Origin of the sequence: Streptomyces sp. NPDC048278 (genome assembly GCF_040652195.1) — a bacterium.
Classification (GTDB): domain Bacteria; phylum Actinomycetota; class Actinomycetes; order Streptomycetales; family Streptomycetaceae; genus Streptomyces.
The window spans coordinates 113244-228586 of the sequence record NZ_JBEZLP010000006.1; the positions used below are offsets into that span (position 1 = coordinate 113244).

Annotated in this window: 102 protein-coding genes, 7 tRNA genes and 3 pseudogenes (2 of these 112 cut by a window edge); 84 read left to right on the forward strand and 28 right to left on the reverse strand. The window is 71.3% G+C overall.

Features of this window, described 5'->3' with window-relative positions; translation table 11 throughout:
• The 3 genes from AB0D74_RS13475 to AB0D74_RS13485 all read left to right on the forward strand — a co-directional run.
• A protein-coding gene (locus AB0D74_RS13475; RefSeq protein WP_362584543.1) for an aldo/keto reductase crosses the window boundary here: on the forward strand, positions 1-942 show its 3' portion. It extends 30 nt beyond the left edge of the window; only the last 942 of its 972 coding nucleotides appear in the window; the start codon falls outside the window, past its left edge; it ends in the stop codon at positions 940-942.
• Between the two features lie 85 nt (positions 943-1027).
• Positions 1028-1579, forward strand: a complete 552-nt coding sequence (locus AB0D74_RS13480) for a helix-turn-helix domain-containing protein (RefSeq protein WP_362584545.1) — start codon at positions 1028-1030, stop codon at positions 1577-1579.
• Complete coding sequence (locus AB0D74_RS13485; RefSeq protein WP_362584548.1) at positions 1576-3102, forward strand: MFS transporter; 1527 nt, start codon at positions 1576-1578, stop codon at positions 3100-3102. Before AB0D74_RS13480 ends, AB0D74_RS13485 begins: the two co-directional genes overlap by 4 nt.
• 82 nt (positions 3103-3184) lie before the next feature.
• Here AB0D74_RS13485 and AB0D74_RS13490 read toward each other — a convergent pair whose 3' ends face one another.
• Together AB0D74_RS13490 and AB0D74_RS13495 are read right to left on the reverse strand one after the other, a co-directional pair.
• Positions 3185-4849, reverse strand: a complete 1665-nt coding sequence (locus AB0D74_RS13490; RefSeq protein ID WP_362584551.1) for a multicopper oxidase family protein — start codon at positions 4847-4849, stop codon at positions 3185-3187.
• A gap of 222 nt (positions 4850-5071) precedes the next feature.
• Positions 5072-5743, reverse strand: a complete 672-nt coding sequence (locus tag AB0D74_RS13495; protein ID WP_351700587.1) for a lysophospholipid acyltransferase family protein — start codon at positions 5741-5743, stop codon at positions 5072-5074.
• A gap of 320 nt (positions 5744-6063) precedes the next feature.
• Here AB0D74_RS13495 and AB0D74_RS13500 point away from each other — a divergent pair, with 320 nt between their 5' ends.
• The 3 genes from AB0D74_RS13500 to AB0D74_RS13510 all read left to right on the forward strand — a co-directional run bounded on the left by AB0D74_RS13500 (position 6064) and on the right by AB0D74_RS13510 (position 8371).
• A complete protein-coding gene (locus AB0D74_RS13500; RefSeq protein ID WP_362584554.1) occupies positions 6064-7248 on the forward strand; it encodes a glycerophosphodiester phosphodiesterase in 1185 nt (394 codons plus the stop codon).
• Positions 7249-7322: 74 nt separating this feature from the next.
• Positions 7323-7829 (forward strand): sigma-70 family RNA polymerase sigma factor, encoded by a 507-nt coding sequence (locus AB0D74_RS13505; RefSeq protein ID WP_362584557.1) that lies wholly within the window; start codon positions 7323-7325, stop codon positions 7827-7829.
• Between the two features lie 44 nt (positions 7830-7873).
• Entirely contained in the window at positions 7874-8371 is a 498-nt protein-coding gene (locus AB0D74_RS13510) for a GNAT family N-acetyltransferase (protein ID WP_362584560.1), read from the forward strand.
• Between the two features lie 91 nt (positions 8372-8462).
• Here AB0D74_RS13510 and AB0D74_RS13515 read toward each other — a convergent pair whose 3' ends face one another.
• Complete coding sequence (locus AB0D74_RS13515) at positions 8463-8882, reverse strand: hypothetical protein (RefSeq protein ID WP_362584563.1); 420 nt, start codon at positions 8880-8882, stop codon at positions 8463-8465.
• Between the two features lies 1 nt (position 8883).
• Positions 8884-9243: a hypothetical protein gene (locus AB0D74_RS13520; RefSeq protein ID WP_362584565.1), complete on the reverse strand. Its 360-nt coding sequence runs from the start codon at positions 9241-9243 to the stop codon at positions 8884-8886.
• Between the two features lie 69 nt (positions 9244-9312).
• Between AB0D74_RS13520 and AB0D74_RS13525 the strand changes: the two genes are divergently transcribed.
• From AB0D74_RS13525 to AB0D74_RS13565, 9 genes are all read left to right on the forward strand, one after another.
• Positions 9313-9960, forward strand: a complete 648-nt coding sequence (locus AB0D74_RS13525) for an HAD family hydrolase (RefSeq protein ID WP_362584568.1) — start codon at positions 9313-9315, stop codon at positions 9958-9960.
• 378 nt (positions 9961-10338) lie between these two features.
• The gene (locus AB0D74_RS13530; RefSeq protein ID WP_362584571.1) at positions 10339-11373 is read left to right on the forward strand and encodes an ATP-binding cassette domain-containing protein; all 1035 of its coding nucleotides are present in this window, start codon (positions 10339-10341) and stop codon (positions 11371-11373) included.
• Complete coding sequence (locus AB0D74_RS13535) at positions 11370-12095, forward strand: methionine ABC transporter permease (RefSeq protein WP_362584575.1); 726 nt, start codon at positions 11370-11372, stop codon at positions 12093-12095. Before AB0D74_RS13530 ends, AB0D74_RS13535 begins: the two co-directional genes overlap by 4 nt.
• Positions 12096-12163: 68 nt before the next feature.
• Positions 12164-13000 (forward strand): MetQ/NlpA family ABC transporter substrate-binding protein, encoded by an 837-nt coding sequence (locus AB0D74_RS13540; protein WP_362584578.1) that lies wholly within the window; start codon positions 12164-12166, stop codon positions 12998-13000.
• Positions 13001-13184: 184 nt separating this feature from the next.
• The gene (locus AB0D74_RS13545) at positions 13185-13823 is read left to right on the forward strand and encodes a GNAT family N-acetyltransferase (protein WP_362584581.1); all 639 of its coding nucleotides are present in this window, start codon (positions 13185-13187) and stop codon (positions 13821-13823) included.
• Positions 13824-13929: 106 nt separating this feature from the next.
• Entirely contained in the window at positions 13930-15156 is a 1227-nt protein-coding gene (cbiE, locus tag AB0D74_RS13550; RefSeq protein ID WP_362584585.1) for a precorrin-6y C5,15-methyltransferase (decarboxylating) subunit CbiE, read from the forward strand.
• Positions 15157-15500: 344 nt separating this feature from the next.
• Positions 15501-19250 carry a nicotinate-nucleotide--dimethylbenzimidazole phosphoribosyltransferase gene (gene cobT, locus AB0D74_RS13555; protein ID WP_362584588.1) on the forward strand — a complete coding sequence of 1250 codons (3750 nt, stop codon included), beginning with the start codon at positions 15501-15503 and terminating at the stop codon, positions 19248-19250.
• Positions 19251-19879: 629 nt separating this feature from the next.
• Positions 19880-21112, forward strand: a complete 1233-nt coding sequence (cobA, locus tag AB0D74_RS13560) for a uroporphyrinogen-III C-methyltransferase (protein ID WP_362584591.1) — start codon at positions 19880-19882, stop codon at positions 21110-21112.
• A gap of 79 nt (positions 21113-21191) precedes the next feature.
• On the forward strand, positions 21192-22010 hold the full coding sequence (locus AB0D74_RS13565) for an RNA methyltransferase (protein WP_362584594.1): 819 nt from the start codon (positions 21192-21194) through the stop codon (positions 22008-22010).
• Positions 22011-22040: 30 nt separating this feature from the next.
• On the opposite strand, the gene AB0D74_RS13570 is transcribed toward AB0D74_RS13565, so the two are convergent.
• On the reverse strand, positions 22041-23387 hold the full coding sequence (locus AB0D74_RS13570) for a protein kinase (protein WP_362585118.1): 1347 nt from the start codon (positions 23385-23387) through the stop codon (positions 22041-22043).
• 196 nt (positions 23388-23583) lie between these two features.
• Between AB0D74_RS13570 and AB0D74_RS13575 the strand changes: the two genes are divergently transcribed.
• From AB0D74_RS13575 to AB0D74_RS13590, 4 genes are all read left to right on the forward strand, one after another.
• Positions 23584-23859 (forward strand): hypothetical protein, encoded by a 276-nt coding sequence (locus AB0D74_RS13575; RefSeq protein WP_294001445.1) that lies wholly within the window; start codon positions 23584-23586, stop codon positions 23857-23859.
• A 207-nt stretch (positions 23860-24066) separates the two neighbouring features.
• On the forward strand, positions 24067-24243 hold the full coding sequence (locus AB0D74_RS13580; protein ID WP_123978469.1) for a hypothetical protein: 177 nt from the start codon (positions 24067-24069) through the stop codon (positions 24241-24243).
• A 373-nt stretch (positions 24244-24616) separates the two neighbouring features.
• On the forward strand, positions 24617-25540 hold the full coding sequence (locus AB0D74_RS13585; RefSeq protein ID WP_362584598.1) for a phosphotransferase: 924 nt from the start codon (positions 24617-24619) through the stop codon (positions 25538-25540).
• A 121-nt stretch (positions 25541-25661) separates the two neighbouring features.
• Positions 25662-25973: a zf-TFIIB domain-containing protein gene (locus tag AB0D74_RS13590; RefSeq protein ID WP_362584601.1), complete on the forward strand. Its 312-nt coding sequence runs from the start codon at positions 25662-25664 to the stop codon at positions 25971-25973.
• 49 nt (positions 25974-26022) lie between these two features.
• Here AB0D74_RS13590 and AB0D74_RS13595 read toward each other — a convergent pair.
• From AB0D74_RS13595 to AB0D74_RS13615, 5 genes are all read right to left on the reverse strand, one after another.
• A tRNA-Val gene (locus AB0D74_RS13595) sits at positions 26023-26094 on the reverse strand.
• A gap of 140 nt (positions 26095-26234) precedes the next feature.
• Positions 26235-26306: transfer RNA gene (locus tag AB0D74_RS13600), tRNA-Val, on the reverse strand.
• A gap of 34 nt (positions 26307-26340) precedes the next feature.
• A tRNA-Val gene (locus AB0D74_RS13605) sits at positions 26341-26412 on the reverse strand.
• Position 26413: 1 nt separating this feature from the next.
• A tRNA-Cys gene (locus tag AB0D74_RS13610) sits at positions 26414-26487 on the reverse strand.
• Between the two features lie 38 nt (positions 26488-26525).
• A tRNA-Gly gene (locus AB0D74_RS13615) sits at positions 26526-26598 on the reverse strand.
• A gap of 178 nt (positions 26599-26776) precedes the next feature.
• Here AB0D74_RS13615 and AB0D74_RS13620 point away from each other — a divergent pair.
• The 3 genes from AB0D74_RS13620 to AB0D74_RS13630 all read left to right on the forward strand — a co-directional run bounded on the left by AB0D74_RS13620 (position 26777) and on the right by AB0D74_RS13630 (position 29655).
• Entirely contained in the window at positions 26777-27841 is a 1065-nt protein-coding gene (locus AB0D74_RS13620; protein WP_362584604.1) for a chorismate-binding protein, read from the forward strand.
• Between the two features lie 83 nt (positions 27842-27924).
• Complete coding sequence (locus AB0D74_RS13625) at positions 27925-28746, forward strand: aminodeoxychorismate lyase (protein WP_362584607.1); 822 nt, start codon at positions 27925-27927, stop codon at positions 28744-28746.
• 84 nt (positions 28747-28830) lie between these two features.
• Entirely contained in the window at positions 28831-29655 is an 825-nt protein-coding gene (locus tag AB0D74_RS13630; protein WP_362584610.1) for a GNAT family N-acetyltransferase, read from the forward strand.
• Between the two features lie 84 nt (positions 29656-29739).
• Here the strand turns inward: AB0D74_RS13630 and AB0D74_RS13635 are convergent, their stop codons facing one another.
• A complete protein-coding gene (locus AB0D74_RS13635; RefSeq protein WP_362584613.1) occupies positions 29740-30258 on the reverse strand; it encodes a DsbA family protein in 519 nt (172 codons plus the stop codon).
• A gap of 265 nt (positions 30259-30523) precedes the next feature.
• Here AB0D74_RS13635 and AB0D74_RS13640 point away from each other — a divergent pair, with 265 nt between their 5' ends.
• Positions 30524-30979, forward strand: a complete 456-nt coding sequence (locus AB0D74_RS13640; protein WP_362584616.1) for a hypothetical protein — start codon at positions 30524-30526, stop codon at positions 30977-30979.
• Between the two features lie 222 nt (positions 30980-31201).
• Complete coding sequence (locus tag AB0D74_RS13645; protein ID WP_234531635.1) at positions 31202-31354, forward strand: hypothetical protein; 153 nt, start codon at positions 31202-31204, stop codon at positions 31352-31354.
• Positions 31355-31455: 101 nt separating this feature from the next.
• Here AB0D74_RS13645 and AB0D74_RS13650 read toward each other — a convergent pair whose 3' ends face one another.
• Together AB0D74_RS13650 and AB0D74_RS13655 are read right to left on the reverse strand one after the other, a co-directional pair.
• A complete protein-coding gene (locus AB0D74_RS13650) occupies positions 31456-32016 on the reverse strand; it encodes a CGNR zinc finger domain-containing protein (RefSeq protein ID WP_362584619.1) in 561 nt (186 codons plus the stop codon).
• A gap of 269 nt (positions 32017-32285) precedes the next feature.
• Positions 32286-32699 carry an SsgA family sporulation/cell division regulator gene (locus AB0D74_RS13655; protein ID WP_004002642.1) on the reverse strand — a complete coding sequence of 138 codons (414 nt, stop codon included), beginning with the start codon at positions 32697-32699 and terminating at the stop codon, positions 32286-32288.
• A 191-nt stretch (positions 32700-32890) separates the two neighbouring features.
• Between AB0D74_RS13655 and AB0D74_RS13660 the strand changes: the two genes are divergently transcribed.
• Together AB0D74_RS13660 and AB0D74_RS13665 are read left to right on the forward strand one after the other, a co-directional pair.
• Entirely contained in the window at positions 32891-33355 is a 465-nt protein-coding gene (locus AB0D74_RS13660) for a TIGR02611 family protein (RefSeq protein WP_362584622.1), read from the forward strand.
• A gap of 75 nt (positions 33356-33430) precedes the next feature.
• Positions 33431-33502: transfer RNA gene (locus tag AB0D74_RS13665), tRNA-Val, on the forward strand.
• A gap of 119 nt (positions 33503-33621) precedes the next feature.
• Here AB0D74_RS13665 and AB0D74_RS13670 read toward each other — a convergent pair.
• On the reverse strand, positions 33622-33783 hold the full coding sequence (locus tag AB0D74_RS13670; protein WP_362584625.1) for a hypothetical protein: 162 nt from the start codon (positions 33781-33783) through the stop codon (positions 33622-33624).
• A 482-nt stretch (positions 33784-34265) separates the two neighbouring features.
• Here AB0D74_RS13670 and AB0D74_RS13675 point away from each other — a divergent pair, with 482 nt between their 5' ends.
• The 8 genes from AB0D74_RS13675 to AB0D74_RS13710 all read left to right on the forward strand — a co-directional run bounded on the left by AB0D74_RS13675 (position 34266) and on the right by AB0D74_RS13710 (position 42006).
• Positions 34266-35552, forward strand: a complete 1287-nt coding sequence (locus AB0D74_RS13675) for an extracellular solute-binding protein (RefSeq protein ID WP_362584628.1) — start codon at positions 34266-34268, stop codon at positions 35550-35552.
• 11 nt (positions 35553-35563) lie between these two features.
• A complete protein-coding gene (locus AB0D74_RS13680; protein WP_362584630.1) occupies positions 35564-36526 on the forward strand; it encodes a sugar ABC transporter permease in 963 nt (320 codons plus the stop codon).
• Positions 36523-37380, forward strand: coding sequence for a carbohydrate ABC transporter permease (locus AB0D74_RS13685; protein ID WP_362584633.1), 858 nt, complete (start codon positions 36523-36525; stop codon positions 37378-37380). Before AB0D74_RS13680 ends, AB0D74_RS13685 begins: the two co-directional genes overlap by 4 nt.
• 16 nt (positions 37381-37396) lie before the next feature.
• On the forward strand, positions 37397-37969 hold the full coding sequence (locus AB0D74_RS13690; RefSeq protein WP_362585121.1) for a hypothetical protein: 573 nt from the start codon (positions 37397-37399) through the stop codon (positions 37967-37969).
• Positions 37970-38093: 124 nt separating this feature from the next.
• Complete coding sequence (locus AB0D74_RS13695) at positions 38094-40832, forward strand: Tat pathway signal sequence domain protein (RefSeq protein ID WP_362584636.1); 2739 nt, start codon at positions 38094-38096, stop codon at positions 40830-40832.
• 145 nt (positions 40833-40977) lie between these two features.
• Complete coding sequence (locus AB0D74_RS13700; protein ID WP_362584639.1) at positions 40978-41424, forward strand: SRPBCC family protein; 447 nt, start codon at positions 40978-40980, stop codon at positions 41422-41424.
• A 39-nt stretch (positions 41425-41463) separates the two neighbouring features.
• Positions 41464-41538 (forward strand) — tRNA-Val (locus AB0D74_RS13705).
• Between the two features lie 63 nt (positions 41539-41601).
• Positions 41602-42006 carry a nuclear transport factor 2 family protein gene (locus AB0D74_RS13710; protein ID WP_362584642.1) on the forward strand — a complete coding sequence of 135 codons (405 nt, stop codon included), beginning with the start codon at positions 41602-41604 and terminating at the stop codon, positions 42004-42006.
• A gap of 20 nt (positions 42007-42026) precedes the next feature.
• On the opposite strand, the gene AB0D74_RS13715 is transcribed toward AB0D74_RS13710, so the two are convergent.
• Positions 42027-43022, reverse strand: coding sequence for a DJ-1/PfpI family protein (locus AB0D74_RS13715; RefSeq protein ID WP_362584644.1), 996 nt, complete (start codon positions 43020-43022; stop codon positions 42027-42029).
• 41 nt (positions 43023-43063) lie between these two features.
• Between AB0D74_RS13715 and AB0D74_RS13720 the strand changes: the two genes are divergently transcribed.
• On the forward strand, positions 43064-44422 hold the full coding sequence (locus tag AB0D74_RS13720; RefSeq protein ID WP_362584647.1) for a TDT family transporter: 1359 nt from the start codon (positions 43064-43066) through the stop codon (positions 44420-44422).
• Here AB0D74_RS13720 and AB0D74_RS13725 read toward each other — a convergent pair.
• The 3 pseudogenes from AB0D74_RS13725 to AB0D74_RS13735 form a co-directional block, all read right to left on the reverse strand.
• Positions 44423-45400: pseudogene (locus tag AB0D74_RS13725) on the reverse strand (tellurite resistance/C4-dicarboxylate transporter family protein); the annotation flags it as partial. It abuts the gene before it with no gap.
• A 93-nt stretch (positions 45401-45493) separates the two neighbouring features.
• A pseudogene (locus AB0D74_RS13730) lies at positions 45494-45853 on the reverse strand (DUF488 family protein); the annotation flags it as partial.
• 59 nt (positions 45854-45912) lie between these two features.
• Positions 45913-48636 (reverse strand): annotated as a pseudogene (locus tag AB0D74_RS13735) (multifunctional oxoglutarate decarboxylase/oxoglutarate dehydrogenase thiamine pyrophosphate-binding subunit/dihydrolipoyllysine-residue succinyltransferase subunit); the annotation flags it as partial.
• A 301-nt stretch (positions 48637-48937) separates the two neighbouring features.
• On the opposite strand from AB0D74_RS13735, the gene AB0D74_RS13740 reads away from it, so the two are divergent.
• Entirely contained in the window at positions 48938-49459 is a 522-nt protein-coding gene (locus tag AB0D74_RS13740) for a hypothetical protein (protein ID WP_362584650.1), read from the forward strand.
• Here AB0D74_RS13740 and AB0D74_RS13745 read toward each other — a convergent pair.
• Entirely contained in the window at positions 49386-50111 is a 726-nt protein-coding gene (locus tag AB0D74_RS13745) for a 3'-5' exonuclease (RefSeq protein WP_362584653.1), read from the reverse strand. The two genes, AB0D74_RS13740 and AB0D74_RS13745, sit on opposite strands and share 74 nt — an antisense overlap.
• Before the next feature lie 169 nt (positions 50112-50280).
• On the opposite strand from AB0D74_RS13745, the gene AB0D74_RS13750 reads away from it, so the two are divergent.
• The 3 genes from AB0D74_RS13750 to thrS all read left to right on the forward strand — a co-directional run bounded on the left by AB0D74_RS13750 (position 50281) and on the right by thrS (position 54166).
• Complete coding sequence (locus AB0D74_RS13750; RefSeq protein WP_362584655.1) at positions 50281-50847, forward strand: DUF4365 domain-containing protein; 567 nt, start codon at positions 50281-50283, stop codon at positions 50845-50847.
• Positions 50844-52079 (forward strand): hypothetical protein, encoded by a 1236-nt coding sequence (locus AB0D74_RS13755; protein ID WP_362584658.1) that lies wholly within the window; start codon positions 50844-50846, stop codon positions 52077-52079. Before AB0D74_RS13750 ends, AB0D74_RS13755 begins: the two co-directional genes overlap by 4 nt.
• Positions 52080-52189: 110 nt before the next feature.
• The gene (thrS, locus tag AB0D74_RS13760) at positions 52190-54166 is read left to right on the forward strand and encodes a threonine--tRNA ligase (protein ID WP_362584661.1); all 1977 of its coding nucleotides are present in this window, start codon (positions 52190-52192) and stop codon (positions 54164-54166) included.
• 27 nt (positions 54167-54193) lie between these two features.
• On the opposite strand, the gene AB0D74_RS13765 is transcribed toward thrS, so the two are convergent.
• Positions 54194-54853: an ion channel gene (locus AB0D74_RS13765; protein WP_362584664.1), complete on the reverse strand. Its 660-nt coding sequence runs from the start codon at positions 54851-54853 to the stop codon at positions 54194-54196.
• 67 nt (positions 54854-54920) lie between these two features.
• Between AB0D74_RS13765 and AB0D74_RS13770 the strand changes: the two genes are divergently transcribed.
• Positions 54921-55484, forward strand: a complete 564-nt coding sequence (locus tag AB0D74_RS13770) for an HIT domain-containing protein (protein WP_362584667.1) — start codon at positions 54921-54923, stop codon at positions 55482-55484.
• 115 nt (positions 55485-55599) lie between these two features.
• Here AB0D74_RS13770 and AB0D74_RS13775 read toward each other — a convergent pair whose 3' ends face one another.
• Together AB0D74_RS13775 and AB0D74_RS13780 are read right to left on the reverse strand one after the other, a co-directional pair.
• Positions 55600-57243, reverse strand: a complete 1644-nt coding sequence (locus tag AB0D74_RS13775) for a hypothetical protein (protein ID WP_362584669.1) — start codon at positions 57241-57243, stop codon at positions 55600-55602.
• 152 nt (positions 57244-57395) lie between these two features.
• Complete coding sequence (locus AB0D74_RS13780) at positions 57396-59594, reverse strand: elongation factor G-like protein EF-G2 (RefSeq protein ID WP_362584671.1); 2199 nt, start codon at positions 59592-59594, stop codon at positions 57396-57398.
• Between the two features lie 280 nt (positions 59595-59874).
• Here AB0D74_RS13780 and pgsA point away from each other — a divergent pair, with 280 nt between their 5' ends.
• The 15 genes from pgsA to AB0D74_RS13855 all read left to right on the forward strand — a co-directional run bounded on the left by pgsA (position 59875) and on the right by AB0D74_RS13855 (position 75445).
• Positions 59875-60552, forward strand: coding sequence for a phosphatidylinositol phosphate synthase (gene pgsA, locus AB0D74_RS13785; protein WP_362584674.1), 678 nt, complete (start codon positions 59875-59877; stop codon positions 60550-60552).
• Positions 60549-61457, forward strand: a complete 909-nt coding sequence (locus AB0D74_RS13790) for a phosphatidylinositol mannoside acyltransferase (RefSeq protein ID WP_362584678.1) — start codon at positions 60549-60551, stop codon at positions 61455-61457. Before pgsA ends, AB0D74_RS13790 begins: the two co-directional genes overlap by 4 nt.
• The gene (locus AB0D74_RS13795) at positions 61454-62614 is read left to right on the forward strand and encodes a glycosyltransferase family 4 protein (protein WP_362584681.1); all 1161 of its coding nucleotides are present in this window, start codon (positions 61454-61456) and stop codon (positions 62612-62614) included. Before AB0D74_RS13790 ends, AB0D74_RS13795 begins: the two co-directional genes overlap by 4 nt.
• Before the next feature lie 115 nt (positions 62615-62729).
• Positions 62730-63281, forward strand: coding sequence for a hypothetical protein (locus tag AB0D74_RS13800; RefSeq protein ID WP_362584684.1), 552 nt, complete (start codon positions 62730-62732; stop codon positions 63279-63281).
• A gap of 104 nt (positions 63282-63385) precedes the next feature.
• A complete protein-coding gene (pdxS, locus tag AB0D74_RS13805) occupies positions 63386-64291 on the forward strand; it encodes a pyridoxal 5'-phosphate synthase lyase subunit PdxS (RefSeq protein WP_362584687.1) in 906 nt (301 codons plus the stop codon).
• Between the two features lie 19 nt (positions 64292-64310).
• Complete coding sequence (gene pdxT, locus AB0D74_RS13810; protein WP_362584690.1) at positions 64311-64916, forward strand: pyridoxal 5'-phosphate synthase glutaminase subunit PdxT; 606 nt, start codon at positions 64311-64313, stop codon at positions 64914-64916.
• A 52-nt stretch (positions 64917-64968) separates the two neighbouring features.
• Entirely contained in the window at positions 64969-65721 is a 753-nt protein-coding gene (locus tag AB0D74_RS13815) for a YebC/PmpR family DNA-binding transcriptional regulator (protein ID WP_189264651.1), read from the forward strand.
• 204 nt (positions 65722-65925) lie between these two features.
• Entirely contained in the window at positions 65926-66465 is a 540-nt protein-coding gene (gene ruvC, locus AB0D74_RS13820; protein ID WP_362584695.1) for a crossover junction endodeoxyribonuclease RuvC, read from the forward strand.
• Complete coding sequence (gene ruvA, locus AB0D74_RS13825) at positions 66462-67067, forward strand: Holliday junction branch migration protein RuvA (RefSeq protein WP_362584698.1); 606 nt, start codon at positions 66462-66464, stop codon at positions 67065-67067. The genes ruvC and ruvA overlap by 4 nt, the downstream gene beginning before the upstream one ends.
• A gap of 27 nt (positions 67068-67094) precedes the next feature.
• Positions 67095-68168 (forward strand): Holliday junction branch migration DNA helicase RuvB, encoded by a 1074-nt coding sequence (ruvB, locus tag AB0D74_RS13830; protein ID WP_362584702.1) that lies wholly within the window; start codon positions 67095-67097, stop codon positions 68166-68168.
• 394 nt (positions 68169-68562) lie between these two features.
• On the forward strand, positions 68563-69090 hold the full coding sequence (yajC, locus tag AB0D74_RS13835) for a preprotein translocase subunit YajC (protein ID WP_362584705.1): 528 nt from the start codon (positions 68563-68565) through the stop codon (positions 69088-69090).
• A 141-nt stretch (positions 69091-69231) separates the two neighbouring features.
• Complete coding sequence (gene secD / locus AB0D74_RS13840; protein ID WP_362584708.1) at positions 69232-71037, forward strand: protein translocase subunit SecD; 1806 nt, start codon at positions 69232-69234, stop codon at positions 71035-71037.
• A gap of 3 nt (positions 71038-71040) precedes the next feature.
• Positions 71041-72150: a protein translocase subunit SecF gene (gene secF / locus AB0D74_RS13845; protein WP_362584711.1), complete on the forward strand. Its 1110-nt coding sequence runs from the start codon at positions 71041-71043 to the stop codon at positions 72148-72150.
• Positions 72147-72686: an adenine phosphoribosyltransferase gene (locus AB0D74_RS13850; protein ID WP_362584714.1), complete on the forward strand. Its 540-nt coding sequence runs from the start codon at positions 72147-72149 to the stop codon at positions 72684-72686. The genes secF and AB0D74_RS13850 overlap by 4 nt, the downstream gene beginning before the upstream one ends.
• Positions 72687-72916: 230 nt before the next feature.
• Entirely contained in the window at positions 72917-75445 is a 2529-nt protein-coding gene (locus AB0D74_RS13855) for a bifunctional (p)ppGpp synthetase/guanosine-3',5'-bis(diphosphate) 3'-pyrophosphohydrolase (RefSeq protein WP_362584717.1), read from the forward strand.
• Positions 75446-75534: 89 nt separating this feature from the next.
• Here AB0D74_RS13855 and AB0D74_RS13860 read toward each other — a convergent pair whose 3' ends face one another.
• Both AB0D74_RS13860 and AB0D74_RS13865 read right to left on the reverse strand, forming a co-directional pair.
• Positions 75535-76764 (reverse strand): DUF349 domain-containing protein, encoded by a 1230-nt coding sequence (locus AB0D74_RS13860; protein ID WP_362584721.1) that lies wholly within the window; start codon positions 76762-76764, stop codon positions 75535-75537.
• 135 nt (positions 76765-76899) lie between these two features.
• Positions 76900-77724, reverse strand: coding sequence for a peptidylprolyl isomerase (locus AB0D74_RS13865; RefSeq protein ID WP_362584724.1), 825 nt, complete (start codon positions 77722-77724; stop codon positions 76900-76902).
• 178 nt (positions 77725-77902) lie between these two features.
• On the opposite strand from AB0D74_RS13865, the gene AB0D74_RS13870 reads away from it, so the two are divergent.
• The 6 genes from AB0D74_RS13870 (at position 77903) to rpsD (ending at position 84068) form a co-directional block, all read left to right on the forward strand.
• The gene (locus AB0D74_RS13870; protein ID WP_362584727.1) at positions 77903-78610 is read left to right on the forward strand and encodes an MBL fold metallo-hydrolase; all 708 of its coding nucleotides are present in this window, start codon (positions 77903-77905) and stop codon (positions 78608-78610) included.
• Positions 78611-78623: 13 nt separating this feature from the next.
• Positions 78624-79886 carry a histidine--tRNA ligase gene (gene hisS, locus AB0D74_RS13875; RefSeq protein WP_362584730.1) on the forward strand — a complete coding sequence of 421 codons (1263 nt, stop codon included), beginning with the start codon at positions 78624-78626 and terminating at the stop codon, positions 79884-79886.
• A gap of 129 nt (positions 79887-80015) precedes the next feature.
• Positions 80016-80831, forward strand: a complete 816-nt coding sequence (locus AB0D74_RS13880) for a tetratricopeptide repeat protein (protein WP_362584733.1) — start codon at positions 80016-80018, stop codon at positions 80829-80831.
• Between the two features lie 240 nt (positions 80832-81071).
• A complete protein-coding gene (locus AB0D74_RS13885) occupies positions 81072-81728 on the forward strand; it encodes a vitamin K epoxide reductase family protein (RefSeq protein ID WP_362584736.1) in 657 nt (218 codons plus the stop codon).
• A 59-nt stretch (positions 81729-81787) separates the two neighbouring features.
• Positions 81788-83143: a replication-associated recombination protein A gene (locus AB0D74_RS13890; RefSeq protein WP_362584739.1), complete on the forward strand. Its 1356-nt coding sequence runs from the start codon at positions 81788-81790 to the stop codon at positions 83141-83143.
• 310 nt (positions 83144-83453) lie between these two features.
• Entirely contained in the window at positions 83454-84068 is a 615-nt protein-coding gene (gene rpsD / locus AB0D74_RS13895) for a 30S ribosomal protein S4 (RefSeq protein ID WP_046726586.1), read from the forward strand.
• A gap of 27 nt (positions 84069-84095) precedes the next feature.
• On the opposite strand, the gene AB0D74_RS13900 is transcribed toward rpsD, so the two are convergent.
• Positions 84096-86261, reverse strand: coding sequence for an AAA family ATPase (locus AB0D74_RS13900; protein WP_362584743.1), 2166 nt, complete (start codon positions 86259-86261; stop codon positions 84096-84098).
• Positions 86262-86407: 146 nt separating this feature from the next.
• Between AB0D74_RS13900 and AB0D74_RS13905 the strand changes: the two genes are divergently transcribed.
• The 13 genes from AB0D74_RS13905 to nusB all read left to right on the forward strand — a co-directional run bounded on the left by AB0D74_RS13905 (position 86408) and on the right by nusB (position 99399).
• A complete protein-coding gene (locus AB0D74_RS13905) occupies positions 86408-86848 on the forward strand; it encodes a DUF948 domain-containing protein (protein ID WP_362584746.1) in 441 nt (146 codons plus the stop codon).
• A 12-nt stretch (positions 86849-86860) separates the two neighbouring features.
• Positions 86861-87208: a hypothetical protein gene (locus tag AB0D74_RS13910; RefSeq protein ID WP_362584750.1), complete on the forward strand. Its 348-nt coding sequence runs from the start codon at positions 86861-86863 to the stop codon at positions 87206-87208.
• Positions 87208-89880, forward strand: coding sequence for an alanine--tRNA ligase (gene alaS, locus AB0D74_RS13915; protein ID WP_362584753.1), 2673 nt, complete (start codon positions 87208-87210; stop codon positions 89878-89880). The genes AB0D74_RS13910 and alaS overlap by 1 nt, the downstream gene beginning before the upstream one ends.
• Positions 89881-89894: 14 nt before the next feature.
• Positions 89895-90359, forward strand: a complete 465-nt coding sequence (ruvX, locus tag AB0D74_RS13920; protein ID WP_362584756.1) for a Holliday junction resolvase RuvX — start codon at positions 89895-89897, stop codon at positions 90357-90359.
• Between the two features lie 123 nt (positions 90360-90482).
• The gene (gene mltG / locus AB0D74_RS13925) at positions 90483-92216 is read left to right on the forward strand and encodes an endolytic transglycosylase MltG (protein WP_362584760.1); all 1734 of its coding nucleotides are present in this window, start codon (positions 90483-90485) and stop codon (positions 92214-92216) included.
• Positions 92197-93036, forward strand: a complete 840-nt coding sequence (locus AB0D74_RS13930) for a shikimate dehydrogenase (RefSeq protein ID WP_362584764.1) — start codon at positions 92197-92199, stop codon at positions 93034-93036. The genes mltG and AB0D74_RS13930 overlap by 20 nt, the downstream gene beginning before the upstream one ends.
• A 247-nt stretch (positions 93037-93283) precedes the next feature.
• Positions 93284-94468 carry a chorismate synthase gene (gene aroC / locus AB0D74_RS13935; protein WP_362584768.1) on the forward strand — a complete coding sequence of 395 codons (1185 nt, stop codon included), beginning with the start codon at positions 93284-93286 and terminating at the stop codon, positions 94466-94468.
• A 32-nt stretch (positions 94469-94500) separates the two neighbouring features.
• Positions 94501-94983 carry a shikimate kinase gene (locus tag AB0D74_RS13940; protein ID WP_362585124.1) on the forward strand — a complete coding sequence of 161 codons (483 nt, stop codon included), beginning with the start codon at positions 94501-94503 and terminating at the stop codon, positions 94981-94983.
• A complete protein-coding gene (gene aroB / locus AB0D74_RS13945; protein WP_362584771.1) occupies positions 94980-96071 on the forward strand; it encodes a 3-dehydroquinate synthase in 1092 nt (363 codons plus the stop codon). The genes AB0D74_RS13940 and aroB overlap by 4 nt, the downstream gene beginning before the upstream one ends.
• A 142-nt stretch (positions 96072-96213) precedes the next feature.
• Complete coding sequence (locus AB0D74_RS13950; RefSeq protein WP_362584774.1) at positions 96214-97023, forward strand: Pro-rich N-terminal domain-containing protein; 810 nt, start codon at positions 96214-96216, stop codon at positions 97021-97023.
• 214 nt (positions 97024-97237) lie between these two features.
• Positions 97238-98344: an aminopeptidase P family protein gene (locus AB0D74_RS13955; protein ID WP_362584777.1), complete on the forward strand. Its 1107-nt coding sequence runs from the start codon at positions 97238-97240 to the stop codon at positions 98342-98344.
• A 51-nt stretch (positions 98345-98395) separates the two neighbouring features.
• The gene (efp, locus tag AB0D74_RS13960; RefSeq protein WP_362584779.1) at positions 98396-98962 is read left to right on the forward strand and encodes an elongation factor P; all 567 of its coding nucleotides are present in this window, start codon (positions 98396-98398) and stop codon (positions 98960-98962) included.
• Between the two features lie 2 nt (positions 98963-98964).
• Positions 98965-99399, forward strand: a complete 435-nt coding sequence (gene nusB, locus AB0D74_RS13965; protein WP_362584782.1) for a transcription antitermination factor NusB — start codon at positions 98965-98967, stop codon at positions 99397-99399.
• 52 nt (positions 99400-99451) lie between these two features.
• Here the strand turns inward: nusB and AB0D74_RS13970 are convergent, their stop codons facing one another.
• The 3 genes from AB0D74_RS13970 to bldD all read right to left on the reverse strand — a co-directional run bounded on the left by AB0D74_RS13970 (position 99452) and on the right by bldD (position 104054).
• Complete coding sequence (locus AB0D74_RS13970) at positions 99452-100195, reverse strand: hypothetical protein (protein ID WP_362584785.1); 744 nt, start codon at positions 100193-100195, stop codon at positions 99452-99454.
• Entirely contained in the window at positions 100195-103314 is a 3120-nt protein-coding gene (locus AB0D74_RS13975) for a CHAT domain-containing protein (protein WP_362584788.1), read from the reverse strand. Before AB0D74_RS13975 ends, AB0D74_RS13970 begins: the two co-directional genes overlap by 1 nt.
• A gap of 236 nt (positions 103315-103550) precedes the next feature.
• Positions 103551-104054, reverse strand: a complete 504-nt coding sequence (bldD, locus tag AB0D74_RS13980; RefSeq protein ID WP_293993121.1) for a transcriptional regulator BldD — start codon at positions 104052-104054, stop codon at positions 103551-103553.
• Between the two features lie 253 nt (positions 104055-104307).
• On the opposite strand from bldD, the gene pyrR reads away from it, so the two are divergent.
• From pyrR to gmk, 10 genes are all read left to right on the forward strand, one after another.
• The gene (gene pyrR, locus AB0D74_RS13985; RefSeq protein WP_362584792.1) at positions 104308-104898 is read left to right on the forward strand and encodes a bifunctional pyr operon transcriptional regulator/uracil phosphoribosyltransferase PyrR; all 591 of its coding nucleotides are present in this window, start codon (positions 104308-104310) and stop codon (positions 104896-104898) included.
• 85 nt (positions 104899-104983) lie between these two features.
• Positions 104984-105970: an aspartate carbamoyltransferase catalytic subunit gene (locus AB0D74_RS13990; protein WP_362584795.1), complete on the forward strand. Its 987-nt coding sequence runs from the start codon at positions 104984-104986 to the stop codon at positions 105968-105970.
• A 5-nt stretch (positions 105971-105975) separates the two neighbouring features.
• Positions 105976-107262 (forward strand): dihydroorotase, encoded by a 1287-nt coding sequence (locus AB0D74_RS13995; RefSeq protein ID WP_362584798.1) that lies wholly within the window; start codon positions 105976-105978, stop codon positions 107260-107262.
• Positions 107259-107828: a hypothetical protein gene (locus AB0D74_RS14000; protein WP_362584801.1), complete on the forward strand. Its 570-nt coding sequence runs from the start codon at positions 107259-107261 to the stop codon at positions 107826-107828. The genes AB0D74_RS13995 and AB0D74_RS14000 overlap by 4 nt, the downstream gene beginning before the upstream one ends.
• Positions 107825-108967, forward strand: coding sequence for a glutamine-hydrolyzing carbamoyl-phosphate synthase small subunit (gene carA / locus AB0D74_RS14005; protein ID WP_362584804.1), 1143 nt, complete (start codon positions 107825-107827; stop codon positions 108965-108967). Before AB0D74_RS14000 ends, carA begins: the two co-directional genes overlap by 4 nt.
• Positions 108960-112268, forward strand: coding sequence for a carbamoyl-phosphate synthase large subunit (gene carB / locus AB0D74_RS14010; RefSeq protein WP_362584808.1), 3309 nt, complete (start codon positions 108960-108962; stop codon positions 112266-112268). The genes carA and carB overlap by 8 nt, the downstream gene beginning before the upstream one ends.
• Positions 112269-112389: 121 nt before the next feature.
• Positions 112390-113496, forward strand: a complete 1107-nt coding sequence (locus AB0D74_RS14015) for a quinone-dependent dihydroorotate dehydrogenase (RefSeq protein ID WP_362584811.1) — start codon at positions 112390-112392, stop codon at positions 113494-113496.
• Entirely contained in the window at positions 113493-114338 is an 846-nt protein-coding gene (gene pyrF / locus AB0D74_RS14020; RefSeq protein WP_362584814.1) for an orotidine-5'-phosphate decarboxylase, read from the forward strand. The genes AB0D74_RS14015 and pyrF overlap by 4 nt, the downstream gene beginning before the upstream one ends.
• Before the next feature lie 278 nt (positions 114339-114616).
• Positions 114617-114940, forward strand: coding sequence for an integration host factor (locus AB0D74_RS14025; RefSeq protein WP_003977346.1), 324 nt, complete (start codon positions 114617-114619; stop codon positions 114938-114940).
• A gap of 60 nt (positions 114941-115000) precedes the next feature.
• Positions 115001-115343 carry the 5' portion of a guanylate kinase gene (gmk, locus tag AB0D74_RS14030; RefSeq protein WP_362584817.1) on the forward strand. It continues 251 nt past the right edge of the window, so only the first 343 of its 594 coding nucleotides appear in the window; its start codon is at positions 115001-115003; its stop codon lies off the right edge, out of view.

Consider the following 115343-nt stretch of genomic DNA (forward strand, 5'->3'; position numbering starts at 1 on the left):
ACCCCCACCTGCCACATCGGCCTCGGCCTCGCCGCGGTCGGCCGCCCCGGCTACATCAACCTCAACCGCGACGAGGACCTCGGAGAGAACCGCACCGTAGAAGCCCTCCGCACCCGCACCCATGAACTCCTCGACGCCGCCTACGCCCAGGGCGTCCGCTACTTCGACGTGGCCCGCTCCTACGGCCGCAGCGAGGAGTTCCTCGCCGACTGGCTGACCGCCCACCCCGACCTCACCGACGTCGTCGTCGGCAGCAAGTGGGGCTACACCTACACCGCCGGCTGGTCCGCGGACGCGGAGACGCACGAGGTCAAGGACCACAGCCTCGCGACCTACGACCGCCAGCGCGCCGAGTCCGACGCACTCCTCGGCGACCGGCTCGACCTCTACCAGATCCACTCGGTGACCCCGGACAGCCCCGCCCTCACCGACAAGGAACTCCACGCCCGCCTCGCCGAAGCCGCGGCCACCGGCCTCACTCTCGGCTTCTCCACCAGCGGCCCCGCCCAGGCCGACGCGATCCGTGCCGCCCTCGCCGTGACGGTCGACGGCGAGCCCCTCTTCCGTACCGTCCAGTCGACGTACAACGCCCTGGAGACCTCGGCGGGTCCGGCCCTCGCGGAGGCCCACGACGCCGGACTCACGGTGATCGTGAAGGAGGGCATGGCCAACGGCAGGCTGGCCGCCCCGCACGCCCCCGACGCCCTGCGGACCGTGGCCGAGGAGACCGGCCTGGGCTGCGACGCCGTCGCCCTCGCGGTCGTGCTCCGGCAGCCCTGGGCCGGGGTCGTGCTCTCCGGCGCGGCGACCGTCGCCCAGCTCGTCTCCAACCTGCACGCGGCCGTCGCCGACCTCGACGCGGACCAGCTGGCCAGCCTCGCCACCCTGGCCGAGGACCCGCGCGCCTACTGGGAGCGCCGCGCGGGCCTGCCCTGGCACTGATCCGAAACCGGACCTGATCTCCCTTCGGTGAGTCACACATGCCCATCGTGAGACAAAGATGTCTCACATGGGTTACTCTTGTCTCATGGCCCTCGACCGCGACCACGTCCTGCGCAGCGCAGCCGCCCTGCTGACCCGGAAATCCACCGCGACCATGGACGAGGTCGCCAAGGCCGCGGGGATCAGCCGGGCCACCCTGCACCGGCACTTCGCCGGGCGCGACGCGCTCGTCCGTGCGCTGGAGGCGCTCGGCATCGCGGAGTGCGACGCGGCCCTGGACGCGGCCCGCCTGGACGAGGGTCCTGCGGCCGACGCCGTGCACCGCCTGGTCCGCGAGATCGAACCGGCCGCCGGTCTGCTCGCCTTCCTCTACACCGAGAACCAGCTCTTCGAGGGCGAGGGCCAGAACCAGGGCTGGGCGCGGATCGACGAACGCATCGCGGCCCTCTTCCGACGTGGCCAGCAGAGCGGCGAGTTCCGCATCGACCTGACGCCCGCCTGGCTCACCGAGGCGCTGTACGGCCTGCTGGCCTCCGCCGCCTGGGCGGTCTCGGAAGGCCGCGTCGCCCCCAAGGACTTCACCCACATGATCGTCGAGCTGTTGCTCGGCGGCGCACGAAGAAGAGAGGAATCATGACCAGCACCGTGCAGCCGACGCGCGTCGGGGAGACGGAGGAGAAGCGGCCGGGCCGCTGGCTCGCGCTCTCCGCCCTCGTGCTCGCCGTGCTGCTGGTGGCCGTCGACGCGACCGTCCTCGGCCTGGCGACCCCCTACATCAGCGAAGACCTCAACCCCTCCGGCACCCAGCTGCTGTGGATCGGCGACGTCTACTCGTTCGTCATCGCCGGTCTGCTGGTCTCGATGGGCAGCCTCGGCGACCGCATCGGCCGCAAGCGGATCCTGCTCGTCGGCGCGACGGCCTTCGGCGCGATATCCGTCCTGAACGCGTACGCGACGACCCCCGGCATGCTGATCGCGGCCCGCGCCCTGCTGGGCGTCGCCGGCGCGACGCTGATGCCGGCCACCCTCGCCCTGATCCGCAACCTCTTCCACGATCCGCGCGAGCGCAGCCTCGCCGTCGGCATCTGGGGTGCGGCGGCCTCGGCCGGCACGGCCGTCGGCCCGATCGTGGGCGGCTTCCTGCTCGAACACTTCTGGTGGGGCTCGGTCTTCCTGATCAACCTGCCGGTGATGGTGGTCCTGGTCCTCGTCGGCCTCAGGACGCTTCCGGAGTCCCGCAACCCTGCCCCGGGCCCCTGGGACCTGATCAGCGTCGTCCTGTCACTGGTCGGCATGATCGCCGTCGTGTACGCGGTGAAGGAGGCCGCCACCCACGGCCTCACCCCCGTGACCGCCGCCACCGCCCTCCTCGGTGTCGCGGCCCTCTACGGCTTCGTCCACCGCCAGCTCACCATGCCCAAGCCCCTGCTGGACATGCGGCTGTTCCGCAACCGCGGCTTCAGCGGCGCGGTCCTGGCCGACCTGCTGACCGTGCTCGGCATGTCCGGCCTGGTGTTCTTCCTCTCCCAGTACCTGCAACTGGTCCAGGGCAGGCAGCCGTTCGAGGCGGGTCTGGCCGAACTCCCCGCCGCCGTGGGCGCGGTGGCGGCGGGCCTGGTGGCCGGCCGGGCGGCCCGCCGCTACTCGGTCCGGGCGGTGGTCTCCGGCGGACTGGCGGCCGTCGGCGTGGCCCTCGCGGTGCTGACCACCCTCTCCCGGTCCACCGGCTACCCGGTCCTCGGCGCCGCCCTCCTGGTGGTCGGCGTCGGCGCGGGCTTCTCCTTCACGGTCACGGCCGACGTCATCCTCTCCAGCGTCCCCAAGGAGCAGGCCGGTGCCGCCTCGGCGGTCTCCGAGACGGCCTACGAGCTGGGCGCGGCGCTCGGCATCGCCCTGCTCGGCTCGATCGTGATGGGCGTCTACCGTGACTTCGCGGCCCCGCCGGGCACCCCGGCCGCCGCCCGTGAGTCACTGGGCGCGGCACTGGAGGCGTCGAAGACCATGCCCGCACCCACGGCGACCGACATGCTGACAGCGGCCCGCGACTCCTTCACCCACGGCCTCCACCTCGCCTCGGGCGCAGGCGCCGCGGTCCTCCTGACAACAGCGCTGGCGGCCTGGTTCCTGCTCAGGAACCAGAAACTGGAAAGCGCCGCGTAGGCACAACTCCCAGGGGCGCGGGGAGCTGCGCGATCAACCACGACGCACCCGCGCCCGAAGAACCACAGACCCCTTCAGGAGGTCACTTCTTGTAACCGAGCACCGTCATCATCCCGCTCTCCGAGTGGTACTGGTTGTGACAGTGCAGCATCCACAACCCGGGGTTGTCGGCATCGAAGTCCAGCACCAGCTTACGATGCGGCAGCACGATCGTCGTGTCCTTGCGCGCCCCCGCCGAACTGATCCCGGTGACGGAGAACGTGTGTCCGTGCAGATGCATCGGGTGCCACATGTCGGTCGCGTTGACGAGCGTCAGCCGCACCCGCTCTCCGGCCCGCACCGCATGCCGCTGCCGCACGTCGTAGTGCGTGTGGTCGAACCCCCAGTCGTACCTCTGCATCGTGCCCGTGATCCTGATGAGCAGGTCGCGGTCGGGAACCCGGTCGTCCATGGCGACCGACTCGGCCGGCAGCAGGCGGCGCGCCGGCACGATCTCGCGGTCCAGCTCGGCCGGGCGGACATTCGGCGCCGGAAGGTTTCTCCCCTTGTCGGTGCGGAGGACCGCGAGCGCCCTGCCCTTCTTGCCCTCGGGGAGCGCGACGAGCGGGAAGACGCCGTCCTTGGCGGTCACGAGGACGTCGTACCGCTCGGCCATGCCGATGAGCAGCGCGTCGGTCCTCTTGTGCTGCACGGGGTAGCCGTCGGTGTGGGTCACGGTCATCTGGTGGCCGCCGAGCGCGACCCGGAAGGCCGTCTCGGAGCCCGCGTTGATGATGCGGATCCGGACCCGGTCGCCGGGGCGGCAGCGGAAGACCGAGGGATCGGTGTGCAGCCGCCCGTTGGCCAGGTAGTGCGGGTAGGCGACGTTGCCGCCCTCGCCGTGCAGCAGCTGGCTGTGGGAGTTGCGCAGGACCCGGTCGGGGCCCTTCGGCTTCTTCGGCCCGGTCTTGGACTTGGGACTGGGCATCGGCCTGGACGGCGACGCGGAGGCGTGCGCCGATCCGTGCGGGCTCGGGCTGCCGTGGCCGGGGCCCATGCCCATCCCCATGTTCATCGCCATGGCCCCGCCCGGCTTGAGCTGGTCGAGCACCTGCTCGGGGTTGGAGCCGTCGATGTCGTCGACCCAGTCGTCCAGGACGACGACCCATTCCTGGTCGTAGGCGAGCGGCTCCTTCGGGTCGTCGACGATGAACGGCGCGTAGAGGGCCCGGTCCGGCTGCATGCCGACGTGCGAGTGGAGCAGGTACGTGCCCGGGTGGGCGGCGACGAAGCGGTAGATGAAGTCCGTGCCCGGCTCGATGGCCGACTGGGTCAGGTCCGGAACGCCGTCCATGTCGCAGCGCAGGCGCACCCCGTGGGCGTGCAGCGTCGTCTTCTCGGCCAGCTGGTTGGAGAGGGTCAGGCTGAGGACGTCACCGGCGGTGACGCGCACCAGCGGTCCCGGGACCGACTCGTTGTACGCCCAGCTGTGGACCGTCCGTCCGCCCAGGTCCAGCATGCTCCTGGCGGCCGTGAACTTGATCATGCGGACGGGGCCGGACCCGCGCTTCCGCTCGGCCGCGAGCACCTCGGGGCCCGACGGGTTCACGTACCCCTTGGGTCCCTGCGGGACGAACGCCGTGGTGCCGGCCGTGTGTTGCGGGCCGGAACTGGGTTCGGAGCCCGAGTCGGTACATGCCGCGAGGAGTCCCGCGCCGGCGGCAGCGAACGGAGCACGGAGCAGGGTACGCCGAGAAGGTTTCTGCATGTCTGAATAAGACATGCTGTGTGCTCATATGGCCGGTAAATGCGGAGGAATGACCGAAGTGTCGGGTCAGATTCCACCGGCAGGCGGACGCCGGACGGGTGTCAGGCAGATGGCAGACAGACGGCAGACGCACGGCAGACGGAAGGGCACGGACCACCGGTCCGTGCCCTTGCGCCGAAAGAGTGCCGCCCTGTCCTCGCCGCCGTCGGGTCTTCTCCGCCGTCAGGCGGCCTTCGCCTTCGTGGCGTACATGTCCACGTACTCCTGCCCGGACAGCCGCATCACCTCGGCCATCACCGAGTCGGTCACGGCCCGCAGCACGTAGCGGTCCCGGTCCATCCCCTCGTACCGGGAGAACTCCATGGCCTCGCCGAACCGGACGGTGACCTTGCCCGGCCGCGGGATGCCCGCGCCGCCCGGCTGCAGCTTGTCCGTGCCGATCATCGCGAAGGGGACCACCGGCGCGCCGGTCATCAGCGTCAGCCGCGCGATGCCGGTACGGCCCCGGTAGAGCCGGCCGTCGGGGGAGCGGGTGCCCTCCGGGTAGATCCCGAAGATCCGGCCCTCGTCCAGGACCCGCTTGCCGGTCATCAGCGCGGCGACGCCGCCGCTCGCGCCGTCCCGGTCCACCGGGATCATGCCGACGCCGGTGAAGAACCAGGCCATCAGCCGGCCCTTGAACCCCTTCCCGGTGACGTACTCGTCCTTCCCGATGAAGAACACCTGCCGCTTGCTCACCAGCGGCAGGATCATCGAGTCGATGAAGGTGAGGTGGTTGCCGGCGAGGATGACCGGACCGTCTCCCGGGATGCGCTCCACGCCCTCGACCTGGGGGCGGAACATCAGGCGCATGATCGGTCCGAGCACTGCCTTGATGAGCGCGAAGCGGGACAACGGGTCCTCCGATGTCGAGGGGCGGTATGAGTCTGTGCAGGTGAGGACATTACTCGCGGCTCCGTGGGAAGCGCACATCGGGTACGGCCGGTTCACCGAGGTCTTACGTACTGTTGACGCTGGTTTACCTGCGGTGACGTCCGGGAGTCAGGTCGTAACAGGCCCGCGACGGTGTGACGGATGTCGCCGACGGGCCGTCATGACTCGCCGTCCATCAGCCATACGGCGTCACCCGACCGTTGGGTCGGCGGTCTCCCTTCGGTCACGTCCGCAGCCCTACGATCGGCCGGCATCAGAAGGCGAAGGTCAGGAGGGCGCGCATGAACACGCATGACGCGAACGAGCGGACGCAGATGAACGGTACGACCGGACGGCGGGCGCTGCTCGGCGCCGCGGTGCTCGGCGCGGGCGGCGCGGTGCTCGGACTGCCCGGCGCGGCCAGAGCGGCCGAGGCGAAGCAGGCCGGTCACGGCGGCACCGGCCTGAAGAGCCTGCCGAAGCCGACGATCATCGGCCACCGGGGCTCCAGCGGCTACCGCCCCGAGCACACCTTCGGCTCCTACAACCTCGCCCTCGACCTCGGCGCCGACGTCGTCGAGGCCGGCGACCTCGTCCCCACCAAGGACGGTCACCTGGTCTGCCGTCACGAGCCGGAGATCGGCGGCACCACCGACGTCGCCGACCACCCCGAGTTCGCCGACCGCAAGACCACCAAGACGCTGGACGGCGTCCCCACCACCGGCTGGTTCACCGAGGACTTCACGCTCGCCGAGCTGAAGACGCTGCGCGCGATCGAGCGCATCCCGGCCAACCGCCCGCACAACATGCTCTACAACGGCCGCTGGGAGATCCCCACCTTCGAGGAAGTCCTCAAGTGGCAGGATGAGCAGACCCGCAAGCGCGGCAAGCAGGTCTGGATCTACCCGGAGGCCAAGCACCCCACCTACTTCCGCAGGCTCGGCCTCGGCGTCGAGGAGCGGATCGCCAAGCTGCTGCGCAAGCACGGCAAGGACCAGCGGAACTCGCCGGTCATCGTCCAGTCCTTCGAGCCGACCAGCATCCAGCGCCTCAACAAGCTGATCGACAACCCGCTGGTCGTGCTGCTCTCCGCGGCCGGCACGCAGCCCTACGACTTCGTCGCGACGGGCGACCCGCGCACCGTCGCCGACCTGATCACGCCGAAGGGCCTGCGGGAGATCGCCGGTTACGCGCAGGGCATCGGCCCGACCCTCGACCTGATCATCCCGAAGGACGCCAACGGCGACTTCACCACGCCGAGCACGCTGGTCGCGGACGCGCACAAGGTGGGCCTGATCCTGCACCCCTACACCATGCGCAACGAGAACCCCTTCCTGCCGCCGGCCTACCGCAAGGGCACCGCCGCGGACGCCTACGGAAACGTCTTCCCGGTCTTCCAGAAGTACTTCGAGACCGGCATCGACGGTGTCTTCACCGACAACGCCGACACCGCGCTGCTGGCCCGCGCCGACTTCGTCAACGGCTGAGCCCGCGCACCCCGTTCGGGGTGTCTACCGGCCGCCCCGGCAACCCGCGCAGGGGCGGTCGCGTCGTTCCGCACATGACGCACGACCTGGTCACCGCCCTGCGCCCGCTGCTCACCGCCGAGGCCTCCGCCGAGGCACATGCCTGCGGAGCGGACCCCCGCGATCTGGAACAGACCGTCCTGCTCCGCCTCCTGGAGCGCCTGGAGACCCACGGCCCGCCCCGGGCCCCCGAGGACTGGCTGCGCCGGGCGGTCCGCGCCGAGTCCCGCCGCACCCGACGCCTCGCCCGCCGGGAACGCCCCTACGCCACCGACCCCGCCGACCCGGCCACCCCCACCCCCGAACAGCGCGTCCTCGGCACCGCCGGCCACCGCGCCCTGCGCGAGGCGGTCACCCGGCTCCCCGGCCGCTGCCCCCGCCTCCTCCAGGCCCTGCTCTCCCCGAAGGACCTGACATACCGGGAAATCGCGGGGGAGTTGGGTATCTCACAGGGCAGTCTCGGCCCGGAACGTTCCAGATGTCTGGGTTGTCTGCGCCGATTGTTGACGCCGGAGGTTGCGCGCCGCGAAGCGCGGGGATAGGAGTGGGAACGACAGGCGATCAGGTGAGCGGGAGGCGTGCGCACATGGGCATGAGCGTGACCATCTCGGTGGCGACCGAGCAGGATGCAGAGCAGATCTTCAGGCTCCAGTACCTGTGCTTCCAGAGCGAGGCGGCGCTGTACGGCAACTACCGCATCGACCCGCTCGTCCAGAGCCTCGACTCGGTCCGCCAGGAACTCGCCACCGACTGCGTCTTCGTCGCCCGTCTCGGCGAGGAGGTCGTCGGCTCGGTCCGCGGCTCGGTCACCGAGGACGGCGCCGCCGCCATCGGCAAGCTCTGCGTCCACCCCCGTCTCCAGGGCCACGGCATCGGCGCCCGCCTGCTCCGCGCGGCCGAGGAGGCCCTCGCCGAACAGCGCGGCGCCAAGCGCTTCCGCCTCTTCACCGGCCACCGCAGCGAGGGCAACCTCCGCCTGTACCGCCGCGTCGGCTACGAAACGGTAGGCACCTCAAAGGGCGCCGACGGCGTCCCCATGATCGTCCTGGAAAAGCCGGCGAGCGCTTACGCGACAACGGCGTGACTTTGCAGCCCCCTTGGCTGAAGCGCCCCCTTCTTGGGGGCGCGGGGAACTGCGCGACCAGCCACAACGCACCCGCTGTCGCGCACGTTCCTCAAGCCGCCGCCTGCTGCGCAGCTTTGCGCAACCAGTACAACGCGGAGACCGGCAACAGCACCGGAATGAACACGTACCCCATCCCGTAATCCGACCACACGGTCGCATCCGGGAACGCGGAGGAATCCACGAGGGTCCACGTACCCACGATCAACACCCCCGCAAGCTCGGCGGCGCAGCACACCTGCGCCACCCTGCGGGCCGTCTCACCGCCCCGCACCAGCGTGTACGTGATGAACGCGTACACCACCCCGGCGACGGCGGACAACGAGTACGCGAGCGGCGCCCGGTCGAACTCCGTCGCGATCTGGTACGCGGAACGCGACACCGCCCCGACGACCATCACCCCGTAGAACCACACCAGCAGCGTCCCCGGCCCACTGGTCAGCCGCTTCGGCCTCTCTTCCACGGCCGTCATCTCACCCTCCCCAGATGTCATAGAGCCGCACCTCCAGCACGGCCAGCACCACACCGCCCGCGGCGACCGTCACGGAACCCCACCGCGTCCGCTCGGCGAGCGACATGAACCCCGCGGCCGGGACGCACGCGAACGCGCCCAGCAGATAGGCGACGAAGATCGTCGTCCCCTGGTCCGGCTTCTCGCCCCGCGCCAGCAGCACGATCCCGGCGACCAGCTGGACCAGCGCCAGCACCGACAGCACGGCCATCCCGATGAAGTGCCAGTCCTTCGTCGGCTGGTCCCGGTACGCCGCCCAGCCGCACCACGCGGCGAGCAGCAGCGCGGCGACTCCGGTCACCGTCAGCAGGGCATTGAGCATGCGGTGACCTTATTACGGCCGAAACGGCCCGATGCCGTCGCCCCTGCCCTACACCGTAGGGTCGAGACCATGACGATCCACGCACAAGCCCTCCTGTTCGACAACGACGGCACCCTGGTCTCCTCCCTCGCATCGGTCGACCGCTGCTGGGCCCGCTGGGCGGCGGAGTACGGCGTCACCGAGGAGTTCGCCCGAGTCGAGCTGCACGGACGGCCCGCCGCGGACATCGTCGCCGACCTGCTCCCGGCGGACCTCGTGGCGGAGGCCGTCGCCCGGGTCGAGCAGCTGGAGGTGGAGGACGTCCCCAACGACGGCGTCCGCCTGCTTCCCGGCACCGCCGCGTTCCTCGACTCCCTGCCCGCCGACCGCTGGGCCGTCGTCACCTCCGCCACCCGCCGCCTGGCCGAGGCCCGTCTGGAAGCGGTCGGTATCCGGCCGAAGACGCTGGTCTGCGCCGACGACATCACCCGCGGCAAGCCCGACCCCGAGCCCTACCTCCTCGCCGCCCGGCAGCTGGGCGTGGACCCGGCGCACTGCGTGGTCTTCGAGGACGCCCCCGCCGGACTCCAGGCGGGCCGCGCGGCCGGTATGACCACCGTGGCGTTGGCCACAACCCACCAGGCGCACGAGCTGGCCGCGGACCTCGTGGTGAAGGACCTCTCGGCCTTGTCCGCGCTGGTCACCGACCGCGGCATCGAGATAGCGACCCGCGGCTGAGAGGTGTCCGCCGCTGTCCACCATGCGGACAGCGGCGGCCTGTCAGGACCGTAGGTCTGGTTTACTGATCGCATGACCACGACGAGCGACCGCACCCCTGCGACCGAGGCGACCATGACGCCCGGTGCTCGTTGTATGTGTCGAATGTGCGCCTTCTAGAGGGCCCCCGCACCACCCCCGAGCTCGCGCCCCGAAGCGAGACAGGTGGCATGTCCGTACGACGCGACGACGCGCGTATGTGACGCAAGCCGCCCCCCCCCGCGCACATGTTCTCCCCGGTTCAGCGCCTTCGCGAGAACCGTGCCGCGTCCCTGAACGAACGCACCCGTGCGCCCGGGCACACCCACGCCCGCGCACTCGACAGTGACGGAAACCCACGTGATCACCACCACGGGCCTCACCAAGGTCTACCGCTCGCGCGGCCGAGAGGTCACCGCCCTCGACGGCGTCGACCTGCACGTCCGCGAAGGCGAGGTGTACGGCGTCATCGGCCAGTCCGGCGCCGGCAAGTCCTCGCTCATCCGCTGCGTCAACCTGCTGGAACGCCCCACCACCGGCACCGTGACGGTCGACGGACGGGACCTCACCGCCCTCGCCGGACGCGGTCCCCGGGCCGGCCGGGAGCTGCGGCAGGCGCGCAGCCGGATCGGCATGGTCTTCCAGCACTTCAACCTGCTGTCCACACGGACCGTCCAGGACAACGTCGAGCTGCCGCTGGAAATCCTCGGAAAGTCGGGGAAGGAACGTTCCCGCAAGGCGCTCGAACTGCTCGACCTCGTCGGACTCGCCGACAAGGCGAAGTCCTACCCGGCCCAGCTCTCCGGCGGCCAGAAGCAGCGTGTCGGCATCGCCCGAGCCCTGGCCGGCGACCCCAAGGTGCTGCTCTCCGACGAGGCCACCAGCGCCCTCGACCCGGAGACCACCCGCTCCATCCTCCAGCTGCTGCGCGACCTGAACCGGCAGCTGGGCCTGACCGTCCTGCTCATCACGCACGAGATGGACGTCGTGAAGTCGATCTGCGACTCCGCCGCCCTGATGGAGAAGGGGCGGATCGTCGAGTCCGGGACCGTCAGCGAACTGCTCGGCACCCCCGGCTCCGAACTGGCCGCCGCGCTCTTCCCGGTCGGCGGCGAGGCCTCCGGCGAGGACCGCACCGTCCTCGACGTCACCTTCCACGGCGAGGCCGCCACCCAGCCGGTCATCTCCCAGCTCTCCCGCACCTACAACATCGACATATCGATCCTCGGTGCCGCCATCGACACCGTCGGCGGCCTCCAGATCGGCCGGATGCGCATCGAACTGCCCGGCCGCTACGAGGACAACGTGGTGCCCATCGGCTTCCTGCGTGAGCAGGGTCTGCAGATCGACGTCCTGGGCCAGGAGCCCGTGCTGGTGAAGGAGTCCGCCAAGTGAGCTGGTCCGAGATGCAGCCGCTGCTGTCCCAGGCGTGTTGGGACACCCTCTACATGGTCGGCTGGTCCACGCTGATCGCCGTCGTCGGCGGCCTCCCGCTCGGTGTCCTCCTCGTCCTCACCGACCGGGGCGGGCTGCTCCAGAACGTGCTGGCCAACAAGGTCATCGGGCAGATCGTGAACGTCGCCCGCTCGATGCCGTTCATCATCCTGATGGTCGCCCTGATGAACTTCACCCGCTGGATCACCGGGACGACCATCGGCCGCGAGGCCGCCATCGTGCCGCTCGCGATCGGCGCCATCCCGTTCTTCGCGCGTCTCGTCGAGACGGCTGTCCGCGAAGTGGACGGCGGGCTGGTCGAGGCCGTGCAGTCGATGGGCGGCAACACCTGGACCGTCGTCCGCAAGGTCCTCGTACCCGAGTCGCTGCCCTCGCTCATCTCCTCCACCACGACCACGATCGTCGCGCTCATCGGCTACTCCGCCATGGCCGGCACGGTCGGTGCCGGCGGACTCGGCGACATCGCCATCCGCTACGGCTACCAGCGGTTCGAGACCGAGCTGATGTGGATCACGGTCGCCATCCTCGCCGTCGTCATCTCGCTCATCCAGTTCGCCGGCGACTACGCGGCCCGCTCCCTGCACCGCCGCGGCGGCCGGTCCGGTCCCGTGCCGAAGCTGCGGCTGCTGAAGGCCGCCACGGCCACGGGCAAGACCGGCTGAGCCCACCCTCCGATCTCCCCGCACCACCCTTCGCGGGGTCGCTCCACCCTTAAGGAAAGGCACTTTTCGTGCGTAACACCGCAAAGCTCACCGCCGCCGTCCTCACCGCAGGAGCCCTCACCATCGGGCTCACCGCCTGCGGCTCGGACAAGGACTCCGCCTCCGGCTCCGCCGACTACAGCGGACCGCTCGTCGTCGCCGCGAGCCCGACCCCGCACGCCGAGATCCTGAACTACGTCAAGGACAACCTGGCGAAGAAGGCCGGACTCGACCTGGAGGTCAAGGAGTTCCAGGACTACATCGTCCCGAACACGGCGACCGAGGACGGCTCGGTGGACGCCAACTACTTCCAGAACCAGCCGTACCTCGACGACTTCAACAAGAAGCGCGGCACCCACATCGTGCCCGTCGTCACGGTGCACCTGGAGCCGCTCGGCCTCTACTCCCACAAGGTGAAGAGCGTCGACGCGCTGAAGAGCGGTGCGACGGTCGCCGTCCCCAACGACGCCGTGAACGAGGCGCGCGCTCTCAAGCTGCTCGCCGCCAACGGCCTCATCACCCTCAAGGACGGCGCCGGCAGCGAGGCGACCCCGCAGGACATCGCGAAGAACCCGAAGAACCTCAAGTTCAAGGAGGTCGAGGCGGCCCAGACCGCGCGCTCCCTCGACGACGTGGACGCCGCGGTGATCAACGGCAACTACGCCATCTCGGCCGGCATCAAGCCCGCCAAGGACGCCCTCGTCCTGGAGTCCGCGAAGAACAGCCCGTACGGCAACTTCCTCGCGGTGAAGAAGGGCAACGAGAAGGACCCGCGGGTCAAGAAGCTCGCCAAGCTGCTCACCTCGCCCGAGGTGAAGAAGTTCATCGAGGACAAGTACCAGGGCTCGGTCATCCCGTCGTTCTGAGACCTCCCGCCGACGCCTCGCACGTCCAAAGCGAACGTATCGCCACGCACGGGGTCCATTCCCTCACAGGGGGTGGACCCCGTCGTGCGGTTCAGTGGTTTCATGCTGCATGCTGGGCAGTTCGCAGGCCCTGACGGTCTGACGGGTAGGCCCTGAAGGATTTCCGAAGGTTACGGAGCGGCGCATGACTAGCACCTTCCCCAACATCTCCATCAGCACGGAGCGGTTGGTGCTGCGGCCCCTCGACGAGGACGACGTGCCCGCGCTGGCCGAGATGATGAACGACGAACAGGTCGGGGCCTGGACGTCCGTGCCGCAGCCGTACACCGAGGGCGACGCCCGCGCCTGGATCACCGAGACCGCCCCCGCCGAGCGCGCCGAGGGCCGTGGCATCGTCCTCGCCGTCACCGAGTTCCTCACCCAGCGTCTCGTCGGCATGGTGCACCTGCGGAACACGGACTGGCGTGTTCGCGCCAGCGAGATCGCGTACGTCGTCGCCCCCTGGGCCCGCGGCGAGGGCTACGCCACCGAGGCGGCCCTCGCCACCGCCCAGTGGCTGTTCCACGACCAGAAGTTCGAGCGGATGGAACTGCGCACCGCCGCCGACAACACCGCCTCCCAGCAGGTGGCCCAGAAGATCGGCTGTATCAGCGAGGGCGTGCTCCGCAACGCCTGGATAGCCCGCACCCGGGCGGAGAACGGCGCATGGAGCGACGTGCGCACCGACGTCATCGTCTGGAGTCTGCTGCCGGAGGATCTCGCCGGGGTCAGCGAACAACTGGCCGACACCGGTGGTTTCACGTCCTTCAACGACTGGAACTGACATCTGGGGGCCCGCCGGGGGAACGACCGCCGCCACGACGGCGGAACCTTCCACCAGGTACCCTCACGGAGCCCGACCTGCGTAAACACCCTGGAGACCGACGACTATGGCCGACCGCGTCACGGTGATCGGCTGGGACGGTTCGCCGCTGACCGCCGCGGCACGCTCCGCCCTGGGCGCCGCCACGCTGGTGGCCGGTGCCGCCCACCACCTGGAACTGCCCGAGGTGCCGCCGCGAGCGGAACGCATCCGCCTCGGCAGCGTCGCCCTCGCCGCCCGCCGCATCGCCGGCCACCGCGGCACGGCCGTGGTGCTCGCCGACGGCGACCCCGGCTTCTTCGGCGTCGTACGGACGCTGCGCGCACCCGAGTTCGGCCTGGAGGTCGAGGTCGTCCCCGCCGTCTCCTCGGTGGCCGCCGCCTTCGCCCGCGCCGGGATGCCCTGGGACGACGCACAGGTGGTCGTCGCACACCGGCGCACCCTGCGACGCGCGGTGAATGTGTGCCGCGCCCACACCAAGGTCGCCGTCCTCACCTCACCCGGCGCCGGCCCGGCCGAACTCGGCCTCCTCATGGAAGGCGTCCACCGCACCTTCGTCATCTGCGAGGAACTCGGCACCGAACGCGAGCAGGTCCACGTCGTCACCTCCGACAAGGCCGCCGACCACGCCTGGCGCGACCCCAACGTCGTCATCGTCATCGGCGGCACGACCGGACCGGTGACGGCACCCGAGGGCGGCGGCTGGATCGCCGGCCGCGATCCGGCCACCGGCCCGCGCGGCTGGGTGCAGCCCGACGCCGAGTACGGCGACGGCGCCCCGCTCGGCGAAGGGGAGACGGATCTGCTGCGGGCCGCCCAACTCGCGCGCCTCGGACCCCGGGTCGGCGACCTCGTCTGGGACATCGGCTGCGGCAGCGGCGCGTTCGCCACCGAGGCCGCGCGCGCCGGAGCCGCCGTCATCGCCGTCGACCGTGACCTCGCGGCCTGCGTGCGCAGCGAGGCGGTGGCCCGGAAGTTCGGCGTCCAGCTCCAGATCGTGCACGGCGGTGCCCCGCACGTGCTGGAGAACCTGCCCGAGCCCGACGTCGTCCGGGTCGGCGGCGGGGGAGCGGCCGTGGTCTCCGCGGTCGCCGACCGCCGTCCGCAGCGCATCGTCGCGCACGCCGCCACCCGGGACGCGGCCGAACTCATCGGCCGCGACCTGACCGAGCACGGATACGACGTCGAATGCGCCCTCCTGCAGTCCGTCGAACTCGACACCAGGGCCTGGACGGAGACCGAGCGGAACGTCGCGTTCCTGCTCAGCGGTGTTCTCCCCGAGCGCGCCCCGTGATCCTGTTGTCATACTGCGCGCGGTAGGCTGGCCGATCGCTGCACCGCACCGGTGGCCCGGAAATTCGTTCGCCAATGTCCGGAAAACGCGCCCCTTTTGGGACGGGTGTGGTACGGCAGAACCGGGGACGCGCAACGTGGCGCAGTCCACAGCGGGCTGTCGCGGATCACGCTGTCGCGACGGTCGAACGGCCGGGACAATGCCACTGAATGGCTTTGTCGCCTTTTCTGGCGGGTCGTTCGTGCCGCTGGGCACGCACGCTCGTTCTTCACTGCGGGGCGGTCGGTGCGCCGCCCCGGGCGAGCTGGTCGTAGAAGGCACTAACCGATGGGCGAGGGGTACGCATGACGGACACCGGCCAGGTCCCGGGCGAGGGACTGCCGGAGAGCGCAGGCATGGTGGAACAGCCGGGCGTTCCCGCGCACGGCGCGTACACCTACCTCTCCGAGTCGCCTGCCGAGGACGAAGAGGACCTGCTGCTTCCGGGAGCCCAGGGCGCCTGGGGCAACGAAGTGCCGCCGCCGGCTCCGGAACCGGTCGTCGAGACCGTCCACGAGCCCGGCCCGCACGAGACGGGCGGCCGGGACAGCGGCTCGGTCGACCTCACGTCCGTCCGGCTGCCCAGCTCGGTACCGGCGTCCCCGATCCTCTCCGTGCCGCACGACCCGGCCGCCGCCCCGGCGCCGCGCCGTCCGCTGCATCTCGGCCCGCCGATCCCCGACGCCTCCACCAGCCCGGTCCGCTCCCTCGCCGACCGCGGCCCGGCGGGCGCGCCGGTACGGCAGCCGGGCGTTCCGGCGGCCGGTCCCGAGTACCTCGACGTCCAGCCGCCGCAGGAGGCGGTACCGCAGTCCGCCGCGCCCTGGGGCGCCCCGCAGACCGTCCTGCCGACGGCACCGCAGACCGTCCCGCAGGCCGCTCCGGTGCCCCGGGTGGCCGCACAGGCCACGGCTGCCGAAACGGTTGCTCCGGCGCCCGCCGTCCCTGCCGTTTCCGCTGTTCCGGAGCCCGAGCCGCAGCCCGCGGTCGCCCATGAGCCCGGTATCCCCGACCACCCGGCCGGCGCCGCCCAGGCAGCCGTCGCCCGGCTCGCCACGGCGGCCGTGGCCGCGGGCGCCGTGGTCGAGTCGCAGGCACCCGCGGCCGGCGTCGGGGTGCTCGGCGTGCCGCACGAGAACGCGTACGGTCCGCAGGGCGCGGCCCAGCCGGTCGGCGGCGGGGTTCCGGGGCCGGCGGCCGAGCCGATGGTGCCCCTGGCCGTTCCGGCGCCGGGCGTCGCTCAGATGACGCAGGCTCCGCACTTCCCGGACGCTCCCGGGAGCACCGAGGTTCCGCAGACTCCGCAGGGGCCGGACGCGGTCCCGGTGCAGGCGGGCCCGACGGGCGTGCCGGGTCCGGAGGCCATGCAGCCGCCCGGCGCCGAGGTGACCGCGGGCGACGGCAACCCGCCGGTGCCGGAGGGGGCCGGCCACCCGCCCGTGGAACCGGAGACGGTCGCCGAGGTCGTGGTGACCGCGCCGGAGCAGCAGCTCGTGGCGCCGGCCGGAGCCGAGCAGGCCACGGACTCCGTGATGCCCGAGCCGGACCCGGCGCCGGAAGCCGTCGCCGCCGTACCGGACGCGGTCGTGGCGCACGCCGTCGTACCGGATGCCGCCGTACCGGATGCCGTCGTCAGGGATGCTGCCGCACCGCAGGTTGTGACACCGGAAGCCGCCGCGCCCGAATCCGTCCCGGCCGCGGAAGCCGTCGTGGCCGGGCCCGGTCAGTCGGTGCCCGCCGTGCCGCCCGCGCCCGTGCAGCCCGACGAGGCCGCCGCCGAGGAATCCGCCCCGGCGGCTCCCGTGCCCGTCGCCGCCGAGATCCCCCAGCAGGCGGAGCCGCTCACGCCCGCCGTCGCGGAGGCCGTGCAGGTCACCCCGCCCGCCGTGGCCGACGTACCCGCGGCAGCCGTCGTACCCCCGCCGGCCGAGACCCCCGAGTCGCACGCCGCCGAGTCCGGCCGGCCGGTCGACGTCCCCCTCGCCGGCCCGCAGACCCAGAGCCCGGCGCCCGCCCCCGGGGCGACCCCGGCGGAACCGGCCCCGGACCACCCCCTCGGCGAGTTCGTCCCCGTCGACGGCCAGGTACCGACCACCCCGCACCTCGCCCCCACCCCGCCCCACCCGCTGGTCCTGCCCGCCCAGGACCAGGGCGGCGAGTCGCTGCCCGAGCAGGCCGCGACGGTCCCCGCGCCCCGGGAGGCCGAGCCCGCTCCGCTGCCGGAGCACCCCGACGTCGTACAGCAAGCGGAGGACCTGGACACCAGGGCCGCCGACCAGGAAGAGAGCACGGCCCCCGTGGCAGAAGCACGTCAGTCCACCGGCCCGGCCGCACCCGCCTACGACGACGCCGAGCGCGAGGCCGTCCTCAAGGTCATGCGCGAACGCCGTGACATCCGCAACGGCTTCCGCAGCGACCCCATCCCGCACGAGGTGCTGCTGCGCGTCCTGGAGGCCGCGCACACCGCGCCCTCCGTCGGCCACTCCCAGCCCTGGGACTTCGTCGTCATCCGCTCGGCCGACACCCGGCGCTCGATGCACGAACTGGCCATGCGCCAGCGCGACGCCTATGCCAAGTCCCTTCCCAAGGGCCGCGCGAAGCAGTTCAAGGAACTGAAGATCGAGGCGATCCTCGACACCCCGGTGAACATCGTCGTCACCGCCGACCCCACGCGCGGGGGCCGGCACACCCTCGGTCGGCACACCCAGCCGCAGATGGCGCCCTACTCCGCCGCCCTCGCCGTGGAGAACCTCTGGCTCGCCGCCCGCGCCGAGGGCCTCGGCGTCGGCTGGGTCAGCTTCTTCGACGAACGCGAGATGGTCCGCGCCCTCGGCCTGCCCGAGCACCTCGAAGTCATCGCCTACCTCTGCGTCGGCTACGTCGACGAGTTCCCGGACGAGCCCGAGCTGATGCAGGCCGGCTGGTCCAAGCGCCGCCCGCTGTCCTGGGTGGTCCACGAGGAGACGTACGGCCGCCGCGCACTGCCCGGCGAGGACCCGCACGACCTGCTCGCCGAGACCGTCGCCAGCGTCCGCCCGCTGGACGCCAAGGCGCTCGGCGAGGCCTGGGAACGGCAGAAGCGGATGACCAAGCCGGCCGGCGCGCTCGGCATGCTGGAGATCATCTCCGCCCAGCTCTCCGGCCTGTCCCGGCAGTGCCCGCCGCCGATCCCGGAGCCCGCGGCGGTCGCGATCTTCGCGGGCGACCACGGAGTGCACGCCCAGGGCGTCACCCCCTGGCCCCAGGAGGTCACCGCCCAGATGGTGGCCAACTTCCTCGGCGGGGGAGCGGTCTGCAACGCGTTCGCGAGCCAGGTGGGCGCCGAGGTCTGCGTGGTCGACGTCGGCGTCGCGGCCGAACTGCCCGCCACGCCGGGCCTGCTGCCCCGCAAGGTCCGCGCGGGCACCTCCGACATGACCACCGGCCCCGCGATGACCCGCGAGGAGGCCAAGCAGGCCATCGAGGTGGGCATCGAGACCGCCCGCGACCTGGTGGCCGCCGGCAACAAGGCGCTCCTCACCGGCGAGATGGGCATCGCGAACACGACCGCGTCCGCGGCCCTGATCTCCGTCTTCACGGGCGCCGACCCCGCCGAGGTCACCGGCCGCGGCACCGGCATCAACGACGAGACCCTCGCCCGCAAGACCGAGGTGGTCCGCCGCGCCCTGGAACTCCACCAGCCGGACCCGGCCGACCCGATCGGCGTCCTGGCCGCGGTCGGCGGCTTCGAACACGCGGCGATGGTGGGCCTGTTGCTCGGCGGCGCCTCCCTGCGCACTCCGGTGATCCTGGACGGCGTCAGCGCCGGTGCCGCCGCCCTGGTGGCCCGCGCTATCGCCCCCGAGGTCCTGGCCGCCTGCATCGCCGGCCACCGCAGCGCGGAACCCGGCCACGTGGCAGCCCTGAACAAGCTGGGCCTGCGCCCCCTGGTCGACCTCGACCTCCGCCTGGGCGAGGGCACGGGCGCCCTGCTCGCCCTTCCCCTGGTCCAGAGCACGGCCAGGGCCATGCACGAGGTGGCGACGTTCGACTCGGCCGGCGTCACGGAGAAATAGCAACGACCCCCCCGACAACGCCACCGCCCCGCTTGCCCCCCCGACCGTCGCCCACCTGCTACCGGTGCTCGGTCATCGACCGCGAGTCACCGGCGGCCGGTGGTGAGCCGCAGGCTGAGGGTGGTCGGTCGTCTGCCGTTGGCCGATGGTGGTCGGTCGTCCGCGGCGAGTCACCGGTGGCCGGTGGTGAGCCGCAGGCTGGCGGTGGTCGGTCGTCTGTCGTCAGTCGCTGGTGGTCGGTCGGCTGCCGTAGGCCGACGGCAACTGGAGGTCGAACTCGGCCGTCGGTTGCCGCGAGGCGAATCCGCCGGTTTCCTCCGGCTGGTGGCTGGTGGCTGGTGGCTGGTGGCTGGTGGCTGGTGGCTGGTGGCTGGTGGCTGGTGGCTGGTGGCTGGTGCGCTGCTGAGCCGCTGGGTCGGCAGGCGGGACGGCGGTGCCGGGCTCCTTGTCGGCCGGCCCGTGGTTGTGGGCAGGCGTTCCGCAGGGCGGAACGGGTGGGCACAACCACGCACAGCCCTGCACCCGGCCCCGCAGCCCAGCCACCGGACACCCGAGCCGCCCACAACCGCCCGCCCAGTAAAATCTGCACGTCAGGGCTACCGCCGCCGCCGACAGAGGAGCCGCACCTCATGGCCGAACACCCCGCCTACCCCGTAGGCCTCCGCCTCGCCGGCCGCCGCGTGGTCGTCCTCGGCGGGGGCCAGGTGGCCCAGCGCCGCCTCCCCGCCCTCATCGCGGCCAGCGCCGACATCACCCTCGTCTCCCCGGAAGCCACCCCCTCCGTCGAGGCGATGGCCGACGCCGGCGAGCTCACCTGGACCAGGCGCCCCTACCAGGACGGCGACCTCGGCGAAGCCTGGTACGCCCTCATCGCCACCAGCGACCCCGCCGCCAACACCGCCGCCTCCGCCGAAGCCGAGCGCCACCGCGTCTGGTGCGTACGCTCCGACGACGCCGACCAGGCCACCGCCTGGACCCCGGCCACCGGCCACAGCGAGGGCGTCACGGTCGCCGTCCTCACCACGGACGCCCGGGGCCGCGACCCCCGCCACACCGCCGCCATCAGGGACGCCGTCGTCGAGGGCCTGCGCGACGGCACCCTCGTCGCCCCCCACCACCGCACCCGCACCCCCGGCGTCGCCCTGGTCGGCGGCGGCCCCGGCGACCCCGACCTGATCACGGTCCGCGGCCGTCGCCTGCTCGCCGCCGCCGACGTCGTCATCGCCGACCGCCTCGGCCCCCGCGACCTCCTCGCCGAACTCCCGCCGCACGTCGAGGTGATCGACGCCGCGAAGATCCCGTACGGCCGCTACATGGCCCAGGAGGCCATCAACAACGCCCTGATCGAGCACGCCAAGCAGGGCAAGTCGGTCGTACGGCTGAAGGGCGGCGACCCGTACGTCTTCGGCCGGGGCATGGAGGAGGTCCAGGCGCTCGCCGAGGCCGGTATCCCCTGCACCGTCGTGCCCGGCATCTCCAGCTCGATCTCCGTACCGTCCGCCGCGGGCATCCCGGTCACCCACCGCGGCGTCGCACACGAGTTCACGGTGGTCAGCGGCCACGTCGCCCCGGACGACGAGCGCTCGCTGGCCGACTGGCCGTCCCTCGCGAAGCTGACCGGGACCCTCGTCGTCCTGATGGGCGTCGACAAGATCGGGAAGATCGCCGAGACCCTGGTGGCGCACGGCAAGTCCCCGGAGACCCCTGTGGCCCTGGTCCAGGAAGGCACGACGGCCGCTCAACGCCGGGTCGACGCGACCCTCGCCACGGTCGCCGAGGTCGTCGTCACGGAGCAAGTGAAACCCCCGGCGGTCATCGTGATCGGCGAGGTCGTGAACGTCGGCCCGCGGACGGGGTCCTGAACGGCCCCGGCGTAACCCCGGGTAACACAACCCGCCCCAGACCATTGGCACCCCACCCAGGACAAGGCAGTATCACCCTGTGGCCGATCTCATCACCGTTGAGGATCCCGACGACCCGCGCCTCCGTGACTACACGGGCCTGACCGACGTCGAGTTGCGCCGCAAGCGCGAACCGGCCGAGGGTCTGTTCATCGCCGAGGGCGAGAAAGTCATCCGCCGGGCGAAGGACGCGGGCTACGAGATGCGTTCCATGCTGCTGTCCGCCAAGTGGGTCGACGTCATGCGCGACGTCATAGACGAACTCCCGGCCCCCGTCTACGCGGTCAGCCCGGAGCTCGCCGAGAAGGTCACCGGCTACCACGTGCACCGCGGCGCCCTCGCCTCCATGCAGCGCAAACCGCTGCCGACGGCGACCGAACTGCTGCGCACCACCCGCCGGGTCGTCGTCATGGAGTCGGTCAACGACCACACCAACATCGGCGCGATCTTCCGCTCGGCGGCGGCCCTCGGCATGGACGCGGTACTGCTCTCCCCGGACTGCGCCGACCCGCTCTACCGCCGTAGCGTGAAGGTCTCCATGGGCGCGGTCTTCTCGGTGCCGTACGCCCGTCTCGACACCTGGCCCAAGGGGCTGGACTCGGTCCGCGAGGCCGGCTTCACGCTGCTCGCCCTCACCCCGGACGAGAAGGCCCGCAGCCTGGACGAGGCGGCCCCGCACCGGATGGAGAGGGTCGCTCTCATGCTCGGCGCGGAGGGCGACGGCCTCTCCACGCAGGCGCTGGTCGCCGCCGACGAATGGGTGCGCATCCCGATGTCCCACGGCGTCGACTCCCTCAACGTGGGCGCGGCGGCAGCGGTCGCCTTCTACGCGGTGACCACCGGCCGCCCCGAGGCGTAGGACCGCTGCCCCGCCACTTCCCGGGGCCCGCTACTCCCTGAGGGCCGCGGCCTTCGGGGAGGTGCCCCCGCCGCCCGGGACACCCATGCCGTGCGCGGGTCCGGAGCAGCCCTGGGCCAGCGCGATCCCCAGCGCCACCAGCAGGGTCACCACGACGAACACGAACAGCCGCTGGCGCAGCAGCCGGGGATTGGCCGGCCGCCGTCCGGTGCCGGTGGGCCGCGGCGCCGGGCGCCCGCTGCCACCGCGCGAGGCGGGCCGGTTCCCGGTCCCCGTCCCGTTCCCCGGCCGGGTGCCGTTGCCGCGCGGGGCGGGCGTGGGGCGCGCGCCGTTCGGCCGGGACGGCATCCCGCCGGCCGGGCGCGAGCCGCTGCCGCCGCGCGAGGGAGCGTTGCCCCGCACCGGTGTGCCCGACGTACCCGACGAGGACTGCGGCCGGCGCTGGGTGCGCTGCGGATCCGGGTAGGTCGAGTAGGTGTCCGTGAGCCGCCCGGTGGGCCGGTCCGCCTCCGCGGCACGCGGCGCGGGCGGCCGTACGTCGGCCAGCCCCTGCGCCTCGCGCGCGGCGATCTCCTTCAGCCGGAGCGACAGCTGCAGCGTGCTCGGCCGCTCCTCCGGGTCCTTCGCCAGACAGGCCCGCACCAGCGGAGCGAGCGCGTCCGGCACCCCGTGCAGCGCAGGCTCCTCGTGGACCACGCGGTAGAGCATCACCTCGGAACTGCCGTGCCCGAAGGGCGAGTCACCGGTCGAGGCGTAGGCGAGGGTCGCGCCGAGCGAGAAGACGTCGGTGGCCGGGGTGACGGCCGCCCCGCGCACCTGCTCGGGTGCGAGGAACCCGGGGGAGCCCACCGCCGTGCCGACATGGGTGAGCGTGGAGGCCCCGGTGGCCCAGGCGATGCCGAAGTCGATGATCCGCGGCCCCTTCGGGGACAGCAGGATGTTCGACGGCTTGAGATCCCGGTGCACGACCCCGGCCTCGTGCACGGCGACCAGGCCCTCGGAGAGCGCCGCGCCGACCGCCGCGGCGTCCGCAGCGCCCAGCGGGCCGTCGTCGGCGACCTTGTCGTGCAGCGAGGGACCGGGCACGTACTGGGTGGCGAACCACGGCCGCTCGGCCTCCAGGTCGGCCGCGACCAGCCGCGCGGTGCAGCCGCCCCTGATCCGCCGGGCCGCGGAGACCTCGCGGGCGAAGCGGGACCGGAACTCCTGGTCCTCCGCCAGATCGGGCCGGATCACCTTCAGCGCGACCCGCTGCCCCTTCTTGTCGGAGCCGAGGTAGACCACGCCCATCCCACCGGCGCCGAGCCTTCTGTGAAGCCTGAACGAGCCGACGACGCGCGGGTCCTCGCGCCTCAGGCGCATCATCGCCATGTTCATCCCCGCTGCCCGGTCCGTCTGACGTGGCACAGCTTACGTTTACCGGGCCGCCCGTGCGCAGAGGCCGCGCCCTCTCGGCCGGATGGATTGTCAGTGCCGGGTGGGAGACTTGAGGAGTGGTCAGGAAGGCGCCGTTATCGGCTCCTTTGAGTACCCGTCTGCTCCAACAAGCCGTCACAGAAGGGGGATTGATGCTGTGAAGGGTGACCGCGTGGAGATAGTCGTGGACGCCGGCGACACCACCCGCACCTACGAGGTGGTGGCGAGCAGGGCAGGCCGCCGGGTGGAGACGGCGGTACGGCGGGGGGTGGTGGAAGTGAGCGAAGTCACGCGGAACGGCGCCGTCGTCCGGACCGCCCGCTTCATGGCGACCAGGGTCCTGGCGCTCGTGGAGCAGCCGGTGCCCCGGGAGGACAGCTCGGAAAAACCGGGAAGGACCGGGCACCCCCTCCGGGAAGACCCCGAGGGGTAGGACGAGACGCCGGATCCGTCTCCACCCAGGGGAGTAGACCGCAGGTCACGGCTCATCCTCTCGGAGGCCCGCGATTCGGTACGAGGGCATGACGTCCGCGAGGCCGCCCGCGCCTAGATTTGAGGTCAAGCGGCGGGTGCAGCACTCGTCCCCCGAGGTCAGACACCCGCCGCTGCCAACGACAACTGAACGGTCAGGAGAGGGACCATGGCTCTTACGGCACAGCGGACACACACCACCCGCCCCCGCCGACAGGGCCGCCGTCACCCGCTGGTGGCGACGCTGATGGCCCTTCCCCTGGCGGTCCTGCTCCTCGTCGTCTTCGACGGCTGGGAGACAGTGGCCACACAGGCGTCGTCCGTGGGAGTGATGCTGGGGCGCTGAGCGGCGACCCCAGGCCCGGAAGAGCGGTCCGGGCGGGGACATCCACCCATGAAACCCCGTGGGGACGGGGGTGCGGCGGACGGCAAAATGCCGGCGCAGCTGGGGAGCTGCGCCGGCATTGCTTTTTTCCCGGGACGGCGTGCGTCGTCGACCGCGGGCCGGCGGGGGCTGGTCGCGCAGTTCCCCGCGCCCCTAAAACTCAACTGCGGGCAGTCGTGCCGCTGGGGCGGCACGGGTGGGCGCGGCGGCACCCCGCAAGCGCGGGCGAGCGACACCCACCCCCGCCTCAGCCCCCACACCGGCCACCTGTGAACCCCGGCCCAGCGCACCCACGTACTCTCACCCCAGCCAGCCGCACAACCCGGGGGACCTCATGACCGCAGACGTACTGCCGCAGCTGACCGCCAAGGTCAGAGCCGCGGCCCACCCCGACGCGGCCCCCGGCCACTGCACCTGCGGCACCGCCACCCTCGCCGACCGCCCCGACACCACGGTCCTCCGCCACGCGGAAACCGTCGCGAAGGCCCACGCCCCCGCCACCGACCCCACCACCCTCACCCACCGCCTGGCCACCGCCGCCGCCCTCCCTGACGTGTTCCTGCCGCCCCTCGCCCCGGCCCCCGCCGCCTTCGTCGACGACCGCCCCGTCACCCTCTGGCCGTACGGCGCCCCCGTGGACCCCGACGCTCCGCAGGCTGCCCCGTGGGAAGCCGCCGCCACCCTCCTCGCCCTGCTCCACCGCACCCCGCCCACCCCCGCCGCACCGCCGATGCGCGGCCCCGTCAAGGCGGCCCTCGCGATGGCCCGGCTCAGGGAAGCCCTCGCCGGCACGGGCGCCCACCCCGCCGCCCCGCCCGTCCTGCGCGCCTGGTCCGCGCTGCCGCCCTGGGCCCGCGCCGAGGCCCCGATGCCCGGCCCCCGTACCCTCTGCCACGGCGACCTGCACCTCGGCCAGCTGGTCCGGCACCCGGCGCCGGACGGCCCGTGGCGGCTCATCGACGTGGACGATCTCGGCGTCGGCGTCCCCGCCTGGGACCTCGCCCGCCCCGCCTCCTGGTACGCCTGCGGTCTTCTCCCGCCCGACGAGTGGACCCGTTTCCTCACCGCCTACCGCGCGGCCGGCGGTCCGGCCGTACCGGAGGACGGCGACCCCTGGCCCGCGCTGGACGTCCCGGCCCGTTCCCTCACCGTCCAGACCGGCGCGCGCTACCTCGCGAAGGCGATCGCGGCGGAGCGCCCCCTGGACGAGGTGGAGCAGTCCCTGATCGACGCCTGCGCCCGAATGGCACCGGAATGACCTTTCGTCCGGCCCGGTTGGCGCACGATTTCCCGAAGTACGCTGCAACCGACCAGGGTCGGACGGAGTCTGTCCTGGAAGAACGTGAAGCAGTTTTTACCGGCGAGGAGTTGAGCCGAGCATGCAGTGTCCGAAGTGTCATGCGCCGATGCACACCTACAACCGCAACGGCGTCCAGATCGAGCAGTGCAGCGGCTGCCGGGGCATCTTCCTCGACTACGGCGAGCTGGAGGCGCTGACCCAGCTGGAGGCGCAGTGGTCCAAGCCCATGCCGCCGCCGGCTCCGCAGGCGTACCCGGCCCCGCCCGCGCCGGCCTGGGGCGCCCCGCAGCACGGTGGCGGCCACCACGGGGGCGGCCACGGGCACTACGGCGGCCACGGCGGCCACCATGGCCACAACAAGAGCTGGGCGCACATGCTGTTCTCCAGCTGAGCGCACGAAGAAGCCCCGGCCGTCGAGACGGCCGGGGCTCTTTGCTGTGTGGACGATACTGGGATTGAACCAGTGACCTCTTCCGTGTCAGGGAAGCGCTCTCCCGCTGAGCTAATCGTCCTCGGGGCCATGATCCGAAGATCACGGGCGGTGCGTGCGCGATACTGGGATTGAACCAGTGACCTCTTCCGTGTCAGGGAAGCGCTCTCCCGCTGAGCTAATCGTCCTCGGGGCCATGATCCGAAGATCACGGGCGGTGCGTGCGCGATACTGGGATTGAACCAGTGACCTCTTCCGTGTCAGGGAAGCGCTCTCCCGCTGAGCTAATCGCGCGGGACAGATCCACGGCCTTCCGGCGAAGATCCAGTGGACGATACTGGGATTGAACCAGTGACCTCTTCCGTGTCAGGGAAGCGCTCTCCCGCTGAGCTAATCGTCCTTGGAGGTGGAGACGGGATTTGAACCCGTGTAGACGGCTTTGCAGGCCGTTGCCTCGCCTCTCGGCCACTCCACCAGGAGTGTAGGGGATCGGGAAGACCCCTTGTTCCTTCGAGCGGACGACGAGGCTCGAACTCGCGACCTCAACCTTGGCAAGGTTGCGCTCTACCAACTGAGCTACGTCCGCCTGTCGTTTCGGTCCGCTCTCGCGTCCCGGCGACGTGTTGAACTCTAGCGGATTCCCCGGCCAGCACAAAAACGCGTTTGCGCAGCGTGCTGCGCCGGTCCCGGCGGATGACGTGGTCAGGGCCCCCTTGACGACATGCCGGGGCCACCCCGAGGACACCCGCCATAGACTCGACGACGTGCTCCATCGCTCTCTCCGCCCCCCTCCCCTCGCCCGCTTCGGCGGTCGCGTCGCCACCGGTCTCCTCGACGTGACCAGCGATCCCGCGGCCCTCGACTCCTCCGGGTTCTGGGCCGTCTGCGCCGATTTCGAGGGCCGGCTGACCTGTGCCCGGTTCGGCGACGTACGGGAGGAGCCGGTGCCCGCGCCGGTGCCGGGACGGTGGCGGGGCCCGGCGGCCGGTGACTGGACGTCGTCCCTCGACCGCGCCGCGTACACGGCGGCGGTGCGGCGGATCCGTGCGCACATCGCGGCCGGCGAGGTCTACCAGGCCAACCTCTGCCGCGTGCTGTCCGCACCGGCCGACCCGGACGCCGACGTGGACGACCTGACCGCGCTGCTGGCCCGCGGCAACCCTGCACCGTATGCCGGAACGATTCGCCTCCCGGCGCACGGTGCGGAGATAGCCACCGCCTCGCCCGAGCTGTTCCTGCGCCGGACGGGGCGGACCGTCGAGAGCGGGCCCATCAAGGGGACCGGCCGCACCGAGGCGGACCTGCTGGAGAAGGACTACGCCGAGAACGTGATGATCGTGGACCTCGTCCGCAACGACATCGGGCGGGTCTGCGCCACCGGCACGGTGACCGTCCCCGACCTGTGCGCCGTGGAGAAACACCCCGGACTGGTCCACCTGGTCTCCACCGTCCGGGGCGAGCTGCGCCCCGACGCCGGCTGGCCCGAACTGCTCGCCGCGGCCTTCCCGCCCGGCTCGGTCACCGGCGCGCCGAAGTCGAGCGCCCTGCGGATCATCGAGGCCCTGGAGACCGCGCCGCGCGGCCCCTACTGCGGCGGCATCGGCTGGGTCGACGCGGACCGGGGCACCGGGGAGCTGGCCGTGGGCATCCGTACCTTCTGGATCGACCGGTCCGGCGGCGGTGCCGCGCTGCGGTTCGGCACCGGTGCCGGGATCACCTGGGGTTCCGACCCGGAGGGTGAATGGCGGGAGACCGAGCTGAAGGCCGCCCGGCTGCTCGCGGTAGCGTCGGGTACGTACGACGTGCACGAGGGGCGCCCCGGGTGCTGAGCCGGCCCGGGAGACACCCCGGCACCCCCCGGCCGGTCCGGCGCGACCGACGCACCCGGCACTGACGTGTGAGGTAGAGAGCAGTGAAGATCTGGTTGGACGGCGGGTTGCAGGACGTCGAGTCGGCGCGTGTCTCCGTCTTCGACCACGGGCTGACCGTGGGGGACGGCATCTTCGAGACGGTGAAGGCGACCGAGGGCCGGCCCTTCGCGCTCACCCGCCACCTCGACCGGCTGACCCGCTCGGCGCGTGGCCTCGGCCTGCCCGACCCCGACCACGACGAGGTACGCCGGGCCTGCGCGGCGGTCCTCGCGGCCAACCCGATGCCGCTGGGCCGGCTGCGCATCACCTACACCGGCGGCCACGGCCCCCTCGGCTCCGACCGCGGGGACCACGGCCCCACCCTCGTGGTCGCCCTCGGCGAGACCGGCCGCCGCGCCGACTCCACCGCCGTGATCACGGTCCCCTGGACCCGCAACGAACGCGGCGCGCTCACCGGCCTGAAGACCACCTCCTACGCCGAGAACGTCGTCGCCCTGGCCCGCGCCCACCAACACGGCGCCTCCGAGGCCCTGTTCGCCAACACGGTCGGGCAGCTCTGCGAGGGCACCGGCTCCAACGTCTTCGTCGTCCTCGACGGCGAGATCCACACCCCGCCGGTCGCCTCCGGCTGCCTGGCCGGCATCACCCGGGCCCTGACGGTCGAGTGGACCGGCGCCCGCGAGACCGACCTGCCCCTGGACGTCCTGGAGCGGGCCGACGAGATCTTCCTCACCTCCACCCTGCGCGACGTCCAGGCCGTGCACCGCGTCGACGACCGCGAACTCCCCGGCGCCCCGGGCCCGGTGACCGCCAAGGCCATGCGTGTCTTCGACGAGCGGTCCGGCGCGGACCTGGAGCCGTAGGGGGCCCCGGCCGTATCCGTTCGGGTGACGCGCGCGTCGTTCATCGGGCTGACGCGCGCGTCTCCGGTGGGTAGAACACCCCTGATGACCACGACCCTGCGGCCGACCGAGCCGCTCCAGCGCAGCACCGACGGGGAGCTGTCCCGCCGCTTCCAGGTCTGTGTGAACAGCCGGCCCGTCGGCACCCTCCGCCTGGACACCTCACGGATTCCCGGCGACCCGGTGGCACGGATCACCGACCTGCGCATCGAGGAGCCCGACCGGCGCCGGGGCCGAGGCACCGTGGCCGCGCTCGCCGCGGAGGAGGTGGCGCGCGGCTGGGGCTGCCGGCAGATCGAGGTGCAGGTGCCCGCCGCCGCGGAGCCGGCCCTGCGCCTGGTGGCGGCGCTCGGGTACGTCCTGCGCAACCGGGGCATGGAGAAACGGCTCGGCGACACCCCGCCCGCCCTGCCGGCGGGCAGCCGGGGCCGTGACCTCACCGAGGCCGAGTACGGGACGTGGCTCGCGCACGCCTCGGAGAAGTACGCGCGCATGTGGCACGAGCGGGGACTCTCCGAGGCCGAGGCACGGGAGAGGTCGCGGCGCGACCACGCACGGCTGCTGCCGCGGGGCCTCGCCACGGAGGGCGCGCGCATCAGCGTCCTCGAACACGAGGGGACGCGCGTCGGCATCCTGTGGCTGGCCCTGCGGGCGGACGACGCCTGGGTGTACCGGGTCGAGACCGACGCCGACCACCGGGGCGAGGGGCACGGCCGTACGCTCATGCTGCTGGCGGAGGCGCAGACGATCGGTGCCGGACAGCACGCCCTGGGTCTCAACGTGTTCGCCGGCAACACCCCGGCCGAGCGGCTCTACGAGTCGCTGGGGTACGTCACCGTCTCGCACTCCTTCTACAAGGACCTGATCTGAGCCCCGCTCACTCCTGCGGTCGGCCCAGCGGTCACCTCTGAGACCGGCCCTGAGGCCGGCACGGAGGTCACACCGGCCCGGAGGTCACGCCTGCCCGGCCAGCAGCCGGTCCGCGATCTCCGCCACCCGCTCGCGCAGCCCCTCCTGGCTCTTGCCGCCGTCGAGGCGTTCGCCGCCGATGACGTACGTCGGGGTGCCGGTCACGCCGATGGCCTTGCCCTCGGCCTGGTCGGCGTCCACGATCAGGATGTGCCGGCCGTCGACCAGCGCGGTGTCGAACTCCTCGGCGTCCAGGCCCAGTTCACCGGCCACCTCGACCAGGAACGGCTCGCCCTTGCGGTCCAGCTCCTCGACGCGGCCGAGGACCGCCTCCACGTACTCCCAGCCCTTGCCCTGCTCCAGGGCCTCCTCGGCGGCCTGCGCGGCGGCGAAGGCGTGCTTGTGCTTCTCCAGCGGGAAGTGCCGCAGCCGCAGCTCCAGCCGGTCACCGTACCGGGCACGCAGGGCACGGAGGTCGTCCAGGGCGCTGCGGCAGTCGGAACACTGGAGTTCGCACCAGACGTCGAGGACCGGGGCGTCGGTGTGCGCGGGGGAGTCGTTCATGCCGACCAGTCTTCCAGGCCACGCTCCGTCCACCGAATCGAGACGACAGGGGTGGCCGGCCGCAGGGCCTCGGGTGTCCGGCGGCCGGAGCGGGGGTGCCCCTGGCTCGTCCCTGGGGTGGAGGCGACCCGGAGAGGACCCCGAGATGCCCCTGATTGTCGGGCCTGGGCATGGATCGCACGAGCCGGGCGGTGCACGATGGAAGGGGCGAAGCAGCGCGCGCTCCGCCCGCCGCCCCGCCCGACCCAGCCCGCAGGAGGACCGGATGATCGCCGAGACAGTCTGTTCCGCCGTGTCCGCGGCAGGCCTGGGCATCGCCGTGGTCACCGCCTATCGCAAGCGGTACCTGGCGGCGGCCCGCATCGCCGCCTACTCCCTCGTCCCCGTCGGCCTGGTGATGACCGGCGTGGTCGGCTGGCTCGCCGACACCGCCTTCAGCCCCACCGCCTGGGCGGGCTTCGGCGTGCTCGGCGCGGCCTGGGTCCTGTTCGCCACCACCCGGGCCGTGGACCGCCGGCGCGGCGGCACCCGTGGCACCCGTGCCGAGCGCAGGGCGGCCGGCCGGGACGCGCAGCGCGACGCCGTCGCTCCCGCCGCCTCGGCACCGTCCCTGAGTCCGGCCACCCGCCCGGCGGCCAGGCCCGCGGCGGCGCCTCGCGGTACCGGCTCGGGCGACGACTTCAGCGACATCGAGGCCATCCTCAAGAAGCACGGAATATGACGCGCCCCGGCGGCGGACGGGGCGCTGTTCAGCCGATCCGCGGGCGCATGCATATGACAGTCACATGAGGCATTGAAACGACACAGTGCGTCCCGGGCGCGTGCGTAAGTGATCAACGGGCGGGCGGAAGCGGAACGGACATCACGGAATTCGGCGAACTCCCGCCCATTCCGGGCGTGTTGATCGCGCGACGGGTGTCCGCTGAGACATCATCGCCGCGAGATGCTGGACACGAAACAGAGCGAGGCCGCGCCGTCGAAGGACGAGCCCCGCGGGTGCCTCTTCGCCCTTTCCCAGCCACCGCTGATGATCTTCCTAGCGGTGATCGGGTGTCTGCTCCTCATGGCTGCGCTGCACGACCTGCTGTGGCTGTGAGCCGTACCCGCCCGTCCCGGCGCCACCCGCCGGGACCGGCGTCGGCATCCGTACCGTCGGTAAGCCCCGCGACGGACACCCCGACCGCGACGTCCCTCCGATCAGCCCGCCGCCTCCTTGCGGCGTGCCCGGTACGCGGCGACATGCAGGCGGTTTCCACAGGTCCGGCTGTCGCAGTAACGGCGCGAACGGTTACGGGAGAGGTCGACGAAGGCGCGCCGGCAGTCCGGGGCCTCGCAGCGCCGCAGCCGCTCCTGCTCCCCGGCGACGACGAAGAACGCCAGCGCCATCCCGCAGTCGGCGGCGAGATGGTCGGCCACCGAGGCGCCGGGCGCGAAGTAGTGCACATGCCAGTCGTAGCCGTCGTGGTCCGTGAGCCGGGGCGTGGTGCCCGCCGCCGCGACCAGCTCGTTGATCATCCCGGCGGCGATCCGGGCGTCCGGAGCGGCGAAGATGCCCGCGAACCGTCCGCGGACCTTGCGGACCGCCGACAGATCGAACTCCGAAAGCATGCCCACATCGCTGATGTCGTGGTTTCGTACGAAATCCTGGAGGGCCGCGACATCGGGCAGCCCGTCCGCCGCCGCGTCGTCCTCCGGCACGGTGTTCACCAGATCCACCACGGCGTCGAGGGAACACCGGGTGTCGTGGGTGATCAGCACGTTTCGCTCCCTGGCCTGAGGGTCGGGCGGGCGCCCGCCGATGGTGGCCGATGGTAGCGACATACGGCGGCCCCGCACCGTCCCTGTCCCGCTCGTGACTGTCCGGTACAACGCGTACCACCCGCCGGCGGTTCCACGGGCACGCGGACACACCGGCGCCGCCCCGTGACCCAACACGGTGGCGGCGCCGGTGCTGCCGTATGCGGTTGTCTAGGCCCGAGCCGTCTCCCCGAGTGGACGGCGCCGGGCGGCTTGGAGGGGGCGTGCCCTCAGCTCTCCGCCAGGATGTGCGACAACTCCTGATCGAGATCGAAGTGGCGGTGTTCCGTGCCGGGGGGCACGGCGGCGTCCGTCCGCTTCAGGAAGGACTCCAGGGCTCGCGCCGGGGCTTCCAGCAGGGCCTCCCCTTCCGGAGAGCTCAGGGCGATGCATACGACGCCCTGACCGTGACTGCGGGACGGCCAGACGCGGACGTCGCCGGTGCCGGTGGGGCGGTGCAGCCCCTCGGCGAGGAGGTCGCGGGCGAACACCCACTCGACGGTCTCCTCGGCTCCGGTGTGGAAGGTGGCGTGCACGGCGTAGGGGTCGGCCGTGTCGTACCGCAGGCCTGCGGGGACAGGCAGGGATGACTCGCTCGACACAACGAGGCGCAGGTGCAGCTCGCAGCTGACCGTGGTGTTCATAAGCGCCAGGGCCTTTCGCTCAGTGTGCGCTCGGGGATTCGCACGTCGGCGAAATCGACATGCCACCTACGGTGCCGTTGTAAACCCCTCTGAGTGTTTTGCGTGTGTTTACGTAACTCTTCCGGCCGAGAACCCGGACGCGATCTACGACCATTCCGGTGACCTGAATCGCTCAGGTAGGGTTTGGTCGTATGAATACGGGGAGTAACGAACCGGGCGAGGCTGCCGTGGTCTCGGACGGGAGTCAGGTGGACGGCGCGACGACGGACCGGGCGGGCGACGAGCGGGGGCTCGGATCGCGGGCGCCGGAGTTCGTCAGGGCGCGCCGGATGCTGCACCTGAGCTGGCAGGTCGGGGTCTTCGCGATCGGCCTGGCGGTGGTGGCCGTGGGCATCGTCCTGCTGCCGTTGCCCGGACCCGGCTGGGTGATCATCTTTGCCGGCATGGCGATCTGGGCGACCGAGTTCGTCTGGGCCCAGCTGGTGCTGCGCTGGACGAAGCGCAAGGTCACGGAGGCGGCCCAGAAGGCCCTCGACCCCAAGGTGCGCCGCCGCAACATCACGCTCACGACGATCGGCCTGGTGGTCGTCGCCGCGGGGGCCGGGGTGTACCTCTCCAGGTTCGGGATCGTGGTGCCCTGGAAGATCGAGGAGTGATCCGGCCGCCGGCCGCAGGCCCCGCCGACTGGTCCGGGGCACCCCCTGACATGGGGTAATGTTCTTCCTGCGCCCGGGCGATTAGCTCAGTGGGAGAGCGCTTCGTTCACACCGAAGAGGTCACTGGTTCGAACCCAGTATCGCCCACCCGGAACCACGGCCCACCTGCGAGAGTGCAGGTGGGCCGCGGTCGTTCCGGGGCTCGGAGAAAGCGCCGTCAGGGCGGCGGTGACCGCCTCGGGCGACGGCCACTGCGACCGCGTCGGTCACGGCGACCGCGTCGGCCATGACGACCCGCGACGACTGCCTTGGGCGACGGTCACGGCGACCGCGATGACCGCGAAGGCCACTGCGACCGCGCCGGCCATGACGACCGCGAAGGCCACTGCGACGGCGGCCACGGCGGCCACCGCGGCTGTGACGGCCACGGCGGTCACGTTCGGTACGTGGCCTGGGCGGCCCGAAGTCCGCGACAGTGCCGGGCCCGCGGGTTCCCATACCTCCGACGTCTGCCTGCCCCCGGCGGATCCCACCCCGCCCCACCCCAACCCCACCCCGCCCCACCCCAATCCCAGCCCTCCGGCCTTCGCCGCCCGAAAGCGTCCTGCCCCCGCCCGCCCCGCCGGCCTCGGCCCCCTCCGCCCCTGCTCACCGAGGCCAACCCGTAACCCCCGCCTCCTGAGGGCCACTTCGCGTTCGACCCCTCGACCGCGCGCCCCTCACCTGTGCTGTCGTCCGCCCCGCACCCCTCGCGGCCTCACGGTCCCGTCCCGCCCCTTCGGCCCCGCCCGCAAGAAATTCCTGTCCGAATCATTGACGCCTCACCGGCCCCTCCGTAACTTGTGCCAGCAAGCGCTTACTTGAAACGATTCATGCAGGCGTCGGCGACGCCGCGGGGAGGGGCCCGACTGTGGGAACCAGCAGGAACGTGGAGAGACGGACCATCCTGAAGGCGGCCGGGGCCACCGCGGCCACGCTCGGGCTCGCCGCGACGGCCGGGTGTGCAGGCGGCAGCGGTTCCGGGGACGGGACGGTGACGATCCGTTACTCGTGGTGGGGTGCCGAGGAACGCGCCCAGAAGATCAACAAGACCATCGCGCTCTTCGAGAAGAAGTACCCGAAGATCAAGGTCAAGACCGACTTTCAGACGTACGCGTCGTTCTGGGAGAAGTTCCAGACGCAGGCCGCCGGCGGAAATCCACCGGACGTTTTCCAGAATGCCGTCACCTTTCTCCGGAAGTACGACAAGCGAGGAATTCTCCTCGACCTCAAGTCACAGGTTCAGGCAGGAAATCTGAGCCTGGATCACTTCCGGGCCGGGGTCACCAAGGTCGGCGAGGTCGACGGAAAGCAGCTCGGAATCCCCGTCGGCTCCAACACCATGGCGCTGGTCATCGACAAGAAGGTCTACGAGAAGGCCGGCGTCGAGCCGCACACGGGCTGGACCTGGGACGACTACTTCAAGGCCCTGAAGACCATCCACGACAGGACCAAGGTCGCGGGGGACACCGGCTACTTCACGATCATGTACCTGTACGACCTCTACCTCCGCCAGAACGGCAAGGCGTTCTACACCGACGACGGACTCGGTTTCGACAAGGCCGACCTGACGGAGTGGTGGACCGACGGCTACAACCGCGTCAAGGCCGGCATCGTCACCGACCCGAAGACCGTGGCCCAGGACTTCCCCAAGTCCTCCCTCTCCGCCGGCCACGGCGCCTCCGAGTTCACCTGGGACAACTTCACCGTCCGCTACTCGGCCGAGGGCAACAGCACCTACGGCCTCGCCCCGATCCCGACCATGGACGGCAAGCACACCGGGCAGTACCTCGCCTCCCTGATGCTGAGCGCCTCGGCCCGCACCTCCCACCCCAAGGAGGTCGCGCAGTTCATCGACTTCATGGTCCACGACCCCGAGGTCGGCACGATCATGGGCTACGACCGGGGCATTCTCGCCAGCACCGAGCAGTACACGGCGTACAAGCCGACGGACGCGGTGAACAAGGAGATCGCGCAGTACGAGGACGACACCGCCAAGGCCGGCGTCCTCGGCACGATCACCCCGCACCCCTCCGGTGCCGACACGATCGAGGCCGCCTTCCTGCGCATCGGCGGCGACCTCGGCCAGGGCAAGACCAAGGTCTCCGACGCGGTGAAGCAGTTCTTCACCGAGTCCGAGGCCGCCTTCCAGGCCTGACGGGACCTGCTGTGACGCTAGTCAAGGACTCCCTGCCCGCGGCGCGCGGGCAGCGTACGGCCGCCTCCGCCGCCACGGGGCGGCGGCCCGGCCGCCGGCGCGAGAACCTCGCCGGCTACCTCTTCATGTCCCCGTGGATCGCCGGCTTCCTGCTGCTGACCGCGGGCCCGATGGTCGCCTCGCTCTATTTCGCGTTCACCGACTACAACCTCTTCAACACCCCGAAGTGGGTCGGGCTCGACAACTTCACCAAGATGTTCGACGACCCCCGCTGGCAGAAGTCGGTGGAGGTGACCGCGAAGTACGTGGTCATCGGCACCCCGCTGAAGCTGCTGCTCGCGCTCGGGGTCGCGATGCTGCTGGCCCAGAGCCGCCGCGGCCAGGCCTTCTACCGGGCCGCCTTCTACGCCCCCTCGCTCATCGGCGCGAGCGTGTCCGTCGGCTTCGTCTGGCGGTCCCTGTTCTCCGACGACGCGATCGTGGACCGTACCCAGTCCTTCCTCGGCTGGCACGTCGGCGGCTGGGTCGGCAACGCCGACTGGGTGCTGTACAGCCTGGTCGCACTGACCGTGTGGCAGTTCGGCGCACCCATGGTCATCTTCCTGGCCGGCCTGAAGCAGGTGCCGAGGGAGCTCTACGAGGCGGCCGAGATGGACGGCGCCGGACCGCTGCGCAGGTTCTGGAACATCACCCTGCCGATGATCTCCCCGGTGCTGTTCTTCAACGTGCTCCTGGAGACCATCCACTCCTTCCAGATCTTCGGCTCGGCGTACGTCGTCTCCAACGGCTCCTGCGGACCGGCCGACGCCACGCTCGTCTACACCTGCTACCTCTACGAGCAGGGCTTCAGGAACGCCCAGATGGGCTTCGCCGCCGCGATGGCCTGGATGCTGCTGCTGGCCGTGGCCCTGGTGACCGCCGTCCTCTTCTGGTCCCAGAAGAAGTGGGTGCACTACGAGGAGGACGCCCGATGAGTTCCCCCGTCCTGTCCCGCAAGCGCACCGGTTCCCTCGGCTGGCACCTCGGCGCCCTGCTGATCCTCGCGGTCATCCTCTACCCGGTGGTCTGGGTGATCGGCGCGTCGTTCAAGCCGAGCAAGGACATCATCAACAGCCTCCAGTTGTTCCCGGGCCACCCGATCCTGTCCAACTTCAAGGGCCTCGCCGACGGCATAGCGGACATCAGCATCTGGACGTTCTTCCAGAACTCGCTCTTCTACGCCGTCGGCGCCGTCGTCGGTGTGCTGGTCTCCTGCTCCCTGACCGCCTACGCCTTCGCCCGCATCCGGTTCGCCGGCCGCAACCTGCTCTTCTCCCTGATGATCGGCACCCTGCTCCTGCCGTATCACGTGCTGCTGATCCCGCAGTACGTGATGTTCCAGAAGCTGGGTTGGATCAACACCTACATTCCGTTGCTGATCGGCAAGTACCTGGCCACCGAGGCGTTCTTCGTCTTCCTGATGGTGCAGTTCATGCGCAATCTGCCCCGGGAACTCGACGAGGCGGCCCGGCTCGACGGCTGCGGGCACTTCCGCATCTACTGGTCGATCGTGCTGCCGCTGTGCCGGCCGGCCCTCATCACCAGTGCGATCTTCACCTTCATCAACGCCTGGAACGACTTCATGGGCCCGCTGATCTACCTCAACGAGCCCGGCAAGTACACGGTCTCGCTGGGCCTGATGATGTTCCGCGACTCCGACGGCGTGGCCGCCAACTACGGCGGGATGATCGCCATGTCCCTCGTCGCGCTGCTGCCCGTGCTGCTGTTCTTCCTCGCCTTCCAGCGCTATCTGATCGACGGAATGGCGACCTCCGGACTGAAGGGCTGATGACGTCGTGGCCGACGTGCGCGCAAGGCCGTCCGTCTTCGCGGAGCGGTTCGGCGTCTTCGCCGAGTGCCTGCTCACCGGGGTCTGGATCGCCGTCGCCTCCCTGGGGATCGTCACCTACCCGGCCGCCTTCGCCGCCGGTGCCCGGCACCTGCGCCGTCGTACCGGGCAGGTGGCCGGCGGTTCGCGGGAGTTCGTGAGCGACTTCCGGGCCGCGCTGCCCGGCGGCTGGCTCGTCGGGCTCGCCGGCTGGGCTGCCGTCGCCGCCGCCTGGGTGGACGTCCAGGCGGTGCGGGCCGGGCTGCCGGGCGGGCCGCTCGTCGGGGCCTTCGGCCTGTTCGCGGTGATCGGTCTCGCGGTCGCGGGGCTGCGCGCGGCGGCCGTCTGGGCACCCGGCGACCGCTGGCGCACCCTGCTCGCGGCGGCCGGCCGCCGTACCGTCCGCGACCCCGGCGGATCCTTCCTGCTCGTCGGGGGAGCGGTCCTCGTGGTCTGTTCCGCCCTGCTCGTCGCGCCGCTGGCGGTGCCCGTGCTGGGCGCCGTGACGGCGGCGGCCGTCGCTGTGGAGGAGCGTCACCGGCGCCGCTGACCGGCCTGTTGTCAGGGGCGGTGCCTACGGCGCCGTTCCTCTTCCTGTCATGCCCCTGACCATCTTCCCCTGACCATCTTGCCCCTGACCACCTTGCACCCGCACGGAAAGGAAAGGCGGAAACATGTCTCCCATCCCTCGCAGGTCCCTGCTCAAGGCGGCGGCCGTCGCCGGCGCCGCCGCCCAGTTCAGCTGGGCACTGGGGACGAAGGACGCGCAGGCCGCGCCCGGGGCCGGGGCCGCCGACGCGGACCCGGTGACCCTGGACTGGCTGGAGGACGGCGGCCTCGGCGCCGCGCCCGGCTCGACCGTCGGCGTGCCCTGGCCGATGGGCGCGTTCCAGGAGGACCAGACCTTCGCGCTGACCGACGAGACCGGCAAGGACGTGGCCGTCCAGACCTGGCCGCTCGCCTACTGGCCCGACGGCTCCCTCAAGTGGACCGCGCACGCGGTGAGTTCGGGGAGCGGAAAGCTCACGCTCGCGGCGGGCGACCCGGCCGCACCCAGCCGGAAGGTCACCGTCGACAAGAGCGGCGGGACCGTCGACGTGTCCACCGGCGTGATCGCGGTGAGGATCGGCAAGAACGGCTCCACGATCATCAAGTCCGTCACCCGCGGCTCCACCGAGATCGCCAGGAACGGCCGGCTGGTCCTTATCCGGCAGCCCGAGATCGAGGACGAGGACCAGGGCGCGGTCAGGACCGAGCGCTTCGACGGCGCGATCGGCTCCGTCACCGTCGAGCAGGACGGCCCGGTCCGCGCGGTCGTCCGCATCGACGGCAAGCACCGCAAGGGAAGCCGCAGTTGGCTGCCGTTCTCGATCCGCCTCTACTTCTACGCGGGCGCCGACTCCTTCCGCATGGTCCACACGATCACCTACGACGGCACGCAGGAGCCGGGCAGGGCGAGCGGCGACTTCATCCGCGGGCTCGGCGTCCGCTTCGCGGTGCCGATGCGGGACGCGGCCTACGACCGGCACGTCCGCATCGGCGGCGAGGGAACGGGCCTGCTGCGCGAGGCCGTCCAGGGCATCACGGGGCTGCGCCGCGACCCCGGTGCGGCCGTGCAGGCGGCTCAGTACGCGGGGGAGAAGCTGCCCGACCCGGCCACCTGGGACCAGCGGGTCACCACCCGCCTCCAGTACATCCCGAACTGGGGCGACTACACCCTCGCCCAGCTCTCCGCCGACGGCTTCACCCTGCGCAAGCGCACGAAGAAGGGGTACGGCTGGATCCCGGCCGGCGGCGGCAGGCGGGCCTCCGGCTTCGGGTACGTCGGCGGGGCGAGCGGCGGACTCTCCTTCGGGCTCCGGGACTTCTGGCAGAAGTTCCCGGCCCAGCTCGACATCCGCGACGCCCACACCGACGAGGCCGAGGTCACCCTCTGGCTCTGGTCGCCCGAGGCCCAGCCGATGGACCTGCGCTTCTACCACGACGGCATGGGCCAGGACACCTACGCCGAACAGCTCGAAGGCCTAAACATCACCTACGAGGACTACGAGCCGGAGTTCGGCACCCCCTACGGCATCGCCCGCACCTCTGAACTGCTGTTCTGGGCCAACGAGACGACACCGACCCCCGAGGCGCTCGCCGACCAGGTCGACGCGGTCCGGGTGCTCCCGCAACTCACCGCCCCGGCCCGGCAGTTGATCAAGGCCAAGGTCTTCGGCCCCGGCCTGTTCTCCGAGCCCGACCGCTCCACCGCCGCCAAGGCGAAGATCGAGGACCACCTCGACTTCCTCTTCACCTACTACAAGGACCAGGTGGAGCAGCGCCGTTGGTACGGCTTCTGGGACTACGGCGACTTCATGCACACCTACGACACCGTGCGCCACCAGTGGCGGTACGACGTCGGCGGCTACGCCTGGGACAACTCCGAGCTCTCGCCCGACCTCTGGCTCTGGTACGCCTACCTGAGAAGCGGCCGGTCGGACATCTTCCGGTTCGCCGAGGCGCTCACCCGGCACACCGGCGAGGTCGACGTCTACCACATCGGCCAGTGGGCAGGGCTCGGCACCCGGCACGGCATCCAGCACTACGCCGACAGCGCCAAGCAGCAGCGCATCTCCAACACCACCTACCGGCGCTTCTACTACTTCCTCACCGCCGACGAACGCGTCGGCGACCTCATGGCGGCCAACGTCGACTCCGACGAGACGTTCCTCGTCCTCGACCCGCAGCGCAAGGTCCGCACCGACCCCTACACCCCCGACCGGCACGCCCTCTCCATCGGCTTCGGCACCGACTGGAGCGGCCTGGTCTCGGCCTGGCTGACCGAGTGGGAACGCAAGGGCCCCAAGTGGGAGAAGGCCAAGGCCCGCGTCCTGTCGACCATGGAGGGCATCGCCGCCCAGCCCAACGGCTTCGTCCAGGGCAGCGGCCTCTACGACCTGGACACCGGCAAGTTCGCCACCGCGGCCACCCCGGTCGTCTCCGTCTCGCACCTCTCCGCGGTCTTCGGCCTCAACGAACTCTGCGCGGAACTCATCTACTTGGTCGACATGCCGAAGTTCAACGAGGTCTACTTCGACTACTGCCGCTACTTCAACGCCACCAAGGCGGAACAGACGGCACGCTACGGCTCCAACTTCGGCACCCTGCTGCTCTTCCAGGGCCACTCGCGCCTCGACGCGTACGCCGCCGTACAGACCGGCGACGCGACGCTCGCCAAGCGCGCGTGGACGAAGTTCTACGCCTCCGACGGCTACATGGAGTCCTCGCCGTGGCAGACCGAGCCGCTCTCCGGCCCGGTCACGCTCGTCGCGGGCAGCGAGGCGAGCTGGGTGTCCTCCAACGACACCGCGCTGTACGGGCTCGCGGCCATCGAGAACCTGGCCCTGCTCGGCGACAGGATGCCCTCGTAACGGAAGTGGGGGAGCGCCGTCGCACGGGCGGCGGCGCTCGTACCGGTGAGTGTGGTTCAGGTCACTTCGCGTGGGCATGAGTACGCGTACTCAGATCCGCGGCCTGCTCCGCCGTCTGCTCCGCGGTCTGCGACAGACTGGGGCCATGGACTGGAACCACTACCGTTTCCGCAGCCTGTGGCCCCTCCCGGTACCGCTCACCACGGTGTACGAGGCGCTGCGGGAGGTGGAGGAGTACCCGCGGTGGTGGCCCCAGGTGCGTGCGGTGGAACGGCTGGGCGACTCCGTCGCCGTCCTCACGATCCGGTCGTTCCTTCCGTACGACCTCACGTTCACCGCACGCGAGGCGCGGCGCGACCCCGGGGCCGGCGTGCTGGAGATCTCGATGACCGGCGACATCGAGGGCTGGGCCCGCTGGACGGTCGCCGCCGACGGCGCCGGCACCCTCGCCCGCTACGAGCAGGTCGTCGACGTCCACAAGCCGCTGCTGCGGCGACTCGCCCCGCTGGGGCGGCCGTTCTTCCGGCTCAACCACCGGCTGATGATGAGCTCGGGACGGCGCGGGCTGCTCGCCCACCTCCAAGCGGTTTGAACGGAACCCGCCGGTACCTGTATCGTTCCCTCCGTTCCCGGGCGATTAGCTCAGTGGGAGAGCGCTTCGTTCACACCGAAGAGGTCACTGGTTCGAACCCAGTATCGCCCACCACCGGGAAGGCCGGTCCGCCGATGCGGACCGGCCGTTTTCGTCCGGGGCGCCTAGGCTGGCCACATGGACGCTGATTCCGAGATCAGAGCGGCTGTCGAGGAACACTGGCGGGCGTCGGAACGCGGGGACGTCGAGGCCGAGCACGCCGTCTACGCCGTGGACGCGATCCTGGACTACCCGCAGTCGGGCGAGCGTTTCCGGGGGCGCGAGGCGATCGCGGCGCAACGCGGCGGGCACCCCGCCGACCGGCACTTCACCGTCCTGCGCATCACCGGCCGTGCCCACCTGTGGGTGAGCGAATGCGTCATCACCTACGACGGTGCGCCCTCGTACTCGGTGAGCATCATGGAGTTCGCCGACGGGCACGTGGTGCACGAGACCCAGTACTTCGCCGACCCGTTCGGCGCGCCCGCCTGGCGGGCGGCGCTCGCGGAGCCGATGCCGGGACGGACCGTCACGGGCACCTGACACCCCGCCCCGAGGGCCCGTCAGCCGACCGGTTCGCCGTCCGCGGTGCGGGAACGCGCCCGGTAGGCCCCCGGCGTGACGCCCAGGTTGCGGACGAAGGCCCGGCGCAGCGACTCCGGGGAGCCGAAGCCGGTGCGCCGGGCCACCGTCGCCATCGGGTCGTCGCTGCCCTCCAGCATCGCCTGGGCGGCCTCCATGCGGACCTGCTCGACGTAGCCGGCCGGGGTCGTGGTCAACTCCTCGTGGAACAGGCGCGTCATGTGACGGGGGCTCACGCCCGCCAGGCGTGCCATGGCCGCCACGGTGTGCGGGGCGGACGGGTCCTCGGCGACCGCGTCCAGGACCCGGCGCAGCATCTCCTGACGCGCGCGGGGGGTGCGGGTGCGGACACTCAACTGCGACTGGCCGCCCGGCCGCTGCATGAAGACGACCATGTCCTTGGCCGTGGCGCGGGCGGCGTCAGCGCCGAGGTGCTCCTCGACCAGGGCGAGCGACAGGTCGATGCCCGAGCTGACCCCGGCGGAGGTCATGACGCGCCCGTCGCGTACGAACAGGGCGTCGGTCGCCACGGTCACCCGTGGGTACCGCAGCGCGAGCTGGTCGGTGAACCGCCAGTGCGTGGTCGCGGTGCGCCCGTCGAGCAGCCCGGCCGCGGCGAGGAGGAAGGCGCCGGTGCAGACGGACGCGGTACGGAGGCTGCGCGCGTCGAGCGCCCGCACGGCGTCCAGCAGGGCGTCGTCCTTGACGAGGGAGGGCCACTCCGGACCGCCGGGGACGACGAGCACGTCGGTGACGTCGCGTACCTGTGCGGCGGCGAGGTCGACCCGCAGACCGGTCCCGGCCGACGTCGTGACGTCGGCACCGTCCGGGGAGACCATGCGCACGCGGTAACGGCCGCCGAACTCGTTGGCCGACGAGAACACCTCGACCGGACCGGTGACGTCGAGCAGACGTACGCCGGGGAAGACCAGCACGGTCACCAGCAGCGGCTTCCTGCCTGACGGCCTGTCCTTCATCGTGCGCCTCCCGGCCGGACGGACCTCCCACCATAGACCTTATGGGTTTGATTTTCAAACTCATCAATGCGGGGGTGTCCCGATGTCCGGGTGTGAGGGCGTCCTGGCGCGTGCCGCCCTCTGTCGGGACCCCCGCCGCGCCATACGTTCGCAAGGCCGGCCGCCCGACGCTTCCGGCCGTGGTCAGAGCGACCCGAGAAGTTCCGACACCACAAGAGAAGGCCCTGCACGCCGTGGCACCCCACTGCACTACCACCCCAGCGGTCCCGCCCCAGGGCGGCCGGACTCGGAGAGGTTCCCGGGCTGCCCGTGCCCGACCGGCCGGGGCGGACGGAGCCGCGCGGGGGCGGCTCGGGCCCGGTTGGTTCGCGGCCGTCATGGGCACCGGGATCGTCGCCGTGGCGGCGGCCACGCTGCCGCGCACCCTGCCCGGACTCCGTGAGGCCGCCACGGCGGTCTGGGCGGGGGCCGGGCTGCTGCTGATCGTGCTGGCGGCCCGTTACCTCGGGCAGCGGAAACTGCGCGTGCACGCCGGCGATCCCCTGCTGGCGCAGTTCCTCGGGGCACCTCCGATGGCACTGCTCACTGTGGGGGCCGGGACGCTGCTGCTCGGCCCGCGGCTGATCGGGGAGCGGGTGGCGCTGGACGCGGACCGGGTGCTGTGGTCCGCCGGTACCGTGCTCGGTCTCGCCAGCGCCTGCGCGGTGCCCTACCTGATGGTCACGCGGCACCGGTTCACGCCGGACGCGGCCTCCGGCGGCTGGCTGCTGCCGGTGGTGCCGCCGATCGTCTCCGCGGCGACGGGTGCACTGCTCGTGCCCGGGGCACCGGCCGGGCAGCCGCGGCTCGCCCTGCTGCTGGGCTGCTACGCGCTGCTCGGGCTCGGGCTGGTGGCGGTCCTGCTGGTGCTGGCCATGGTCTACAGCCGACTGGTGCACCACGAGGCACCCAGCGGTGCGACGGTACCCACGGTGTGGATCGGGGTGGGGGCGCTGGACCAGGTGGTGACGGCGCTGGGCGGGCTGGCCACCGCGGCGCCGAGCGCGCTCCCCGCTCCGTACGCCCGCGGGAGCGCGGTCGCGGCGGTTCTCGGCGGGCTCGGGATATGGGGCTTCGCCATGCTGTGGCTGGTGCTCGCCACGGCGCTGACCGTGCGCGAGATCCGCAGGGGGCTGCCCTTCGCGCCCACCTGGTGGTCCTTCATCTTCCCGCTGGGCGCCTGCGTCACCGGCACCAGCGCCCTCGCCACCCGTACCGGCTCGCAGCCGTTCGTGTGGTGTGCCGTCACCCTGTACGCGCTGCTCGTCGCGGCCTGGGCAGTGGTCGCGTGGCACTCCCTGCGGCACGCCGTCGGACGGCGCCGTCGGGCCGGTGGGCCCGCCTCGCACAAGGGTTCCTGACTAGGTTCGTGCCACGGTGCGGGGCCGGACCGAGGCCGCCACCAAGGCTACGAACACGACACACCAGACCGCCGCCGCGACCCAGACCTCCACACGGCCGGCGGCGGTCATCCACCCGGCTCCGGTCGCCCGTCCCAGCTCGTGCGTACTGGCCGCGTACATGCCGATCGGGAAGACCAGGTTCCACCAGCCGAGCTCGTAGCGCAGCGGAATCCGGCGCACCATGTGCCGCCACACGCCCAGGGCGAGCAGCAGCGGGACCAGCCAGCTGGAGAACGACCACAGGATGATCGACGTCCCGAGGACGACCGGACGCGACAGCAGCAAGGGGCCCGGCGCGAGCGCGACCAGCCGCACTCCGGCGAGCACCGTGATCGCCGCCGCCCCCATGAAGATCCAGACCGAGGTCATGAGCCCTTCCGGCCGCACCGGCCGGGCCAGCAGCCGGGCCAGCACGATCGCGGCGGTCAGCAGGTACTGCACCAGGCCGACCGCCCAGCACACCACCGCCAGTACCGGCAGCACGGGGCCCGGGACGTCCCGGGCCAGCGAGGCCGCCGCGACCGCCACCGACTGCGATCCCACCGCCCACAGGAACCAGGTGCCGTTCACCTGGTCGATCGACGGTTCCCGCCGCAGGGTGGTGATGAGCGCCAGCGGAATGCCGTAGTCCAGCACCAGCTACATCAGCACCCCGAACGCCAGGAACGCCCCGGCCGCCGCGGTCTGCCCGGCCGGGACGAGGCGCGCGGCCAGCACGTTCGCCGAGATGGCGAGGGTGAGGAAGGCGAAGGCACGCGGCCCGAGAAGATCCGCGACGAACCGCTGCCGACGGCGCAGCAGCCGCCGGCCGTAGGCGGGCACCAGTACCGCGAATCCGGCCAGGGCCACCCAGAGAAGCACCGTGGAGAAGGCGCCGGCGCCGACGAGGTACAGGCACGTGGAGACGATGCCGGTGCCCATGACGAACGCGAGCGCCCCCGGACTGACGTCGGCCGGCGCGGCGGAGAGAGCCGCGGAGAGAGCCGCGGAGAGGGCGGCACGGCGTCCGGGCGCGCCTCCGTCGGGACCGGTGAGCCATTCGGCGAGGACCGCGGCATGGCTGTGGTCCATGTCCCGGGCCGCGGTGAGCAGGGTGACGCTGCCGTGCTCGGCCAGGTCGCGCAGCCGGGCGGCCGACTCGCGGTGCCCCGGGTCGCCGAGTTCGGCCAGGTAGCGGCGCCGGAACTCGCCGTACCGGCGCGGGTCCTGGTCGTACCACTGCTGCAGTCCGGCGGACGGCGCGACGTCCCCCAGCCACTCGTCGACAGGCGGACCCTGCCCGCGCACGCCTTCCGGCCAGGCACGGTCGACCAGCACCCGCTCGCCGGTGCCGCCGTCCTCGGAGGGCGTTCGCCCGGGGATCCCGCGGCAGATGATCTGTCTGGGCATGATCCACGCTCCGGCCGCTCTTGCGGTAAGTGCATTTTAGTGGAATGCGTATGCCGTGCTCAGCGGAAGGCCGCCGCCACGAGGGCCTGCTGCTCCAGGGCGTGCCGACGGGCGGAGCCGACCGCGGGAGCGGGTGCCTCGGGCCGGCTGACGCAGTCCACCGGGCCCGGCGCCGACCGGCGCAGACGCGGCGCGACGAACGACCACGCACCCTGGTTCTCGTGCTCCTCCTGCACCCAGCGCACCTCCGTGGCAGCCGGGAAACGGGCCAGTTCCGCCGTGAGCTCCGCCTCGGGGAACGGGTAGAGGCGCTCCACGCGGATGATCGCCGTGTCCGCCGTACCCGACCCGTGCCGGTGGGCGTCGAGGTCGTGGCAGACCTTGCCCGAGCAGAGCAGTACCCGCGTGACCCGGGCGGGGTCCACCGTGTCGTCCGGCAGGACCGGGCGGAAGCCGCCCTGGGTGAACTCCGGCAGGGCGGAGACGGCCGCCTTCGACCGCAGCATCGACTTCGGGGTGAAGACCACCAGCGGTCGCCCGCGGCCGTTCAGGGCCTGCTCCCTGAGCAGATGGAAGTAGTTGCCGGGCAGCGTGGGCAGAGCGACGGTCATGTTGTTCCGCGCGCACAGCTGGAGGAAGCGCTCGATCCGGGCGGAGGAGTGGTCGGGGCCCTGCCCTTCCAGACCGTGGGGCAACAACAGCGTCAGCCCGGAGCGTTGGCCCCACTTCTGTTCCGACGACGCGATGTACTCGTCGACGACCGTCTGCGCGCCGTTGGCGAAGTCGCCGAACTGGGCCTCCCACAGCACCAGGGCCTCCGGCCGGGCCAGTGCGTAGCCGTACTCGAAGGCCAGCGCCGCCAGTTCGGACAGCATCGAGTCGTACGGCGTGAAGCGCGCCGCCCGCGGGCCCAGCGAGTTCAGCGGCGTGTGCTCCGCGCCGGTGCGCCGGTCGACCAGCACGGCATGGCGCTGGCCGAAGGTGCCGCGCCGCGAGTCCTGCCCGGCCAGCCGCACCGGGACGCCCTCCAGCAGCAGAGAACCGATCGCCAGCGTCTCCGCGGTGGCCCAGTCGACCGCGCCGGTCCTGAGCACCGCCGAGCGCCGCTCCAGCTGCGGCAGGACACGCGGATGCACGGTGAAGCCCGGCGGCAGGTCGGCCTGCGACGCGATCACCTGCCGGACGGTCGGCTCGTCGATGGCCGTCGCCGTAGGGCGGGCGAGCCCCGGTCCGGGGCCGGCGCCGGGAGCACCGTCGGAACCGGCGGCGTCCTCGGCGGGTTCGGGAGCGGGCAGCCCCCGGGTCTGCCCGAAGGCGCTCTCCAGATGATCCCGGTACGCGCGGCGGGCGTCCCGCACCTGGCGCTCGGTGATGTCCCCGCGGCCCAGCAGGGCCTCGGCGTACAGCGCCCGCACCGAGGCCCTGGCGTCGATGCGCTCGTACATCACCGGCTGGGTGACGGACGGGTCGTCGACCTCGCTGTGCCCGTGGCGCCGGTAACAGACCAGGTCGACGACGACGTCCTTGCGGAACGTCCGGCGGTAGTCGAAGGCCAGCCGCGCGACACGGTCGACGGCCTCCGGGTCGTCACCGTTGACGTGGAAGACCGGAGCCTCCACCATCCGCGCCACGTCGGTGGCGTAGGTGCCCGAACGGCCGTTGGCGGGCAGGGTGGTGAAGCCGACCTGGTTGTTGACGACCACGTGGACCGTCCCGCCCGTGCGGTAGCCGGGGAGTTGGGACATGTTCAGGGTCTCGGCGACCACGCCCTGTCCGGCGAAGGCGGCGTCACCGTGGACGACGACCGGCAGTACCCGGAGAGGACGGTCGTGGTCCGCGGCGAGGTCCTGCCTGGCGCGCACCACTCCCTGGGCCACCGGGCCCACGAGCTCCAGGTGCGAGGGGTTCGCCACGACCGAGACGGCGATGGTGCCGCCGTGCAGGTCGTGGTAGGTGCCCTCCGCGCCCAGGTGGTACTTCACGTCCCCCGAACCCTGCACGGACCCGATGTCCACGGCGTCCTCGAACTCGCCGAAGATCTGGGCGTAGGACTTGCCGACGATGTTGGCCAGGACGTTGAGCCGGCCGCGGTGCGCCATCCCGATGACGGCTTCCGCGCCCCCGTCCTCGATGGCGCGCAGCAGCAGGGCGTCGAGCAGCACGACGGCCGACTCGCCGCCTTCGAGCGAGTACCGCTTGTGTCCCACGTACTTGGTCTGGAGAAACGTCTCGAAGGCCTCCGCCGCGCCCAGCCGGTAGAGGATCCGCAACTGCCGGGCACGGTCCGGGCGCTGCCGCGGGCTCTCGACGCGCTGCTGGAGCCAGCGGCGTTCACGGGAGTCCTGGATGTGCATGTACTCGAACCCGGTGGTCCGGCAGTAGAACTCCCGCAACGCGCCGAGCACTTCGTCGAGCGTCATCGTGTCCTGGCCGGCGAACCCGTCCACGGCGAAGTGCTCCGCCCGGTCCGCCTCGTGGAGTCCGAACGCGGCGATGTCCAGCTCCGGATGAGCCGTTGCCGGCCGGGCTCCGAGCGGGTCCGTGTCCGCCATCAGGTGGCCGCGCACCCGGTACGCGTGGACGAGGGCCGCGACCCGGACGGCCCCGACCGCCGCCGGGGCCGAGGAGGACGCGGGGGACGCGGCGGACTCGGCGGACTTGGCGGACTCGGGTGCGAAGAAGTCCCGCCACCTCTCGTCGACCGAGCCGGGGTCGTGCAGGTAACGCTGCCGCTGCTCGTCCACGACCCACTGGTTGAGCCCGAAGTCCAGCCGGTGCGCCACTGCTGGAGCGGTGTCTGGTTGCGATGTCATGGCGCGAACGCCTTCTTCCCTGTGCGGAGCCGTCTTCCCTGTGCGAAGCCGTCGGGCTGTCGACGCTAGGACTCGGGGAGCGCGGGGACGGACGGTCCGCCGGGCCAGGTCGGCCTCACATCGGGACATCGGCCGACATGCGTGGGGCGCGACCGTGTCCTGATCCGAGGGTGTGCTGTCCGTTCGGTACGCGATCGAAGCCGTACGGCATCCGGTTGTGACGGTCCGGCCGCGGGCTCGCGGTCGCGGGGTCCACCTCTGGGGAACGAACATGAACGACTGCGATCCGTCGGACACCGACCGGCGGCGGGCTCCGGCCGTGCTGCGGACTCTGGGCCTCCTCCACGGTGAGCTGCGGGCCCTGCACGGTCTGTCGCTCCAGGACTACCTCGTTCTCGGCGTCCTGGCCGAAGCCGAAGCCGAAGCCGAAGCCGATGCCGATGCCGATGCCGAAGCCGGACCCGTGCCCGTGCCTGTGGCCCGGCTGACCGCGCTCCTCAGGGAGTCGGGAACCCGGATGTCCTTCGTCCTGAGGGGGCTCCAGGCGGCCGGACTGATCGAACGCGGTCGCCGGGGCGGCGACCGCAGGACGGTCGAGGTCACCCTGACCGACGCGGGACGCGCGGGCTTCACGGAGGCCGAGAACACGGCGGGGGAGCTGCTGCGCCGGCTCCCGGTGGCGCCGGAGCGGGGCGCCGGGACGACCGGCGCCCCGCCCCTCACGCCGCCGCCGGCAGTTCCGGCCGCATCGGCCAGTACGTGTTCACCGTCTCCGGCGTGCCGCTGCGGGTGAACCACGCCTGGAGGCCGCGGGCCTGTGCCGCGTGCCAGGTCGTCTGCAACGTGTGCAGCTCGGCCGGGGTCAGGCGCTCCAGGCGGGTCGCGAAACGGCGGCCCAGCGCCCGTACGAGCTCCAGGGACGCGAGCGCGTCCGCGCCCGCGTCGTGCGCGCCTTCGAGGGTGACCTCGTAGTGCGCGCACAGGTCGGTCAGGGTCCGGCGGCCCTTGCGGTAGCGGTCCAGATGCTTGTCCAGGACCCGGGGATCGAGGACGAGCAGCGGGCTCGCCTCGAACCAGCGGTCCAGTGCGGACGCCCGGTGCCGGCGCAACTCCCGGTCCAGCAGCGTCAGATCGAACGGCGCGTTCATCACCACCAGCGGGCGGTGCATCGCCGCGTGCTCGGCCAGTTCCTCGGCTATCTCATGCATCACCGGCGCCGGCCAACGGCCGTTGCGCTGGAGGTGCTCGTCCGTCAGCCCGTGTACCGCCGTCGCCGCTTCCGGCACCGGCACACCCGGGTTGACCAGCCAGCGGGTCACCCGGGGTCGGGTGCCCGGGGCGTCCTGGACGACGACCGCGGCGGACACGATGCGGTCGGTCTCCACGTCCACGCCCGTGGTCTCCGTGTCGAAGGCCGCCAGGGGCCCCTCGTACCAGCACGTCATGCCAATACAACTCCTCGTTCACCCACGGCAGGTGACGTTCCGTCTTCTGCCCGTTTGGTGATACCCGGGCCGTTTGCGGCGTACGCCGGAAGGACACAACAGGAGTGCGGGTCTTTGCAGTTCAGCGGCCCGCCACGGGGAAACTCTTTGGCTGGGAAGGCTGTTGGTCATGGCGATAGCGCAGCCCGAACGGGGCGGGCTGCTGCCCGAGCGTACGGGCCCCCATCGCGGCACACTCGCGACCACCGCCTGCATGGAGACACTGCAGGTGGGCTATCTGCATGCCGTCGCGGCGGCGGCCGGCTGCTCGCTGTCCCAGCCGTTCCCGGACAACGGCATCGACTGGCACGTCAGCCACGGCTCGCCCGGTCACACCGTCGACGACGAGGTGACGATAAAGGTGCAGCTCAAATGCACCTACCAGATCGCACCCAACCCGCCGGGACGTTTCTTCTCCTTCACGCTGGACAACGACCACCTGCGCAAGCTCGCCCGCACACCGGTGTCGGTGCACAAGATCCTGGTGGTGATGCTGGTACCGCGCTCCCAGGACGACTGGCTGCGCGCCAGCCACGACCGGCTCGATCTGCGCCACTGCTGCTACTGGGTCAACCTGGCAGGGCACCAGATCACCGGCCGGCACCGGACCACCGTGCGGGTTCCGACCTCGCGCATCTTCGACGACCGGGCGCTCTGCGAGATCATGACGCGGGTCGGGACGGGAGGCAGACCATGAGGCACCGTCCGTACGAGGAGCAGCTGCGGGAGGTCCGGCCGCATCCCGACGAGCTCCACGGGCCCCACTGGAACCATCCCCCCGAGCCCGCCGAGGTCGACCCGGCCGTGCTCGGCGCCCTGCTGCGCCGGCACGGCTGGCAGCGGCGCGGGGGAGCACCGGGACGCTACGGCCGCTGGACCCCACCCGGGCCGGGCAACACCGGCACCAGCCTGCTGGTACCCGAGAACCGCGCCTTCCCGGACAGTGACGACCTGCTCGGGGAGGCGCTCACGGCTCTCGTGCGCAGCGGTACGCCCGCCGCGCGCGAGGTGCTGGTGGGGCTCGCCGTGCCCAGCGACGAGATCCGCTGGTGGCGGGACGTGCCCAGCGGACCCGCGGACGCCGCGTCCTGGACGGTCGAGGAGCAGCTGCGCACCGCCGCCCGGCAGACCCTGCTGGCCGGCGCGCTGGCCACCCGCGCGCGTGCCGGTTACTACGGCGCCCGGCACAAGCGCGCCGCCGCATCGATGCTGGAGTCCGTCCTCGTCGGCTCGGCGGACGGCGGGCGCGGCCTGGCCGCGTTCGTGCCCGTCGGCACCGGCCGGCCCCTCGCCGTCCGCCTCCACCAGGCCCTGTACGCGGTCCGCGAGGCCATCGACTACCAGCGGGCCACCGGCGGCATGGACGCCTTCGACGGCGCCGTCGAGGCGGGCGTGAGCCGGGAGCTGACCGACGCCCTCGTCACGCTCGTACGCGGTACGGAAGGCGCCCGGGTCTCCGTGGAGTGGGCGCCGGGCGCCGGGGTCCCCGACGACTGCGCGGCCACCACCGAGCCGATCGAGTTCTCGCCCGGCGACCTGCCCGTACTGCGCGAGGCCGGCGCCCGCTACCTGCGCGACGAACCCTCGGTCGCGGTCCGGGTCACCGGCACCGTCGTCCGCATGCGCCGCTCCGAGCCGCGCGGCGAGGGCGCGGTACGGCTGCGGGTGATCGCCGGGGCCGACGTGCCGTACGTCCGGGTCACCCTCGACGAGGAGGACTACCGGATCGCCGGGCAGGCACATCTCGTGGGTCTTCCGGTACGCGTGCACGGGCGGCTGGAGAGCCGGGGCGGCTTCCGGCGGCTGTCCGGTGCCTTCGGGGTCGCGCCGGTCCAGGTGGACGATGCCGAGCGGGACCGGCTGGTGAAGTCGCTCCAGGAGAACCTCGACTTCTTCGAGGAGGCGTGCACCGGGGACGACTGCGACTGAGCGGGGACTGTCGGTAACCGTTTCGCGGACGGAGGGTCGGGGTCGGTACGATCCCCTATTGCGCGCGCTCCTGGTATGGCGCCGCATCCACCTTCAGTCAGGAGAGACCGGTGTCAGACGTCCGTGTGATCATCCAACGCGATTCCGAGCGGGAAGAGCGCGTGGTGACGACGGGCACTACGGCCGCCGAGCTCTTCGCCGGCGAGCGCTCGATCGTCGCCGCCCGGGTGGCCGGTGAGCTCAGGGACCTCGCGTACGAGGTGCGGGACGGCGAGACCGTCGAGGGCGTCGAGATCTCCTCCGAGGACGGCCTCAACATCCTGCGCCACTCCACCGCGCACGTCATGGCCCAGGCCGTGCAGGAGCTGTTCCCCGAGGCCAAGCTGGGCATCGGCCCGCCCGTCAAGGACGGCTTCTACTACGACTTCGACGTCGAGAAGCCCTTCCACCCCGATGACCTCAAGGCCATCGAGAAGAAGATGCAGGAGATCCAGAAGCGCGGGCAGAAGTTCTCCCGCCGTGTCGTCACCGACGAGGCGGCCCGCGAGGAGCTGGCGGACGAGCCGTACAAGCTGGAGCTGATCGGCCTCAAGGGCTCCGCGTCCAGCGACGACGGCGCGGACGTCGAGGTCGGCGCCGGCGAGCTGACGATCTACGACAACCTGGACGCCAAGACCGGCGAGCTGTGCTGGAAGGACCTCTGCCGCGGTCCCCACCTGCCCTCCACCCGGCTCATCCCGGCGTTCAAGCTGATGCGCAACGCCGCCGCCTACTGGCGCGGCAGCGAGAAGAACCCGATGCTCCAGCGGATCTACGGCACCGCCTGGCCGTCCAAGGACGAGCTGAAGGAGTACCTGGACTTCCTCGCCGAGGCCGAGAAGCGCGACCACCGCAAGCTGGGCAGCGAGCTCGACCTGTTCTCCATCCCGGAGCAGATCGGCTCCGGCCTCGCCGTCTTCCACCCCAAGGGCGGCGTCGTCCGCCGCGTGATGGAGGACTACTCGCGCCGCCGGCACGAGGAGGAGGGCTACGAGTTCGTCTACACCCCGCACGCCACGAAGGGGAAGCTCTTCGAGACGTCCGGGCACCTGGACTGGTACGCCGACGGCATGTACCCGCCCATGCAGCTCGACGAGGGCGTGGACTACTACCTCAAGCCCATGAACTGCCCGATGCACAACCTGATCTTCGATGCGCGCGGCCGGTCCTACCGTGAACTGCCGCTGCGCCTGTTCGAGTTCGGCACCGTGTACCGGTACGAGAAGTCGGGCGTCGTGCACGGCCTGACCCGGGCCCGCGGCTTCACCCAGGACGACGCGCACATCTACTGCACCAAGGAGCAGATGGCGGAGGAGCTCGACAAGACGCTCACCTTCGTCCTGAACCTGCTGCGCGACTACGGTCTGACCGACTTCTACCTGGAGCTGTCCACCAAGGACCCGGAGAAGTTCGTCGGCTCCGACGAGGTCTGGGAGGAGGCCACCGAGACGCTCCGCTCGGTCGCCGAGAAGCAGGGCCTCCCGCTCGTCCCCGACCCGGGCGGCGCCGCCTTCTACGGCCCGAAGATCTCCGTGCAGACCAAGGACGCCATCGGCCGCACCTGGCAGATGTCGACCGTCCAGCTGGACTTCAACCTGCCCGAGCGCTTCGACCTGGAGTACACCTCCGCCGACGGCTCCAAGCAGCGCCCGGTGATGATCCACCGCGCCCTGTTCGGCTCCATCGAGCGGTTCTTCGCGGTGCTTCTGGAGCACTACGCGGGCGCCTTCCCGGCATGGCTGGCCCCGGTCCAGGCGGTGGGCATCCCGATCGGCGACGCGCACGTCGACTACCTGCACAAGTTCGCCGCCGAGGCGAAGAAGCAGGGCCTGCGGGTCGAGGTGGACGCGTCCTCCGACCGCATGCAGAAGAAGATCCGCAACGCCCAGAAGCAGAAGGTGCCCTTCATGGTCATCGCGGGCGACGAGGACATGGCGGCCGGCTCGGTCTCCTTCCGCTACCGCGATGGCTCGCAGGAGAACGGCATCCCGTTCGACGAGGCCATCGCCAAGATCGCGAAGGTGGTCGAGGAGCGGACCCAGGTCTGATCCGGCTCCCCCGGAGGCCCTCGGAGATCACTTCTCCGGGGGCCTTCTCTCGTCCTCGTTCAGCGCGAACCGCTGCAGCATCCAGGACGAGAACGAGCCCGTGACCGTGCCCAGCAGCGCAAGACCGCAGGCCATCAGCCCGGCGGCGATGAACCGCCCCAGGGTGGTCACCGGGACGTAGTCGCCGTAGCCGACCGTGGAGAGGGTCGAGCACGTCCACCAGAGGGAGTCGCCGAAGGTGCGGATCGTGGCGTTCGGGGCCGAGCGTTCGACCTGGTAGACGGCGAGGGCGCCGGAGAACCCCAGCAGGGAGATCGACAGCGTCGAGTAGAGCGCCACGCGCGCGTGCAACGGGAGCCGGGGCTCCCCGCGCCGGCGCTGGATCGACTCGTAGGTCCGCACGACCCGCACCGGCCGCAGCAGGGGCAGCACCAGGACGACCGTGTCCAGCCAGTGCCGCCGTACGAACGCCGGTCCCTCGCCGCTGAGCCGCCAGCGCACCGCGTAGTCGACGGCGAACATCGCCCAGGCCGTGTACAGCAGCGACAGGAAGAAGACGTGCGCGGCGTCCGGCAGCCGGGGCAGCAGCACGTGCACCGCGTACGAGCCGAGGAAGGCCAGCGAGGCGACGCCGAGCACGAGGTCGGTCCTCCGGTCCCAGCGCACCAGCCGGCTGTCGTCGTCCATCCGCCCAGCTTCGCCGTCCGGGGCTTTCCCCCGGCCCCGGCGACACGCCGCGAACGGGCGAAGCCATATGCTGCCTAGCATGACGAGTGAGCCGGAGCAGCAGATCGGAGTGGGGACGCAGGACGCGTTCCAGCGCCTGTGGACGCCCCACCGGATGGCCTACATCCAGGGTGAGAACAAGCCGACCGGTCCGGGGGCCGACGACGGCTGTCCCTTCTGCTCGATCCCGGCCAAGTCCGACGAGGACGGGCTGATCGTCCGGCGCGGCGAGCACGTCTACGCGGTGCTCAACCTCTACCCGTACAACGGCGGTCACCTGATGACGGTCCCGTACCGCCATGTCGCCGACTACACGGACCTGACCGGCCCGGAGACGGTCGAGCTGGCCGAGCTGACCAAGCAGGCGATGACGGCGCTGCGCACGGCGTCCGGCGCCCACGGCTTCAACATCGGCATGAACCAGGGCACGGTGGCGGGCGCCGGCATCGCGGCCCACCTGCACCAGCACATCGTCCCGCGCTGGGGCGGCGACACGAACTTCATGCCGGTGGTGGGCCACACGCGCGTCCTGCCGCAACTGCTCGCGGACACCCGCAAGATGCTCGCCGAGGCCTGGCCGACGCCACACTGAACAGCAGCGCAGCGCCCCGAAGGGGGCGCTGGGGGCACCCCCGGCCGAAGGCTTGGGGAGGAACTGCGCGACCAGCCACGACGGCGCAGCGCGCCCATTCCAGCGGAGCGCTGCCTCACGCGTCGTACGTGTCGGCCTTCTTCGGTGACGCCTCCTGGACCGACCCGCTGAGCGCTCCCGCCCGCGCGTTGAACTTGTCCATGTTGACGTCGTGCTCCTTGAGCACGGTGAACGCGGCCCGGTGCACCGCCCGCAGCACCGGCGTGGCCGCGCGCAGCGCGTCGTCGGCCATGAAGCGGTGCTTCCACGGCTGGTCGGCCCAGGCGTGCCGCAGGCCGAACGGCTCGGGCAGGCCCACGGAGCCGCCGAGCCACTTCAGCAGCGGCGGATACCAGCTGATCGAAGCCCGCGCGGCGAGCCGGACCACCTCGTCCGGGGTGACCAGCGGCAGCTTGATCGTCCGGGTCTCCCAGAACCGGACGGTCTTGGCGACCGTCTTGGTGGGGGCCTCGGGCTTGCCGCTGAACAGGCCGTTGACCGGGCCGAGGGCGTGTCCGGTGACCTCGATGCGCAGGGTCTCCTTCAGCACGGTCACGGTGGCCATCATCGTGATGATCAGGCCGCCGTCCCACAGGTACGGCCACTGCACGCCCAGGTAGTGCCGTTCGCCCTTGTCGAAGTGGTTGTTGTTGCAGATCCGCTCCACGTCGGCGGGGCCCACCTGGTAGTCGGTCCCCTCGGGCCGGGACACCGCCTTGGCGCCCTCTCCGACATGGGTGACGATCCAGTGCTTGACCTGCGGGGTCGGGAAGCCGCCGGTCTTCAGGTGCTGCCGGTGCAGCACGCTCAGCTCCTTCTCGATCTCCCGGACGACCGTCCAGGCACGGAACTCGTGGATGCCCTTGACCGGATCGAGCGGGACCAGCTCCTCCGCGAGGTGCCAGGAGCCCCAGCGGGTGCCCATGCCGAGTATGCCCTTGGGCCCGGCGTAGAAGACCGAGTTGGACTGCTGTTCGGCGCTGAGCCGGGCCAGGGACTGGCGCAGCTGCTCGGCCGCGGCCTGGTCCGGGCTGGTCGGCACCGCCTCGGGGACCTTCGCGCCGACGCTGCCGCCGGACAGCAGGCCGCCCCAGGCTTCGCGCAGGTCCCGCGCGGTGCGCTCGCACAGTCGCTTGGCCAGGTACCAGCCGACGACCGGGAGCACGATGCAGCCGCGCGCGTACCAGCCCCAGAAGCCGGTGAGGGGCATCCGGATCAGGAAGACGATCGCGAGGACGCCGACGGCGGCGAGCAGGGCGCTGCCGAGCCCGGAGACCCGCTTGTTGTCGGCCTTCATCATGGTGGCCCGGAGCTGGAAGACGCCCAGCCAGACCAGCAGTCCGGGCAGGAAGAGCACGCCGCACAGCAACATGACGGCGGTGAGCCGCAGGTCGCGTTCCCGGCGGATGCGGTTGGCGGCGAGGCAGTGCTCGACGACCATCTGGGGTTCGCTGCCGAAGGACTGGACGAGGGGTGCGCGGCCGACGCCCAGCATGCGGTCGATGACCGCCTGGGAGTACGCCTCACCGAAGTTGGGCCGGAATATCTTCGCCCACTTGCGGCCCTCTTTGACCTCCGACTGGTGCCACTCGTTGTCGGCCTTCTTGATCTCCTCCATCGGTGTGTCCCGGTAGGCCGCCGAGGCCAGGGCGAAGGTCGGTGCCTGCGCCTGACCGCCCGGCCTGGGCACCTGTGGCCCGAAGAAGTCCTCGAAGCTCATTCCCGCCCCCACTTGCCGCCGTCCCGCTTCTGCGGCCTTCCCGACTTCCGTACTCCGCACACCTGTTGATCAAGTACTCAGAGTATCCCCAGCCACCGACAGCCGTCGGCGGACGGCCGAAGCCGTCCGCCGAACGTCCGACCCGGCACCGATCAGGAGGTGTCTTTGGCCTGTTCGCGAATCTTCTCGGCGATCTGTGGCGGCATCGGCTCGTGCCGGGCGTAGGAGCGGCTGAAACGCGCCGTGCCGTGCGACAGGGAGCGCAGGTCGACCGCGTACCGGCCGATCTCGAACTCCGGTACCTCGGCCTTGATCAGGGTGCGTCCGCCGCTGGTCTGCTCGGTGCCGAGCACCCGGCCGCGCCGCCCGGACAGGTCGCTCATCACGGCGCCCACGTAGTCGTCGCCGACCAGCACGGACACCTCGGCGACCGGTTCGAGGAGGTGGATCCTCGCGTCCGCGGCGGCCTCCCGCAGCGCCAGCGCGCCCGCCGTCTGGAAGGCGGCGTCGGAGGAGTCCACCGAGTGCGCCTTGCCGTCGAGCAGGGTGACCCGCACGTCGACCAACTGGTAGCCGGCGGCCACCCCTTTGACGGCCTGGGCCCTGATGCCCTTCTCGACCGACGGGATGAACTGCCGGGGCACCGCGCCGCCGACCACCTTGTCGACGAACTCGATGCCGGAGCCGCCCGGCAGGGGCTCCACCTCGATCTCGCAGATCGCGAACTGCCCGTGCCCACCGGACTGCTTGACGTGCCGGCCGCGCCCGGCGGACTTCCCGGCGAACGTCTCCCGGAGGGACACCTTGTGAGGTACGACGTCGACCTGGACGCCGTACCGGCTGCGCAGCCGCTCCAGGGCGACGTCCGCGTGCGCCTCGCCGAGGCACCACAGCACCACCTGGTGGGTGTCCTGGTTCTGTTCGAGGCGCATCGTCGGGTCCTCGGCGACAAGGCGGGACAGACCCTGGGAGAGCTTGTCCTCGTCCGCCTTGCTGTGCGCCTCGATGGCGAGCGGCAGCAGCGGGTCGGGCATCTCCCACGGCTCCATGAGCAGCGGGTCGTCCCGGCCGGAGAGGGTGTCCCCGGTCTCCGCGCGGCCGAGCTTCGCCACGCACGCGAGGTCGCCGGCGATGACATGGGTGACCGGCCGCTGCTGTTTGCCGAACGGCGTGGACAGGGCGCCGATCTTCTCGTCGACGTCGTGATCCTCATGACCGCGGTCGGCGAGGCCGTGCCCGGAGACGTGGACCGTCTCGTCGGGGCGCAGGGTGCCGGAGAAGACCCGCACCAGCGAGACCCGGCCGACGTACGGGTCGGAGGCGGTCTTCACGACCTCCGCGACCAGCGGGCCGCCGGTGTCGCACGGTTTGATCTCGCGCCGCTCGCCGTCGAGGCTGGTGACGTCCGGCGTGGGGTGCTCGAACGGCGTCGGGAAGCCGCCGGTGACCAGCTCCAGCAGCTCGACCGTGCCGAGGCCCTGGCGGGCGCCGTCGGCGGCCGGGGCGGCGGCCAGGACGGGGTAGAAGGCCCCGCGGGCCACGGCCCGCTCCAGGTCCTCGATGAGCGTCTTGAGATCGATCTCCTCGCCGCCCAGATAGCGGTCCATGAGGGTCTCGTCCTCGCTCTCCGAGATGATCCCCTCGATGAGCCGGTTGCGGGCGTCCTCGATGTCCGGCAGCTGCTCGGGGCCCGGCTCGGACTCCTTGCGTTCGCCGGTGGAGTAGTCGAACAGCTTCTGCGTGAGCAGCCCGACCAGGCCGGTCACCGGCGCGTGCCCGTCCGGACCCTGCGCGCCGTACAGCGGCAGGTAGAGCGGGAGCACGGCGTCGGGGTCGTCGGCGCCGAACGCCTCGGCGCACACCCGGGTCATCTCCTGGAAGTCCGCGCGGGCGGCCTCCAGGTGCGTGACGACGATCGCCCGCGGCATCCCGACGGCGGCGCACTCCTCCCACACCATCCGGGTCGAGCCGTCCACCCCGTCCGAGGCCGAGACGACGAAGAGGGCCGCGTCCGCCGCGCGCAGACCGGCCCTCAGCTCACCGACGAAGTCGGCGTATCCCGGGGTGTCCAGGATGTTGATCTTGATTCCGTTCCATTCGACCGGTACCAGCGACAGCTGTACGGAGCGCTGCTGCCGGTGCTCGATGTCGTCGTAGTCGGAGACGGTCCCGCCGTCCTCCACCCGGCCCGCCCGGTTCACCGCTCCCGCGGTCAGCGCGAGCGCCTCCACCAAGGTGGTCTTTCCCGATCCGGAGTGGCCGACCAGCACCACATTCCGTACAGACGCGGGGTGGTCGGCCGCCCTTGCCCTGCCGGCGGCTCCGGGGTGTTCCTTGACCTTGTCGCCCATGGTTATGCCTCCCGTGCACGGTGAGGTCTCTGTGGGCGCGGGCGAGCATGGCGGGCCGCGTGCGGTGGCGGCTCCGATGACGCCCGCGGTTATTCGAGCTTTCCACTCCCGTCACGGTGCGTCCATACGAACGACGTGATCGTGCCCGCGGAACCCTTCCCGCCGGGCCGCCGGCCCCTCCTGCGAGTGCCCACCCGTCGCACACACGCGCGCGTGGCTACGATGGGCCAGCCGGGGTGGCCAGCAGGGGCCGCACGGCGCTACGACCGTCAGGAAGGCCATGCTGAACAAGTACGCGCGTGCATTCTTCACGCGTGTCCTCACACCGTTCGCCGCGTTTCTCATCCGCCGGGGCGTGAGCCCGGACACGGTCACGCTCCTCGGCACGGCCGGAGTGGTCGCGGGCGCGCTGGTCTTCTTCCCCCGGGGCGAGTTCTTCTGGGGCACGATCGTGATCACGCTGTTCGTGTTCTCGGACCTGGTGGACGGCAACATGGCCCGCCAGCTGGGCCGCACCAGCCGCTGGGGCGCCTTCCTGGACTCCACCCTGGACCGGGTCGCCGACGGCGCGATCTTCGGCGGCTTCGCGCTCTGGTACGCGGGCAACGGGAACGACAACGTCCTGTGCGCGGTCTCCATCTTCTGCCTGGCCAGCGGCCAGGTGGTGTCGTACACCAAGGCGCGCGGCGAGTCGATCGGGCTGCCGGTGGCCGTCAACGGCCTGGTGGAGCGTGCCGAGCGCCTGGTGATCTCGCTGGTGGCGGCCGGTCTGGCCGGCTTCCACAAGTTCGGCGTCCCGCACATCCAGATCCTGCTGCCGATCGCCCTGTGGGTCGTCGCCGTGGGCAGCCTGGTCACCCTGGTCCAGCGGGTCGTCACGGTCCGCCGGGAGTCCGCCGAGGCGGAGGCGGCGGCCGAGCACGAGAAGGCCTCGCACGGGAGCGAGGCCTCCCAGTGAGCGCCGCCGACCGGCTCACCGACTCCCTGTACGGTCTCGGCTGGAGCACCGTCAGGAAGCTCCCCGAGCCGGTCGCCGTGCGCCTCGGCAACTCCGTCGCGGACCTCGCCTGGCGGCAGCGCGGCAAGGGCGTCCAGCGCCTGGAGTCCAACTACGCGCGCGTGCGTCCCGACGCGAGCCCCGAGCGGCTGCGCGAGCTCTCCCGGGCGGGCATGCGCTCCTACCTGCGCTACTGGATGGAGTCCTTCCGGCTGCCGTCCTGGAGCGAGGAGCGGATCCGCGGCGGCTTCGTCCCCAAGGACGTCCACCACCTCACCGACGGCCTCGCCTCCGACCGCGGTGTGATCCTCGCGCTGCCGCACCTGGCCAACTGGGACCTGGCCGGCGCCTGGGTCACCACCGAGCTGAAGACCCCGTTCACCACGGTCGCCGAGCGCCTGAAGCCGGAGACGCTCTACGACCGTTTCGTCGCCTACCGCGAGGGCCTCGGCATGGAGGTCCTGCCGCACAGCGGCGGCTCCGCCTTCGGCACCCTGGCGCGCAGGCTGCGCGACGGCGGCCTGGTCTGCCTGGTCGCCGACCGCGACCTGTCCGCCTCCGGCATCGAGGTCGACTTCTTCGGCGACACCGCGCGGATGCCCGCCGGACCCGCCCTGCTGGCCCAGCAGACCGGCGCACTCCTGCTGCCCGTCACGCTCTGGTACGACGACACCGCCGTCATGCAGGGCCGTGTGCACGCCCCGATCGAGGTACCCGAGTCAGGTGACAAGGCGTCGAAGACGTCTGTCATGACACAGGCGCTGGCCGACGCCTTCGCCACCGGGATCACCGACCATCCGGAGGACTGGCACATGCTCCAGCGCTTGTGGCTCGCCGACCTCGACCCCGCGAAGGGGCCGTCGTGAGGATCGGCATCGTCTGCCCCTACTCCTGGGACGTCCCGGGTGGCGTCCAGTTCCACATCCGCGACCTCGCCGAGTACTTCATCCGCCTGGGCCACGAGGTCTCCGTCCTCGCCCCCGCCGACGACGACACCCCGCTGCCGCCCTACGTCGTCTCGGCCGGCCGCGCCGTCCCGGTGCCGTACAACGGCTCGGTGGCCCGCCTCAACTTCGGCTTCCTCTCCGCCGCGCGGGTGCGCCGCTGGCTGCACGACGGCGCGTTCGACGTGGTCCACATCCACGAGCCGACCTCCCCGTCCCTCGGCCTGCTGACCTGCTGGGCGGCCCAGGGCCCGATGGTGGCGACGTTCCACACCTCCAACCCGCGTTCCCGCGCGATGATCGCCGCGTACTCGATCCTCCAGGCCGCCCTGGAGAAGATCAGCGCCCGGATCGCGGTCAGCGAGTACGCCCGGCGCACCCTGGTCGAGCACCTCGGCGGCGACGCCGTCGTGATCCCCAACGGCGTGGACGTCGACTTCTTCGCCAAGGCCGAGCCGCGCCCCGAGTGGCAGGGCGACACGATCGGCTTCATCGGCCGCATCGACGAGCCCCGCAAGGGCCTCCCGGTCCTCATGAAGTCCCTGCCCAAGATCCTCGCCGCCCGCCCGGGTACCCGGCTCCTGGTGGCAGGCCGGGGCGACGAGGAGGCCGCGGTCGAGTCCCTCCCCGCCGAGCTGCGCTCCCGCGTCGAGTTCCTCGGCATGATCAGCGACGACGACAAGGCCCGCTTCCTGCGCAGCCTCGACCTGTACATCGCGCCCAACACCGGCGGCGAGAGCTTCGGGATCATCCTGGTCGAAGCCCTGTCCGCGGGCGCTCCGGTCCTCGCCTCCGACCTCGACGCCTTCGCCCAGGTCCTGGACCAGGGGGCGGCGGGCGAGCTCTTCGCCAACGAGGACGCGGACGCGCTGGCGGAGGCGGCGGTACGGCTCCTGGAGGACCCGGAGCGCCGGGCCGGGCTGCGCGCCCGCGGCAGCGTGCACGTGCGGCGCTTCGACTGGTCCACGGTGGGTGCGGACATCCTGTCCGTCTACGAGACGGTGACGGCGGGTGCGGCGGCGGTGGCGGCGGACGAGCGGTCGGGCTTGCGGGCGCGGTTCGGGCTGGCGCGGGACTAGGCGCTCTGCTGGGAAGGCCGTCGTGTTCCGGGTGCGGCGCCGTCGTGGCTGGTCGCGCAGTTCCCCGCGCCCCTGACGGGGCGCTGCTGCCGGCGTCTCCTATAGCGTTCCGCCCGTGAGCGCTTCCCTCATCTGGACCCTCTGGATTCTTGCCGCCCTCGTGGTGATCGGGCTCTATCTGAGCTGGACCGCCGGACGGCTGGACCGGCTGCACGCGCGGATCGACGCGGCCCGGGCCGCCCTCGACGCCCAGTTGCTGCGGCGCGCGTCGGTGGCTCAGGAGCTGGCGACCTCGGGGGTGCTGGATCCCGCCTCCTCGATCGTGCTGTACGAGGCCGCGCACGCGGCCCGGCAGACCGAGGAGGAGCAGCGGGAGGTCGCGGAGAGCGAGCTGAGCCAGGCGCTGCGGGCCGTCTTCGAGCACCCGCAGCAGGTCGAGGAGGTCCGTCAGGCGCCCGGCGGCGATGCCGCCACGAGGGAGCTGGCCGAGGCCGTGCGCCGGGTCCCGATGGCCCGCCGCTTCCACAACGACGCCGTCGGCGCGGCCCGCCGGCTGCGCGAACACCGCAAGGTCCGCTGGTTCCGGCTGGCCGGGCACGCCCCCTTCCCGCTGGCCTTCGAGATGGACGACGAACCGCCTGCCGCGCTGGTCGAGCGCACGGCCTGACCGGAAAACGATCCACCGCCTTCCCATTGGCCCTTGCTGTGGACTGGTCCACTCGCGTTTCCTCGGTGTTTGCAGAAACCCTCTTTCAGCGAGTGAGGTCACCCGTGTCCACCAGTGAGAACCAGACCCCCGAGACCGGCACCGCCCGTGTGAAGCGCGGCATGGCCGAGCAGCTCAAGGGCGGCGTGATCATGGACGTCGTCACGCCGGACCAGGCGAAGATCGCCGAGGACGCGGGCGCCGTCGCCGTCATGGCCCTGGAGCGGGTCCCGGCCGACATCCGCAAGGACGGCGGAGTGGCCCGGATGTCCGACCCGGACATGATCGAGGGCATCATCGAGGCCGTGTCGATCCCGGTGATGGCCAAGTCCCGGATCGGCCACTTCGTCGAGGCCCAGGTCCTCCAGTCGCTCGGCGTCGACTACATCGACGAGTCCGAGGTCCTGACCCCGGCCGACGAGGTCAACCACTCCGACAAGTGGGCCTTCACCACCCCCTTCGTCTGCGGCGCCACCAACCTCGGCGAGGCCCTGCGCCGGATCGCCGAGGGCGCGGCCATGATCCGCTCCAAGGGCGAGGCCGGCACCGGCAACGTCGTCGAGGCCGTCCGCCACCTGCGCCAGATCAAGGGCGAGATCGCCAAGCTGCGCGGCTGCGACAACAACGAGCTGTACGCCGCGGCCAAGGAGCTGCGCGCCCCCTACGAGCTGGTCAAGGAGGTCGCCGAACTCGGCAAGCTGCCGGTCGTGCTGTTCTCCGCCGGCGGTGTCGCCACCCCGGCCGACGCGGCCCTGATGCGCCAGCTCGGCGCCGAGGGCGTCTTCGTGGGCTCCGGCATCTTCAAGTCCGGCGACCCGGCCAAGCGCGCCGCCGCCATCGTCAAGGCGACCACCTTCTACGACGACCCGAAGATCATCGCGGACGCGTCCCGCAACCTCGGCGAGGCCATGGTCGGCATCAACTGCGACACCCTCCCCGAGACCGAGCGCTACGCCAACCGCGGCTGGTAAGGCCAGAGGTTCCGCACACATGACCGACGCACCTGTCATAGGCGTCCTGGCTCTCCAGGGCGACGTACGGGAGCACCTCATCGCCCTGGCCGCGGCGGACGCCGTGGCCAGGCCGGTCCGGCGCCCCGAGGAACTCGCCGAGGTGGACGGCCTCGTCATCCCCGGCGGCGAGTCCACCACCATCTCCAAGCTCGCCGTCCTGTTCGGCGTGATGGAGCCCCTCCGCGCGCGCGTGCGAGCCGGAATGCCCGTCTACGGCACCTGCGCGGGCATGATCATGCTCGCCGACAAGATCCTCGACCCGCGCTCGGGCCAGGAGACCATCGGCGGCATCGACATGATCGTGCGCCGCAACGCCTTCGGGCGGCAGAACGAGTCGTTCGAGGCGGCGGTCGACGTACGCGGGATCGACGGCGATCCTGTAGAGGGCGTGTTCATCCGCGCCCCCTGGGTCGAGTCGGTCGGCGCCGAGACCGAGGTGCTCGCCGAGCACGAGGGCCACATCGTCGCGGTTCGCCAGGGCAACGCGCTCGCCACGTCGTTCCACCCGGAACTGACCGGCGACCACCGCGTGCACTCCCTGTTCGTCGACATGGTGCACGCCTGCCGCGCGACGGAGTCCTAGTAGGATCTCTGCCGTTCGTTGTTTGGATGGGTTACGCGAAGGAGACAGGCAGATGTCCGGCCACTCTAAATGGGCTACGACGAAGCACAAGAAGGCCGTGATCGATGCCAAGCGCGGCAAGCTCTTCGCGAAGCTGATCAAGAACATCGAGGTTGCGGCCCGCATGGGCGGCGTCGACATCGAGGGCAACCCGACCCTCTACGACGCCATCCAGAAGGCCAAGAAGCAGTCGGTCCCGAACAAGAACATCGACTCCGCGGTCAAGCGCGGCGGCGGCCTCGAGGCCGGCGGCGCCGACTACGAGACGATCATGTACGAGGGCTACGGCCCGAACGGCGTCGCGGTGCTCATCGAGTGCCTCACCGACAACCGCAACCGCGCCGCCTCCGACGTGCGCGTCGCCATGACCCGCAACGGCGGCAACATGGCGGACCCGGGCTCCGTGTCGTACCTCTTCAACCGCAAGGGCGTCGTGATCGTCCCCAAGGGCGAGCTGACCGAGGACGACGTGCTCGGTGCCGTCCTGGACGCGGGTGCCGAGGAAGTCAACGACCTGGGCGAGTCCTTCGAGGTGCTCAGCGAGGCCACCGACATGGTCGCCGTCCGCACCGCCCTCCAGGACGCCGGCATCGACTACGACTCCGCCGAGGCCAACTTCGTCCCGACCATGCAGGTCGAGCTGGACGAGGACGGCGCCAAGAAGATCTTCAAGCTGATCGACGCCCTGGAGGACAGCGACGACGTCCAGAACGTCTTCGCCAACTTCGACGTCAGCGACGAGGTCATGGAGAAGGTCGACGCGTAACGCTGCCGCGGGCTGAGCGGAATCGGCGGGCTGGTGGGACACGTCCTACCAGCCCGCCGCCGTTGTCAGTGGCAGCGGCTAGCCTGGCGCCATCCGTGGATCGCCGTCCACGGACCGCAATCATCAATCGAGGAACCACGACGGCGCTCGGCCAGGTCCGCGAGAGCGGCGGCGGTTTAGCCGCAAAGAGGGGAGGGGGGCGCGGTGCGTGTGCTGGGGGTGGACCCAGGGCTGACCCGGTGTGGTGTCGGGGTGGTCGAGGGTGTCGCCGGGCGACCGCTCACCATGGTCGGTGTGGGGGTCGTGCGGACGCCCGCGGACGCCGAACTCGGCCTGCGCCTCGTCGCCATCGAGCAGGGCATCGAGCAGTGGCTGGACGAGCACCGGCCCGAATTCGTCGCCGTGGAGCGGGTGTTCAGCCAGCACAACGTGCGGACCGTGATGGGCACCGCCCAGGCCAGCGCCGTCGCCATGCTGTGCGCCGCCCGCCGGGGCATCCCCGTCGCCCTGCACACCCCCAGCGAGGTCAAGGCCTCCGTCACCGGCTCAGGACGCGCCGACAAGGCCCAGGTCGGCGCCATGGTGACCCGGCTGCTCCGGCTCAGCGCGCCGCCGAAGCCCGCCGACGCCGCCGACGCCCTCGCGCTCGCCATCTGCCACATCTGGCGCGCCCCCGCACAGAACCGACTCCAGCAGGCCGTCGCCCTGCACGCAGCCAACGCAACGAAAGGCCGTACGGCATGATCGCCTTCGTCAGCGGCCCGGTCGCCGCCCTCGCCCCGGACTCCGCGGTGGTCGAGGTGGGCGGGATCGGCATCGCCGTCCAGTGCACGCCCAACACCCTGTCCGGGCTGCGCATGGGCCAACCGGCCAAGCTCGCCACCTCGCTGGTCGTACGCGAGGACTCGCTCACCCTGTACGGCTTCGTCGACGACGACGAGAAGCAGGTCTTCGAGCTGCTGCAGACGGCGAGCGGGGTCGGGCCGCGGCTCGCCCAGGCGATGCTCGCCGTGCACAACCCGGACGCGCTGCGCCGCGCGGTCGCCACGGGTGACGAGAAGGCGCTGATCGCCGTCCCCGGCATCGGCAAGAAGGGCGCGCAGAAGCTGCTCCTCGAGCTGAAGGACCGGCTCGGCGAGCCCGTCGGCGCGCCCGCGATCGGTGCGCCGGTCAGCCAGGGCTGGCGCGACCAGCTGCACGCCGCCCTGATCGGCCTGGGCTACGCGACCCGGGAGGCCGAGGAAGCCGTCACCGCCGTCGCCCCGCAGGCCGAGGCCGCCGGGGGCCCGCCCCAGGTCGGCCAGCTCCTGAAGGCCGCCCTGCAGACCCTCAACCGCGCCCGCTGACCCCACCACCGCTGAGGCACATCACTTATGAACTGGGACGACCCGACCGACACCGGCGCCGACGCGGAGCGGCTGGTGGGCGCCGTCGCCGACCGTGAGGACCAGGCCGTCGAGGCGGCGCTGCGCCCCAAGGACCTCGGCGAGTTCATCGGCCAGGAGAAGGTCCGCGAACAGCTCGACCTGGTGCTGCGCGCCGCACGCGCGCGTGGCGCCACCGCCGACCACGTGCTGCTCTCCGGCGCGCCCGGCCTGGGCAAGACCACCCTCTCGATGATCATCGCGGCCGAGATGGGCGCACCGATCCGCATCACGTCCGGCCCCGCCATCCAGCACGCCGGCGACCTGGCCGCGATCCTCTCCTCCCTCCAGGAGGGCGAGGTCCTCTTCCTCGACGAGATCCACCGCATGTCGCGGCCGGCCGAGGAGATGCTGTACATGGCGATGGAGGACTTCCGGGTCGACGTCATCGTCGGCAAGGGTCCGGGTGCGACCGCCATCCCCCTCGAACTGCCCCCGTTCACCCTGGTCGGCGCCACCACGCGCGCGGGTCTGCTGCCGCCGCCGCTGCGCGACCGCTTCGGCTTCACCGCACACATGGAGTTCTACGAGCCGCGCGAGCTGGAGCGGGTGGTGCACCGCTCGGCGAACCTCCTGGACGTCGAGATCGATCCGGCCGGCGCCGCCGAGATCGCCGGCCGCTCGCGCGGCACGCCCCGCATCGCCAACCGGCTGCTGCGCCGGGTCCGCGACTACGCGCAGGTCAAGGCGGACGGACTTGTCACACGTGACATCGCGCACGCGGCCCTCGCCGTCTACGAGGTGGACGAGCGCGGCCTGGACCGGCTGGACCGCGCGGTCCTGCAAGCCCTGCTGAAGCTGTTCGGCGGCGGCCCGGTCGGCCTGTCCACCCTCGCCGTCGCGGTGGGGGAGGAGCGGGAGACCGTCGAGGAGGTCGCCGAACCCTTCCTGGTCCGCGAGGGCCTGCTGGCCCGCACCCCTCGCGGCCGAGTCGCCACCCCCGCCGCCTGGGCCCACCTGGGCCTCACCGCCCCCCGCGGCGCAGCGGGCGGAACGGGCCAGCAGGACCTGTTCGGCACCTGACGCGGACATGCCCGGTCCCGCGTGCGGCCGACGCCCGGCTCCGTGCCCGGCCGATACCCGGTCCCGCGCCCGGCCCGTTCCCGGTGTGCGCGGTGCCCGAGTCGTTGCCGGTGAGAACGTGCTGGGTCCGTCGTGCCGCCGGAGCGGCCCCGGACCCGTGGCCCTCGCTGCCCGGAGGGCCCGGCGCCCGTGGACCAGGCTCCGGCCGCAGACGTGATCGCTTCGTGACGGCGGGGCATTGGCGGGCCCAGGAACCCAGGTGCCATGCTGAGCGTTGTTCCATGCGCGCGGACTCGCTTAGACTCCGCCGATGCCGCCTTTGCGGGCGGCGCCGACCACACCCCCATCATCCAGGCCGCTCACCGCCGCGGCTGCGCGAAGGAAATTCCGTCCCGTGAATAGCTTGCCTCTTCTCGTGTTCATCGTCCTCATCGCGGCCATGTTCCTGATGACGCGTTCCACCCGGAAGCGCCAGCAGCAGGCCACGCAGATGCGGAACGAGATCCAGCCCGGCAACGGGGTCCGCACCATCGGGGGCATGTACGCGACGGTCAAGGAAGTCAACGAGGACACCGTCCTCCTCGACGCCGGCCCGGGCGTCGACCTCCTCTTCGCGAAGAACGCGATCGGCTCCATCCTCACGGACGACGAGTACAACCGCATCGTGCACGGCGTCGAGCACGACCTGAAGTCCGACGCCGACGTCGTCCCGGACGACGCCTCCTCCCTCACCGAGACCGACGACGAGCCTGCCGAAGCTGCCGCCGCCTCCGACGACAAGGCCGTCGACCTCGGGAAGAAGGACGCCGCCGCGGACGAGGACACGGAGACAGAGACCGACGGGCCGGCCGAGTCCGCGACCGCCGAGGCGAAGGCTGACGAAGAGCCGAAGAAGACCGACGGCGACTCCGACGCGAAGTAGCCGTGTCCCGGGGAGCGGTGCGCACATCCCACGCGCACACCGCACCCCGGGTGCGTCTGTTTCCCGCACGGGATCCCGACACCATGTCATGGCCGACCGCACCGACCAGGCGCGCGGCGGCCCGAGAGGGAGTACGAGAAGGTGGCAGCACCTAAGAGGGGCCGGAGCGCGAGCGCCCAGAGCAAGCCAGGGCGCTCGCTGGCCCTCATCCTGATCGCCATCGTGGCGCTCACCGGCGGAATGTTCGCCTCCGGAAACACCACTCCGCGTCTCGGTATCGACCTGGCCGGTGGTACGAGCATCACGCTGCAGGCGAGGAACGAGCCGGGCCAGCCCAACGCGATCAACAAGACCAACATGGACACCGCGGTCGAGATCATGAACCGCCGTGTCAACGGTCTCGGCGTGTCCGAGGCGGAGGTGCAGACCCAGGGCACCAGCAACATCATCGTCAACATCCCCAAGGGCACGAACTCCGCAGAGGCCCGCCAGCAGGTCGGCACCACCGCGAAGCTGTACTTCCGCCCCGTCCTGGCCCAGGAGGCCAGCGCCGCCGCCTCGTCGAGCGCCTCCCCGAGCGCGTCCGCCAGCGGCAGCTCCACCTCCTCCCCGAGCGCCACCCCGTCGAGCAGCGCGTCCGGGTCCCAGAAGGCGACCGGCTCGTCCGCCACGCCCTCGTCCTCGGCCACCTCGCAGGGCCGCGCGGTCACCGACGCCCTGAAGGCCGGCTCCACGCCGTCGTCCTCGGCGACCGCCTCCTCGTCGGCGAGCCCCTCCGCCACCTCCTCGGCCGACGCGAGCGCCTCTGCCAGCGCCTCCGCCGCGGCTTCGAAGCTGGAGGCCGAGTACACCGCGCTGGACTGCACCAAGGCCGCGCAGCGCGCCACCGCCGGCAAGAGCGCCAAGCCGACCGACACCACCGTGGCCTGCGGCCAGATCGGTGGCGCCTGGTACAAGTACGTGCTCGGCCCGGCCCGCGTCGACGGCACCGACGTCAAGAAGGCCCAGGCCGTCTTCGACACGCAGGGCGCCTCCGGCTGGCAGGTCCAGATGTCGTTCACCGGCGGCGGGGCCAAGAAGTTCGCGGACGTCACCGCCGAGCTGGCCAAGAACGCCTCCCAGCCGACGAACGAGTTTGGCATCGTCCTCGACGGCGAGGTCGTCTCCAGCCCGACCGTGAGCCAGTCGATCACCGGCGGCCAGGCGGAGATCTCCGGCAGCTTCACCCAGGAAGAGGCCCAGAGCCTCTCCAACATGCTGTCCTACGGCGCGCTCCCGCTCTCCTTCAGGACCGAGAGCGTCACCACCGTGACCGCCGCCCTCGGCGGCCAGCAGCTGCACGCCGGTCTGCTGGCGGGTGCCATCGGCCTCGCGCTGGTCATCATCTACCTGGTGGCCTTCTACCGCGGCCTGTCGCTGATCGCGATCCCGTCGCTGCTGGTCTCCGCGGCGCTCACCTACACGATCATGTCGCTGCTCGGCCCCACGATCCACTTCGCGCTGAACCTGCCCGCGGTCTGCGGTGCGATCGTCGCGATCGGCATCACGGCGGACTCGTTCATCGTGTTCTTCGAACGCATCCGGGACGAGATCCGCGAGGGCCGCACGCTGCGCCCCGCCGTCGAGCGGGCCTGGCCGCGTGCCCGGCGCACCATCCTGGTCTCCGACTTCGTGTCGTTCCTGGCCGCCGCCGTGCTGTTCATCGTGACCGTCGGCAAGGTCCAGGGCTTCGCGTTCACCCTCGGTCTGACCACCGTGCTCGACGTGGTCGTCGTCTTCTTCTTCACCAAGCCGCTGATGACGCTCGTCGCCCGGCGTAAGTTCTTCGCGAGCGGCCACAAGTGGTCGGGCCTCGACCCGAAGGGCCTGGGCGCCAAGGCCCCGCTGCGCCGCACCCGCCGTCCCGCCGGCCCTGCCGCCGGCCCTGTCGACCCGAAGGAAGCGTGAGCGATGTCGAAACTCGGCAACCTCGGCGCCCGACTGCACCGCGGCGAGATCAGCTACGACTTCGTCGGCAAGCGCAAGATCTGGTACGGCGTCTCCATCCTGATCACCATCACGGCCATCGTCGGCCTGGCGGTGCGCGGCCTGAACATGGGCATCGACTTCCAGGGCGGCGCCGTCTTCACCACCTCGAAGACCAGCGTCTCGGTGTCCCAGGCGGAGACCTACGCGCAGCAGGCCTCCGGCCACGAGGCGGTCGTACAGAAGCTCGGCACGGGCGGTCTGCGCATCCAGATCGCCGGCATGGACACCGAGAAGTCGGACGCGACCAAGGCCGCGCTGGCCAAGGACATGAAGGTGGACCCCGAGTCCATCAACTCCGACCTGGTCGGCCCCAGCTGGGGTGACGAGATCGCCAACAAGGCCTGGGAAGGCCTCGCCATCTTCATGGTCCTCGTGGTGATCTACCTGGCGATCGCCTTCGAGTGGCGGATGGCGGTCGCGGCCCTGGTCGCGCTGATCCACGACATCACCATCACGACCGGTATCTACGCCCTGGTCGGCTTCGAGGTCACGCCCGGCACGGTCATCGGTCTGCTGACCATCCTCGGTTACTCGCTCTACGACACGGTCGTCGTCTTCGACAGCCTCAAGGAGCAGACGAAGGACATCACCAAGCAGACCCGCTTCACCTACAGCGACATCGCCAACCACTCGATCAACGGCACCCTGGTCCGTTCGATCAACACCACGGTGGTCGCGCTGCTGCCGGTCGCGGGCCTGCTGTTCATCGGCGGCGGCTTCCTCGGCGCGGGCACGCTCAACGACATCTCGCTGTCGCTGTTCGTCGGTCTCGCCGCCGGTGCCTACTCGTCGATCTTCATCGCCACGCCGCTCGTCGCCGACCTCAAGGAGGCCGAGCCGCAGATGAAGGCCCTGAAGAAGCGCGTCCTCGCCAAGCGTGCCCAGGCCGCGGCCGAGGACGAGATGGCCGAGGCCCGGGTGGACGGCTCCGAGGACCCCGAGGACGCCGCTCCGGCCGTCGTCGGCCCCCGCAACCAGCCCGCGTCCCGCAACCGGGGCGGCCGTGGCCGACCGTCGGGGAAGCGCCGGTGACCGACATCGAGGAGCTGCTGCTCAGCCGGATCCGGGACGTCGAGGACTACCCGGAGCAGGGCGTGATGTTCAAGGACATCACCCCGCTCCTGGCGGACCCGGCCGCGTTCACCGCGCTCACCGACGCCCTCGCGGAGATCGCCGAGCGCACCGGCGCCACCAAGATCGTCGGCCTGGAGGCCCGGGGCTTCATCCTGGGCGCCCCGGTCGCCGTCCGCGCCGGACTCGGCTTCATCCCGGTCCGCAAGGCGGGCAAGCTCCCCGGAGCCACCCTCCGGCAGGCCTACGAGCTGGAGTACGGCTCGGCCGAGATCGAGGTGCACGCCGAGGACCTCGGGACGGAGGACCGGATCCTGATCGTCGACGACGTGCTCGCCACCGGCGGCACCGCCGAGGCCGCGATCCAGCTGATCCACCGCGCCGGTGCCGAGGTCTCGGGCGTCGCGGTCCTGATGGAGCTGGGCTTCCTGGGCGGCCGGAACCGCCTGGAGCCCGCCCTGCGGGGAGCGCCGCTGGAGGCCCTCCTCCAGGTCTGAGCGCCCTACGACCGACGCAACGGCCGCCCCCTCCGAGGGGCGGCCGTTGCGCGTTCTGCGGGGACCCTGGCCACCCGCACGACACCCTTGTGGAATCCCACGGCAGCCTCGGGTGTTTCTCCCGTATACGGTCCTCCGTCCGGCCTGAAGGCGATGACATGGCCCAGGATCGCTACCATGGGCACTCCGGAGCCTGACCGGGGGACCCGGATCGCGCACGAGGAGCCCTCTTGCCAGACGAGGCCCAGCCACTGACAGCCGCCAAGCCCGAGCCCGCCTCGGCCCCTGCGGCCAAGCCCGCGCCGAACGTGTCGCAGACGAAGAACGACACCCGTGGGCCGGTCGAGCACGCCCAGTCCGCGCCGGTCGAGAAGTCGGCGGAGACCTCGCGCCCCAAGCCGGCCCCGCCCGAGCGCCCCGCGACCCGCCCCAACAGCGGCCAGCCCGCCCGCTCCGGCTCCTCCAACCGCGTCCGCGCCCGCCTGGCCCGCCTCGGCGTGCAGCGCGCGAACCCGTACAACCCGGTCCTGGAGCCGCTGCTGCGCATAGTCCGCAGCAACGACCCCAAGATCGAGAACGCCACCCTGCGCCAGATCGAGCGCGCCTACCAGGTCGCCGAGCGCTGGCACCGCGGCCAGAAGCGCAAGAGCGGCGACCCGTACATCACGCACCCGCTCGCGGTCACCACCATCCTCGCCGAGCTGGGCATGGACCCGGCGACCCTGATGGCGGGCCTGCTGCACGACACCGTCGAGGACACCGAGTACGGCCTGGAGGACCTGCGCCGCGACTTCGGCGACGTCGTCGCGCTGCTCGTCGACGGCGTCACCAAGCTGGACAAGGTCAAGTTCGGCGAGGCCGCGCAGGCCGAGACCGTGCGCAAGATGGTCGTCGCCATGGCCAAGGACCCGCGCGTCCTGGTCATCAAGCTCGCCGACCGCCTGCACAACATGCGCACGATGCGCTACCTCAAGCGCGAGAAGCAGGAGAAGAAGGCGCGCGAGACCCTGGAGATCTACGCGCCGCTCGCCCACCGCCTGGGCATGAACACCATCAAGTGGGAGCTGGAGGACCTCGCGTTCGCGATCCTCTACCCCAAGATGTACGACGAGATCGTCCGGCTGGTCGCCGAGCGGGCGCCCAAGCGGGACGAGTACCTCGCCATAGTGACCGACGAGGTCCAGTCCGACCTGCGCGCGGCCCGCATCAAGGCGACCGTCACCGGCCGCCCGAAGCACTACTACAGCGTCTACCAGAAGATGATCGTCCGCGGCCGGGACTTCGCGGAGATCTACGACCTGGTGGGCATCCGCGTCCTGGTGGACACCGTCCGCGACTGCTACGCGGCCCTGGGCACCGTCCACGCGCGCTGGAACCCGGTTCCGGGGCGCTTCAAGGACTACATCGCGATGCCCAAGTTCAACATGTACCAGTCGCTGCACACGACGGTGATCGGCCCCAACGGCAAGCCCGTCGAACTCCAGATCCGCACGTTCGACATGCACCGCCGCGCCGAGTACGGCATCGCCGCGCACTGGAAGTACAAGCAGGAAGCCGTCGCCGGCGCCTCCAAGGTCCGCACCGACGTGCCCAAGTCGTCCGGCAAGGGCAAGGACGACCACCTCAACGACATGGCCTGGCTGCGGCAGTTGCTCGACTGGCAGAAGGAGACCGAGGACCCCGGCGAGTTCCTGGAGTCCCTGCGCTTCGACCTGTCCCGCAACGAGGTCTTCGTCTTCACGCCCAAGGGCGACGTCATAGCGCTCCCGGCCGGGGCCACCCCGGTCGACTTCGCGTACGCGGTCCACACCGAGGTCGGCCACCGCACGATAGGGGCCAGGGTCAACGGCCGCCTGGTGCCGCTCGAATCGACGCTGGACAACGGCGACCTGGTCGAGGTCTTCACCTCCAAGGCGGCCGGCGCCGGACCGTCCCGCGACTGGCTCGGCTTCGTCAAGTCCCCGCGTGCCCGCAACAAGATCCGCGGCTGGTTCTCCAAGGAGCGCCGGGACGAGGCGATCGAGCAGGGCAAGGACGCCATCGTCCGCGCGATGCGCAAGCAGAACCTGCCGATCCAGCGCATCCTCACCGGCGACTCACTGGTCACGCTGGCGCACGAGATGCGCTACCCGGACATCTCCTCGCTGTACGCGGCGATCGGCGAGGGCCATGTGGCCGCGCAGAACGTCGTGCAGAAGCTGGTGCAGGCCCTCGGCGGCGAGGAGGCGGCCACCGAGGAGATCGACGAGGCGGTCCCGCCGTCCCGCACCCGCGGTCGCAAGCGGCGCAGCAACCAGGACCCCGGTGTGGTCGTCAAGGGCGTCGACGACGTCTGGGTCAAGCTGGCCCGCTGCTGCACCCCCGTGCCCGGCGACCCGATCATCGGCTTCGTCACGCGCGGCAGCGGGGTCTCGGTGCACCGCAGCGACTGCGTCAACGTCGAGTCACTGTCCCGCGAGCCCGAGCGCATCCTCGACGTCGAGTGGGCGCCCACCCAGTCCTCGGTCTTCCTGGTCGCCATCCAGGTCGAGGCCCTTGACCGGTCCCGGCTCCTGTCGGACGTCACCCGCGTCCTGTCCGACCAGCACGTCAACATCCTCTCCGCGGCCGTCCAGACCTCCCGCGACCGGGTGGCCACCTCCCGCTTCACCTTCGAGATGGGCGACCCCAAGCACCTGGGCCACGTCCTGAAGGCCGTACGGGGCGTGGAGGGCGTGTACGACGTCTACCGGGTCACCTCGGCGCGCAACCGGTCGTAGCGGCGGACGGACATACGACGAGGGGCCCCGTACGCCGTGTACGGGGCCCCGCGTCGTGGAACCGCTTTGCCGGCCTGGTCAGCCGCCGGTCAGCCGCCGAACTCCTGGAGGCCCTTCAGGGCCTGGTCCAGGAGCGCCTGGCGGCCCTCCAGCTCACGCTCCAGCTTGTCCGCCTTCGACGTGTTGCCCTGGGCGCGGGCCTGCTCGATCTGCGATCGCAGCTTGTCCACGGCGGCCTGCAGCTGGCCGGTCAGACCCGCGGCACGCGCGCGTGCCTCCGGGTTGGTCCGGCGCCACTCGGCCTCCTCGGCCTCCTGGATGGCCCGGTCGACCGTGTGCATCCGGCCCTCGACCTTCGGACGCGCGTCGCGCGGCACATGGCCGATGGCCTCCCACCGCTCGTTGATCGAGCGGAAGGCGGACCGCGCGGTCCGCAGGTCCGTGATCGGCAGGAGCTTCTCGGCCTCGGCGGCCAGCTCCTCCTTCAGCTTCAGGTTCTCCGTCTGCTCCGCATCCCGCTCCGCGAAGGCGGACCCGCGCGCCGCGAAGAACACGTCCTGGGCGCCGCGGAAGCGGTTCCACAGGTCGTCCTCGTGCTCGCGCTGGGCGCGGCCGGCGGCCTTCCACTCGGCCATCAGCTCGCGGTAGCGCGCGGCCGTCGGACCCCAGTCCGACGAGTCGGAGAGCGACTCCGCCTCGGCGACCAGCTTCTCCTTGGCCTTGCGGGCGTCCTCGCGCTGGGCGTCGAGCTGCGCGAAGTGCGCCTTGCGGCGCTTGGAGAACGCCGACCGGGCGTGCGAGAAGCGGTGCCACAGCTCGTCGTCCGACTTGCGGTCCAGACGCGGCAGGCCCTTCCAGGTGTCCACCAGGGACCGCAGCCGCTCGCCGGCCGCCCGCCACTGGTCGGACTGCGCCAGCTGCTCCGCCTCGACGACCAGGTCCTCCTTGGCCTGACGGGCCTCGTCGGACTGCTTGGCACGCTGCGCCTTGCGCTCCTCGCGGCGCGAGTCCACGGTCTTCACCAGCTCGCCCAGCCGGGCCCGGAGTGCCGCGAGGTCACCGACCGCGTGGTGCGCCTCCACCTGCTCGCGCAGGTGGTCGATGGCGACCTGGGCGTCCTTGGCGGACAGGTCGGTCGTCTGTACTCGCTTTTCGAGGAGGCCGATCTCGACAACCAGGCCCTCGTACTTGCGCTCGAAGTAGGCCAGCGCCTCCTCAGGGGAGCCGGCCTGCCAGGACCCGACGACCTGCTCGCCGTCGGCCGTACGCACGTACACGGTCCCCGTCTCGTCGACGCGGCCCCACGGGTCGCTGCTCACAGCGCCTCCTCCACATGATGCCCGCGAGGGGCCTCAGCGCCCCCGGGCATCGTCCACAGTTTCGTCACGGCCAACATAGGCGACCGGCGGGTTGCCTGTCCGCATCCCGCGCGACCGAAATTTCGCAGTTCGTGGTCAGGATTTCGCGACCGTGGCCTTGTTGATCACGACCGTCGCGTTCGGGGCTCCGTCACCCTGTCCGGTGTTCTCACCAGCGGCGGCGATTTTCTTCAGGACCTTCATTCCGGCCGCGTCGACGGTGCCGAACGGGGTGTAGGTGGCCGGCAACTGACTGTCCTGGTAGACCAGGAAGAACTGGCTGCCACCGGTGTGCTTCTGGCCCGTGTTGGCCATCGCGATCGTACCCGCCGGGTAGACACCGCCCTTGAGGCTCGTGTCCTTCAGGTTCTCGTCGGGGATCGTGTACCCGGGACCGCCGCTTCCGGTGCCCGTCGGGTCGCCGCACTGCAGCACGTAGATGCCGTTGGTGGTGAGCCGGTGGCACTTGGTGTGGTCGAAGTAGCCCTTCGACGCCAGGAAGTCGAACGAGTTCACGGTGTGCGGGGCCGCCGACGTCTTCAGCGCGATGCCGATGTCGCCGCAGGTCGTCGACAGCGTCATCGTGTACTTCGCCGACGTGTCGATCGTCATCGCCGGCTCCTTCTTCCAGCTCAGCTTCTGCACCGAGCCGGCCGCGGCCTTCTCGCACGGGTCCGGGGCCTTGCTGGGCGAGGCGGAGGCGCTGGGCGTCGTCTCCGAGCCGGCGTTCGCCTTGTCGTCGTTGCCCTTCAGCGCACCGGTCATGTACAGCGTGACGCTGCCGATCACGACCACGCCGAGCACCGACGCGATCACGGAGTTGCGCGTGCGTGTCTTGCGCCGTGCGCTGGTGCGCCGCTGCTGCTGCCGCAAGAACTTCTCCCGGGCGAGCTGACGCCGCCGCTGCTCCTGGCTGACCACCGGGTTCTCTCCTCATGCGTGTCGTGTGTCGACCGGTACGCGTGCGTCCTGTGCGCTGTGTGAGCCGACTGCTGCGTGTAGCCCCGTACCGTATATGGGTTCGCTGAGGAAACGGCAGCGCCGGTAGGCTCTGGACCACAGCTTGTAGCCGCCCGAACCGACACAACGAAGGACGATCGTGCTCATTGCCGGGTTCCCCGCCGGGGCCTGGGGGACGAACTGTTATCTCGTCGCCCCCGCCGCCGGTGCGGAGTGCGTGATCATCGACCCCGGCCACCAGGCCGCCGAAGGCGTCGAGGAAGCACTGAAGAAGCATCGGCTCAAGCCCGTCGCCGTCGTCCTCACCCACGGCCACATCGACCACGTGGCCTCGGTCGTCCCCGTCTGCGGAGCGCACGACGTACCGGCCTGGATCCACCCCGAGGACCGGTACATGATGAGCGACCCCGAGAAGGCGCTCGGCCGGTCCATCGGCATGCCGCTGATGGGCGAGCTGACCGTGGGGGAGCCCGACGACGTCTTCGAGCTGACCGACGGCGCGAAGCTGGAGCTGGCCGGACTCGAACTCTCCGTCGCGCACGCGCCGGGCCATACCAAGGGGTCGGTGACCTTCCGGATGCCGGAGACGGCCGAGATCCCCTCGGTCTTCTTCTCGGGCGATCTGCTCTTCGCCGGCTCCATCGGACGCACGGACCTGCCGGGCGGCTCCATGGACGACATGCTGGCCTCGCTGGCCCGTGTCTGCCTGCCGCTCGACGACTCCACCGTGGTGCTGTCCGGCCACGGCCCCCAGACGACCATCGGCCAGGAGCGCGCCACCAACGCCTACTTGCGGCAGGTGGCCGCCGGCCAGGGAGCGCAGGACGCTCCCCGACGAGGAATGTGACGAGAGACCTTCCGTGAGCACCTTCCAGGCCCCCAAGGGCACGTACGACCTGATCCCGCCGGACAGCGCCAAGTACCTGGCCGTCCGCGAGGCGATCGCCGCCCCGCTGCGCAACTCCGGCTACGGCTACATCGAGACCCCGGGCTTCGAGAACGTCGAGCTCTTCGCGCGCGGTGTCGGCGAGTCCACCGACATCGTCACCAAGGAGATGTACGCGTTCGAGACGAAGGGCGGCGACAAGCTGGCCCTGCGTCCCGAAGGCACGGCCTCCGTGCTGCGCGCCGCCCTGGAGGCGAACCTCCACAAGACCGGCAACCTCCCCGTCAAGCTCTGGTACTCCGGCTCGTACTACCGCTACGAGCGCCCGCAGAAGGGCCGTTACCGCCACTTCTCGCAGGTCGGTGCCGAGGCGATCGGCGCCGAGGACCCGGCCCTGGACGCCGAGCTGATCATCCTGGCCGACCAGGCGTACCGCTCGCTGGGCCTGCGCGACTTCCGCATCCTGCTGAACAGCCTGGGCGACAAGGAGTGCCGCCCGGTGTACCGCGCCGCGCTCCAGGACTTCCTGCGCGGCCTGGACCTGGACGAGGACACGCTGCGCCGCGCGGAGATCAACCCGCTCCGCGTCCTGGACGACAAGCGCGAGTCGGTCCAGAAGCAGCTCGGCGACGCCCCCCTCCTGCGGGACTACCTCTGCGACGCCTGCAAGGCGTACCACGAGGAGGTCCGCGAGCTGATCACGGCGGCGGGCGTGGCCTTCGAGGACGACCCGAAGCTGGTCCGTGGGCTGGACTACTACACCCGCACCACCTTCGAGTTCGTCCACGACGGCCTGGGCTCCCAGTCCGCGGTGGGCGGCGGCGGCCGGTACGACGGCCTCTCCGAGATGATCGGCGGCCCCGCGCTGCCGTCCGTCGGCTGGGCCCTGGGCGTCGACCGCACGGTCCTGGCGCTGGAGGCCGAGGGCATCGAACTCGACATCCCGTCCGCCACCAGCGTCTTCGCGGTACCGCTCGGCGAGGAGGCGCGACGCGTCCTCTTCGCGAAGGTCACGGAGCTGCGCAAGGTCGGCATCGCGGCGGACTTCTCCTACGGCGCCAAGGGCCTCAAGGGCGCCATGAAGAACGCCAACCGCAGCGGCGCCCGCTTCACGATCGTCGCCGGCGAGCGGGACCTCGCCGAGGGCGTCGTCCAGCTGAAGGACATGGAGTCCGGCGAGCAGGCGGCGGTGGGCGTCAACGAGATCGTGGCGGAGCTGGAGTCGAGGCTCGGCTGACGGGACCGGGAGACCGGCCCGCCTGTCATCGGCCGGTCAACTCGCCGGGGAATCAGCGCAGTTGGCCGGCACGGTAAACGCTCGGCGAAGTGTCCGAACGGGTGTGCGCGGCATCTCTACGCTGCGTGCATGAGATTCTTCCGGTCGCGTGACCGCGTGGACCCCCGGCCCCCGGCGAACTCTCCTCTCCACCTGGCGCACGCCCACTTCCGAGCCGGGCGGTACGCCGAGGCGGCGGCCGAGGCACGGGCGGTCGCCGGGCTCGACGCCAGGCACGCTCCGGCGGCTCGCAGCCTCGTCGCGACGGCCCTGGGCGCCCAGGGCCGTCATGCCGAGGCCCTCGCCGAGTACGACGCGCTGCTGCCCGTCTTCGGCAGGAACCACGGCGCCGAGCACCCGTTCACGCTGCAACTGCGCTCGAACCGCGCCCAGGCGCTGATCGCGCTCGACCGGTACGCCGAGTGCGAGACGGAGTGCGCCGCCGTCGCCAGGGCGGCGGCCCGCGGTACGGCTTCGCAGCTGCGGGTCCTCGCGGGGGCCGCCCGCAACGGACAGATCTACGCCGTCAACGCGCAGGGCCGCCACGAGGAGGCCGAGGCGCTCGCCCGTGCCGCCCTGGCCGCCCGTGACTCGCCCGACCGGCTCACCCTCGCCCTGCGGCTCGGCCTGGCCCGCAGCCTCAACGGCCAGGCCCGCCACGAGGAGGCCCTGGCGCAGGCGCTGGACGCCGAAGACCTGCACCGGAGCCTGTCCGAGGACCAGCGCCGCCCGGAGACCGGTGCCGTCGAACTGGCCAAGGCCACCGCCCTCGTGGGGTTGGACCGCGGCGCCGAGGCCCGCCCCCTGGCCACGGCCGCCCGCGACGCCTGCGTGGCCGCCTTCGGCCCGGACCACTACCGCGTCACCGAGGCCCGGGCCCTGCTCGACCGCTTCGACGGCGCCTGACCGGACCGTCAGCACCGTCAACCCGGTGCGCGCCGGTTCGTCCCGCCGGACGATGCCCACCCGGGACCGTCACGCGTATCCCTGTGCCGTCATGGCCCCCGGGCAACGGCCGGAACCGAGCTTTCCGGGGCGACCGTGCGTACTTCCTTATGTCCACCGAACGGTGGACAGGGCGCCTCGTGCGGCACAATGGCCCCTGCCCGAAGAAGTTCCAACTCTCAAACAGACGGAATCGGCGTGATGAGCAAGACGACAGTCAAGGACGTCTCCACCGAGCCCGAGCCCGAGGACGCCTCCGCGGCACCGCGCACGGAGGGCGGCAGCGTCGCCTTCGCGCTGCTGCTGATCATCACCGGCGCCGCCGGCCTGCTGGCCGCCTGGGTCATCACGATCGACAAGTTCAAGCTGCTGGAAGCCAAGGTCGAGGGCAAGACGTTCACCCCCGGGTGCAGCCTCAACCCGGTGGTCTCCTGCGGCAGCGTCATGGAGTCCAAGCAGGCCGCCGCCTTCGGCTTCCCGAACCCGATGCTCGGCCTGGTCTGCTACGGCATCGTCATCTGTGTCGGCATGAGCCTGCTGGGCCGCGCCCGGTTCCCCCGCTGGTACTGGCTGACCTTCAACTTCGGCACCCTCTTCGGGGTGGGCTTCTGCACCTGGTTGCAGTTCCAGTCCCTGTACCGGATCAACGCCCTGTGCCTGTGGTGCTCGCTGGCCTGGGTCGCCACGATCACCATGTTCTGGTACGTGACCTCCTTCAACATCCGCAAGGGTTTCCTGCCGACGCCGAACTGGCTGAAGTCGTTCTTCGGCGAGTTCACCTGGGTGCTGCCCGTCCTGCACGTCGGCATCATCGGCATGCTGATCCTGACCCGCTGGTGGGACTTCTGGACCAGCTGACGACCGGGGCCACCGACGGCCCCGGCGGGATTGTCAGTGCCGTGACTTAGGGTTTCAGCGTGGAACCCGACCTGTTCACCGCCGCCGCAGAAGAACGCCAGGAGAAGGACCCGACCGGGAGCCCCCTGGCGGTGCGGATGCGCCCGCGCACCCTCGACGAGGTGGTGGGCCAGCAGCATCTGCTCAAGCCGGGATCCCCCCTGCGCAGACTGGTCGGCGCGGGCTCCGGCGGCCCCGCCGGACCCTCGTCCGTGGTCCTCTGGGGACCGCCCGGCACCGGCAAGACGACCCTCGCGTACGTCGTCTCCAAGGCCACCGACAAGCGGTTCGTGGAGCTCTCCGCGATCACCGCCGGCGTCAAGGAGGTCCGCGCGGTCATCGACGGCGCCCGCCGCGCCACCGGGGGCTACGGCAAGGAGACCGTCCTCTTCCTCGACGAGATCCACCGCTTCAGCAAGGCCCAGCAGGACTCCCTGCTCCCGGCCGTCGAGAACCGCTGGGTCACCCTGATCGCCGCCACCACCGAGAACCCCTACTTCTCGGTGATCTCCCCGCTCCTGTCCCGCTCCCTGCTCCTCACCCTCGAACCGCTCACCGACGACGACGTCCGGGACCTGCTGCGCCGGGCCCTCACCGACGAGCGGGGCCTCAAGGCGGCCGTCACCCTCCCCGAGGACACCGAGGAGCACCTGCTGCGCATCGCCGGCGGTGACGCCCGCCGCGCCCTGACCGCCCTGGAGGCCGCCGCCGGGGCCGCCCTCGACAAGGGCGAGACGGAGATCGGCCTCGCCACCCTGGAGGAGGTCGTCGACCGGGCCGCGGTCAAGTACGACCGCGACGGCGACCAGCACTACGACGTCGCCAGCGCTCTCATCAAGTCCATCAGGGGCTCCGACGTCGACGCGGCCCTGCACTACCTCGCCCGCATGATCGAGGCTGGCGAGGACCCCCGCTTCATCGCCCGCCGCCTGATGATCTCCGCGAGCGAGGACATCGGCCTCGCCGACCCGAACGCCCTGCCCATAGCCGTGGCCGCCGCCCAGGCCGTCGCCATGATCGGCTTCCCCGAGGCCGCCCTCACCCTCAGCCACGCCACCATCGCCCTCGCCCTGGCCCCCAAGTCCAACTCCGCGACCACCGCGATCGGCGCCGCCCTGGAGGACGTCCGCAAGGGCCTGGCCGGACAGGTGCCCCCGCACCTGCGCGACGGGCACTACAAGGGCGCCGCCAAGCTCGGCCACGCGCAGGGGTACGTCTACCCGCACGACCTGCCCGAGGGCATCGCCGAGCAGCAGTACGCCCCGGACACCGTCAAGGACCGCGAGTACTACACCCCGACCCGGCACGGCTCCGAGGCGCGGTACGCCGACGCTGTCGAGTGGACCAGGAAGCACCTCGGTCGCAGGCGGTCCTGAGCAGCCTGTAGACTTCCCCGAGCGCCGAGTCCCGCGCAGTCAGAGCGGGACAACCGGCCGGAACCCCCGTCAAGGGGGATCCAGGAGCGTCGCGCACCGTCGATCGGTGTCGCGGGCAGCCCACCACCATCCGTCGGGTCACAGACGACGGGACCGGTCGGTGGGCCACTCGCGTGCTGCACGTATGTGCCCAGACCAGGGGAGCGGCTGCCCACCAGACCCGGCAACGGGATCCGGAGGGTTTCCCCGGCTGCGGATTGCGACCTCCCTCAACCCTGACAAGCCGAATATCAGAAGGAAGAAAGAGACAGTGGCGAACCAGTCCCGCCCCAAGGTCAAGAAGTCGCGTGCCCTCGGCATCGCGCTGACCCCGAAGGCCGTCAAGTACTTCGAGGCCCGCCCCTACCCGCCGGGTGAGCACGGCCGCGGCCGCAAGCAGAACTCGGACTACAAGGTCCGTCTGCTGGAGAAGCAGCGTCTGCGCGCGCAGTACGACATCTCCGAGCGTCAGCTGGTCCGCGCCTACGAGCGTGCCTCCAAGGTGCAGGGCAAGACCGGTGAGGCGCTGATCGTCGAGCTGGAGCGCCGCCTCGACGCGCTGGTCCTGCGTTCGGGCATCGCCCGCACGATCTACCAGGCCCGCCAGATGGTCGTCCACGGCCACATCCAGGTCAACGGCCAGAAGACCGACAAGCCGTCCTTCCGGGTCCGTCCGGACGACGTCGTGCAGGTCCGCGACCGTTCCAAGGACAAGACGCTCTTCCAGGTCGCCCGCGAGGGCGGTTTCGCCCCCGACGGCGAGACCCCCCGCTACCTGCAGGTGAACCTCAAGGCCCTGGCGTTCCGCCTGGACCGCGAGCCGAACCGCAAGGAAGTTCCGGTCATCTGCGACGAGCAGCTCGTCGTCGAGTACTACGCCCGCTGATCACCGGCCGGGTGTAGCACCTCAGCGTCAGCCCGCCGTCTCCCCGCCCTTCCGGGTGGGCGAGGCGGCGGGCTTCCGCATGTCGGTGCCCTCCCGCCGCTGCCGCACCGGCCCGCGCGGCGCCGGCAGCACCTCCGGCGCCCGTACCCCGAAGTACTCCAGCGCCCGGGCCACCGCCGCCTCCCGGTCCAGCCGGGCCCCCTGCCGTACGCACTGCGCGTACCGCTCCTCGCCCAGCGCCCGCCGGGCCGTCGCCGCACACAGCTCGTGCGGGGCGTTGTAGTACGCCGAGCCGAACAGCGGCAGCCCCACCGACGGCCACATCCGCCCGGCCGCGCCCTGCAGCACCGCCGCCTCCGCCGGATCGCCCTGCGCCACCGTCACCAGGGCGAGCAGCTCGATCGACAGGACCGAGCCGAGCAGGTCTCGGAACCCGTGGGCATGGCCCAGGCAGTCGGTCAGCAGCTCCCGGGCCACCGCGTGGTCGCCGTCCTGCCAGGCCGCGTACGCCAGCACGTACAGCGCGTACGAACGGGCCCAGCTCTCGCCGTGGTCCTCGCACACCCGGCGCACGTCCTCGCACAGCCGTACCGCGTCCGCCAGATCACCGCGGAACGCCCTGGTCATCGCCAGCTCCACCTGCGCCATCAGGACGTTGCTGTTGAGCTCGCCGATCTCCTGGTAGCGGTGGAGAGCCGAACGCAGCAGCGTCTCCGCGCGCGCCATGTCGTCCGTGACCAGCGCCAGACAGCCGGTCCGGTGCTCCGCGTACGCCACCGCCGTCGGGTCGGCGGCGAGCTCGGCCTCCGCACGGCATTCCTGAAGCGCGGCCAGCGCGGGCACCGCGTCGCCCTGGAGGATCGCCACGTAGCCGAGCACCCACAGCGCCTTCAGCCGGGACTGCGGATACTCCGAGTCCAGCTCCAGGCTCCGCTCCAGCCAGCGCCGCCCCTCCGAGAGCCGTCCGCAGCCCGCCCAGTGGAACCACAGCGAACCCGCCAGGTACTGGCCCAGATGCGCCTCGTCCGGCTCGGTCAGGCAGTGGTCCAGGGCCGCCCGCAGATTCGGCAGCTCGCTCTCGACCCGCGCGGCCACCTGGCCCTGCCGCGGCGAGAACCACTCCAGCTCGCACCAGGTCGCCAGCCCCATGAACCAGTCCCGGTGCCGGCGCCGCAGCCGCCCCGCGTCCCCGGTCGCCGCCAGCCAGTCCGCGCCGTACGCCCGCACGGTGTCCAGCATCCGGTAGCGCACGCCCGACGGTGTCTCCGCACGGCAGACCACCGACTGGGCGAGCAGCTCCGCCAGCACGTCCAGGACCTCCTCGGCCGCCAGCCCGTCCCCGCTGCACACGTACTCGGCGGCCTCCAGGTCGAAGGTCCCCGCGAACACCGACAGCCGGGCCCACAGCAACCGCTCGGCGGGCGTGCACAGTTCGTGGCTCCAGCCGATCGCCGTGCGCAGCGTCCGGTGGCGGGGGAGCGCGTCCTGCCCGCCGCCGGTCAGCAGCCGGAACCGGTCGTCCAGCCGCTCCAGCAACTGCCCCGGCGACAGCGCCCGCAGCCGCCCCGCCGCCAGCTCGACCGCCAGCGGGATTCCGTCCAGACGCCGGCACACCTCCCGCACCTCGGCGCAGTCCCGCACCTGAAGCCCCTGCCGCCCGGCGCGCTCGGCGAACAGCTCCACCGCGTCGTCCGCGCCGAGCGGACCCAGCGGGAACAGCAGCTCGCCCGCCACGCCGAGCGGCCGTCGGCCCACCGCCAGCACGGCCAGGTCCGGCAGCCGCCGCAGCAGCTCGGCCACCAGCTCCGCACACGCGTCGACCAGATGCTCGAACCCGTCGAGCAGCAGCAGGATCCGCCGGCCGGCCAACTGCTCCAGGAGCGTCTCGCGCGGCAGCCGGGTGGTGTGGTCGGTCAGGCCGAGCGCCTCCACGACCGCGTACTCCACGAGCTCCGGATCGCGCACCGGCGCCAGCTCCACCCGCCACACCCCGTCCCGGGGTGCCACGCCGGCCGCCGCCCGGGCCGCCAGCCGGGACTTGCCCACCCCGCCGGTCCCGGTCACCGTCACGAGCCGACCGGACCCAAGGGCCCGGGACAGCTCGCCGAGTTCGGCCGACCGGCCCACGAAAGCGGTCAGTTCCAGGGGCAGATTGCCGTCCGCCGAAGGGCCGGGGCGCTGAGGACCTCGCATGGGACACGGAGCGTACTTAACCGTGTTCAGTCCGTACAATCGCTTCCGGCGACTCCGCCCCTCGCGCGCGGTAATCCGGTACGGAGCCCGACGTCCCGCGCGATAGGCTCAGCGCAGAATTGATTTCGCGGAAGAGCGGGAAGCAGGTGCGCACGGTGTCCGGTGGAGAGGTGGCCGGGATCCTGGTGGCCGTCTTCTGGGCGATCCTGGTCTCCTTCCTCGCGGTGGCTCTCGTGAGGCTGGCCCAGACGCTCAGGGCGACCACCAAGCTGGTGGCGGACGTGACCGACCAGGCCGTCCCGCTGCTCGCCGACGCCTCCGCGGCCGTACGCTCCGCGCAGACCCAGATCGACCGGGTCGACGCGATCGCCTCCGACGTCCAGGAGGTCACCTCCAACGCCTCCGCGCTGTCCACCACGGTCGCCTCCACCTTCGGCGGCCCGCTGGTCAAGGTCGCGGCCTTCGGCTACGGCGTGCGCCGGGCGCTGGCCGGACGCAAGGCGGACGCGCCCGTGAAGGAGCCCGCGCGTACGGTGATCGTGGGCCGGACCGTCCCCGCCGCACGGCGCAAGAACCGGGGAAAGTAGGAGCCAGGCCACATGTTCCGCCGTACGTTCTGGTTCACCACCGGTGTCGCCGCCGGAGTGTGGGCCACCACCAAGGTCAACCGCAAGCTCAAGCAGCTGACCCCCGAGAGCCTCGCCGCCACCGCCGCGAACAAGGCCCTGGAGACCGGTCACCGGATCAAGGACCGGGCGATCGGCTTCGCGCTCGACGTGCGCGACAACATGGCCCAGCGGGAGGAAGAACTGGGCGACGCGCTCGGTATCAACGCGGACCCCGAACTCCCCGCGCCCCGGCGGTTCGCCGCCATCGAGAACCGCAGCAACCCGAAGTACGCCGATGACAGGACGACGTACTCGTACAACCGGAATGAGGACCACTGATGGAGTCGGCCGAGATCCGCCGCCGCTGGCTGAGCTTCTACGAGGAGCGCGGTCACACCGTCGTCCCTTCGGCGTCGCTCATCGCGGACGACCCGACTCTGCTCCTCGTCCCGGCCGGCATGGTGCCCTTCAAGCCCTACTTCCTCGGCGAGGTCAAGCCGCCGTGGGCGCGCGCCACCAGCGTGCAGAAGTGCGTGCGCACCCCCGACATCGAAGAGGTCGGCAAGACCACCCGGCACGGCACCTTCTTCCAGATGTGCGGCAACTTCTCCTTCGGCGACTACTTCAAGGAAGGCGCCATCAAGTACGCCTGGGAGCTGCTCACCAGCCCCCAGGACAAGGGCGGTTACGGCCTTGAGCCGGAGAAGCTCTGGATCACCGTCTACAAGGACGACGACGAGGCCGAGCGCATCTGGCACGACGTCATCGGCGTGCCGAAGGAGCGCATCCAGCGCCTCGGTATGAAGGACAACTACTGGTCCATGGGCGTCCCCGGCCCGTGCGGCCCCTGTTCCGAGATCAACTACGACCGCGGCCCCGAGTTCGGCGTCGAGGGCGGCCCCGCCGTCAACGACGAGCGGTACGTGGAGATCTGGAACCTGGTCTTCATGCAGTACGAGCGCGGCGAGGGCATCGGCAAGGACAACTTCGAGATCCTCGGCGAGCTGCCCAGCAAGAACATCGACACGGGCCTCGGCCTGGAGCGCCTCGCCATGATTCTGCAGGGCGTGCAGAACATGTACGAGATCGACACCTCGATGGCCGTCATCAAGAAGGCCACCGAGCTGACCGGTGTCCACTACGGCGAGGCCCATGCCTCGGACGTCTCGCTGCGGGTCGTCACCGACCACATGCGCACCTCGGTCATGCTCATCGGCGACGGCGTCACCCCCGGCAACGAGGGCCGCGGCTACGTGCTGCGCCGCATCATGCGCCGCGCCATCCGCAACATGCGGCTGCTCGGCGCCACCGGACCGGTCGTCCTCGACCTGATCGACACCGTGATCGCCATGATGGGCCAGCAGTACCCGGAGCTGGTCACCGACCGCGAGCGCATCGAGAAGGTCGCCGTCGCCGAGGAGAACGCCTTCCTCAAGACGCTGAAGGCCGGCACGAACATCCTCGACACCGCCGTCACCGAGACCAAGGAGTCCGGCGGCTCGGTGCTCGCCGGCGACAAGGCGTTCCTGCTCCACGACACCTGGGGCTTCCCGATCGACCTCACCCTCGAAATGGCCGCCGAACAGGGCCTCTCGGTGGACGAGGACGGCTTCCGCCGCCTGATGAAGGAGCAGCGGGACCGCGCCAAGGCCGACGCCCAGGCCAAGAAGACCGGCCACGCCGGCGCCGGCGCCTACCGAGAGATCGCCGACAAGACCGGCGAGACCGACTTCATCGGCTACTCCGACACCGAGGGCGAGACCACGATCGTCGGCATCCTCGTCGACGGCGTCTCCTCCCCGGCCGCCACCGAGGGCGACGAGGTCGAGATCGTCCTGGACCGCACCCCCTTCTACGCCGAGGGCGGCGGCCAGATCGGCGACACCGGCCGGATCAGGGTCGACACCGGTGCCGTCATCGAGATCCGCGACACCCAGAAGCCGGTCCCGGGCGTCTACGTCCACAAGGGCGTCGTCCAGGTCGGCGAGGTGACCGTCGGTGCCAAGGCCCACGCCGCGATCGACTCCCGCCGCCGGACCGCCATCGCCCGCGCCCACTCGGCCACCCACCTGACCCACCAGGCGCTGCGCGACGCCCTCGGCCCGACGGCCGCCCAGGCCGGTTCCGAGAACCAGCCCGGCCGCTTCCGCTTCGACTTCGGCTCCCCGTCCGCCGTTCCCACGGCCGTGATGACCGACGTCGAGCAGAAGATCAACGAGGTGCTCGCCCGCGATCTCGACGTGCGCGCCGACATCATGGGCATCGACGAGGCCAAGAAGCAGGGCGCCATCGCCGAGTTCGGCGAGAAGTACGGCGAGCGGGTCCGTGTGGTGACCATCGGCGACTTCTCCAAGGAGCTGTGCGGCGGCACCCACGTGCACAACACCTCCCAGCTGGGCCTGGTGAAGCTGCTCGGCGAGTCGTCCATCGGCTCGGGTGTGCGCCGTATCGAGGCTCTCGTCGGCGTCGACGCCTACAACTTCCTGGCCCGTGAGCACACGGTCGTCGCCCAGCTCCAGGAGCTGATCAAGGGCCGCCCCGAGGAGCTCCCGGAGAAGGTCTCCGCCATGCTCGGCAAGCTGAAGGACGCCGAGAAGGAGATCGAGAAGTTCCGCGCGGAGAAGGTCCTCCAGGCCGCCGGCGGTCTCGTCGACTCCGCCAAGGACGTCCGCGGCATCGCCGTCGTCACCGGCCAGGTCCCGGACGGCACCACCCCGGACGACCTGCGCAAGCTGGTCCTCGACGTGCGGGGCCGCATCCAGGGCGGCCGGGCCGCGGTCGTGGCCCTCTTCACGGTCAGCAACGGCAAGCCGCTCACGGTCATCGCCACCAACGACGCCGCCCGCGACCGCGGTCTCAAGGCCGGTGACCTGGTCCGCACCGCCGCCAAGACGCTCGGCGGCGGCGGTGGCGGCAAGCCGGACGTCGCCCAGGGCGGCGGCCAGAACCCGGCCGCGATCGGTGAGGCCATCGACGCCGTCGAGCGCCTCGTGACCGAGACCGCCAAGTAAGGAAACGGTCGGAAATGCGCAGAGGACGTCGACTCGCGATCGACGTCGGGGACGCCCGGATCGGGGTCGCCTCGTGCGATCCCGACGGGATCCTCGCCACCCCGGTCGAGACGGTTCCCGGCCGGGACATCCCGGCGGCCCACCGCCGGCTGCGGCAACTGGTCGAGGAGTACGAACCGATCGAGGTCGTCGTCGGGCTCCCGCGCTCCCTCAAGGGGGGCGAGGGCCCGGCCGCCGTCAAGGTCAGGGCCTTCGCCCAGGAACTGGCCAAGGGCGTCAAGCCGGTGCCGGTCCGGCTGGTCGACGAGCGGATGACGACCGTGACGGCCAGTCAGGGGCTACGGGCCTCGGGGGTGAAGTCCAAGAAGGGGCGCTCGGTCATCGACCAGGCCGCCGCTGTGATCATCCTCCAGCAGGCACTGGAATCCGAACGGGTGTCAGGTAAACCACCCGGCGAGGGCGTCGAAGTAGTCATCTGATCGCGATACGGTAACGTTCCGCGCGATGCGATGGTTTTCGAACAGCCACCGCACAGCAAGAGGCGGAACGGTCAGTCGGCCCACCAGCCGCGTGACGCGCCGCCTCGCGGCTCTAGGGGATCGATGACTGAGTATGGCCGGGGCCAGGGCTCCGAACCGTGGCACCCGGAGGACCCGTTGTACGGGGACGACGGGTGGGGAGGACAGCAGGCCAACGTCGGCCAGCAGTCCCCCTACGGCGGCCAGCCGCAGCACTACCCGCAGCAGCCGCAGCAGCAGTACGGCGACTGGAGCCAGCACCCGCAGGGCGGGTACGACCAGCAGCAGTACTCGTACTACGACGAACAGGGCCAACTCCACTACGTCGACGGGCAGGGCCAGCACACCCACGGGCACGGTCAGCAGCAGTACGACCAGCAGTACGTCGGACATGCCCCGCAGCAGTACCACCAGGGCACCTGGGACGCGACCGGCACCCACGGCCATGTCCCCTATGCCGCCGACCCGGGCGACCCCTACGGCCAGCAGCCCGTGGCCTACGGCGCGGAGCAGCCCGACTTCTACGGCACCGAGGACGCTTACCCGCCCCCGGAGCCGCCCGGCCGCCGGCGCCCCGAGCCGGAGCCGCAGCCGGAGCCCGCGGTCGAGGAGGAGGAAGAGGAGCAGCACCCCTTCTTCACCGGCGCGGACGACGATGACGACGACGGGGACGACGACCCGAAAGGGCGCCGCGGTGGTGGCCGCGGCAAGGAGGCCAAAGGCGGCAAGGGCGCCAAGAAGCGCCGCAGCGGCTGCGCCTGCCTGGTGGTCTGCCTGGTCTTCGGCGGCGGCGCGGCCACCGTCGGCTACTTCGGCTGGCACTTCTACCAAAATCGTTTCGGCGCGGCCCCGGACTACGCGGGCAGCGGCGGCAGCGAGACCGTGACCGTCCAGATCCCCAAGGGCGCGGGCGGCTACGAGATCGGCCGCCGGCTGAAGGACGCCGGTGTCGTCAAGAGCGTCGACGCGTTCGTCCACGCGCAGACGCAGAACTCCAAGGGCGACACGATCCAGGCGGGTGCGTACACCCTCAAGAAGGAGATGTCCGCCGCCAGCTGCGTGCTGTTGATGCTGGACCCGAAGAGCCAGGCGAATGTGGTGGTCACCCCGGGCGAGCGCGCGGCGGCCGTCTATGTGTCCCTGGACAAGAAACTCGGCCTTTCCGCCGGCTCCTCCAAGAAGATCGCCAAGGCCGAATACAAGAACCTGGGCCTGCCGAGCTACGCGAACTCCAACAGCAAGATCATGGATCCGCTGGAAGGATTCCTCTACCCGGGTACCTATCCCGCCGCCAAGGGCATGAAGCCCGACGCGATCCTGAAACAGATGGTCGCGGCGGCCAAGGAGCAGTACGCCACATACGACCTCGTGGCGGAGGCCAAGAAGTACGACCTGGACAGCCCGTTGCAGGTCATCACGGTCGCGAGCCTCGTCCAGGCCGAAGGAAAGACGCACGACGACTTCCGTAAGATGGCGGAAGTGATCTACAACCGTCTCAAGTCCACGAACACCGAGACGAACCAGAAGCTGCAATTCGACTCGACCTTCAACTATCTGAAGGGCACCAGCAACATCCACATCAGCGAGTCGGAGATCAACAGCAACCAGGACCCCTACAACACGTACACCCAGAAGGGGCTTCCGCCCGGTCCGATCGGCAACCCCGGCGAGGACGCGCTGAAGGCGGCACTGAATCCGACCGACGACGGCTGGATCTATTTCGTGGCGACCGACGGCCAGAACAACACCGAATTCGCCAAGACCTACGCGGAATTCCAGCAGCTCAAGGACAAATTCAATGCCAACTCGGGCAACTGACGCCCGTCGGGCCGCCGTGCTCGGTAAGCCCATCGCCCACTCCCTCTCCCCGGTGCTGCACCGGGCCGCGTACGACGAACTCGGGCTCGCCGACTGGTCGTACGAGCGCTTCGAGGTCGACGAGGCCGCGCTGCCCGGCTTCCTCGGGACGCTGGGACCGGAGTGGGCGGGGCTGTCGCTGACCATGCCGCTGAAGCGGGCCGTCATCCCACTGGTCGACGAGATCAGCGAGACGGCCGCCTCGGTCGACGCGGTCAACACCGTCGTCTTCACCGAGGACGGCCGCCGCCTCGGGGACAACACCGACATCCCGGGCATGGTCGCCGCGCTCCGCGAGCACGGCATCGAACAGGTCGACTCCGCCGCGATCCTCGGCGCCGGCGCCACCGCCTCCTCCGCGCTGGCAGCCCTGGCCCGGATCTGCACGGGCGAGGTCGTCGCCTACGTCCGCAGCGAGGAACGCGCCGCCGAGATGCGGCACTGGGGCGAGCGGCTGGGCGTCGAGGTCCGCACCGCCGACTGGGCCGACGCCGCGCAGGCCCTGCACGCGCCCCTGGTGATCGCCACCACCCCCACCGGGACCACCGACGCTCTCGCCGCCGCCGTACCCGAGCGCCCCACCACCCTCTTCGACGTCCTCTACCACCCCTGGCCCACCGCCCTGGCCGCCCGCTGGTCCATGTTCGGCGGCGCCGTCGTCAGCGGCCTCGACCTGCTCGTGCACCAGGCCGTGCTCCAGGTCGAGCAGATGACCGGGCAGGGTCCGGCGCCGCTCGACGCGATGCGCCGGGCCGGGGAGAAGGCGCTCGCCGAGCGCTGAGCGCTGCGCCGAAGACGCGGCGACGGACCCGTTCGGCCGCGGCGCCGTTGCGGCTGGTCGCGCAGTTCCCCGAGCTCCTTCGGGGCGCCGCCGACGTCCGACTGCTGGACCGGCGGCCGGGTCCAGCGCCCGGACGTGGGAGGATCGGAGGTGGCGGACCGGGGCCGCGCACCCGGTCGGGCCGTCGCCGTACGCGAGGACGTGCGTACGCAGGGCAGTACCAGGGCGCGAGCACTGAGGAGCATCGTTGAGCAGGCTGCGTTGGCTGACCGCGGGGGAGTCCCACGGTCCCGCACTTGTCGCGACGCTGGAGGGCCTTCCCGCCGGCGTGCCGATCACGACCGAGATGGTCGCCGACCACCTGGCGCGGCGGCGGCTCGGTTACGGCCGCGGTGCGCGGATGAAGTTCGAGCGCGACGAGGTCACCTTCCTCGGCGGCGTCCGGCACGGCCTGACCCTCGGCTCTCCTGTCGCGATCATGGTGGGCAACAGCGAGTGGCCCAAGTGGGAGCAGGTCATGGCGGCCGACCCGGTCGACCCCGAGATCCTCGCGGGACTGGCCCGCAACGCCCCGCTGACCCGGCCCCGCCCCGGCCACGCCGACCTCGCCGGCATGCAGAAGTACGGCTTCGACGAGGCCCGCCCGGTCCTGGAGCGCGCCTCCGCCCGGGAGACCGCGGCCCGCGTCGCGCTCGGCGCCGTCGCCCGCTCCTACCTCAAGGAGACGGCCGGCATCGAGATCGTCTCGCACGTCGTCGAGCTGTGCTCCGTGAAGGCCCCGCAGGGCACGTACCCGACCCCGGCCGACGTCGAGAAGCTGGACGCCGACCCGCTGCGCTGCCTGGACGCCGACGCCTCGAAGGCGATGGTCGCGGAGGTCGACCAGGCCCACAAGGACGGCGACACCCTCGGCGGCGTGGTCGAGGTGCTGGCGTACGGCGTGCCGGTCGGCCTCGGCTCCCACGTCCACTGGGACCGCAAGCTGGACGCCCGGCTCGCCGGTGCCCTGATGGGCATCCAGGCGATCAAGGGCGTCGAGATCGGCGACGGCTTCGAACTGGCCCGGGTGCCCGGCTCCAAGGCCCACGACGAGATCGTGAACACGCCCGACGGCATCCGCCGCGTCTCCGGCCGCGCCGGCGGCACCGAGGGCGGGCTCTCCACCGGTGAGCTGCTCCGGGTCCGCGCCGCGATGAAGCCCATCGCGACCGTCCCCCGCGCCCTGCAGACCGTCGACGTCACCACCGGCGAGGCCACCCAGGCCCACCACCAGCGCTCCGACGTCTCCGCCGTGCCGGCCGCCGGCATCGTCGCCGAGGCGATGGTCGCGCTCGTCCTCGCCGACGCCGTCGCGGAGAAGTTCGCCGGCGACTCGGTCGCCGAGACCCGGCGCAACGTGCGGTCGTACCTCGAGAACCTGGCCATCCGGTGAGCGGCACGCCGAGGGTGGTCCTGGTCGGGCCGATGGGCGTCGGCAAGTCCACGGTCGGGCAGCTGCTCGCCGAGCGGCTCGGCTGCGGCTACCGGGACAGCGACGAGGACATCGTCGCCGCCGAGGGCCGCGCCATCGCGGACATCTTCGTGGCCGAGGGCGAGCCGGTGTTCCGGGAGATCGAGAAGCGGGCGGTCCGGGTGGCGCTGGCCGAGCACGAGGGCGTCCTCGCGCTCGGCGGGGGCGCCATCCTCGACGCGGAGACCCGTGACCTGCTCGCAGGCCGCACGGTGGTCTACCTCTCGATGGACGTCGAGGAGGCCGTCAAGCGCACCGGCCTGAACGCCGCCCGGCCGCTGCTCGCCGTCAACCCGCGCAAGCAGTGGCGCGAGCTGATGGAGGCACGGCGGCACCTGTACGAGGGGATCGCCACGGCCGTCGTCGCCACCGACGGCCGTACGCCCGAAGAGGTCACCCAAGCAGCCCTGGACGCACTGGAGTTGAAGGAAGCATGAGCGAGGCAGTCACCCGGATCCAGGTCGGCGGCACGGCGGGCACCGAGCCGTACGAGGTCCTGGTGGGCCGTCAGCTGCTCGGCGAACTCGGCGGACTGATCGGCGAGAAGGCCAAGCGGGTCGCCGTCATCCACCCCGAGGCGCTCGCCGAGACCGGCGACGCGCTCCGCGCCGACCTGGCCGGGCAGGGCTTCGAGGCCGTCGCCATCCAGGTGCCCAACGCCGAGGAGGCCAAGACCGCCGAGGTCGCCGCCTACTGCTGGAAGGCGCTCGGCCAGTCCGGCTTCACCCGCTCCGACGTGATCGTCGGCGTGGGCGGCGGCGCCACCACCGACCTGGCCGGTTTCGTGGCGGCGACCTGGCTGCGCGGCGTCCGCTGGATCGCCGTCCCGACCACCGTCCTCGCCATGGTGGACGCGGCCGTCGGCGGCAAGACCGGCATCAACACGGCCGAGGGCAAGAACCTGGTCGGCGCCTTCCACCCGCCGGCGGGCGTCCTGTGCGACCTCGCCGCCCTGGACTCCCTCCCGGTCAACGACTACGTCTCCGGGCTCGCCGAGATCATCAAGGCCGGCTTCATCGCCGACCCGGTGATCCTGGAGCTCATCGAGTCCGACCCCGAGGCCGCCCGCACCCCGGCCGGCCCGCACACGGCCGAGCTGATCGAGCGCTCCATCCGGGTGAAGGCGGAGGTCGTCTCCTCCGACCTCAAGGAAGCGGGCCTGCGCGAGATCCTCAACTACGGCCACACGCTCGGCCACGCCATCGAGAAGAACGAGCGCTACAAGTGGCGGCACGGCGCCGCGGTCGCCGTCGGCATGCACTTCGCCGCCGAGCTGGGCCGGCTGGCCGGCCGCCTGGACGACGCGACGGCCGACCGGCACCGCACGGTCCTGGAGTCCGTCGGCCTCCCGTTGCACTACCGCTACGACCAGTGGCCCAAGCTGGTCGAGACGATGAAGGTCGACAAGAAGTCCCGCGGCGACCTGCTCCGCTTCATCGTCCTGGACGGCCTCGCCAAGCCGACCGTCATGGAGGGCCCGGACCCGGCCGTGCTGCTCGCCGCGTACGGCGAGGTCGGGCAGTAAGTCCGCCGCTGTTCCTTCCGCCCGATTCGCCGTGTGGAACGGGCACTTCGGACCGCCCCCGGCCGTTTCACCAAACGACCACCGGGGGCGGTACCGTTCGGTAACGAGCGCAGCCGAACATGACGAGACGGAGTGGCACCGGATGCAGCACGCAGTGGGATCTCCGCTGCCGCCGCCCCATCAGCCGGGGCAGGGACCGACCGGCTGGCAGCCGGCCGCACAGCACCCGGGAGCACCGCAGGGCCCCGCGCCCGTGCCGCCGCCACCGCCCGCGCCCCCGCAGCCGCCGCTTCCCCCGCTGCCGCCCGACACCACGGGCCACGTCCCGCTGCCGCCGGGCGCCCCGGTGGGCATGCCGAGTGCGCCCCCGGCCGCCACGGCCCCCGACCCGACGATCACCACCCTGGCGGTCCTCCTGATCGGCCCGGCCGGCGCGGGCAAGACCAGCGTGGCGAAGTACTGGGCCGACCACCGCCGGGTCCCCACCGCCCACATCAGCCTCGACGACGTCCGCGAATGGGTCCGCTCCGGCTTCGCCGACCCCCAGTCCGGGTGGAACGACCACTCCGAGGCGCAGTACCGTCTCGCCCGCCGCACCTGCGGCTTCGCCGCGCGCAACTTCCTCGCCAACGGCATCTCGTGCATCCTCGACGACGCGGTCTTCCCGGACCGCCCGGTCGTCGGCCTCGGCGGCTGGAAGCGGCACGTCGGCCCCGGCCTCCTCCCGGTCGTCCTCCTCCCGGGCCTCGACATCGTCCTGGAACGCAACGCGGAACGCACGGGCAACCGCCGCCTCACCGACGAGGAGGTGGCCCGCATCCACGGCCGCATGGCGGGCTGGTACGGCTCGGGCCTCCCGATCATCGACAACTCACAACTCGACGTCCCCACCACGGCAAGAGTCCTCGACGAGGTCCTCACCCGAGCGATAGCCAGCCCCCCGACCTGGTAGACGAGCCGGACCACTCCCACCTTCTTGTTCTTGGGGGCGCGGGGAACTGCGCGAGCAACCCCCACCCACCGGCAGCCGACGGACGGCCTGCTCCTTGAGGGGCGCGGGGAACTGCGCGAAAACCCCACGGACCCGCACCCGAAAACGGCGCCCCGCCACCCCACTCGGCCCCCCTCAACCGGCACAAACCGCCCACCCCTCCTACGCTCGACTCATGTCAGACGTGTACGCGGCCCGCCGAACCCGGCTGAGGGAACGCTGCCACGCGGCCGGCAGCCAGTCCGCCGTCATCTCGCGCCCGGCCAACGTGCGGTACCTCGCCGGCGCCGCACCCCACGGCTCCGTCCTGCTCCTCGGCAGACGCGAGGACCTCCTCGTCTGCCCCGGCCCGCTGGACGACCGCCCCGGCGAGGCCCGCCCCGACGAGTCCCTGCGCCCGCACCTCCTGGCAGGACCCGGCGGCGACCCCGCCGTCGCCGCCGCCGACCTCGCCGCCGCCCAGGACGCCGACGCCCTCGCCGTCGAGGAGCACCACCTCACCGTGGCCCGGCACCGCGCCGTCGCCTCCGTCGCCCCCCACCTCCGCCTGACCGACCTGGGCAGCGCCGTCGAGCAGCTCAGGGTCGTCAAGGACGAGGAGGAGATCTCCTGCCTCCGGATCGGCGCCGAGATCGCCGACCAGGCCCTGGGGGAACTCCTGGAGTCGATCCTCGTCGGCCGTACCGAACGGCACCTCGCCCTGGAGCTGGAGCGCCGCCTGGTCGACCACGGCGCCGACGGCCCGGCCTTCCCCACCTCCGTGGCCACCGGCCCGAACTCCGGCCGCCGCGGCCACCGCCCCACCGACCGGCGGGTCGAGGAGGGCGACTTCCTCTCCGTCTGCCTCGGCGCCACCTACCGCGGCTACCGCTGCGAGATCGGCCGTACCTTCGTCATCGGCACCTCGCCCGCCGACTGGCAGATCGAGCTCTACGACCTGGTCTTCGCAGCCCAGCGGGCCGGCCGGGAGAGCCTCGTGCCCGGCGCCGCCTGCCGCGACGTCGACCGCGCTGCCCGCCAGGTACTGGACTCCGCCGGCTACGCCGAGAGCCTGCAGCCCCTCACCGGACACGGCGTCGGACTCGAAATCGCCGAGGACCCGCAGCTCGCCCCTTCAGCCATGGGTAAACTGGACGCTTGCGTGCCGGTCACCGTCGAACCGGGGGTCCACCTCCCGGGCCGGGGCGGCGTCCGGATCGATGACACGCTCGTCGTACGCCCCGAGGCGGACGGCGGACCCGAGCTACTCACCATCACGACCAAGGAGCTGCTCGCACTCTAGGAAGGTGCGCGCCCCGGGGTCGTCCACGTCAGTCCAGGAGATTCCGCAACCGTGGCTTCCACGAACGACCTCAAGAACGGCCTGGTGCTCAAGCTCGAAGGCGGCCAGCTCTGGTCCGTCGTCGAGTTCCAGCACGTCAAGCCCGGCAAGGGCCCCGCATTCGTGCGCACCAAGCTCAAGAACGTGCTGTCCGGCAAGGTGGTCGACAAGACCTTCAACGCCGGCGTCAAGGTCGAGACGGCCACTGTCGACAAGCGCGACATGCAGTTCTCGTACATGGACGGCGAGTACTTCGTCTTCATGGACATGGACACGTACGACCAGCTGCACATCGACCGGAAGACCGTCGGCGACGCCGCGAACTTCCTGATCGAGGGCTTCACGGCCGTCGTCGCCCAGCACGAGGGCGAGGTGCTCTTCGTCGAGCTCCCCGCCGCCGTCGAGCTGGTCATCCAGGAGACCGAGCCGGGCGTCCAGGGCGACCGCTCCACCGGCGGCACCAAGCCCGCCACCCTGGAGACCGGTCACCAGATCCAGGTCCCGCTCTTCATCACCACCGGTGAGAAGATCAAGGTCGACGCCCGCACGAGCGACTACCTCGGCCGGGTGAACAGCTAACCGTGGCTGCCCGCAACACGGCCCGCAAGCGCGCCTTCCAGATCCTCTTCGAGGGCGACCAGCGCGGGGCCGACGTCCTGACCGTCCTCGCGGACTGGATCCGGCTCTCCCGGGACGACACCCGGCAGCCGCCGGTGAGCGAGTACACGATGCAGCTGGTCGAGGGCTACGCCGTGCACGTGAAGCGGATCGACGAGCTGATCGCCCAGTACGCGGTGGGCTGGACGCTGGACCGGATGCCGGTCGTCGACCGCAACATCCTGCGCCTCGGCGCGTACGAGCTGATCTGGGTCGACGAGACGCCGGACGCCGTCGTCCTCGACGAGATGGTGCAGCTCGCGAAGGAGTTCTCCACGGACGAGTCGCCCTCGTTCGTGAACGGGCTTCTGGGGCGCCTCAAGGAGCTGAAGCCGTCGCTGCGCCGCGAGGGAGCCTGACCCTCTCCGCGCCGTTGCAGGGCCCGTGGATCCGTCCACGGGCCCTTCGCGTCTACTGACCGGCTCCCCGGGGCAGTGCCCCGGCCGCCGGACCGCCGGGCAGCGCACGGGGCGCGCGTGCCGCCAGATCGATCCTGTGCAGCCGCGGCGGCAGCTCGGCCCGGCTGCGCAGGATCCGCCACTTCCGCAGCGAGGCCGCCACGACGACCTCTGCGACCACGGGAACCCCGGCCGGCACGCACACCACCACCGCGAGCAGCATGTCCCCGGCGAGCGGGCGCCCCGGCTGCTCCTGGAACTGCCACTCGGGGTTGTTGCCGCCGAGGCCGTACGCGGTGATGTACCGCTCCTCCCTCGGCCCCTCGGCCGTATATTCCACGGACGGCTCCGCCACGCCGAGCGGTACGGACAGGGCGATCCGGAAGCTACTGTTCCCACTCGTCACGCTCGCGGTGTCGGGGGACAGGGCCAGTGCGACCGGCGGCTTCGGGCTGCCGGGCGCGTCGAGCATGATCCCGATGTTCGCGTCCTTGAACGGCGCGGAATCGCCGCCGGAGTCCGGCCGGAACGCGCAGCTGAACGCCAGCAGGAAGTAGTCGTCGTCGGGTACCGACGCCGACAGCAGGGTCGGATTCACGCCCAGCTCGTGCAGTTGCGCGAGCGTGAGCCGGGTGACGTACGGCTCGGTGACGGTCAGTCGTCGGCTGATGCGCTCCTCGGTGGTGTTGCCCTGCAGGGTGGCGGGCACGACCAGGTCGACGTCGTACGTGCGCAGCGGCGGCAGTTCGAGAGTCATCAGGGGTTCCTCCGGTCGGGGCGGAGCCAGCCGCCGTGGTAGGTCAAGGCGCCCCAGTCGCGGTACTGGGGGAAGCGGGCACGGGTGGCCGTCTGGGCCTCCCGGAACGCGCGCAGGGTGTCCTGGTGGTCCGCGAGACGCGTGTACAGCTCGCCGAAGAAGCGGGTGGCCGTGGGGGTGCGGACCGGCCACAGGCAGCCGACCACGGCCCGTGCCCCGGCCAGCAGGAAGGCGGTGGGCAGCCCACGCGGATTGTCGGCGAGGTCGAACCGGCCGAGCGCCGACTCGCAGGCGGCCAGCGTGACCAGGTCCACGCCCCGCAGGTCGTGGAGGAGCACCTCGTGCCCGAACAGCCGCCCGTCCCCGCCGCCCTCGGGCGGATTGAGGTACAGGCACTGGAACCAGGAGGCGTCCTGGCTGTGCGCGCCGTGCGCGGCGACATGCACATAGCGGGCGCCCTCGGCACGGCTCAGGAAGGCCGCCGGGGTGGCGTCCGGGCCGACCAGGGTGATCCCGTCGGCGACCGCGGCCACCGCCGCCGCGTGCTCGTCCAGCACCGGCTCCCCGCGCAGACCCCAGGGCGTGCCGCCCAGCGCCGCGCCCAGTGACACCAGTCCGGTACCCGAGGGCGTCGCGGGGGTCCGGGGCCCGGTGACGCAGACCGGGCTCGGCACCGTGGTCACGGTCCAGTCGTCCGCCAGCGGTCGCCCCGCCCGCCGCAACAGCGGGAACGGCAGGTAGTGGAAGGGGCCGTGGGCCCAGAAGCAGAGGTGGCGTCTGCCCTCGGAATGCAGACGGGCCAGCACGCTGTCCAGGTTGCCGAAGAAGGAGCCGAAGTCCAGTTCCTCCTCGCCGACGCGGGTGACCTCCCGGTGCAGCGGGTCGGCGCGGGCGACCGAGCGCGCGGAGGCCACCTCGTACGCGAAGGGATGCATGGTCTGCCGGTAGCCGTCCCTGCTCAGCTGCAGCACCGCACCGGGCATCCCGGCGAACGGCTGCACCCGGATGTCCTGGATGCCCTGCGAGGTGACCGTGAGCAGATGCAGCGCGGCGGCGGGCTGGCCGTCCGGCCCGGCCGGCTCGATGGCGCGCGGCTGCTGGGCGATCCACAGCGAGACCAGCACGGTCTCGTCGGGCAGGGCGGCGACGACGTCGTCCAGGTCCGGGTACGCGGAGGGGGTCTCGGCCGGGGCCGGCGGGTACAGACTGCCGGAGAGGTCGCGGTCGAAGGAGCGCCGTAGATTGCCGAGCTTCTCGTGCTCGGTGTCGCCGGCCGCGTGTTCCTGGGTGCCCGCGTAGCTGAGCATCTCCAGGTCCTCGCCGACCTCGCTGAGCCGCGGCGGCGCGGCCTCGCCGAGCCGGCTCGCCAACTCCTCGATCCGCTCCCGTCGTTCCGTCAGTTGCGGGAGAGGACGCCGCGGTCCGGGGGTCTCCAGCGCGCGCGAGAAGTCGACTCCCTTGGCGGCCTCGTGCAGCATCAGCATCGCGGCCCCCGACTGCCGTCCCTCGGTGGTGCGGCTGCCGAGCTTCTGGGCCGCCGCGACGAGGGCGAAGGCGGCGGGCTCGTCGAGCCCGGCCTCCAGCCGCGGTGCGATCCCCACGCGCAGCGCGACAACCGCGCGGGTCACCTCGTCCGTGCCGCCCGCGTCGGCGCAGTCGACCATCAGTTCCATCTCGCGCAGGACCAGGCTTTGCAAACCGAGGGCGGAGTAGTGGCGCGCGGCGGTCGCGTGCCGGTCGATCGCCTCGAAGAGCTCTCCCGCCCGCTGGTGCTCGGCCGCGGCCGCGGCGGAGGCGCTGCCCAGCAGGCATCGGACGGCCCTCGCGACCTGGGGTCCCGCGTCCGGCAGGTAGTCGGGCAGCGCGTCCAGCAGGGCGCAGGTGGCGCGGGCGGCGCCGCTCTGGTGCAGGTGGGCCGCCAGGTACAGGAGGGTCGCGGTCCCCTGGTGCTCCGGCGTGAGCGCGTCGCGGAAGGCGCGCTTGATCTCCGCCTCGGTGTCCTCGGCGGGGCAGGGCGCCGGGTCGCCGGGCAGTGCGTGGAGATGGCTCTGCCACACCTCCCACAGCCCCGACCGGTCCCTGGGCACGGGCAGCTCGGCGTGGACGGCGGCCAGCAGCTCCCGCAGCAGATCGCGGCGGCCGGTCTCCCGCAGCAACGGCAGGGCCTGGTGCATCACGCCCCAGGTCTCCCGTTCGCCCAGCAGCCGCACCAGTTCGGGCAGCGGCTTCGGCAGCAGCTCCTGGAGCGAGTCGGGGCCGAGGCGGCCGTCGTAGATGGCGAGGATCCGCCGCAGCCGGATCGCGTTCACCGGATCGCGGACCGGGTCGATCAGGGCCGCGGCGCTCCGGCTGTTCGCCAGCCAGGAATCCGTCACCCAGTCCCCGGCCTCGGAGTCGTCCATGAGGATGGCCAGCGCCTCGTTCACGGCGTTCAGACAGCGGGCCCGCTGGTGTCCTTCGCTCAGACCGGCCGCGCCGTAGAGGTAGGGCAGCGCCTCCAGCGCGGCGTCCACGGGGTGCGGCAGCGCGTCGAGGGAGTCCGGGTCCGGTCCGGCGGAACCGGCGCCGAACATCCGGCCGCGCACCTGGCCGCGGAGCTGCCGGTCCCGGATGGCCAGGCCGTCGTCCAGTGCGGGCGCCGCGATGTGCGGATGGACCCGGAGGATGCCCGCCGCGTACATGGTCTCGGCCAGTTCGTCCAGCTCGCGTGCCTGCCGGAGGGTCTCCAACTGCTCGTCGGCGACCGCGCAGGCGAGGCGCAGCCGACGGCCGCTCGGGCGTTCCACCAGGTCCAGCCGTACGGCCTCGACCAGCAGGTCGGCCGCCTGCCACCACGGGGAGGACATGCCCCGGCCCCAGCGCTCCTCGGAGAGCGCCATGAGCAGCCGGGCCATCAGATAGCCCATGACCGTGGCCCCGTCCCGGACCCGGTGCAGACCGAACCCGACGAGGTGGAGCACCTGCTCCTCGTCCACCTGCCACGGGGCGGACCGTATGTACTGATCCGCGGCGTCCTCGCCGAGATGGCCCGCGTGGACGTCCCGCACGAGACCGATCAGGGCGTCCAGCACCTCGTCCCGCTCGTCACTCACCGCCATGAAGTCCCCCCACTCCGTCATCGGTGCAGCTCACAGGATCGTGGCACAGACGGGGGTGCGGGGTGAGGGATTCGCGGGGACGGGCGTCGGCCGTGGTGCCGTCACCGCGGCCGTAGGGCGTGCTGTTGAAACGGCCTTAGGGCGTGCGGTCACGTGACCCTGGGGCTTGCGGTCACCGCGGGCGTGGAACGCAGCAGGGGCGGAGCCCCTTGGCTCCGCCCCTTGTAGAGACGTTTCTGCGCAGTATGTCCCGTGTCTCAGGCCTCTTCGTGGGTGGCCACCGCGCGGCGGGCGTCCGCGTCCAGGACGCCCCAGCTGATCAGCTGCTCGGTGAGGACCGAGGGGGATTGGTCGTAGATGACGGCCAGGGTGCGCAGGTCGTCCTGGCGGATCGACAGCACCTTGCCGTTGTAGTCACCGCGCTGGGACTGGATCGTCGCCGCGTAGCGCTGCAGCGGTCCCGCCTTCTCGGCCGGCACGTTGGCCAGCCGCTCCAGGTCGAGGACCAGCTTCGGCGGGGGCTCGGCGGCACCGCCGGGAGTCGTGCCGGGCAGCAGCTCCTGCACCGGGACCCCGTAGAAATCCGCCAACTCTGCAAGGCGCTGTACGGTCACGGCACGGTCGCCGCGCTCGTACGAACCGACCACCACGGCCTTCCAGCGACCCTGGGACTTCTCCTCGACACCGTGGAGGGAAAGGCCCTGCTGGGTGCGGATGGCCCGGAGCTTGGCCCCGAGCTGTTTGGCGTATTCGCTGGACATATAGCTCCCCGGACACTGTGTCGACGCGGCCGGCCTTGGTTCCCGCCGCGCGGCTGGTAACTCACTGTGAGGTTACGCAGCGTTACTCTGCTGCGTCAAGCCGAATGGTCCGCACCGACTCTTCCGTGGTGACGATGACCGATTACGCCAGGGGGGTGATCAGGGGCCTCTTCGCCACCTGCTACCGTTGATGGCGCAAATCCGACGTCCTTTAAAGTCCGTCCCGTGAGGCGGAGAAGGGGGTCCGTTTCGTATGGACAAGCAGAACCAGCAGGAAGGGCCTGACGCCGCGGCGCAGGCTTCCGATGCGCGGCCCGTTCTCGAGGGCCCGGACATCGCGCGGGTGCTGACCCGCATCGCCCACGAGATCGTCGAGCGCGCCAAGGGCGCCGACGACGTGGTGCTCCTCGGCATCCCGACCCGCGGCGTCTTCCTCGCCCAGCGGCTCGCCGCCAAGCTGGAGCAGATCACCGACCGCAAGATGCCCGTCGGTTCGCTCGACATCACCATGTACCGCGACGACCTGCGCATGCACCCGCCGCGTGCGCTGGCCCGCACCGACATCCCCGGTGACGGCATCGACGGCAGGCTGGTGATCCTCGTCGACGACGTGCTCTTCTCCGGCCGCACCATCCGCGCCGCGCTCGACGCCCTGAACGACATCGGGCGCCCCCGCGCGGTCCAGCTCGCGGTTCTCGTCGACCGCGGCCACCGCGAACTGCCCATCCGTGCCGACTACGTCGGCAAGAACCTCCCCACGTCGCTGCGGGAGACGGTCAAGGTCCTGCTCGCCGAGGAGGACGGTCGCGACACCGTCCTGCTCGGCGCGAAGCCGACCTCCTAGCAGGCCGCGGGGCCCGCACCACCCCGGTGCGCCCACGCCTGCCCGCAATCTCCCCCTTTGTGAACTGCCCTACGGAGCCTGACAGATGCAGCGTCATCTCATCTCGGCCGCCGACCTCACCCGCGACGACGCCGTCCTGATCCTCGACACCGCCGAGGAGATGGCCCGGGTCGCCGACCGGCCGATCAAGAAGCTGCCGACCCTGCGCGGTCGCACCGTCGTCAACCTCTTCTTCGAGGACTCGACCCGGACCCGGATCTCCTTCGAGGCCGCCGAGAAGCGCCTCTCCGCCGACGTCATCAACTTCACCGCCAAGGGGTCCAGCGTCTCCAAGGGCGAGTCCCTGAAGGACACCGCCCAGACCCTGGAGGCGATGGGTGTCGACGCCGTCGTCATCCGGCACGGCGCCTCCGGAGCCCCCTACCGCCTCGCCAACTCCGGCTGGATCGACGCGGCCGTCATCAACGCGGGCGACGGCACCCACCAGCACCCCACCCAGGCCCTCCTGGACGCCTTCACCATGCGCCGCCGCCTGGTCGGCCGGGACGCCGGAATAGGGCAGGACCTGGCCGGCAAGCGCATCACGATCGTCGGCGACGTCCTGCACAGCCGGGTCGCCCGGTCCAACGTCGACCTGCTGCACACCCTCGGCGCCGAGGTCACCCTGGTCGCCCCGCCCACCCTGGTCCCGGTCGGCGTCGAGCGCTGGCCCTGCGAGGTGTCGTACGACCTGGACGCCGTACTGCCCAAGTCCGACGCGGTGATGATGCTGCGCGTGCAGCGCGAGCGCATGAACGCGGCCTTCTTCCCGACCGAGCGCGAGTACTCGCGGCGCTACGGCCTCGACGGCGAGCGCATGGCCAGGATGCCCGAGCACGCCATCGTGATGCACCCCGGTCCGATGGTCCGCGGCATGGAGATCACCGCCGACGTCGCCGACTCCGAGCGCTGCACCGTGGTCGAGCAGGTCGCAAACGGAGTCTCCATCCGGATGGCCGTTCTGTACCTCCTGCTCGGCGGCAACGAACCCGCCGTCAGCCACGCCCGCACCACCACCACCGAGGAGAAGTAAGACCCATGAGCAAGATCCTGATCCGTGGTGCGAAGGTGCTCGGCGGTGAGCCGCAGGACGTCCTGATCGACGGCGAGACGATCGCCGAGGTGGGCTCCGGGCTGTCCGCCGAGGGCGCCGAGGTCGTCGAGGCGGCCGGCAAGGTGCTGCTGCCGGGCCTGGTCGACCTGCACACCCACCTGCGCGAGCCCGGCCGCGAGGACTCCGAGACCGTGCTGACCGGCACGCGCGCGGCGGCCTCCGGCGGCTACACGGCCGTGTTCGCCATGGCCAACACCTTCCCGGTCGCCGACACGGCCGGCGTCGTCGAGCAGGTCTACCGGCTCGGCCGGGAGCACGGCTACTGCGACGTCCAGCCGATCGGCGCCGTCACCGTCGGCCTGGAGGGCAGGAAGCTCGCCGAGCTGGGCGCCATGCACGAGTCGGCCGCCGGGGTCACCGTCTTCTCCGACGACGGCAAGTGCGTCGACGACGCCGTGATCATGCGCCGGGCGCTGGAGTACGTGAAGGCCTTCGGCGGGGTCGTCGCCCAGCACGCGCAGGAGCCCCGGCTGACCGAGGGCGCCCAGATGAACGAGGGCGTCGTCTCCGCCGAGCTGGGGCTGGGCGGCTGGCCGGCCGTCGCCGAGGAGTCGGTCATCGCGCGCGATGTGCTGCTCGCCGAGCACGTCGGGTCGCGGGTGCACATCTGCCACCTCTCGACCGCCGGGTCCGTCGAGATCGTGCGCTGGGCCAAGTCCCGGGGCATCGACGTCACCGCCGAGGTCACCCCGCACCACCTGCTCCTCACCGACGAGCTGGTGCGGTCGTACAACCCGGTCTACAAGGTCAACCCGCCGCTGCGCACCGAGCGCGACGTGCTCGCGCTGCGCGAGGCCCTCGCGGACGGCACGATCGACATCGTCGCCACCGACCACGCCCCGCACCCGCACGAGGACAAGGACTGCGAGTGGGCCGCCGCCGCCATGGGGATGGTCGGTCTGGAGACCGCGCTGTCCGTGGTCCAGGAGACCATGGTGGACACGGGCCTGCTGACCTGGGCCGGCGTCGCCGACCGCATGTCCTTCAAGCCCGCGCGGATCGGGCAGGCCGCCGGTCACGGCCGTCCCGTCTCGGCAGGCGAGCCCGCCAACCTCGCCCTCGTCGACACGGAATACCGTGGCCTGGTGGACCCCGCGGGCTTCGCCTCGCGCAGCCGCAACACCCCGTACGAGGGACGCGAGCTGCCGGGCCGTGTCACCCACACGTGGCTGCGGGGCAAGGCGACGCTCGTGGACGGGAAGCTGACGTGACACCTCTGATCCTGCTGGCCGACGAGAAGAAGTCGGCCGCGGTCACCGACTGGTCCGCCCGCATCGGCTGGCTGGTCGGCCTCGCCCTGTTCGTCGCACTCGTCTACTGGCTGATGCGCGAGGGCTGGAAGTGGCGCGGCACCCTCCAGGGCGACCTCCCGGAGCTGCCCACCGCGCCGGACGACCCCGGCGAGGCCAGACTGACGATGAGTGGCCGCTACCACGGCTCCACCACCGCCGGGCAGTGGCTGGACCGCATCGTGGCCCGTGGCCTCGGCTCCCGCAGCCGGGTCGAGCTCACCCTGACCGACGCGGGCCTGGACGTCGTACGCCCGGGCGCGACCGACTTCTTCATCCCCGCCGACGCGCTCCGTGAGGCCCTGCTCGGCAAGGGCATCGCGGGCAAGGTCCTCACCGAGGGCGGACTCCTCGTGGTGACCTGGGCGCACGGCGACAAGCTGATCGACTCCGGTTTCCGCTCCGACCACGCGGCGGAGCACACCGAGTGGGTCGACGCCATCAACTCCATGATCAAGACACCCAGCACGGAAGGCGCCGAACGATGACGACCTCCACAAGGGGAACCGGCAGGGTTCCCGCGGTACTCGTCCTGGAGGACGGCCGGATCTTCCGCGGTCGCGCCTACGGGGCCGTGGGGGAGACCTTCGGCGAGGCCGTGTTCTCCACCGGCATGACCGGCTACCAGGAGACCCTGACCGACCCCTCGTACGACCGCCAGATCGTGGTCGCCACCGCCCCCCAGATCGGCAACACGGGGTGGAACGACGAGGACGACGAGTCCAGCCGCATCTGGGTCTCCGGCTACGTCGTGCGCGACCCCGCGCGCGTGCCCTCCAACTGGCGCGCCAAGCGTTCGCTCGACGCGGAACTGGTGGCGCAGGGCGTGGTCGGCATCTCCGGGATCGACACCCGCGCCCTCACCCGCCACCTCCGCGAGCGCGGCTCGATGCGCGCCGGCGTCTTCTCCGGCGAGGCGATCGCCACCGACGCCGAGCTCCTCGCGCGCGTGCAGGACCAGCCGCACATGAAGGGTGCCTCGCTGTACGAGGAGGTCGCCACCAAGGAGGCGTACGTCGTCCCCGCGGTCGGCGAGAAGCGGTTCACCGTCGCCGCCGTCGACCTCGGCATCAAGGGCATGACCCCGCAGCGGATGGCCGAGCGCGGCATCGAGGTGCACGTGCTGCCCGCGACCGCCACCGAGGACGACGTGTACGCCGTCTCCCCGGACGGCGTGTTCTTCTCCAACGGCCCCGGCGACCCGGCCACGGCCGACGGCCCGGTGGCCCTGATGTCCGCCGTCCTGGCGCGGAGGACCCCGCTCTTCGGCATCTGCTTCGGCAACCAGATCCTCGGCCGCGCGCTCGGCTTCGGCACCTACAAGCTGAAGTACGGCCACCGGGGCATCAACCAGCCGGTCCAGGACCGTACGACCGGCAAGGTCGAGGTCACCGCGCACAACCACGGCTTCGCCGTCGACGCGCCGCTCGACCAGGTCAGCGAGACCAAGTTCGGCCGCGCCGAGGTCTCGCACGTCTGCCTCAACGACGACGTCGTGGAGGGGCTGCAGCTGCTCGACCAGCCGGCCTTCTCCGTCCAGTACCACCCCGAAGCGGCAGCAGGCCCGCACGACGCCGCCTACCTGTTCGACCGCTTCGTTTCCCTGATGGAGGGCCAGCGTGCCTAAGCGCACCGATATCCAGTCCGTCCTGGTCATCGGCTCCGGCCCGATCGTCATCGGCCAGGCCGCCGAGTTCGACTACTCCGGCACCCAGGCCTGCCGCGTGCTGCGCGCCGAGGGCCTGCGGGTCGTCCTGGTCAACTCCAACCCGGCGACGATCATGACCGACCCGGAGATCGCCGACGCGACCTACGTCGAGCCGATCACCCCCGAGTTCGTCGAGAAGATCATCGCCAAGGAGCGCCCGGACGCGCTGCTGCCCACCCTGGGCGGCCAGACGGCGCTCAACACCGCGATCTCGCTCGACGAGAACGGTGTCCTCGCCAAGTACGGCGTCGAACTGATCGGCGCCAACGTCGAGGCCATCAACAAGGGCGAGGACCGCGACCTCTTCAAGGAGGTCGTGGCGGAGGTCCGCCGCAAGATCGGGTACGGCGAGTCCGCCCGGTCCGTCATCTGCCACTCCATGGACGACGTCCTCGCGGGCGTCGACGAGCTGGGCGGCTACCCGGTCGTCGTCCGCCCCTCCTTCACCATGGGCGGCGCCGGCTCCGGCTTCGCCCACGACGAGGAGGAGCTGCGCCGGATCGCCGGCCAGGGCCTCACGCTCTCCCCGACCACCGAGGTGCTCCTGGAGGAGTCCATCCTCGGCTGGAAGGAGTACGAGCTGGAGCTGATGCGCGACAAGCACGACAACGTCGTGGTCGTCTGCTCCATCGAGAACTTCGACCCGATGGGCGTGCACACGGGTGACTCGATCACCGTCGCGCCGTCCATGACCCTCACCGACCGCGAGTACCAGGTCCTCCGCGACATCGGCATCGCCGTGATCCGCGAGGTCGGTGTGGACACCGGCGGCTGCAACATCCAGTTCGCGGTGAACCCCGAGGACGGCCGGGTCATCGTCATCGAGATGAACCCGCGCGTGTCGCGGTCCTCGGCGCTCGCCTCCAAGGCGACCGGCTTCCCGATTGCGAAGATTGCCGCGAAGCTGGCTGTCGGCTACACCCTCGACGAGATCCCCAACGACATCACGCAGGAGACCCCGGCCTCCTTCGAGCCCACGCTCGACTATGTGGTCGTCAAGGCTCCGCGATTCGCGTTCGAGAAGTTCCCGTCCGCCGACTCCACGCTGACCACCACCATGAAGTCGGTCGGCGAGGCGATGGCCATCGGCCGCAACTTCCCGGAGGCCTTCCAGAAGGCGCTGCGCTCGCTGGAGAAGAAGGACAGCCAGTTCACCTTCGTCGGCGAGCCCGGCGACAAGGAGACGCTGCTGCACGAGGCGGTACGGCCCACCGACGGCCGGATCAACACCGTCATGCAGGCCATCCGCGCGGGCGCCACGCCCGAGGAGGTCTTCGAGTTCACGAAGATCGACCCGTGGTTCGTCGACCAGCTCTTCCTGATCAAGGAGATTGCCGACGAACTGGCCGAGGCGCCGGAACTGAGCGCCGAGCTGATCGCCGACGCCAAGCGGCACGGCTTCTCCGACCAGCAGATCGCCGAGATCCGCGGCCTGCGCGAGGACGTCGTCCGCGAGGTCCGGCACGCGCTGGGCGTGCGCCCGGTCTACAAGACGGTCGACACCTGCGCCGCCGAGTTCGCCGCGAAGACGCCGTACTTCTACTCCTCCTACGACGAGGAGACCGAGGTCGCGCCGCGCGAGAAGCCGGCCGTCATCATCCTGGGCTCAGGGCCCAACCGCATCGGCCAGGGCATCGAGTTCGACTACTCGTGCGTGCACGCGTCCTTCGCGCTGAGCGACGCCGGCTACGAGACGGTGATGGTCAACTGCAACCCGGAGACCGTCTCCACCGACTACGACACCTCCGACCGGCTCTACTTCGAGCCGCTCACGCTGGAGGACGTGCTGGAGATCGTGCACGCCGAGCAGCAGGCCGGTCCGGTCGCGGGCGTGGTCGTGCAGCTGGGCGGCCAGACCCCGCTGGGCCTGTCCCAGGCGCTCAAGGACAACGGCGTGCCGATCGTCGGCACGTCCCCCGAGGCGATCCACGCCGCCGAGGACCGGGGCGCCTTCGGGCGGGTCCTCGCCGAGGCGGGCCTGCCGGCCCCCAAGCACGGCACGGCGACCACCTTCGCCGAGGCCAAGGCCATCGCCGACGAGATCGGCTACCCGGTCCTCGTCCGGCCGTCGTACGTCCTCGGCGGGCGCGGCATGGAGATCGTCTACGACGAGACCCGCCTCGCCTCCTACATCGCCGAGTCGACCGAGATCAGCCCCTCCCGGCCGGTCCTCGTCGACCGGTTCCTCGACGACGCCATCGAGATCGACGTGGACGCGCTCTACGACGGCCAGGAGCTGTACCTCGGTGGCGTCATGGAGCACATCGAGGAGGCCGGCATCCACTCCGGCGACTCGGCGTGCGCCCTGCCGCCGATCACGCTCGGCGGCTTCGACATCAAGCGGCTGCGGGCCTCGACCGAGGCCATCGCGCGCGGGGTCGGCGTACGCGGTCTGATCAACATCCAGTTCGCGATGGCCGGGGACATCCTCTACGTCCTCGAAGCCAACCCGCGCGCGTCCCGCACGGTTCCCTTCACCTCGAAGGCGACCGCGGTGCCGCTGGCGAAGGCCGCCGCCCGGATCTCGCTGGGCGCGACCGTCGCCGAACTGCGCGCCGAGGGCCTGCTCCCGGCCCACGGCGACGGCGGTGAGCTGCCGTTCGACGCGCCGATCTCCGTGAAGGAGGCGGTCATGCCGTGGTCGCGGTTCCGTGACATCCACGGGCGGGGCGTGGACACCGTCCTCGGCCCGGAGATGCGCTCCACGGGCGAGGTCATGGGCATCGACTCGGTCTTCGGCACGGCGTACGCCAAGTCGCAGGCCGGGGCTTACGGGCCGCTGCCCACCAAGGGCCGCGCGTTCATCTCCGTCGCCAACCGCGACAAGCGCTCCATGATCTTCCCGGCGCGTGAGCTGGTCGCCCACGGCTTCGAGCTGCTGGCCACCTCCGGCACGGCCGAGGTGCTCAAGCGCAACGGCATCAACGCGACCGTCGTCCGCAAGCAGTCGGAGGGGGTCGGCCCCAACGGCGAGAAGACGATCGTGCAGCTCGTCCACGACGGCGAGGTGGACCTCATCGTCAACACACCGTACGGCACGGGGGGTCGCCTGGACGGGTACGAGATCCGGACGGCCGCGGTGGCCCGGTCGGTGCCGTGCCTGACGACCGTGCAGGCGCTGGCGGCGGCTGTGCAGGGCATTGACGCGCTGAACCACGGGGACGTGGGGGTGCGGTCGCTCCAGGAGCATGCGGAGCGGTTGACCGCGGCTCGGGACTGAAAGGTCGTAGTGAGACTGCGGGCCGGTTGTGGCCGGTCGCGCAGTTCCCCGCGCCCCGTCGGGGCGCTCCACTGAGGGGGGACTCCGGAGACGGCGTCCCCCCTCCGTATGAGGACAACCGATGTACAGGATCTTCTTTCAGCTCGTCTTCCGGCGGATGGATCCCGAGGCCGCTCACCACCTCGCCTTCCGGTGGATCCGGCTCGCCGCCCGGATCCCCGTGCTGCGCACGTTCGTCGCCGCCGCGCTCGCGCCCCGCTACAAGGAACTGCGCACCGAGGCGTTCGGACTGCGGATGCACGGGCCGTTCGGGCTGGCCGCCGGGTTCGACAAGAACGCCGTGGCGATCGACGGGATGTCGATGCTGGGGTTCGACCACGTCGAGATCGGGACCGTGACCGGGGAGGCGCAGCCCGGTAATCCCAAGAAGCGGCTGTTCCGGCTCGTCGGGGACCGGGCGCTGATCAACCGGATGGGGTTCAACAACGACGGCTCGTTGACCGTCGCAGCGCGGCTGGCGACCCGTGAGGCCGTGTTCAGGACCGTCGTGGGCGTCAACATCGGCAAGACCAAGGTGGTGCCGGAGGCCGAGGCCGTCGGCGACTACGTGAAGTCCGCCGAGCGGCTCGCGCCGTACGCCGACTACCTGGTCGTGAACGTGTCGTCGCCGAACACGCCCGGCCTGCGCAACCTCCAGGCCGTCGACCACCTCCGTCCGCTGCTGACGGCCGTGCGCGAGGCCGCCGACCGCGTGTCGGCGAACCGCCGGGTGCCGCTGCTGGTGAAGATCGCGCCGGACCTCGCCGACGAGGACGTCGACGCCGTCGCGGACCTGGCCGTGGAACTGGGGCTCGACGGGATCATCGCCACCAACACGACGATCGCCCGCGAGGGCCTCGGGCTGCGGTCGGATCCCGCCCTGGTGAAGGAGACCGGAGGACTCTCCGGGGCGCCGCTCAAGGCGCGCTCCCTGGAGGTGCTGCGGCGGCTGTACGCGCGCGTGGGCGACCGGATCGCCCTGGTGGGCGTCGGCGGCATCGAGGACGCCGAGGACGCCTGGCAGCGGATCCTGGCCGGTGCCACGCTGGTGCAGGGCTACAGCGCCTTCATCTACCAGGGCCCCTTCTGGGCCCGTGCCGTCCACAAGGGCCTCGCGGCACGCCTGCGCACCAGCCCGTACGCCACCCTCGCCGACGCGGTCGGCGCCGACGTGAGGAAGACCGTATGAGCCCGTTGGAGCCCTTCGGCGCGCGGCTGCGCCGCGTCATGGACGAGCGCGGTCCGCTGTGCGTCGGCATCGACCCGCACGCCTCACTGCTCACCGAGTGGGGTCTGAACGCCGACGTGGCGGGCCTGGAGCGGTTCAGCCGTACCGTCGTGGAGGCGGTGGCCGACCGGGTCGCCGTGATGAAGCCGCAGAGCGCGTTCTTCGAGCGGTTCGGCTCGCGCGGGATCGCCGTCCTGGAGCGGGTGGTGGCGGAGGCGCGGGCGGCCGGGACGCTGGTCGTGATGGACGCCAAGCGCGGCGACATCGGCTCGACCATGGCCGGGTACGCGGAGGCCTTCCTGAGCAAGGACGCCCCGCTGTTCTCGGACGCCCTGACCGTCTCCCCGTACCTCGGCTACGGCTCGCTCAGCCCGGCCGTCGCGCTGGCCCGGGAGACCGGGGCCGGCCTGTTCGTGCTGGCGCTCACCTCCAACCCGGAGGGGCCCGAGGTGCAGCACGCGGTGCGTGCCGACGGGCGCACGGTCGGCGCCACCGTCCTGGCCCATCTCGCCGCCGAGAACGCGGGGGAGGAGCCGCTGGGTTCCTTCGGCGCCGTGGTCGGTGCCACGGTCGGCGACCTGTCGTCGTACGACCTCGACATCAACGGCCCGCTCCTCGCGCCGGGCGTCGGCGCGCAGGGGGCGACGGCGGCCGATCTTCCCGCGGTCTTCGGGGCTTCGGTGCGCAACGTGGTTCCAAACGTGAGCCGAGGTGTTTTGCGTCACGGTCCCGATGTCGGGGCCCTGCGGGCGGCAGCGGACCGGTTCGCGGGTGAGATCCGGGATGTCGTCGCAGGTCGGTGAGGGCTCCGACGGGACTCCGCCGACTGCTCGGGCGAGCACTTCGGCGACCGCCCGATCGTGAATACATCCTCAAATCCAGGGCAATATGTCTGAAATGTCTGGCCTGACGGAGGCTGACCAGGACTTTTCCGCTGTTCTCGCTGACTCCGGCGGACTTGCCCGCTAGTCTCCGAGCAGAGTCAACGGGCAAGCGTGTTGCTCGTAGCTCCCCAGGTGTGGGGCGACTAGGTTCCTCACCGGTCCGTATCCGACAGTTCGACATCCGAGGTGACGTAGGCGTGGCTCTTCCGCCCCTTACCCCTGAACAGCGCGCAGCCGCGCTCGAAAAGGCCGCCGCGGCTCGCCGGGAGCGGGCCGAGGTCAAGAATCGACTCAAGCACTCCGGCGCCTCTCTCCACGAGGTCATCAAGCAGGGCCAGGAAAACGACGTCATCGGCAAGATGAAGGTCTCCGCCCTGCTCGAGTCCCTGCCGGGCGTGGGCAAGGTCCGCGCCAAGCAGATCATGGAGCGACTCGGGATCTCCGAGAGCCGCCGCGTGCGTGGCCTCGGTTCCAACCAGATCGCCTCCCTGGAGCGCGAGTTCGGCAGCACCGGCTCCTGATCACGAGGCCGTCCGGGAGGGCCGTCCCGGACGGCCTGCGATTGCTGGAATAATCGCTGCATGGCTGCAACATTCCGGGGGACGACCCCCGAGCCCCCGGACGAACGTCCGCGGCTGACCGTGCTCTCCGGCCCCTCCGGGGTCGGCAAGAGCACGGTCGTCGCCCATATGCGCAAGGAGCACCCCGAGGTCTGGCTCTCGGTGTCGGCTACCACGCGCAGGCCGCGCCCCGGCGAGAAGCACGGCGTCCACTACTTCTTCGTCTCCGACGAGGAGATGGACAAACTGATCGCCAACGGCGAACTCCTGGAGTGGGCCGAGTTCGCCGGCAACCGCTACGGCACCCCGCGTGCCGCGGTCCTCGAACACCTGGAGGCCGGCGTGCCGGTCCTCCTGGAGATCG

Excerpts from the sequence above, each read along its gene's own strand:
- alaS (WP_362584753.1), top strand. The coding sequence starts at position 87,208 with ATGGAGTCGGCCGAGATCCGCCGCCGCTGGCTGAGCTTCTACGAGGAG.
- AB0D74_RS13975 (WP_362584788.1), bottom strand. The coding sequence starts at position 103,314 with ATGACGGAGTGGGGGGACTTCATGGCGGTGAGTGACGAGCGGGACGAG.
- AB0D74_RS13490 (WP_362584551.1), bottom strand. The coding sequence starts at position 4,849 with ATGCAGAAACCTTCTCGGCGTACCCTGCTCCGTGCTCCGTTCGCTGCC.
- AB0D74_RS13755 (WP_362584658.1), top strand. The coding sequence starts at position 50,844 with ATGAGGCACCGTCCGTACGAGGAGCAGCTGCGGGAGGTCCGGCCGCAT.
- ruvB (WP_362584702.1), top strand. The coding sequence starts at position 67,095 with ATGAACTGGGACGACCCGACCGACACCGGCGCCGACGCGGAGCGGCTG.
- AB0D74_RS13940 (WP_362585124.1), top strand. The coding sequence starts at position 94,501 with ATGGGCGTCGGCAAGTCCACGGTCGGGCAGCTGCTCGCCGAGCGGCTC.
- ruvA (WP_362584698.1), top strand. The coding sequence starts at position 66,462 with ATGATCGCCTTCGTCAGCGGCCCGGTCGCCGCCCTCGCCCCGGACTCC.
- AB0D74_RS13780 (WP_362584671.1), bottom strand. The coding sequence starts at position 59,594 with ATGGGCGACAAGGTCAAGGAACACCCCGGAGCCGCCGGCAGGGCAAGG.
- AB0D74_RS13990 (WP_362584795.1), top strand. The coding sequence starts at position 104,984 with ATGCAGCGTCATCTCATCTCGGCCGCCGACCTCACCCGCGACGACGCC.
- AB0D74_RS13880 (WP_362584733.1), top strand. The coding sequence starts at position 80,016 with ATGAGATTCTTCCGGTCGCGTGACCGCGTGGACCCCCGGCCCCCGGCG.
- AB0D74_RS13655 (WP_004002642.1), bottom strand. The coding sequence starts at position 32,699 with ATGAACACCACGGTCAGCTGCGAGCTGCACCTGCGCCTCGTTGTGTCG.
- pyrR (WP_362584792.1), top strand. The coding sequence starts at position 104,308 with ATGGACAAGCAGAACCAGCAGGAAGGGCCTGACGCCGCGGCGCAGGCT.
- AB0D74_RS13770 (WP_362584667.1), top strand. The coding sequence starts at position 54,921 with ATGCTGCCTAGCATGACGAGTGAGCCGGAGCAGCAGATCGGAGTGGGG.
- AB0D74_RS13500 (WP_362584554.1), top strand. The coding sequence starts at position 6,064 with ATGAACACGCATGACGCGAACGAGCGGACGCAGATGAACGGTACGACC.
- AB0D74_RS13525 (WP_362584568.1), top strand. The coding sequence starts at position 9,313 with ATGACGATCCACGCACAAGCCCTCCTGTTCGACAACGACGGCACCCTG.
- AB0D74_RS13995 (WP_362584798.1), top strand. The coding sequence starts at position 105,976 with ATGAGCAAGATCCTGATCCGTGGTGCGAAGGTGCTCGGCGGTGAGCCG.
- AB0D74_RS13695 (WP_362584636.1), top strand. The coding sequence starts at position 38,094 with ATGTCTCCCATCCCTCGCAGGTCCCTGCTCAAGGCGGCGGCCGTCGCC.
- AB0D74_RS13885 (WP_362584736.1), top strand. The coding sequence starts at position 81,072 with ATGAGCAAGACGACAGTCAAGGACGTCTCCACCGAGCCCGAGCCCGAG.
- AB0D74_RS13740 (WP_362584650.1), top strand. The coding sequence starts at position 48,938 with ATGAACGACTGCGATCCGTCGGACACCGACCGGCGGCGGGCTCCGGCC.
- AB0D74_RS13950 (WP_362584774.1), top strand. The coding sequence starts at position 96,214 with ATGCAGCACGCAGTGGGATCTCCGCTGCCGCCGCCCCATCAGCCGGGG.
- AB0D74_RS13515 (WP_362584563.1), bottom strand. The coding sequence starts at position 8,882 with ATGACGGCCGTGGAAGAGAGGCCGAAGCGGCTGACCAGTGGGCCGGGG.
- AB0D74_RS13505 (WP_362584557.1), top strand. The coding sequence starts at position 7,323 with ATGACGCACGACCTGGTCACCGCCCTGCGCCCGCTGCTCACCGCCGAG.
- pgsA (WP_362584674.1), top strand. The coding sequence starts at position 59,875 with ATGCTGAACAAGTACGCGCGTGCATTCTTCACGCGTGTCCTCACACCG.
- AB0D74_RS13590 (WP_362584601.1), top strand. The coding sequence starts at position 25,662 with ATGCAGTGTCCGAAGTGTCATGCGCCGATGCACACCTACAACCGCAAC.
- AB0D74_RS14015 (WP_362584811.1), top strand. The coding sequence starts at position 112,390 with ATGTACAGGATCTTCTTTCAGCTCGTCTTCCGGCGGATGGATCCCGAG.
- AB0D74_RS13700 (WP_362584639.1), top strand. The coding sequence starts at position 40,978 with ATGGACTGGAACCACTACCGTTTCCGCAGCCTGTGGCCCCTCCCGGTA.
- AB0D74_RS13660 (WP_362584622.1), top strand. The coding sequence starts at position 32,891 with ATGAATACGGGGAGTAACGAACCGGGCGAGGCTGCCGTGGTCTCGGAC.
- AB0D74_RS13510 (WP_362584560.1), top strand. The coding sequence starts at position 7,874 with ATGGGCATGAGCGTGACCATCTCGGTGGCGACCGAGCAGGATGCAGAG.
- AB0D74_RS13480 (WP_362584545.1), top strand. The coding sequence starts at position 1,028 with ATGGCCCTCGACCGCGACCACGTCCTGCGCAGCGCAGCCGCCCTGCTG.
- AB0D74_RS13715 (WP_362584644.1), bottom strand. The coding sequence starts at position 43,022 with ATGAAGGACAGGCCGTCAGGCAGGAAGCCGCTGCTGGTGACCGTGCTG.
- secF (WP_362584711.1), top strand. The coding sequence starts at position 71,041 with ATGTCGAAACTCGGCAACCTCGGCGCCCGACTGCACCGCGGCGAGATC.
- AB0D74_RS13685 (WP_362584633.1), top strand. The coding sequence starts at position 36,523 with ATGAGTTCCCCCGTCCTGTCCCGCAAGCGCACCGGTTCCCTCGGCTGG.
- AB0D74_RS13900 (WP_362584743.1), bottom strand. The coding sequence starts at position 86,261 with ATGCGAGGTCCTCAGCGCCCCGGCCCTTCGGCGGACGGCAATCTGCCC.
- pdxT (WP_362584690.1), top strand. The coding sequence starts at position 64,311 with ATGACCGACGCACCTGTCATAGGCGTCCTGGCTCTCCAGGGCGACGTA.
- AB0D74_RS13815 (WP_189264651.1), top strand. The coding sequence starts at position 64,969 with ATGTCCGGCCACTCTAAATGGGCTACGACGAAGCACAAGAAGGCCGTG.
- cobT (WP_362584588.1), top strand. The coding sequence starts at position 15,501 with ATGACGGACACCGGCCAGGTCCCGGGCGAGGGACTGCCGGAGAGCGCA.
- carA (WP_362584804.1), top strand. The coding sequence starts at position 107,825 with ATGACGACCTCCACAAGGGGAACCGGCAGGGTTCCCGCGGTACTCGTC.
- AB0D74_RS13545 (WP_362584581.1), top strand. The coding sequence starts at position 13,185 with ATGACTAGCACCTTCCCCAACATCTCCATCAGCACGGAGCGGTTGGTG.
- AB0D74_RS13645 (WP_234531635.1), top strand. The coding sequence starts at position 31,202 with ATGCTGGACACGAAACAGAGCGAGGCCGCGCCGTCGAAGGACGAGCCC.
- AB0D74_RS13930 (WP_362584764.1), top strand. The coding sequence starts at position 92,197 with ATGCCAACTCGGGCAACTGACGCCCGTCGGGCCGCCGTGCTCGGTAAG.
- AB0D74_RS13745 (WP_362584653.1), bottom strand. The coding sequence starts at position 50,111 with ATGACGTGCTGGTACGAGGGGCCCCTGGCGGCCTTCGACACGGAGACC.
- aroB (WP_362584771.1), top strand. The coding sequence starts at position 94,980 with ATGAGCGAGGCAGTCACCCGGATCCAGGTCGGCGGCACGGCGGGCACC.
- cbiE (WP_362584585.1), top strand. The coding sequence starts at position 13,930 with ATGGCCGACCGCGTCACGGTGATCGGCTGGGACGGTTCGCCGCTGACC.
- AB0D74_RS13910 (WP_362584750.1), top strand. The coding sequence starts at position 86,861 with ATGTTCCGCCGTACGTTCTGGTTCACCACCGGTGTCGCCGCCGGAGTG.
- AB0D74_RS13955 (WP_362584777.1), top strand. The coding sequence starts at position 97,238 with ATGTCAGACGTGTACGCGGCCCGCCGAACCCGGCTGAGGGAACGCTGC.
- AB0D74_RS13775 (WP_362584669.1), bottom strand. The coding sequence starts at position 57,243 with ATGAGCTTCGAGGACTTCTTCGGGCCACAGGTGCCCAGGCCGGGCGGT.
- AB0D74_RS13570 (WP_362585118.1), bottom strand. The coding sequence starts at position 23,387 with ATGAACATGGCGATGATGCGCCTGAGGCGCGAGGACCCGCGCGTCGTC.
- AB0D74_RS13970 (WP_362584785.1), bottom strand. The coding sequence starts at position 100,195 with ATGACTCTCGAACTGCCGCCGCTGCGCACGTACGACGTCGACCTGGTC.
- pyrF (WP_362584814.1), top strand. The coding sequence starts at position 113,493 with ATGAGCCCGTTGGAGCCCTTCGGCGCGCGGCTGCGCCGCGTCATGGAC.
- AB0D74_RS13580 (WP_123978469.1), top strand. The coding sequence starts at position 24,067 with ATGGCTCTTACGGCACAGCGGACACACACCACCCGCCCCCGCCGACAG.
- AB0D74_RS13750 (WP_362584655.1), top strand. The coding sequence starts at position 50,281 with ATGGCGATAGCGCAGCCCGAACGGGGCGGGCTGCTGCCCGAGCGTACG.
- AB0D74_RS13720 (WP_362584647.1), top strand. The coding sequence starts at position 43,064 with ATGGGTTTGATTTTCAAACTCATCAATGCGGGGGTGTCCCGATGTCCG.
- AB0D74_RS13710 (WP_362584642.1), top strand. The coding sequence starts at position 41,602 with ATGGACGCTGATTCCGAGATCAGAGCGGCTGTCGAGGAACACTGGCGG.
- AB0D74_RS13635 (WP_362584613.1), bottom strand. The coding sequence starts at position 30,258 with ATGAACGACTCCCCCGCGCACACCGACGCCCCGGTCCTCGACGTCTGG.
- mltG (WP_362584760.1), top strand. The coding sequence starts at position 90,483 with ATGACTGAGTATGGCCGGGGCCAGGGCTCCGAACCGTGGCACCCGGAG.
- cobA (WP_362584591.1), top strand. The coding sequence starts at position 19,880 with ATGGCCGAACACCCCGCCTACCCCGTAGGCCTCCGCCTCGCCGGCCGC.
- AB0D74_RS13485 (WP_362584548.1), top strand. The coding sequence starts at position 1,576 with ATGACCAGCACCGTGCAGCCGACGCGCGTCGGGGAGACGGAGGAGAAG.
- AB0D74_RS13765 (WP_362584664.1), bottom strand. The coding sequence starts at position 54,853 with ATGGACGACGACAGCCGGCTGGTGCGCTGGGACCGGAGGACCGACCTC.
- AB0D74_RS13630 (WP_362584610.1), top strand. The coding sequence starts at position 28,831 with ATGACCACGACCCTGCGGCCGACCGAGCCGCTCCAGCGCAGCACCGAC.
- AB0D74_RS13640 (WP_362584616.1), top strand. The coding sequence starts at position 30,524 with ATGATCGCCGAGACAGTCTGTTCCGCCGTGTCCGCGGCAGGCCTGGGC.
- AB0D74_RS13520 (WP_362584565.1), bottom strand. The coding sequence starts at position 9,243 with ATGCTCAATGCCCTGCTGACGGTGACCGGAGTCGCCGCGCTGCTGCTC.
- AB0D74_RS13585 (WP_362584598.1), top strand. The coding sequence starts at position 24,617 with ATGACCGCAGACGTACTGCCGCAGCTGACCGCCAAGGTCAGAGCCGCG.
- bldD (WP_293993121.1), bottom strand. The coding sequence starts at position 104,054 with ATGTCCAGCGAATACGCCAAACAGCTCGGGGCCAAGCTCCGGGCCATC.
- ruvX (WP_362584756.1), top strand. The coding sequence starts at position 89,895 with ATGCGCAGAGGACGTCGACTCGCGATCGACGTCGGGGACGCCCGGATC.